The sequence below is a fragment of the Maribacter sp. HS genome (genome assembly GCF_048059195.1).
Classification (GTDB): Bacteria; Bacteroidota; Bacteroidia; order Flavobacteriales; family Flavobacteriaceae; genus Maribacter; species Maribacter dokdonensis.
Genome location: NZ_JAYLVV010000005.1, coordinates 288,358 through 403,700 on the forward strand (window position 1 = coordinate 288,358; position 115,343 = coordinate 403,700).

Annotated in this window: 78 protein-coding genes (2 of these 78 only partly in view); 23 read left to right on the plus strand and 55 right to left on the minus strand. The window is 36.6% G+C overall.

All coding sequences use genetic code 11. The features are described from left to right. From VBZ51_RS14185 to VBZ51_RS14250, 14 genes are all read right to left on the minus strand, one after another. Positions 1 to 421: the 5' portion of a DUF6998 domain-containing protein gene (locus VBZ51_RS14185; RefSeq protein WP_416577341.1), read on the minus strand. Its footprint begins 32 nt before the window's first position; only the first 421 of its 453 coding nucleotides appear in the window; it begins with the start codon at positions 419 to 421; the stop codon falls past the left edge of the window. 7 nt (positions 422 to 428) lie between these two features. Further along, the gene (locus tag VBZ51_RS14190; protein ID WP_416577342.1) at positions 429 to 3,425 is read right to left on the minus strand and encodes an RNA-directed DNA polymerase; all 2,997 of its coding nucleotides are present in this window, start codon (positions 3,423 to 3,425) and stop codon (positions 429 to 431) included. 40 nt (positions 3,426 to 3,465) lie between these two features. Beyond that, positions 3,466 to 4,158, minus strand: a complete 693-nt coding sequence (locus VBZ51_RS14195; RefSeq protein WP_416577343.1) for a M48 family metallopeptidase — start codon at positions 4,156 to 4,158, stop codon at positions 3,466 to 3,468. Beyond that, positions 4,151 to 5,233 carry a helix-turn-helix domain-containing protein gene (locus VBZ51_RS14200; RefSeq protein ID WP_416577344.1) on the minus strand — a complete coding sequence of 361 codons (1,083 nt, stop codon included), beginning with the start codon at positions 5,231 to 5,233 and terminating at the stop codon, positions 4,151 to 4,153. Before VBZ51_RS14200 ends, VBZ51_RS14195 begins: the two co-directional genes overlap by 8 nt. Continuing rightward, entirely contained in the window at positions 5,234 to 8,410 is a 3,177-nt protein-coding gene (locus tag VBZ51_RS14205) for a type I restriction endonuclease subunit R (RefSeq protein WP_416577345.1), read from the minus strand. Then, positions 8,407 to 9,690 (minus strand): restriction endonuclease subunit S, encoded by a 1,284-nt coding sequence (locus VBZ51_RS14210; protein WP_416577346.1) that lies wholly within the window; start codon positions 9,688 to 9,690, stop codon positions 8,407 to 8,409. Before VBZ51_RS14210 ends, VBZ51_RS14205 begins: the two co-directional genes overlap by 4 nt. Next, positions 9,687 to 11,249, minus strand: coding sequence for an N-6 DNA methylase (locus VBZ51_RS14215; RefSeq protein WP_416577347.1), 1,563 nt, complete (start codon positions 11,247 to 11,249; stop codon positions 9,687 to 9,689). Before VBZ51_RS14215 ends, VBZ51_RS14210 begins: the two co-directional genes overlap by 4 nt. A 1,051-nt stretch (positions 11,250 to 12,300) precedes the next feature. After that, positions 12,301 to 12,546, minus strand: a complete 246-nt coding sequence (locus tag VBZ51_RS14220; RefSeq protein ID WP_416577348.1) for a hypothetical protein — start codon at positions 12,544 to 12,546, stop codon at positions 12,301 to 12,303. A gap of 28 nt (positions 12,547 to 12,574) precedes the next feature. Then, positions 12,575 to 13,174 (minus strand): AAA family ATPase, encoded by a 600-nt coding sequence (locus VBZ51_RS14225; RefSeq protein ID WP_416577349.1) that lies wholly within the window; start codon positions 13,172 to 13,174, stop codon positions 12,575 to 12,577. A gap of 31 nt (positions 13,175 to 13,205) precedes the next feature. Then, on the minus strand, positions 13,206 to 13,574 hold the full coding sequence (locus VBZ51_RS14230; protein ID WP_416577350.1) for a plasmid mobilization protein: 369 nt from the start codon (positions 13,572 to 13,574) through the stop codon (positions 13,206 to 13,208). 324 nt (positions 13,575 to 13,898) lie between these two features. Further along, complete coding sequence (locus VBZ51_RS14235; RefSeq protein ID WP_416577351.1) at positions 13,899 to 14,936, minus strand: replication initiation protein; 1,038 nt, start codon at positions 14,934 to 14,936, stop codon at positions 13,899 to 13,901. A gap of 7 nt (positions 14,937 to 14,943) precedes the next feature. Further along, complete coding sequence (locus tag VBZ51_RS14240; protein WP_416577352.1) at positions 14,944 to 15,216, minus strand: helix-turn-helix domain-containing protein; 273 nt, start codon at positions 15,214 to 15,216, stop codon at positions 14,944 to 14,946. Positions 15,217 to 15,286: 70 nt separating this feature from the next. After that, complete coding sequence (locus tag VBZ51_RS14245) at positions 15,287 to 15,895, minus strand: hypothetical protein (RefSeq protein ID WP_416577353.1); 609 nt, start codon at positions 15,893 to 15,895, stop codon at positions 15,287 to 15,289. Positions 15,896 to 16,000: 105 nt separating this feature from the next. Continuing rightward, positions 16,001 to 17,245, minus strand: coding sequence for a tyrosine-type recombinase/integrase (locus VBZ51_RS14250; RefSeq protein ID WP_416577354.1), 1,245 nt, complete (start codon positions 17,243 to 17,245; stop codon positions 16,001 to 16,003). Positions 17,246 to 17,985: 740 nt separating this feature from the next. On the opposite strand from VBZ51_RS14250, the gene VBZ51_RS14255 reads away from it, so the two are divergent. From VBZ51_RS14255 to VBZ51_RS14270, 4 genes are all read left to right on the plus strand, one after another. After that, entirely contained in the window at positions 17,986 to 18,705 is a 720-nt protein-coding gene (locus VBZ51_RS14255; RefSeq protein ID WP_416577355.1) for a hypothetical protein, read from the plus strand. A gap of 47 nt (positions 18,706 to 18,752) precedes the next feature. Beyond that, a complete protein-coding gene (locus VBZ51_RS14260) occupies positions 18,753 to 38,123 on the plus strand; it encodes an Ig-like domain-containing protein (RefSeq protein WP_416577356.1) in 19,371 nt (6,456 codons plus the stop codon). 30 nt (positions 38,124 to 38,153) lie between these two features. Further along, positions 38,154 to 39,092: a type IX secretion system membrane protein PorP/SprF gene (locus VBZ51_RS14265; protein WP_416577357.1), complete on the plus strand. Its 939-nt coding sequence runs from the start codon at positions 38,154 to 38,156 to the stop codon at positions 39,090 to 39,092. Positions 39,093 to 39,382: 290 nt separating this feature from the next. After that, on the plus strand, positions 39,383 to 40,705 hold the full coding sequence (locus VBZ51_RS14270) for an ATP-binding protein (RefSeq protein ID WP_416577358.1): 1,323 nt from the start codon (positions 39,383 to 39,385) through the stop codon (positions 40,703 to 40,705). Here the strand turns inward: VBZ51_RS14270 and VBZ51_RS14275 are convergent. The 17 genes from VBZ51_RS14275 to VBZ51_RS14355 form a co-directional block, all read right to left on the minus strand. Further along, complete coding sequence (locus tag VBZ51_RS14275) at positions 40,702 to 41,721, minus strand: adenosine deaminase (RefSeq protein WP_416577359.1); 1,020 nt, start codon at positions 41,719 to 41,721, stop codon at positions 40,702 to 40,704. The two genes, VBZ51_RS14270 and VBZ51_RS14275, sit on opposite strands and share 4 nt — an antisense overlap. A gap of 169 nt (positions 41,722 to 41,890) precedes the next feature. After that, the gene (locus VBZ51_RS14280) at positions 41,891 to 42,274 is read right to left on the minus strand and encodes a DUF3037 domain-containing protein (protein ID WP_416577360.1); all 384 of its coding nucleotides are present in this window, start codon (positions 42,272 to 42,274) and stop codon (positions 41,891 to 41,893) included. Next, positions 42,264 to 43,043 (minus strand): HipA family kinase, encoded by a 780-nt coding sequence (locus VBZ51_RS14285; RefSeq protein ID WP_416577361.1) that lies wholly within the window; start codon positions 43,041 to 43,043, stop codon positions 42,264 to 42,266. The genes VBZ51_RS14280 and VBZ51_RS14285 overlap by 11 nt, the downstream gene beginning before the upstream one ends. Before the next feature lie 44 nt (positions 43,044 to 43,087). After that, positions 43,088 to 43,423: a hypothetical protein gene (locus VBZ51_RS14290; protein WP_416577362.1), complete on the minus strand. Its 336-nt coding sequence runs from the start codon at positions 43,421 to 43,423 to the stop codon at positions 43,088 to 43,090. Positions 43,424 to 43,455: 32 nt separating this feature from the next. Then, positions 43,456 to 44,127 carry a hypothetical protein gene (locus tag VBZ51_RS14295; RefSeq protein ID WP_416577363.1) on the minus strand — a complete coding sequence of 224 codons (672 nt, stop codon included), beginning with the start codon at positions 44,125 to 44,127 and terminating at the stop codon, positions 43,456 to 43,458. A 92-nt stretch (positions 44,128 to 44,219) separates the two neighbouring features. Beyond that, on the minus strand, positions 44,220 to 44,672 hold the full coding sequence (locus tag VBZ51_RS14300) for a GNAT family N-acetyltransferase (RefSeq protein WP_416577364.1): 453 nt from the start codon (positions 44,670 to 44,672) through the stop codon (positions 44,220 to 44,222). Positions 44,673 to 44,719: 47 nt separating this feature from the next. Beyond that, on the minus strand, positions 44,720 to 45,322 hold the full coding sequence (locus VBZ51_RS14305; RefSeq protein WP_416577365.1) for a short chain dehydrogenase: 603 nt from the start codon (positions 45,320 to 45,322) through the stop codon (positions 44,720 to 44,722). A 234-nt stretch (positions 45,323 to 45,556) separates the two neighbouring features. After that, positions 45,557 to 46,420, minus strand: coding sequence for an alpha/beta fold hydrolase (locus VBZ51_RS14310; RefSeq protein ID WP_416577366.1), 864 nt, complete (start codon positions 46,418 to 46,420; stop codon positions 45,557 to 45,559). A 114-nt stretch (positions 46,421 to 46,534) separates the two neighbouring features. Beyond that, the gene (locus tag VBZ51_RS14315; protein ID WP_416577367.1) at positions 46,535 to 46,942 is read right to left on the minus strand and encodes a DUF1348 family protein; all 408 of its coding nucleotides are present in this window, start codon (positions 46,940 to 46,942) and stop codon (positions 46,535 to 46,537) included. A 51-nt stretch (positions 46,943 to 46,993) separates the two neighbouring features. Next, complete coding sequence (locus VBZ51_RS14320) at positions 46,994 to 47,557, minus strand: TetR/AcrR family transcriptional regulator (protein WP_416577368.1); 564 nt, start codon at positions 47,555 to 47,557, stop codon at positions 46,994 to 46,996. Positions 47,558 to 47,783: 226 nt separating this feature from the next. Next, complete coding sequence (locus VBZ51_RS14325; RefSeq protein WP_416577369.1) at positions 47,784 to 48,254, minus strand: OsmC family protein; 471 nt, start codon at positions 48,252 to 48,254, stop codon at positions 47,784 to 47,786. A 17-nt stretch (positions 48,255 to 48,271) separates the two neighbouring features. Further along, the gene (locus VBZ51_RS14330) at positions 48,272 to 49,336 is read right to left on the minus strand and encodes a carboxylate--amine ligase (protein WP_416577370.1); all 1,065 of its coding nucleotides are present in this window, start codon (positions 49,334 to 49,336) and stop codon (positions 48,272 to 48,274) included. A 318-nt stretch (positions 49,337 to 49,654) separates the two neighbouring features. Continuing rightward, a complete protein-coding gene (locus VBZ51_RS14335) occupies positions 49,655 to 50,797 on the minus strand; it encodes an alpha/beta fold hydrolase (protein WP_416577371.1) in 1,143 nt (380 codons plus the stop codon). Positions 50,798 to 50,937: 140 nt separating this feature from the next. After that, entirely contained in the window at positions 50,938 to 51,471 is a 534-nt protein-coding gene (locus VBZ51_RS14340) for a dihydrofolate reductase family protein (RefSeq protein ID WP_416577372.1), read from the minus strand. A gap of 465 nt (positions 51,472 to 51,936) precedes the next feature. Beyond that, on the minus strand, positions 51,937 to 52,164 hold the full coding sequence (locus VBZ51_RS14345) for a hypothetical protein (protein WP_416577373.1): 228 nt from the start codon (positions 52,162 to 52,164) through the stop codon (positions 51,937 to 51,939). Positions 52,165 to 52,659: 495 nt separating this feature from the next. Continuing rightward, the gene (locus tag VBZ51_RS14350) at positions 52,660 to 53,286 is read right to left on the minus strand and encodes an HmuY family protein (RefSeq protein WP_416577374.1); all 627 of its coding nucleotides are present in this window, start codon (positions 53,284 to 53,286) and stop codon (positions 52,660 to 52,662) included. A 33-nt stretch (positions 53,287 to 53,319) separates the two neighbouring features. Further along, complete coding sequence (locus tag VBZ51_RS14355) at positions 53,320 to 55,434, minus strand: TonB-dependent receptor plug domain-containing protein (protein ID WP_416577375.1); 2,115 nt, start codon at positions 55,432 to 55,434, stop codon at positions 53,320 to 53,322. A gap of 116 nt (positions 55,435 to 55,550) precedes the next feature. Here VBZ51_RS14355 and VBZ51_RS14360 point away from each other — a divergent pair, with 116 nt between their 5' ends. From VBZ51_RS14360 to VBZ51_RS14375, 4 genes are all read left to right on the plus strand, one after another. Further along, positions 55,551 to 56,456, plus strand: coding sequence for a DUF6607 family protein (locus VBZ51_RS14360; protein WP_416577376.1), 906 nt, complete (start codon positions 55,551 to 55,553; stop codon positions 56,454 to 56,456). A 4-nt stretch (positions 56,457 to 56,460) separates the two neighbouring features. Continuing rightward, entirely contained in the window at positions 56,461 to 57,963 is a 1,503-nt protein-coding gene (locus tag VBZ51_RS14365; protein ID WP_416577377.1) for an ankyrin repeat domain-containing protein, read from the plus strand. Positions 57,964 to 58,013: 50 nt separating this feature from the next. Beyond that, entirely contained in the window at positions 58,014 to 58,499 is a 486-nt protein-coding gene (locus VBZ51_RS14370; RefSeq protein WP_139254403.1) for a DUF2271 domain-containing protein, read from the plus strand. Positions 58,500 to 58,688: 189 nt separating this feature from the next. Beyond that, entirely contained in the window at positions 58,689 to 60,884 is a 2,196-nt protein-coding gene (locus VBZ51_RS14375; protein ID WP_416577378.1) for a PepSY domain-containing protein, read from the plus strand. Between the two features lie 64 nt (positions 60,885 to 60,948). Here VBZ51_RS14375 and VBZ51_RS14380 read toward each other — a convergent pair whose 3' ends face one another. The 10 genes from VBZ51_RS14380 to VBZ51_RS14425 all read right to left on the minus strand — a co-directional run bounded on the left by VBZ51_RS14380 (position 60,949) and on the right by VBZ51_RS14425 (position 81,020). Continuing rightward, on the minus strand, positions 60,949 to 62,916 hold the full coding sequence (locus VBZ51_RS14380; RefSeq protein WP_416577379.1) for a heavy metal translocating P-type ATPase: 1,968 nt from the start codon (positions 62,914 to 62,916) through the stop codon (positions 60,949 to 60,951). A gap of 44 nt (positions 62,917 to 62,960) precedes the next feature. Then, complete coding sequence (locus VBZ51_RS14385; RefSeq protein ID WP_071341937.1) at positions 62,961 to 63,377, minus strand: Fur family transcriptional regulator; 417 nt, start codon at positions 63,375 to 63,377, stop codon at positions 62,961 to 62,963. A gap of 384 nt (positions 63,378 to 63,761) precedes the next feature. Continuing rightward, positions 63,762 to 64,733: a succinylglutamate desuccinylase/aspartoacylase family protein gene (locus VBZ51_RS14390; RefSeq protein ID WP_416577380.1), complete on the minus strand. Its 972-nt coding sequence runs from the start codon at positions 64,731 to 64,733 to the stop codon at positions 63,762 to 63,764. 177 nt (positions 64,734 to 64,910) lie between these two features. Continuing rightward, complete coding sequence (locus tag VBZ51_RS14395; RefSeq protein WP_091605061.1) at positions 64,911 to 65,930, minus strand: glycoside hydrolase family 43 protein; 1,020 nt, start codon at positions 65,928 to 65,930, stop codon at positions 64,911 to 64,913. Positions 65,931 to 65,932: 2 nt separating this feature from the next. Further along, positions 65,933 to 67,384, minus strand: a complete 1,452-nt coding sequence (locus VBZ51_RS14400; protein WP_416577381.1) for an MFS transporter — start codon at positions 67,382 to 67,384, stop codon at positions 65,933 to 65,935. Positions 67,385 to 67,407: 23 nt separating this feature from the next. Then, positions 67,408 to 68,562, minus strand: coding sequence for an endo-1,4-beta-xylanase (locus VBZ51_RS14405; protein ID WP_416577382.1), 1,155 nt, complete (start codon positions 68,560 to 68,562; stop codon positions 67,408 to 67,410). A gap of 205 nt (positions 68,563 to 68,767) precedes the next feature. After that, positions 68,768 to 72,892, minus strand: a complete 4,125-nt coding sequence (locus tag VBZ51_RS14410) for a two-component regulator propeller domain-containing protein (RefSeq protein ID WP_416577383.1) — start codon at positions 72,890 to 72,892, stop codon at positions 68,768 to 68,770. 210 nt (positions 72,893 to 73,102) lie between these two features. Continuing rightward, the gene (locus tag VBZ51_RS14415) at positions 73,103 to 76,411 is read right to left on the minus strand and encodes a VCBS repeat-containing protein (protein ID WP_416577384.1); all 3,309 of its coding nucleotides are present in this window, start codon (positions 76,409 to 76,411) and stop codon (positions 73,103 to 73,105) included. A gap of 109 nt (positions 76,412 to 76,520) precedes the next feature. Continuing rightward, positions 76,521 to 78,005, minus strand: coding sequence for a RagB/SusD family nutrient uptake outer membrane protein (locus VBZ51_RS14420; protein ID WP_074673456.1), 1,485 nt, complete (start codon positions 78,003 to 78,005; stop codon positions 76,521 to 76,523). A gap of 18 nt (positions 78,006 to 78,023) precedes the next feature. Beyond that, entirely contained in the window at positions 78,024 to 81,020 is a 2,997-nt protein-coding gene (locus VBZ51_RS14425) for a SusC/RagA family TonB-linked outer membrane protein (protein ID WP_416577385.1), read from the minus strand. Positions 81,021 to 81,353: 333 nt separating this feature from the next. Here VBZ51_RS14425 and VBZ51_RS14430 point away from each other — a divergent pair, with 333 nt between their 5' ends. Together VBZ51_RS14430 and VBZ51_RS14435 are read left to right on the plus strand one after the other, a co-directional pair. Continuing rightward, positions 81,354 to 83,489 (plus strand): thioredoxin domain-containing protein, encoded by a 2,136-nt coding sequence (locus tag VBZ51_RS14430; protein ID WP_416577386.1) that lies wholly within the window; start codon positions 81,354 to 81,356, stop codon positions 83,487 to 83,489. A 115-nt stretch (positions 83,490 to 83,604) separates the two neighbouring features. Continuing rightward, positions 83,605 to 84,798 carry a DegT/DnrJ/EryC1/StrS family aminotransferase gene (locus VBZ51_RS14435; protein ID WP_416577387.1) on the plus strand — a complete coding sequence of 398 codons (1,194 nt, stop codon included), beginning with the start codon at positions 83,605 to 83,607 and terminating at the stop codon, positions 84,796 to 84,798. Positions 84,799 to 84,810: 12 nt separating this feature from the next. Here the strand turns inward: VBZ51_RS14435 and ribB are convergent, their stop codons facing one another. The 11 genes from ribB to VBZ51_RS14490 form a co-directional block, all read right to left on the minus strand. Beyond that, complete coding sequence (ribB, locus tag VBZ51_RS14440; RefSeq protein WP_071341941.1) at positions 84,811 to 85,947, minus strand: 3,4-dihydroxy-2-butanone-4-phosphate synthase; 1,137 nt, start codon at positions 85,945 to 85,947, stop codon at positions 84,811 to 84,813. A 2-nt stretch (positions 85,948 to 85,949) separates the two neighbouring features. Then, on the minus strand, positions 85,950 to 87,389 hold the full coding sequence (locus VBZ51_RS14445) for an LptF/LptG family permease (RefSeq protein ID WP_058105825.1): 1,440 nt from the start codon (positions 87,387 to 87,389) through the stop codon (positions 85,950 to 85,952). A 74-nt stretch (positions 87,390 to 87,463) separates the two neighbouring features. Then, the gene (locus VBZ51_RS14450; protein WP_071341943.1) at positions 87,464 to 88,108 is read right to left on the minus strand and encodes a LolA family protein; all 645 of its coding nucleotides are present in this window, start codon (positions 88,106 to 88,108) and stop codon (positions 87,464 to 87,466) included. Between the two features lie 14 nt (positions 88,109 to 88,122). Further along, the gene (locus VBZ51_RS14455) at positions 88,123 to 90,507 is read right to left on the minus strand and encodes a DNA translocase FtsK 4TM domain-containing protein (protein ID WP_416577388.1); all 2,385 of its coding nucleotides are present in this window, start codon (positions 90,505 to 90,507) and stop codon (positions 88,123 to 88,125) included. A 63-nt stretch (positions 90,508 to 90,570) separates the two neighbouring features. After that, positions 90,571 to 90,936, minus strand: coding sequence for a diacylglycerol kinase (locus VBZ51_RS14460; RefSeq protein WP_058105828.1), 366 nt, complete (start codon positions 90,934 to 90,936; stop codon positions 90,571 to 90,573). Positions 90,937 to 90,949: 13 nt separating this feature from the next. Further along, a complete protein-coding gene (gene tpx / locus VBZ51_RS14465) occupies positions 90,950 to 91,453 on the minus strand; it encodes a thiol peroxidase (protein WP_099191949.1) in 504 nt (167 codons plus the stop codon). Between the two features lie 119 nt (positions 91,454 to 91,572). Next, a complete protein-coding gene (locus VBZ51_RS14470) occupies positions 91,573 to 91,830 on the minus strand; it encodes a DUF6952 family protein (RefSeq protein ID WP_058105830.1) in 258 nt (85 codons plus the stop codon). Beyond that, positions 91,811 to 92,125 (minus strand): thioredoxin family protein, encoded by a 315-nt coding sequence (locus VBZ51_RS14475; RefSeq protein ID WP_058105831.1) that lies wholly within the window; start codon positions 92,123 to 92,125, stop codon positions 91,811 to 91,813. The genes VBZ51_RS14470 and VBZ51_RS14475 overlap by 20 nt, the downstream gene beginning before the upstream one ends. A 70-nt stretch (positions 92,126 to 92,195) precedes the next feature. Beyond that, complete coding sequence (locus VBZ51_RS14480) at positions 92,196 to 92,840, minus strand: peroxiredoxin (RefSeq protein ID WP_058105832.1); 645 nt, start codon at positions 92,838 to 92,840, stop codon at positions 92,196 to 92,198. A gap of 216 nt (positions 92,841 to 93,056) precedes the next feature. Next, complete coding sequence (nhaC, locus tag VBZ51_RS14485; protein WP_416577389.1) at positions 93,057 to 94,541, minus strand: Na+/H+ antiporter NhaC; 1,485 nt, start codon at positions 94,539 to 94,541, stop codon at positions 93,057 to 93,059. A 75-nt stretch (positions 94,542 to 94,616) separates the two neighbouring features. After that, entirely contained in the window at positions 94,617 to 95,837 is a 1,221-nt protein-coding gene (locus VBZ51_RS14490; RefSeq protein ID WP_416577390.1) for an aminotransferase class I/II-fold pyridoxal phosphate-dependent enzyme, read from the minus strand. A 150-nt stretch (positions 95,838 to 95,987) separates the two neighbouring features. On the opposite strand from VBZ51_RS14490, the gene VBZ51_RS14495 reads away from it, so the two are divergent. Then, positions 95,988 to 96,446, plus strand: coding sequence for an Lrp/AsnC family transcriptional regulator (locus VBZ51_RS14495; protein ID WP_091605021.1), 459 nt, complete (start codon positions 95,988 to 95,990; stop codon positions 96,444 to 96,446). Positions 96,447 to 96,494: 48 nt separating this feature from the next. Beyond that, complete coding sequence (lpdA, locus tag VBZ51_RS14500) at positions 96,495 to 97,901, plus strand: dihydrolipoyl dehydrogenase (protein ID WP_099191953.1); 1,407 nt, start codon at positions 96,495 to 96,497, stop codon at positions 97,899 to 97,901. 87 nt (positions 97,902 to 97,988) lie between these two features. On the opposite strand, the gene VBZ51_RS14505 is transcribed toward lpdA, so the two are convergent. After that, a complete protein-coding gene (locus tag VBZ51_RS14505) occupies positions 97,989 to 99,173 on the minus strand; it encodes a heparan-alpha-glucosaminide N-acetyltransferase domain-containing protein (RefSeq protein WP_416577391.1) in 1,185 nt (394 codons plus the stop codon). Between the two features lie 128 nt (positions 99,174 to 99,301). Here VBZ51_RS14505 and VBZ51_RS14510 point away from each other — a divergent pair, with 128 nt between their 5' ends. From VBZ51_RS14510 to VBZ51_RS14530, 5 genes are all read left to right on the plus strand, one after another. Further along, on the plus strand, positions 99,302 to 99,838 hold the full coding sequence (locus VBZ51_RS14510; protein WP_215997560.1) for an NADPH-dependent FMN reductase: 537 nt from the start codon (positions 99,302 to 99,304) through the stop codon (positions 99,836 to 99,838). A 52-nt stretch (positions 99,839 to 99,890) separates the two neighbouring features. Continuing rightward, the gene (tilS, locus tag VBZ51_RS14515; RefSeq protein ID WP_416577392.1) at positions 99,891 to 101,225 is read left to right on the plus strand and encodes a tRNA lysidine(34) synthetase TilS; all 1,335 of its coding nucleotides are present in this window, start codon (positions 99,891 to 99,893) and stop codon (positions 101,223 to 101,225) included. After that, positions 101,222 to 103,183 carry a cytochrome c biogenesis protein CcdA gene (locus VBZ51_RS14520; protein ID WP_416577393.1) on the plus strand — a complete coding sequence of 654 codons (1,962 nt, stop codon included), beginning with the start codon at positions 101,222 to 101,224 and terminating at the stop codon, positions 103,181 to 103,183. Before tilS ends, VBZ51_RS14520 begins: the two co-directional genes overlap by 4 nt. A 109-nt stretch (positions 103,184 to 103,292) precedes the next feature. Beyond that, positions 103,293 to 105,686, plus strand: coding sequence for a penicillin acylase family protein (locus VBZ51_RS14525; RefSeq protein ID WP_416577394.1), 2,394 nt, complete (start codon positions 103,293 to 103,295; stop codon positions 105,684 to 105,686). 2 nt (positions 105,687 to 105,688) lie between these two features. After that, positions 105,689 to 107,224 carry a YifB family Mg chelatase-like AAA ATPase gene (locus VBZ51_RS14530; RefSeq protein ID WP_416577395.1) on the plus strand — a complete coding sequence of 512 codons (1,536 nt, stop codon included), beginning with the start codon at positions 105,689 to 105,691 and terminating at the stop codon, positions 107,222 to 107,224. A 25-nt stretch (positions 107,225 to 107,249) separates the two neighbouring features. On the opposite strand, the gene VBZ51_RS14535 is transcribed toward VBZ51_RS14530, so the two are convergent. Both VBZ51_RS14535 and VBZ51_RS14540 read right to left on the minus strand, forming a co-directional pair. Next, positions 107,250 to 107,813, minus strand: coding sequence for a hypothetical protein (locus VBZ51_RS14535; RefSeq protein WP_416577396.1), 564 nt, complete (start codon positions 107,811 to 107,813; stop codon positions 107,250 to 107,252). An 11-nt stretch (positions 107,814 to 107,824) separates the two neighbouring features. Continuing rightward, complete coding sequence (locus VBZ51_RS14540; RefSeq protein ID WP_058105844.1) at positions 107,825 to 108,271, minus strand: hypothetical protein; 447 nt, start codon at positions 108,269 to 108,271, stop codon at positions 107,825 to 107,827. A gap of 213 nt (positions 108,272 to 108,484) precedes the next feature. On the opposite strand from VBZ51_RS14540, the gene VBZ51_RS14545 reads away from it, so the two are divergent. The 6 genes from VBZ51_RS14545 to ilvB form a co-directional block, all read left to right on the plus strand. Further along, positions 108,485 to 109,678 carry an Nramp family divalent metal transporter gene (locus VBZ51_RS14545; protein WP_416577397.1) on the plus strand — a complete coding sequence of 398 codons (1,194 nt, stop codon included), beginning with the start codon at positions 108,485 to 108,487 and terminating at the stop codon, positions 109,676 to 109,678. Between the two features lies 1 nt (position 109,679). Then, a complete protein-coding gene (gene pxpA / locus VBZ51_RS14550; protein WP_416577398.1) occupies positions 109,680 to 110,408 on the plus strand; it encodes a 5-oxoprolinase subunit PxpA in 729 nt (242 codons plus the stop codon). Between the two features lie 8 nt (positions 110,409 to 110,416). Beyond that, on the plus strand, positions 110,417 to 111,154 hold the full coding sequence (gene pxpB, locus VBZ51_RS14555) for a 5-oxoprolinase subunit PxpB (RefSeq protein WP_416577399.1): 738 nt from the start codon (positions 110,417 to 110,419) through the stop codon (positions 111,152 to 111,154). Then, positions 111,147 to 111,986 carry a biotin-dependent carboxyltransferase family protein gene (locus VBZ51_RS14560; RefSeq protein WP_416577400.1) on the plus strand — a complete coding sequence of 280 codons (840 nt, stop codon included), beginning with the start codon at positions 111,147 to 111,149 and terminating at the stop codon, positions 111,984 to 111,986. Before pxpB ends, VBZ51_RS14560 begins: the two co-directional genes overlap by 8 nt. A 391-nt stretch (positions 111,987 to 112,377) precedes the next feature. Next, on the plus strand, positions 112,378 to 114,054 hold the full coding sequence (ilvD, locus tag VBZ51_RS14565; RefSeq protein WP_071341974.1) for a dihydroxy-acid dehydratase: 1,677 nt from the start codon (positions 112,378 to 112,380) through the stop codon (positions 114,052 to 114,054). 96 nt (positions 114,055 to 114,150) lie between these two features. After that, on the plus strand, positions 114,151 to 115,343 hold the 5' portion of the coding sequence (gene ilvB / locus VBZ51_RS14570; protein ID WP_074673504.1) for a biosynthetic-type acetolactate synthase large subunit. Its footprint extends 541 nt past the window's final position; the window shows 1,193 of its 1,734 coding nt (coding positions 1–1,193); it begins with the start codon at positions 114,151 to 114,153; its stop codon lies beyond the right edge, outside the window.

Below are 115,343 nucleotides of genomic sequence, written 5' to 3' on the forward strand. Positions count from 1 at the left end.
CCAACTTAGCATTTAATTCTTTTAAATGATTAGCTGTAATAGTTGTCCAGATATTTCTATAGGATTTTCTTTTCTTATCCTTTAAAAAATTATTGATATATTTTACCGGACCATTATATAGGACTTCCAAAGTGCCATCAGGATTTATATGGACAGCAATGTAATGTTCGAGATCAATATCAAAAGGGTAACTGAAGTTGTAAGACATACTAGCTTTTATTTGAACTTTAATGTTTGAAGGTCTATGGTAGCCATCGTAAGTATGTTTATTACCACCATATATTTCAATATCAAACATTTCACTTACTAATGCCTCTCCAATATCTCCAACTAAACGACCATCTAATGAAAAATCTAGTTTACCTTGAAATTGTTTTTTCAAGGATGAAGTAATATCCAAAAGTTGTTGAATTTCTTTCATTTTTTATTTATCTTTTTTCTACTTCATCATGGTTGAAGTCTGGAGGTGTGTTTTTAAATTTTCTAGTATCCTGATATGGAACTGATAATTTTTGAAAATCCCTTAATTCTTTTATGTTTAATTTACAAGTAAGTACCACATGATTTTCACCTCCTTTAAGCCTCATGATGTCTTTAAGCTCTGTTTTTTTTGGAAGAGTTATTCGTGAATCCCCATAATCTGAAGTGTTTACTTGAACGAAATAACAATGTATATCTCTAGATACACTCTCTGCTATATTGGAAAAGTAATTTACGTCTTGGTTATATTCAGATGCAATTAAAACATCAACTTTACCTTTAAATAAAGCTCTATGATTTATATCTGCTAATTCATAACAGTTATAGTTAGCAAAGAGAACACCCCTCCATTTAAACAAGTTGTAAAGAACATAATCAGTCTTGGGAATGTATCTTCTGCGTTGCCTTATAATCTTTTTTTCACCAGGAGAGTAATGATGCTTTAATCTTAAATTTATAACGGCATCTTTAATTCCATTATGCTCTAACGGTAAACACGTCGCCAATAAATTGAAGCAACTCCTGCCTATTGTAAGATGTTCCAACCCTGCAACAATAAGCCGTTGTTTTCTTCTAGATTCATCTGCTAGAACCGGTAGCCAAGAATATGGGACACTTACTTCAGGAAGTATTAAAGCATCTGATTTTTCAATTTCCGCACTATTAATAAGGTTAATGAATTGCTTTCTACGTTCGTAGCCGGTATTTGGGTTTTCGAAAATTGAGTCCGAAATATTTTTTTTGTCAATTGTAGTGTTGGCTATAGCAACTTTAAAATTTTGTAGATTCTTTCGACTTTGTGGTATTTCAAAATAATTGAAATCAATATTCTTTTGGTCTGATCCATCAGTTATTCTAAAATAATAATTTCTTAGATTTTCCTTATAGGCTTTTATTTGCGAGTTTGATATTCTTAATCTTTGACTATAATTTGTCAAGAAAAATTTATCAAACATTTCTTCATAGATGTCCTTTGAAAGTTTTTTGAAGAATTTTTGATTATCATTTTCCTCAGAATTTTCTTTATAGTACTTAAGTAATTCTATTAATAAAAAGACTAGGTTAAATTCAAAAAAATATAAAAATCTTGGGGCATATTTTAATTTTTTATCATTAAAAATTAATTCATCAGATTTAAAACTTATAGTTCTTAAAGCTTCATGATGTATGAAATTTATTTCCTCATTATCAGAAATGTTTAAGTAATTTAATAGAGGCGTAACAATAAAGGTATTTCTTAACATTGAAGATTTTAAATAAGCTTTTTTAATTGCGTTAATCTCACCAGAATATGTAAATGCATTTCTTAATTTTTTGCTTTTTAATGATTCCTTTCTTGCTGCCCACCAATGATCAGAAACAAAAGCTGGATTTAAAGCTGTTGCTAAGGCACAGCAATTCTCAAGATATATAGTTAAGTAATCTTTGACATCTTTAATATCGTCTCTTGATATAGATTCATTGTTTGGTGTTATTTTTTCAATATTTCTAGAAATTTCGCGGAAGAATTTCCAGAATGAATCCCTATCGTTTATTATAACGAAGTAAGTAAAAACCTTTTCCCATGATGCAGAAAACTCTAAGCTAACAATTCCTTTGAAAAAGGTGAGTATTTGCTCTTTTGTTATATCAGAGTCATCTTTGTCACTTAGTAAACTAATCTTGATTTTTTTAGCTAAATAAACTGCAGCTCCATATTTGCTTTGATTTATGCCTTGAACACTACGTAATTTGTTAATTGTATCTGAATAAGAGAGTTGATATACACTACTATCAAAATCATCTGTTATTTCATCTTCGGAAGGTAAAAACCAAAAGGCGCTACTGTTTTGTTCAATTTTTCTTCTGAACATATCCAATACAGCTCTTGATTCCTTACTTTCGAATGCATAAAGTAGAATCTTTTCTGGTTGTATTTGAATATTTGGTAAACTTTTGAAGGCATAAGAATTTCCGCCAGCACTATCTGTTTTTGGGTCAAATAATCCTCTTTGTACTAAATATTTATTTAGAAAATCGTGGACAGATGATTTTCCTTTTGTTTTATTTTTTCCAATTTTAGTGTTAGATAGGATAATTTGAATGTCATCTACATATCTACCATAATAAGCGGGTGAAAGTTCCTTTTTAATTTTACTATCAAATTCTTTCAAGTAATAATTTGCCAAAATACCAGAAGATAAAAGTCCAATGGGTAAAATATTACTGCCCTTTTTTGTGCATATTTTTTGATAGGCGAAAATTATATCAAATAATAAATCTGTGAAAGGTAATTTTCTTTTGTTTAGACCACCAAAAAGGTCTTTGCTTAAATTCTCCTTGAATTTAGTGTCAATTTTAGCGTTGTAATAATAAGACTTTATATCTAAAGTAAGTATTACTACATCTGTGTCTTTTTCTAAAAATTCCTTTGCGATATCTAAACCATTATCTCTCCATTTTTGATATTGTTCAAAGTATGGTTTAAATAAGCGAAGCCCATCTACTACTTCGCCATTGCCTGATTCTAGCTCTAAATGATAAGCGTAATTATCTTTGCTATAGGTTTTATGTAAAACATAACCTTCATGAATAATCCACAAAACTGTAATAATATGAAGCTCAACAGGACCATCAAAAAAGTAATTTACTTTTTCTAAATTGTATTGGTTAGCACTGAAATTGTTACTTATTACTAGCTGCTCTTCCTCTCGTAAAGGAGCAAAGCGTTTTGGAGCAGTATAATATTTTATTTCTGATAGAAGACTGTTAAAATACTTCTGTTCTTGTTCCCCATTTGGATTACTTAAGAAATTTGCTAAATTTTCTAATTTATTTTCAAAATCTTTATTGGTTTCGAATTGCGCAATTTTCTGCCTCAATAGTAAAGAGAAATTATCATAATATACATAGCTTTTGAGCTTTCTATACCCTATTTCAATATCTCTAATTTTATATTTTGGCATGTCTGTGTTTTATTGGTTAATGAATTTATCTATATAATTATTACAACTTCATCCCATACATCTTGTCGTCAAGCTCTTTCCAATTAGGAATGTGTTTAGAAAGCTCTGCCCAAAACTCTTTGGAGTGGCTCTTTATTTTGGTGTGTACCAATTCATGAATTAAGAGGTAATCAATTAGGGAGTAGGGGAGTTTAATCGCATCGATGTTTATGATAATGTCATTAGATGGAGTACAGCTGCCCCAACGTTTTTCCAGTTTTCTAATCTTGAAGTTATTGTAATCTAATCCTGTAGATTTAGCTAATTTCTTTATTCTTGGCTTTAGCTTTTCTTCGGCTTTTGATCTTAAAAAGGTTTCAAAAGCACGCTTTAAATCGGTTTGATTGTTTAATGATTTAGGTAGCGATACCCTAAATTTAGATTCTGTAAAATCAATCAATATTTCTTCATAGGAGTTGTTTTCAAAAAGCTCTACATAATATTTACGACCTAAGTATTGAATTCTTGATCCCGTAACTATATCATCATCTCCAATAGAACTTACGAGATCTAGTTTATCCAAAATCCACTTTGCCCTCTTTAAAATTAATTTTTGAGCTTGCTCATTAGAAACATATTTGCCTTTTAGAACAACTCCGTCTCCTTTGTCTACTGTTATGTAGTGAGATTTAAGTTTCTCCTTTTCTTTAAAAGAATACTCTATGGTTTTATGTCCGTATTGAACTTTAGGCATGCCATTTGTCAATTATATATTGATATGATTCTTCTATATCCAAAGAATGGCTTGACGCTGCCCTTCTAATATAAAATTCTTTGCCTTCATTTTTATATTTAAGAAACCTTGGCTTTGAACTTGAATCTACTATTACCATAAAAACTTCTTGGGAATTAATTTCTTCAAATCCAAAGTTTAATAATGCATCTATCGGTTCTGTAAAACTAGATTTTAATAAATTATCGAAGTGTTGAGAAAATTTGTCTTTGTTCTTTAGGGTTTTATAGTCATTGTCAAGACCAAGCACTTTGCCATTATCATCAACACCTATCAACAATGTTCCACCACCTGTATTTGCAAATGCTGTTATCGTTTTTAATATACTTTTCTCTATAAAATCTTGCGGTAATTTCTTTTTTATGCAATACCTTAAGGTAGATTTAAATTCAAGATTTCTATTTTCTCCCTGTTTAATAACTTCATGAAGTACAGAATGATCTTCTATTATTGGCTCGGTTTTAATAGGGAAGTCATCTTCAGCTAGGGTAGGATTGTGGTGTTCCCAAAAGTCGAACGGTGTCCATAAAACATTGGGTTCAATGATATATTCATCGCCTTCGTTAAATTGGTAATTATAGTATTTTATGTTAATGGTCCAATCTTGTGTTTCCCATTTTTGCTTCTTATAAATAGAAATTTCTTCTTCAAGGTTTCGGGCAATAGTTAAATAGTTTATAGATTCATTATATCCAATTATCAAATACTCTTGGTCTTTTTTAAATATCCCTTCATTTTTATCACTTATTAGATAGATCCCTATTCCTAAGTTTTCTGTATTTGATGGTATTTTAATAATATTCGTGCCTAATTTTATACTTTTACTTCCTCCTTTATTCCTGATATGTTTTAAAATAGAATCAATATCATTTGCGCCTTCTCCAATGATATCAATTACACTGGTGTAATAATCATAAGCTTCTTTGCGACTTTGAATAGGACTGTCATTGCAAAATTCTTTTTCGAATTCTTCTAACGTGAATTCATCTGTTCCCAAATCTTTAGCTAATCTTGCTTTTACGTTATATCGAATCATCTATCCCCTATTCTTTATTAAAACTTCTACCATTTCCTTTGCTTTCATTTTGGCATCTTCACGTTCTATTTTAGCTGTAGTTAAATAACGTCTAATTTTATTTTCAATATCTTTTTTGACTTGTCCTTTTCGCTGCCATCCAACAATATTCAGTTCTCCTGTTATAAGGTCGAATATAGTTTTTGTAGCGTCTTCTGCATCTTCATTGAACAACACCTTCATTGAGTCATAAACGGCTCTCTCACGCTCTGTAACAAAGCCTTTTTGTTTTCCTTCCTTTTGTTGGTCAATGATTTCATCTTGTATTTCCGTGTAAGCTTTTAGCAATTCTAATTGCGTAATACGCTCTTCGGTTTTCATCTTCAACAATTCATAAAGCCTTTGTGCCAATGGTTTATAGAAGTCAGGATTTTTATCCAATCCAACTTTTATGGTATGCTTTAAATTATTTCGCATCTTCAGCTCTTTAGTGGCTGGTGATGCGTTCATGATTTCTTCTTTGAATTTATCTTTGTCAATAATGGATATAGGTTCTGCCAGCAAACTTTCAACACCTTCTGCCTTTAGATGTTCGTCAATCATGGATTGAAGCATCTTGCTTTCGTCTTTGGTGATTTTCAATTCCTCATCGTCCGGATAAGCATTTCTGGCTCTTAACTTTATCTCATTGAAGAGTTTAAAATCCCTTTGATACTTTAATGCTTTCGTATTGGGGAGGACAATATTAATCGACTTATTGAAATCCTTTAATAAGACCTTAAAATCATCACGTTTATTAATAGGTTCAATAAACCGTACAGCTGCATCTATGTAGTCCTCACGTTTATAGTTCCTGTCAATCTTCATAGGTTTAAAGAACTCCACCAGCTTGGTATGGTTCATTACCAACTTAGGAAACTCTTCATTGATGTTCTTTAAAATATCATCAGGTCTTATATCACCTGAAAAGATTTCCAATGCCTGAATCAAATAGGCTGTGATACCATTGTAATCAACAATATAGCCAGCATTCTTTCCTTTTCGGGAACGGTTGACCCTTGCAATGGCTTGTAAAAGATTATGCTCCTTTAATGGCTTATCCAAATACAAACAAGAGGCTATAGGTGCATCCCACCCTGTCAACAGCATATCCGATACAATCATGAAAGCTGTATTATCAAACTTCTTTTTGCCTGATTTCTCCTTTTCCGCTACGTTCCCAAAGGGTAATTTAAAATCATCGGTGGCATCCTTGATATCTTCAGGTGGAACGACCAAGACAGGTCTTTTGTCATTGGGGTTTTCCTTGTTCCATTCTAAGGTCTCATAGTAGCTTTTTGCAATACCGTCCGACTTTGGAGAACCCATACTAATCACCACCTTAGATTCAAAATTGTGATAGCCTTGTGCTTTAAGGGACTCCAATACTTCTTGATATTTGATTGCTGCCTCCCTGCCGCTACAGACTATCATGGCTTTATGACCATCTGGGAATATTTTGTCCCTGTAATGGTCAACCACGTGTCTACCTATGGCATCAATGCGCTCTGCCGATAATTGGTATTTGCGTAAGGCTCCCCTTTTCAGCTTGTCCTTTTTCTCTTCCGAAAGATGACCAAATTGCTCTTCAAACTCTTGGTCTAGTTCCTCTTTTTTAACATCTAGCTTGGCGATACCCTCATCATACAATAACTCAACGGTTGCGCCATCAGCCACAGATTCCATTATGGTGTATATATCAATATATTTACCCCCATAAAACTCGGCTAGGGTAGATTTATCTTCTTTAGAGATGGGTGTTCCCGTAAAGGCAACAAACTTAGCATTGGGCAATACGGTTCGCATAAAGGATGCTAGAAAACCATAGTGGCTACGGTGTGCCTCATCTACCAGAATGTAAAGATTCTCCTTCTTGGATAGTTCTTCCAGTTCTATTTCCACTCGTTCTATCTCAACCCACTTACCCTTTTGGAGTTCTTTGGTAATCTTAGTGAGGGTTTTATCGTTGATATGTTTTTCAATCATGAGATTTCCACGCTCTTCCAACTCTGTCTGGTCGGTTGAGGTAGTAGCATCTTTGTCTGTTTCTTGAAACTTCTGCAGGGTAGTGGTGATAATTCCCCCATAATCATTGCGTAATAATTTATCCAGATGAACTACAGAAGATGCTTGGTTCACATTCTTAAAACCAACATTTTGAAAGGTAGTGGTAATCTGTCTGTCCAAGTCCTTACGGTCTGTCATTATGAGTACCGTAGGGTTATCAAATCCGTATTCGGGTGCTTGTAGCTTACGGGTAACATATGCCATCGTTAGAGACTTGCCAGAACCCTGCGTATGCCAAACTACACCACCTTCACCACTTTGTAAGCGTGCAATGGTTTTGTTGGTGGCTCTTAGTTGCTGGTATCTAGGCAGTTTTTTAATTGTACTGCCTTCTTCCAGTTCAAATAATACAAAGTGTCGAATGATGTCCAGCACCCTCTCTTTCTTGAATAGTGCTAGGATAAGTTTTTCTTGGTCTTTCTTGGCTTGGTTGATGATGTCTCTATCTTCCTTACTGGTCTTAAAGACCGAATAAAACTGCTGTGGAGAGTTAATTGCTCCATACCTACCACCAAGTTCCCAAATGCCCGCACAGATTTGGTTGTAGTGAAATAACTTTTCTGAGTTCTCTTGATAATATTTTAAATCGCTATAGGCTTTTTCCCAAGCATTTTGTGCTGTGGGGGACTTACATTCAATTACACCAATAGGTAAGCCGTTGATATATACCACCAAATCTGGTACAGAATGTTGATGCCTTCCATGATACTTCATCTGATTCACCACCAAAAAGTCATTGTTCTCTGGCTGTAAGTAATCTATAAAGTGAACCACTTTAAATTCTTCAACTCCATTAATTACTTGCTTCACAGCGAATGTGCCCCCTCTTATGAGTTTCCAGACCTTTTCATTTATCTCCATTAATGATGCCCCATTAACGGTTGTTATCTCATTATATGCTTTGTTGAGGTTGTTATCATTTATCCAAGTGTTGAGCCTTTTAATAGCCGTCAACAGCCTGTCTTTTAGAATAACTTCTGTGATGTCCGTTCTTTCATCTTGCTGGCTGGCATCAAAGTATTGATACCCCATCTGCTGGAACAGCTTTATGGCTGGTAATTCACTGTGTATATATTCTGGTGATTGACTCATGCAGTTACTCTAGAATTTAGTTGCACTCGAACCTTACCCGTTAATAGCTGCTGCATTAAGCCTTTTTTAAGTTCTTGGTAGTTAGTTTTCTTTACTGATAAAACTTCTAATTTTTCATAAGCAGAACTTAATATAAATGCTATTTTTTGTTGTTCTTCTTTAGATGGAATTGGAATAAACAACTTCTTAAACTTAACTATTGTAAGTGCTTTTTGACTTGAACCGCTTGAAGCAATATCAATCAAACTTTGAAAAATATTTGACCTAAAATAATGCATTAAAAAATCCCTATCAAGTTTGATATTTATATTTTTTAGCCACATTAAATTACCGTCCTTAAAATAGAACTCATCGTTTTCCTTTACTAAATAAATAGAACCAATAGTGCCAACAGCAGTAATAAGTATATCTCCTGTTTCTGGTACTCCATATTTTCTTTTAAATTCTTGAAATGTTTCTGACTTTATATAAACAATATCTTTTAATTTTTCTCCTTTAGCCAAAACTGAAATTTCTTTACCACGAAAAAATGGAATACCAAATTCCGTATAATCTGCTTTATGAACTCGTTTACTTGACGTTATTTCTCCAAGTTTATCAGTAGTAATCAATTCCCAACTCTTAGGAATCTTACCTAAAGGTGAATCTTTAAACTCGGTATGTCCAATGCCTTTAGTTAATAGGCGTTGCATCAAACCTTTTTTGAGTTCTGTCGTTTCGGTAATCTGTTGGTCTATTACCTCAATTTTCGCATCTACTGTACTAAGTATTTCTGCTATTTTTTGTTGTTCTGGTAGAGGGGGCAGAACAACAAGACACTTACCTATTTCACCCAGATTAATCTTTCTTGGAAATGCAGTATGAATAATTCTTTTCCATAGTTCTTTTTTGAATGCTCTGCTTTCAATAAAATGGGCAATATATTTACCATTAAAAGTTTCTTGTTGTTTGATTAAAGCTAAACTTACATAAAAAGAGGCGTTCACATCCCAGTCAATATATTTGACAGTTCCAACATCGCCAATTCTCGTCATTAAAATATCTCCTTTCTCTAATTTAACCCTTTGATTTTCTTTGATAAATACCTCCTTTGAAACAAATTTAGTTTTGCTGAAATCGTTTGCAGTAACATGTTCTACACTATAAAATGGGATTCCCTTTTCAACATATTTTGGAGTTTGATGAGTCCCATCATACACCTTAGTTATTTCGTTAAGTGTATTTACTTTCCAAGTATTAGGAATAGCACCTAATGGAGTTTTTTTATATTCTTCCTTCATATCCCCAATTCCTTTAAAAACCCAGCTAGTTTTTTATCAATTTCAGCTTCCCGCTCTTCCAAAACGGCAAGTTTTTGATGTATAATCCTGACGTCTACTTCTGGCTCTGGCTCGCTGGTATCAATAAAACGGGAAATATTAAGGTTGTAATCGTTTTCTGTTATTTCTTTAATATCAACTATGCGCATATATTTATCCACATCCACAGCACCGTCATAAGCATTTACAATCTTACTAACATGCTCTTCAAGTAATTCATTTTGGTTTTTGCCATCTTTAAAATCGCTACTGGCATCAATGATGGTTACTTTTCGTTTTTGTGCTTCGGTCTTGTTTTTATTGATAATCCATATAGAAGCAGGTATACCAGTATTGTAAAATAAAGCACTTGGTAATCCTACAATACCTTCCACCAAATCAGCTTCCAATAATGCCTTTCTAATCTTGCCCTCTGTACCACTTCTAAACAACGTACCATGAGGTAACACCACTCCCGCTTTACCATCTTGTTTAAGCACAGCAATCATATGCTGTAGGAAGGCTAAATCGGCATACCCTCTGGGAGGTATCCCGTATTGAAAACGTCCGTAAGGGTCGCTCACCACCTTATTATAATTAGGTGATACTTTCTTTTCCTTTCCGTTCTTATCCAGCTTTACCTCAATAGAGTTTTCGGCTGGTGTCCACCACGCATCCTGTGAAAAAGGTGGGTTGGCAATTACCCTATCAAAAAGGGTCAATTCATTGTTGTCATTCTTGTGTTGAGGCGTGGTCAGGGTATCGCCTTTTCTAATATCCGCATCCATAAAGTTATGCAGCAGCATATTCAACTTACCAATTGCCCAAGTACCCAAATTCTTTTCTTGTCCAAATAGCGAAACATTAACGTTGTTGCCTACTTTACCATTTGGTTGCTGTGCAATGTATCTGGCAGATTCAATCAACATACCCCCAGAGCCACAGGTAGGGTCGTATACCTTTTGCTTGGGTTCTGGTTTAATGAGTTGTACAATTAACTGTACCACACCTCTCGGGGTGTAAAATTCACCACCTTTCTTGCCTGCATCATCAGCAAACATCTTAATCAAATACTCATAGGCATCGCCTAAGAGGTCATTAGATTCTAGGTGGTCATTGCGTAATGAATGTTGGTTAAAGTGCCTTAACAAACGCTGTAATAATTCATCGGATAGCTTCTCTTTATCTCCAAACTTGGTGGCGGTCATAACCCCCTCCAAAGAGGTGTTTTCTCGTTCTATAGCTGCAAAGGCTTTGTCCAATGCAATACCAATGTTCTCGGTATGTTTCTTTATATTCTCCCAACGTGATTCTTCGGGCATCTGAAAATATGTTTCGTCTTCGGCATCTGCTCTGGAAACTCCCTCACGCTTCATGATATTTTCAACTTCTTCTTCAAAAACATCATTGGAACGTTTTAAGAAAAGTAAGCCGAAAATATAGTTTTTAAAATCTGAGGAATCAATACTTCCTCTTAATATATTGGCAGAATCCCATAACCAAGATTCTAGGGTAGACAGGTTTAATTTATTTTGACTCATGAAAGTTTCGTCTTGTTTTAGTATCGTAATGTTTAAAGATATCCAATTCGGATAAAAATCTTACGCCCAAATATGAGTAAACTTCAAGAAAAAATATAAGAATGGGTTACGGTTTTCCGTAAGGGTATATATTAAGTAATAAGATTTGTTGCTTATGTGTTGTAGGAGAGCATTTTATATAAATATAGATTTATATAATTATATAGTGCTTGGAGGTATTTAGTTGGCTTTTTTTGTGTGAAAGAAATTTTAAACATCAAATTATAGAAGTTTATCTATCTCATGAGCTCTTTTTTCCATTCGATATTTAATTTCCTCTTCGTGCTTTTTAAAAAAGTTTTCAATTAGATTATCTAAAACTTTTCTTCTGCTAATACCCATAAGGTCAGCTAATAATCCGATTCTGTTATTGGATATTTCACTTAGACTTTGATTTGTAATTCCTTTATAGGAGGAATTTGAATGATTTTTGTAAAGTATTTTTTTTAGCCCCATATGTCTGAAATAAAAAAGCGTGGAACTGAACTTACGGGCAACGGAGGTATCGCCAGACACCCACCCACCAAGCAAGAACAGCCCACGCCGGAGCGTGGGCGTCTGTACTTTGGTTTTAGCGGGTAATGAAAACTGGCGATTTTCCGTTGCTCAACCAAAAGCGAAACGCTTTTGTATTTTAGTTATTTGTTTGTTCCGAATCTTATAATTAATATTTTATTCAAAGTTAACATAAAATGGTAATTGTATTTCCAGTGTCGAAAATTAGAGTAGTGGATAAGTGAGAAAATAAGTAATGTAGATAGGATTGATGTGCTTTGTTATTTTACAAAAGCATTTAAAGAGTTGCTAGAGCAAAAAAATGTTGTGAAATATCAACAAAGAGATCAAGGTTTCTGTATAAGTTTTGAACCTATTAAAAATGCTATTGAGTCTTTTAAGGAATTATGTAGTTCTAATTTGTTTGAAGGTAAGTTCTTGCAGTTAGGAAGTCTAGGGTATTCGATTGAGATGCGATTATGATTTATTTTGGAGGAAAATATAATTGGAGTTGAACCTATATTTTCTTTTTTTGTTCAAAGTACAATTCAATACTCTCGCATATAATTTCCTTTATCGGACAATCTCTTTCATAAGCTTCTTTTTTTAAAGATTTTAAAAGTTCTTTGTCTAACCAAAATAGAAATTGTTTTTCATTATCAGATTTCTTGTTTTTTACCTTTTGTATTTCTTGAAACGGCGTGTTCTTGATACTTCTGGTTTCTAAATCTTTGAAAAGCTTTGAGAAGTCATTTTTTGACATGTGTATATAGTTATATAATTATATAGGGCTAGTTAATTGTTTTTAGGTCTACTTTCTCTAAAATCAGATTGGTCAATAATTGAAATTGTAATAACGCTTTTTCATTTCGGTGTACTCCTTGTACTAAAAATGATCTAGTTATATCGACAAGGTCGCTTATGAAAATTTCAGAAACCGGTACATTATATGAGTTAAGTTTTTGTGTTACTTCTTTAGTAAGGGTAGTGTTAGGTTTAACCATGTTCATGATTATTACCATTTCTGCTTTTGTAGAAATATTTTTAACTAGATTAATGGTTGCTGAAATTGCCATTACATCTAATACACCTACTTTGGTAGGGATTATAATTAAATCGGCAACAGGTATGAGTTTTTTCAAATCAGAACTCAAGTATGGTGGAGTATCTATTAAAATTATATCGAATTCAGATTCTTTTTTAAAAAAATTCCAATCATTTGAAACTTCAAAATCGGAAATTATATTGGACAGTTGTGATAAGCTTCCTTGAGGATCAGCATCAAAAACGCCAACTTTAATATTTTCAGATAGATAGGTTGCTGCCAAAAAAACAATAGTGCTTTTTCCAGCGCCTCCCTTTTGATTCATTATTAGCACTATACGACTCATATATAATTATATATTTATATAAATTTTCAATTTAATACTTGGAAATAGCCTTGCCTAATTGGTCATAGCACTCATTTAGTTTAAGAACATCATCTCTAGAGAGGGCATTTAAAGAATTCATTTTTTTTGCAATTTGATTAAGATTTAAGCCGATTCGATTTAATTCTAGAACTATTTTGGGATCTGAATTTCTTTTAAGAACTATTTCTCTTTGGTCAATCGTTTTTAGAATTATAGTTCTGAAAAATTCACTCTTAGAAATATTTATGACATTGTTTTCTGATAAGTAAATATTAATCAATTCTAATTCAACCGGAGTTAAATATATACTCACCAGCTTCGACATTTTCTCATTTTTTAATTTTGGTGGACGACCACCTTTTATATGTTTTCTCCCCATTAATTTAAAGTTTGATTTATTTCAAAAATTCGAGTTCACGAGTGATTTTTCCGTCAGTCAAGAGGTTTCGTACTTTGCGAAACACACCTTGCTATTACCACCTCAATTAAAATTTCATTAACCACGGAATAATTTTTTAATAAATCCAATTTTTTCATTTTCAATATTCTTTTCCTTTAAGTTTTCTTAATTTGAGATTTAAACATCTCCATTAACCTTATATTTAATATTGTTGGTTAACCTATTGTGATGTGCTCTAAACCTTCATTTTAAAAGGGTTAAGAGAATGGATTCACACTTTTTGACTAAAGCTTTTTAAAAGAATCACACCTTTTGACTAAACAAATCACACTTTTTGACTAAATCTTCTATTGTTTCACACCTATTTCCATTTTGGTGTGATTTTTTATTTATTTTAATTGGGATTCCACCTAATTCATTTAGTATTACGTAATCAAGTAAGTTTTTTACATCCCTACGGGTTTTGATGCCATTGGATAATTCATCTTCAAGTCTTTGAAATCTCTGATATGACTGAGTTAAATTTCCTTTGGCTATAATAGCTTCAATAGTTGAATAGGCTTTGTCATTTTCTATTGTTGGATAGAATATTGTTAGAAATCTATATACATACCCATATTGCTTTTCACTTATTCCTAGATAACGGTCTTGAGGATTTATTTTGTTTTTATGAATTTTAAAACTAATATAAGTAAATCGAATATTGCCTTTTTTAAGTAATTGGTAAGTAAAGTAATAGTCCGCTTTTGTTTTTAATTCTTTAGCAGCAACATCAAGAACCTTCTGTCTAAGATGTGCGTTTTGTTTAAGTTTGTTGGTGATGTTCAGCCACTCTCTGAATTTTTCTATAGTACAATTATATCCTCCTTTATCTTTCCAACGACAACAAAACTGGTACATCATTTTAGAATATACTGATGAAAGATCAATTGCTATACATAATTGCAGTCTAGTATATCCTCCTCCTATATAACAAAAGTAGATGCAAGCTGATTTTGGAATATAGAAAGTAACATATTCTGATTTTATAATATAATCCAGTCCACTTACGAGTGAGGTAACTTTCTTTTTAACTTTGTTTGTGCCGGGAACATTAACTTCAAATTCTACTTCTTTTGCTTTAATAGCGCTAAAAGCTTTTCGAATTCGACTATAGTTATTATTATCATCTAATTCTTTGAAATATATCTTTACCTCTTGCTCTGTATAATTGTAATTAAAGTCTTTTTTTAAGCAGTGCTGTAGCTTTCCAATGATGGTAAATATAATATTCCACTCCAATGTTTTTAAGGTCAGGTTAGAAGCAGCTATATGGTTCGGTTGTCTAGTGAATAGAGCCATAGTTTTATTATCTCTTATATTTTATAGACTTAATCTCATTCATAGAATCATATAGTTCTTTATGCTCGATAAATATTCTTCTGCCAAGGCGATTGGCTTTAATATTTCCTCGATCAATATGATTACGTACGGTTTGTCGGTCTACACCTAGTAAGTCTGAGGCTTGTTTTAGGGAGTACATTTTTTCAGAATTATCTTCTTCTGGTTGGCTAAGTAACTTAGCAACCATTAGTTTTAATTCAATAATGTCAGAATGAAGCGTTTCAAATGGATTGTCCATACACAGTAATTTTATAGATTATTACTGCGATATTATAGTTAGGTATACTTTGTTTGCTTTGTTTGCTTTGCTACAAAGTGAACTTTTTTAGTTGATTGTATAAATCATTGTAAAATTCATTATTCGTAATGTCTGAATAATGCTTCTTTTTGAAACCATCCCAGTTTTGAGTGGTCATAAGTTTCGACCCAATTTGAAAGTATTCATTAAACAGTATATAAATTTCAGTGTTATTTACGTCAGAATTCACGTGATACAGTTCTCTAAATACTGTTAATAGAATTTGAAGACTTTGTAGGGGGGTTGTGTTGTATTCTTTTAAATCAAACTTGTTCAATCCAGGTAGATAAAAAGTGACTTTCTCCAAATCTTGATTTAACTGTTCGAATTTTTCGATTAAAGAAGTATCTATGTTCTTAGGTTTATTTTCAAAATTATCGGGTTCAGTGAAAATCTCATCTAGGTTTCTATATTGTTTGAAGAATAAGTACATAGTAATGGTTAAAGCTCCCGATATAAATAAGCTTAACCATGAATAAGCCAAATATACCAACTGCTCTTTTAAGATGAAATTGAACCATTTATAGCTGGTGAAAAAAATAAAAACATATAGGAATAGAAAAAGTAACATATAAACTCTATCATCCTTTTTGTTATCTATAAATAATTTATGGTTCATCCACGTTGATATGAAAGGTGAATAGAAAAGAAAAAATATTAGCGTGCTTGCTATTATTAAGATAAAATGCATTCCAATAAAAAAAAGTTTGAGATACATTTATCCTTAGTTAAATACACTATTCATAAAATCAACTCGTTGTTCTTCATTGGGTCTGTAGTAATTATTAAATACTTCTAAACTCCTATGACCAGTATAGCTCATAATTACCTTATCTGGTACCCGATTATTCTTCATTATGGTTATAAAGCTCCTTCTAGCTGTGTGAGAACTAATTCTGTCGTATAAGAAAGATTCGGTTTCAATTATATTATTACCAACTTTCATTGTTTTCTTCACTTTTGCATCGTAACCCATTTCTTCAAATAGTTCTTTTATATATTCATTAAATTTTTGATTGGATATTCTTGGTAATTTATAGTCATATTTTTCAAGTATTTCGGTTGAATATTTGTTAAGCGGAATGCGTAATGATTTAGTTTTATCTTTAACGTCAATAACATTTATAAAACCATCAGAGATGTCTTTTTTACTAACAGTAGAATAATTTGAATATCTCATTCCTGATGCACAGCCGAAAATAAATAAATCCCGAATTTTTATAAGTCTTTCATTTTTCTTTAAATCAAAATTATATATTGTTTCAATCTGTTTTTTTGTTAGCGCGATTTCGTTCGTAGCGAATCTTTTGATGTTTTTGAATTCTTTAAATTCTTCGTTAAATGTGTATTTGTTGTCGAGTGCCCAGAACATAAAGGTTTTAAATAAACCAATATTTCGGCTCAATGTATTAGTAGAATGTTTTTTTTCTTCAACACAGTATTTAATGAAAGAATTGTAGAACTCCTTGTTGATAGTGTTTAAACGAAGGTTGTAATTGGTTTTTTCTTTAAAATTCTTTAATAAAGTTTTATTATAATCGTATCTCTTAATTGTTGAAGAGCTATTAGCTTGGTCTGTATTATTGTTTATTTTTTCTTTTAGGAATAAGTCATATATTTTGAAAAAATCATTTACATCCTTACTTACTTTTTTAAATTCAATATTGAAAGCCTCTCTTAAATCCTTAATAGTTAAAACCTCATTGATATTTTTGTAACGATTGCATATATCTCTATAAAAATTAGCATACCTAGAAAGTTGAGCATTAATAGTTCTTCTATGTTCTGCACCAGATTTTCGGCTTGCAAGATTTGCAGGGCGCTTACTTTTTAAATCCCAATCTTTAGGATGTATTTTTTCGCCGGTAGAATAAACAAAAGTTTTACCTTCATTTTTAAATGGTGCTCTAAAATAGATTAAAGTTTCAGCATCGCCATTTGGTTCTTTAAGTCTAAATGTATAGTTCATATATTTATAAAGGTGTCGTTTTAGGTGTCTTATTTGTTATATATAGATAGAAAAACTAAGATATAATAAATAGTAAGATAAACCTAAAAGGCTGTATAACATATGTAAACAATGTAAATAATGCGAATATGTTATATAGGGTTCGAATCCCTCTTTCTCCGCAGAAAAGCCCCGTAAGCTAATGTTTACTGGGCTTTGTTTTTTTGCTATAACTATATCATTGTTACTTGCCAATATAACTATTCTTAAAGTTATAATTTTATTGATGTCAATAGTATAGTGTTTCTTTTTTCAACTACTACTTTTCATATAATATATAGGGCTACATAGGTGTTTTTTGTTCTTTAGAAAATACCTGCTAGCGTTTGTAAAGGTTAAATAATGTTGTTGTTATCTATTATTTAATGATTCTCTTTCTTTTAATTCTTACAAATAAATACTTAATAAAAAATAGAAAAATCTTACAAGTTAATTTTCTGTAGATGGTTTTGACAACAAATATGCAAAAATTGGGTTTAAGGGTGTATAGCTGAAATGCGTTGAAATACATTGCTTTATCGATGAACAGACACACGTAAAATTACATTACACCACAAAAAAAACAAAGTTGACAACAATTAGTATAATAATAACAATTATAAAATTCATTTTTGACAATCATTAAATGTTATATTTTCTTACAAAGTAGTTAGTAATTAATTACATACTGTAAAAAAATGTCTTAAAAAATAATTATTGTCATGAAATCAACTAATGTAATCGTAATCAATCTTTTGGGGTCTTTAAGGAATCTTCTTGCAGCCTTATTCATCATTTTTCTTATTAACCTGAGTAATGCTCAATCAGTTGGTATTAATACGTTAACCCCAGACCCATCTGCCGCATTGGACATCCAATCAACAACAGGAGGTTTGCTTATACCGAGAATGACTACTGCCGAAATTGATGCCTTGGTTAATCCTGCCGATGGATTAATGGTGTACAATTCTGATATAGATAATAGTATGATGTTTGTACAAGGTACGGCATTTGAATTATACAATAGAACAACCACATCGGCGGTAACTATTTTATCAGGTATAACACCTACAGGTTGGGTAGATCTCAGTGGAATTGTGCCAACCGACTTGCTAGGTAGGGATATTTACAGATTTCAAATGGACTTTACGGATGTTAGGGAAGTTAGGGTTATTGCTAATGTTACCGGACTAACGCTTTCTACTGGCACATTGGATATTGCCATGCAGTATTCTACTGATAATGGAGCAAATTGGGAATACTTGGATAGTGTAGGTTTTGGACCTGGATTTTCGATATCTACTGATGGATTGATTTCTACTGCATGGACAGAAATAGACTTAGGTGCAAGACAAGATGTGCAACTAAGGCTAGTAGGAACTACCACAGGGCTACTTACCTTACAAGTAGGTTTTGGTTTGGTAATGGTTGAAATGAGATAACAACCAAAATTTATTTCAACTTCTTTTAACCCTCCATTCTTATAGATATGAAAACTTATCAATTTTTTATTTTAATATTTATTTTCAGTATTTCCGCGGTTTCCGCGCAGAATGGACTGAATGTTATTGGTGCTTCCGTTTCAATAACAGATGGGGCATCTATAAGGGTGGACCAAGGTGATTTCTATATAGCTGATGAGGGTTCTGTATCCAACGCCTCAGAAATAAGCGTTGATGGAAATTGGCTAAATAACAATGCTGGAAATCAGGTTTTTACAACAGATTCGGAGGGTGTGGTTACGCTAACAAAAACAACGGATATAACCACTATTGGAGGTAGTAATACAACCCTGTTTTACAATTTAATTTTAGAAGTTGACCAAGCTACATTAGAAGTTAACACTATAGTAGGTGGGTCCATATCGGGTACTAATTTGGGTATATTGGACCTGAAAGATGTAAGTCTTGATTTAAATTCAAACACATTACAAATAACCAATTCTCTAATTGGTGCACTAATTACCAATGAAGGCTATATAATTAGTGAAGATGTACTGAACCAAAGCAAAGTGCTTTGGCAAACTTCTGCTACTGGAGGTGCTTATACTATTCCTTTTGGATCTTTAAGTGGAGACTTAATCCCATTAAGTATAGAAAGAGCTAGTGGAGACTTAGGGCAAATAACAGTGTCTACCTATCCTACCGGTCTAAATATGACTCCCTTGCCTACATTACCGGATGCGGTAGGAAATATGACTACAACAACTGGCGAAAATATTAGTTCCTCTTCTTTAAATAGATTTTGGCAAATAGATAAATCTGGTTCTGGAACGGCAAACCTAATTTTTACCTATGCGGATAGTGATACACCTGCAAATGGAGAAAACAATCTTACTTCTTATAGGTATAATTCTACGGCTAGTGCATGGGAGAAAAAAGGAGCAAATAGTACCAGTAGAACAAATAATACGGTAACTGTATTAGGTATAAATGAGTTTTCTCCATGGACCATGTCTGGTAGTGCAGAAAATATTGATGGTGATGGTTTATCAAATGATGCCGATGCCGATGATGATAACGATGGAATTCCAGATGATGTAGAAAATATTTCTTGTGCCGTTTTTTATGAAGATTTTGGAACTGGGTCATATCCTGGTGGAGCTTTACCTGCTGGCTATACGACATATAATTATAGAGGGGATATTGCAGCATATGCAAATTTCCCCAATGCTTTAAATGACGGTGATTACGCCATCGCAACTCGTGTAAATGAACCGGAAGGTAGTTGGCAAGCAAACTTAGGTGACCATACAGATGGCTCTGGTTATATGATGGTGGTAAATGCTAGTTTTGATCCTGGGGATTTCTATAATAGAACCGTAACCGTTTCCCAAAATACAACCTATAAATTTTCTGCTTGGTTAGTAAATGCCAATAGTGCTGCTAATCAAACCTTTTGTGAATCAGAACCTAACGGGTTTATTTTACCTAACGTAAGATATGAAATTAGAGATTTAGATAATGCAAGTGCAGTAATTGCTAGTTATGATACCGGAGATATTGCTAGAACAGGTAGTTGGCAAAATTATAATTTTGAGTTTAATACTGGTACTTCCACTAATATTGAAGTTGTATTAATAAATAACAATACAGGCGGATGTGGAAATGATTTGGCCTTGGACGATATTTCATTAATACCTACCATACTTGCTGGTGGAGCGGTTGCCTGTGATTTTGACGGTGATGGCATTCCAAATTCACAAGACTTAGATTCAGATAATGATGGTATTTATGATATTGTTGAAGCTGGTGGTACAGATGCTAATAACGACGGATTTGTAGACAATGCTGACGATTTGGATAATGATGGTTTGGCCGATATTTATGATAATAGTTGTACTAGTACAAATTCAGGCACTATAAATGCGGTAGGTGCATCTGTTCCTCAAGGTTCATTTTCCAATACTAGTAATGCTTTTGGGACTACAGGTATATCCGATACTAATGCCGCAGTTTCTACCGCTAACGGTACATCCAGAATAGTGTTAGATTTAGGTACTATAATTCCTTCTGGTTCTAGCATAACCATTTACATGGCACATGCTACAGGCAGTAACCAAAGTGGGCAAATACATCAAACAGATGCAAGTGGTAACCAAATTGGGAGCAAAATTGCAGACTATTCAGTTAACGGTAGTGCCGTAACTGCCTATACAGAAATCACAAATGCCGATACCCAATACATTCAAATAACTGCCTATTGGAATAGTGTAGAAGTATATGGTGTTGAGGTTGGAGGCTCAAGTACAACCGACTGTTCTGGCACTGCATTAAACCCTATTGAAACAACTCCAGGAACACCGGATTTCTTAAATCAAGATTCAGATGGTGATGCTTGTACAGATGCTACAGAAGCTGGTTTTACAGATGCAACCGAGGATGGTGAAGTAGATGGTACAGGCTATTCTTCTTATGGTGTAGTAGAAGGTAGTGATGGGTACACTGGTACAAATTCAGCGGTAACAGATGCTTCTAACTCCAGCGCTTGTGGCGGTCCGGCAGGTCCAGATAATGACGGGGATTTAGTACTTGATGTAGATGATTTAGATGATGATAATGATGGTATTTTAGATGCTGAAGAACTATCCTTATGTGCACAAACACAAGTAGAATGGTTCCATAATGATAGCGAAACGCCAAATGCAGGTACTGTAGGAACAACCGATCCAGGAGAATCTGATTATGCTACTTTTGAAAATAGAACTTTAATCAATAGTCCTAATTTTACTGCGGCACCAAATATTTCTTTTGGTTCTTTAAATGAAACAGGCAGCTTATATACTTATATTTTTAATGATGCAGACCAAAACACTTTTGCCACAGCAAAATCAGCCGGTCATTATGTACAAGTTTCGTACACACCTGCGGTAGATTTATGGGCTACAAGTATCAATATTGGTTTTTACACTAGCCCTAGCGGTCCGGAGGTTGATTATGGTAATTTTGATATGGCCATTGAAATGGATACGAATGCAAGCTTTAGTAATCCTACAGTAAAAGCACAAGATTTTCATATTGATAATATGCTGGCAGGTAATTATCTGTCTTATACTATAAGTTCCAGTGATTTCTTATCAGCAGGAACAACATATTACTTCAGATTCTATATCTATAATAACCAGAACGGTACAAGTTTTACAAGGTTTGATGATGTATCTTTTTCTCATGCATTAGCTTGCGATACCGATGAGGATGGAATTCCAAATTATTTTGATCTAGACTCGGATAACGATGGTATTTATGATGCCGTTGAAGCTGGCCATAATGCAACACACTCTAACGGCGAAGTTACAGGAGATGTAGGTCTTGATGGTGTTCCAGACGCTGTTCAGGGTGGTGGTAATGAAGATGCAGGAACCGTAAACTATACCATTTTAGATTCTGAAACTACCCCAGACGGAATTTCAGATTATTTAGACCTAGATAGTGATGGTGACGGTATCCCAGATAATATTGAAGCACAGACTACAGCAGGTTATGTTCCTCAAAATGCAGATGATGCAGCCACTTACGAAACTAACAAAGGAGTAAATAGCGCCTATTTAGGTGGCATAACTCCTGAAAACACTGATGGTACAGATACTCCGGATTATATAGATGTAGATAGTGATAATGAAGGAGATGATGATACCACGGAAGCAGGATTGACATTGGCCAATGCTGATGCGGATAACGACGGTCTAGACGATAGTACCGACGCTACTACGGGATACTCAGATCCTAACGGAACTATTGATGACCCTACTACGCTACCGAACACACAAAATACTGATAATCCTGAGGTAGACTATAGAGACGAAGGGGCGGTTAATCCATGTGGTTATGTTGATACTGATGGCGATGGTGTTTTTGATAACTGCGATGAAGATGCGGATAATGATGGTATTTTAGATAGCGTAGAATGTAGCGCTCCTAATTATAACGATTCTTTTGAAATTCCAGATTTAGTTAGTGATACTCCAAGTCCACCAAGTAAAACAGATGGTGATGCGGATGGGGAAATTGACTTATTTATCAATCAAACAACTATTGAAGGTTGGTCTGTAACTAATGGTGGGTCTTTTGATCTTGTGTATGATTTATTTAACTCTTCTGCTGGTAATCAGCATATAGATTTATATGGATCGCCAACAGCTGCAAATATTCAAAAAACATATACCGGTTTTACACCCGGTAAAACAGTTAGTTTTTCGTTGGATTTTAGTTCTGCGGAAGCATCGTTCGAGGCATCGGTTTATGTTGATTATGGAGGTGGAAGAACATTGCTAACTACTTTACAACCCAATAATATAGCTGCTGTTGGAACAGGTGGAGCTGGTAATAGAACATCTACAGTAGTGTGGGATACCTATGCCGTAGAATTAACACCAACAGGTACTACCATAACTATTGATATTGAGTCTTCAGGCTTATTGGGTACAGGTAGTACTGGTGTGCTATTAGATAATATTAAATTGGTTGAAGAATGTGAAGATACCGATAATGATACTATACCAAATAATTTAGATCTAGATAGTGATGGAGATGGTATTCCGGATAATATTGAAGCACAGACTACAGCAGGTTATGTGCCTCAAAACACCGATGATGCAGCTACTTATGAAACTAATAATGGTGTTAACAGTGCCTATTTGGGAGGCATAACTCCTGAGAATACAGATGGTACGGACAATCCTGATTTTCTTGATTTAAATAGTGATGATGAAGGAGATGATGATACTGTAGAAGCAGGAATAACACTATCAAATACAGATGCTGATAATGACGGTCTAGACGATAGTACCGATGCTACTACAGGGTATTTAGACCCTAACGGAACTATTAATGATCCTACTGCTTTACCAAATATACAGAACAGCACTACGCCTGAAGTAGATTATAGGGACGATACTGAAGATGCTGGCTGTGGAACTGTCGATTCTGATAATGATGGGGTTTTTGATGGTTGTGACGAAGATGATGATAATGATGGTATTTTAGATGTAGATGAGTGTCCGTCTGTTACCGGCTCTGTTGATTCAGGTAACAATACTACTAACATTACCGGTTTCTATAAATCAAATGGTAATAACGTATTAGGGTTTACTATTAATCCAGAGTATCCCTCAAGTGTGCTTTCATCAACTTCAGGTATACAGATAAGATGGGACCAAGGAACAACAGATGCAATTACAACAATAGACCTTATTTTAAATGCTCCAACCACAGGAACATTAGATTATATTGTTTTAGGTAATGGAGCAGAAGGTGTAACTGCGGGTACACAAAATGCTAATAAAGAAATTACACTTACATGGAGTGGAGGTGGTTCGGCTATCTTAAATGATCCTTTAGATGAAGTTACAGGCAGGGTAACGGGAGATATTTTATACTCGGGTGATATTATTGAAATAAATAATGGGACTCCTTATTCTTTACAGGATACGGAGTGGAGTCTTAAAGTCGATATGACTAGTGTTTCAACTTTTCCAACTACAGTTTCGTTTTCAGCAGATTCAAGTATTAACAGTAATACCGCCTATAATAGAGAGGGATTTGCATTTACACCGGTTATTAGTTGTCCAGATACCGATGAAGATGGTACGCCAGATTCATTGGACACAGACAGCGATAACGATGGTTGTAATGATGCTGTTGAAGCGGGGCATACCGATGATGATAATGACGGCGAAGTAGATGGTACAGGATATGATGCAAATGGTCAGGTAACTGGTGCATCAACGGCATATACAGGTACTACAAACGGAGTAACAACGGCATCAGAAACAACTATTGATACAGCACCAACAGACCAAGAAGAACGAGTTGGTGACGATGCTACATTTACAGTAGCAGCTTCTGCTTTAGATGCTTCGGCATATATTTCTGGAACACCAACCTATGATGTAAATGCTAGTCCAACGTACCAATGGCAGGTAAGCACCAATTCTGGATCTACGTTTTCTAACATTTCAGGAGCCACCGGTTCTAGTTTAACTATTTCAGATGTTACCCTCATCATGGATGGGAATATCTATAAAGTTTTGGTCAGAAGTGCAAACAATTCTTGTCCAGAAGAGGCACAAGCTACATTAACAGTTATAAATAATGTAGATGCTATTGACGATTCGGCGGGCATAACTGCTGTTGAAGGATTTACAGGAATAGACGATGTCATAAATGTATTTGATAATGATGAATTCAATGGAGCAATTCTTAACCCTTCAAGTGTTACTATAACTCCAACTTCAAACGGACCATTAACGGTAAATGGTGATGGTTCTGTAGATGTAGCTAGTAACACTGGTTCTGGTTCATACACGGTTAACTATCAAATTTGTGATGCCACTAATCCTACAAACTGTGACATTGCTACGGTAACCGTAAACGTTGGTGTAAATAGTTTGCCAACAGCACAGGATGATGATATTTCAATTGCACAAGATTCTAGCAATAATGCTATAGATGTACTGGCTTATAATGGAAATGGTCCAGATGATTTTGGTGGTGATGGACCAAATGCTGGTGCAATTACACTTCCGAGTACTTCAACAACAAATGGAGGAACGGTTTCTGTAGATGATAATAGTACGCCATTAGACCCAACAGATGATACGGTATTGTATACACCCGCAGCTGGGTATAGTGGATCGGATTCCTTTACTTATACGATTACGGATGCCAACAATGATTCGGATACGGCAACGGTAAATGTTACAGTAGTTCCAACACCAACAATCGCAATTAATGTAGTGGCTGGAGATGATATCATCAATGCCACGGAAGACGATAGTCCGGTAACGATCAACGGAACAACAACCAATGTAGAAAATGGACAAACAGTAACGGTTACTTTAAACGGACAAACATATACCACAACTGTTTCTGCTAATACATGGACTTTAGATATTTCTGCCATAGATGCACAAGCATTAGGTGCTACGGAAACTATAACGGCAGATGTTACCAACAGTCTGGGGACTGCTGCTGTTCAAGCAACCAGAGATATCCAACATATCACTACACTACCAGTCCCAGTATTGGTAATAGACGACATCACTGCGGACAACATCTTGAACGCAACGGAAGCTGCCGCAGATGTTGCGGTAACGGGTAACGTTACAGGTGATTTCAATACTGGAGACACCGTTACCTTGACTGTAGACGGTACAGATTACACAGGAACTGTCGATGCAGCTGGTGATTATAGCATCGATGTACCTGGTAGTAAATTAGCTGCGGACCCAGATACAACAGTGGACGGTAGTGTAACCACGACCGATACTGCTGGTAATTCTGCAACAGCTACCGATACGCAAGTGTATAGTGTGGATACTGTTGCACCTGTAATAACCTTGAACATAGACGATATCACTGCGGACAACATCTTGAACGCAACGGAAGCTGCTGCCGATGTTGCGGTAACGGGTAATGTTACAGGTGATTTCAATACTGGAGACACCGTTACTTTAACTGTGGACGGAACGGATTACACGGGGACTGTTGATGCAGCTGGTGATTATAGCATCGATGTACCTGGCAGTAAATTAGCTGCGGACCCAGATACAACAGTGGACGGTAATGTAAATACGACCGATACTGCTGGCAATTCTGCAACAGCAACCGATACACAAGTGTACAGTGTGGATACTGTTGCACCTGTAATAACCTTGAACATAGACGATATCACAGCGGACAACATCTTGAACGCAACGGAAGCTGCTGCAGATGTAACAGTTACTGGAACCGTATCTGGTGATTTCAATACTGGAGACACCGTAACTTTAACTGTGGACGGAACGGATTACACAGGAACTGTCGATGCGGCTGGTGATTATAGTATTGATGTACCTGGCAGTAAATTAGCTGCGGATGGTGATACAACAGTGGACGGTAGTGTAACCACTACGGATACTGCTGGCAATTCTGCAACGGCAACGGATACGCAAGTGTATAGTGTGGATACTGTTGCACCTGTAATAACCTTGAACATAGACGATATCACTGCAGATAACATCCTGAACGCTACGGAAGCTGCTACCGATGTTGCGGTAACGGGTAACGTTACGGGTGACTTTAACGATGGTGACACCGTTACCTTGACTGTAGAAGGTACAGATTATACAGGAACTGTCGATGCGGCCGGTGATTATAGTATCGATGTACCTGGCAGTAAATTAGCTGCAGACCCAGATACAACTGTAGACGGTAGTGTAACCACGACCGATACTGCTGGCAATTCTGCAACAGCTACCGATACGCAAGTGTATAGTGTGGATACTGTTGCACCTGCAATAACCTTGAACATAGACGATATCACAGCTGACAACATCTTGAACGCTACGGAAGCTGCTGCAGATGTTGCGGTAACGGGTAACGTATCTGGTGATTTCAATACAGGTGATACGGTAACCTTGACGGTTGACGGAACTGATTATACAGGTACTGTCGATGCAGCTGGTGATTATAGCATCGATGTACCTGGCAGTAAATTAGCTGCAGACCTGGATACAACCGTGGACGGTAGTGTAACCACAACCGATACTGCTGGCAATTCTGCAACAGCTATCGATACGCAAGTGTATAGTGTGGATACTGTTGCACCTGCAATAACCTTGAGCATAGACGATATCACAGCAGATAACATCCTGAACGCTACGGAAGCTGCTGCAGATGTAGCGGTAACGGGTAACGTTACGGGTGATTTCAATACAGGTGATACGGTAACCTTGACTGTTGACGGAACCGATTATTCGGGAACCGTTGATGCAGCCGGTGATTATAGAATCGATGTACCTGGCAGTAAATTAGCTGCGGACCCGGATACAACAGTGGACGGTAGTGTAACTACGACCGATACTGCTGGAAACTCTGCAACAGCTACCGATTCACAAGTGTATAGTGTGGATACTGTTGCACCTGCGATAACCTTGAACATAGACGATATCACTGCGGACAATATCTTGAACGCTACGGAAGCTGCTACCGATGTTGCGGTAACGGGTAACGTTACGGGTGATTTCAATACAGGTGACACGGTAACCTTGACGGTTGACGGAACCGATTATTCGGGAACTGTCGATGCATCTGGTGATTATAGTATTGATGTGCCAGGTAGTAAATTAGCTGCGGACCCAGATACAACAGTTAATGGTAGTGTAACTACGACCGATACTGCAGGAAACTCTGCCACAGCAACCGATACACAAGTGTACAGTGTTGATACCACATCACCAGCTATCGCAATAAATGTAGTAGCCGGGGATGATATCATCAACGCAACGGAAGATGACAGTCCGGTAACGATTAACGGAACAACTACCAATGTAGAAGATGGTCAGATCGTTACGGTTACCTTGAACGGGGAAACTTATACTACCATCGTTTCCGGTAATATATGGACCTTGGATATTCCTGCTCTGGATGCACAGGCACTTCCTGCCAATGCAACCATCACTGCGGATGTAAGTGATGTTGCTGGAAACTCGGCAACACAAGCAATTAGGGATATCCAACATGATGTTACTTCGCCTACTATCGCTATCAATGTAGTAGCCGGGGATGACATTATCAACGCTACGGAAGATGACAGTCCGGTAACCATTAACGGAACAACTACCAATGTAGAAGATGGTCAGACCGTTACTGTGGTCTTAAATGGAACAACCTATTCTCCTGTGGTTACAGGAAATACGTGGACATTCGATATCACTGCTCTAGAAGCGCAAGCTTTAGATGCCAATGAAACTATTACTGCGGATGTAGATGATGTTGCCGGAAACTCCGCAACACAAGCAACCAGAGATATCCAACATATCACTACACTACCAGTCCCAGTATTGGTAATAGACGCTATCACAGCTGACAACATCCTGAACGCTACGGAAGCTGCCGCAGATGTTGCGGTAACGGGTAACGTTACGGGTGACTTTAACGATGGTGACACGGTAACCTTGACGGTTGACGGAACGGATTATACAGGAACTGTCGATGCATTGGGTGCATATAGTATCGATGTACCTGGCAGTAAATTAGCTGCGGATGGTGATACAACAGTGGACGGTAGTGTAACTACGACCGATTCTGCTGGTAATTCTGCAACAGCTACCGATACACAAGCGTATTCTGTAGATGCAACTTCACCAACTATCGCTATCAATGTAGTAGCGGTGGATGATATCATCAATGCCACGGAAGACGATAGTCCGGTAACGATTAACGGAACAACGACCAATGTGGAAGATGGACAAACGGTTACGGTTACCTTGAACGGGGAAACCTATAACGCTACCGTTTCCGGTAATACATGGACCTTGGATATTCCTGCTCTTGAAGCGCAAGCTTTGGATGCTAATGAAACAATCACTGCGGATGTAAGCGATGTTGCTGGAAACTCTGCAACACATGCAACTAGAGATATTCAGCATATCACTACACTACCAGTCCCAGTATTGGTAATAGACGATATCACTGCAGATAACATCCTGAACGCCACGGAAGCTGCTGCCGATGTTACGGTAACGGGTAACGTTACGGGTGACTTTAACAATGGTGACACCGTTACTTTAACTGTGGACGGTACCGATTATATCGGAACTGTGGATGCACTCGGTGATTATAGTATCGATGTACCTGGCAGTAAATTAGCTGCAGACCCAGATACAACAGTGGATGGCAATGTAACCACAACCGATACTGCAGGAAACTCTGCAACAGCTACCGATACACAAGTGTATAGTGTGGATACTGTTGCACCTGTAATAACCTTGAACATAGACGATATCACAGCAGACAATATCTTGAACGCTACAGAAGCTGCTGCAGATGTTTCAGTAACTGGTAACGTTACGGGTGATTTCAATACTGGAGACACTGTTACTTTAACTGTGGACGGAACCGATTATACGGGAACTGTCAACGCAGCTGGTGATTATAGTATCGATGTACCTGGCAGTAAATTAGCTGCAGACCCGGATACCACAGTGGACGGTAGTGTAACCACTACGGATACTGCTGGCAATTCTGCAACAGCTACCGATACGCAAGCGTATAGTGTGGATACTGTTGCACCTGTAATAACCTTGAACATAGACGATATCACTGCGGACAATATCCTGAACGCTACGGAAGCTGTCGCAGATGTTGCTGTAACTGGTAACGTTACGGGTGACTTTAACGATGGAGATACGGTAACCTTGACGGTTGACGGAACCGATTATACAGGAACTGTGGATGCAGCTGGTGATTATAGTATTGATGTACCTGGCAGTAAATTAGCCGCGGACCCAGATACAACAGTGGACGGTAGTGTAACTACAACCGATACTGCTGGAAACTCTGCAACAGCTACCGATACACAAGTGTATAGTGTGGATACCACATCACCTGCTATTACAGTAAATGTCGTAGCCGGGGATGATATCATCAATGCAACTGAAGATGACAGTCCGGTAACCATTAACGGAACAACGACCAATGTAGAAGATGGTCAGACCGTTACGGTTACCTTGAACGGGGAAACTTATTCTACCATCGTTTCCGGTAATACATGGACCTTGGATATTCCTGCTCTGGATGCACAGGCACTTCCTGCCAATGCAACCATCACCGCGGATGTAAGTGATCTTGGTGGTAATCCTGCAACACAGGCTAGCCGTGCCATTCAGCATGATGCTACACCTCCAAGCATCGCACTAAATATAGACGATATCACTGCAGATAACATCCTGAACGCTACGGAAGCTGCTGCCGATATTGCGGTAACGGGTAACGTTACGGGTGATTTCAATACAGGTGATACGGTTACCTTGACGGTTGACGGAACTGATTATACAGGAACTGTCAATGCATTGGGTGCATATAGCATCGATGTACCTGGCAGTAAATTAGCTACAGACCCAGATACCACAGTGGACGGTAGTGTAACTACAACCGATACTGCTGGAAATTCTGCAACAGCAACGGATACACAAGTCTATTCTGTAGATGCAACGGCACCAACAATTGCTATCAATGTTGTAGCTCTTGATGATATTATCAACGCTACCGAAGATGATAGTCCAGTGACTATTTCTGGTACAACAACCAATGTCGAAGATAATCAAGTAGCAACTGTAGTCTTAAATGGTACAACCTATTCTCCTGTAGTTACAGGAAATACTTGGACCTTTGATATCACCGCTCTAGAAGCACAGGCTTTAGATGCCAATGAAACTATCACTGCAGATGTAGATGATGTTGCCGGAAACTCCGCAACACTGGCAACTAGAGATATTCAACATATCACAACACTACCAGTCCCAGTATTGGCAATAGACGATATCACAGCTGACAACATCCTGAACGCTACGGAAGCTGCTGCAGATGTAACAGTTACTGGAACCGTATCTGGTGATTTCAATACAGGAGACACCGTAACTTTAACAGTGGACGGAACAGATTACACAGGAACTGTCGATGCAGCTGGTGATTATAGTATTGATGTACCTGGCAGTAAATTAACTGCAGACCCGGATACAACAGTGGACGGTAGTGTAACCACAACCGATACTGCTGGAAACTCTGCAACAGCTACCGATACGCAAGCGTATAGTGTGGATACTGTTGCACCTGTAATAACCTTGAACATAGACGATATCACTGCGGACAATATCTTGAACGCTACGGAAGCTGCCGCCGATGTAACAGTTACTGGAACCGTATCTGGTGATTTCAATACTGGAGACACTGTAACTTTAACTGTAGACGGTTCAGATTACACAGGAACCGTTGATGCGGCCGGTGATTATAGTATTGATGTACCTGGCAGTAAATTAACTGCAGACCCGGATACAACAGTGGACGGTAGTGTAACTACAACTGATACTGCTGGAAATTCTGCAACAGCTACCGATATGCAAGTGTATAGTGTGGATACCACATCACCAGCTATAGCAATAAATGTAGTAGCCGGGGATGATATCATCAATGCCACGGAAGATGACAGTCCAGTAACTATTTCTGGTACAACTACCAATGTAGAAGATGGTCAGACCGTTACGGTTGCCTTGAACGGGGAAATTTATACTACCACCGTTTCCGGTAATACATGGACCATGGATATTCCTGCTCTGGATGCACAGGCACTTCCTGCCAATGCAACAATCACCGCGGATGTAAGCGACCTTGGCGGTAATCCTGCAACACAGGTAACGCGTGATATTCAGCATGATGCTACGCTTCCAAACATCACACTAAATATAGACGATATCACTGCGGATAACATCCTGAACGCTACGGAAGCTGCTGCAGATGTAGCAGTTACTGGAACCGTATCTGGTGATTTCAATACAGGTGATACGGTTACCTTGACGGTTGACGGTACAGATTACACAGGAACTGTCGATGCATTGGGTGCATATAGTATTGATGTACCTGGCAGTAAATTAGCTGCGGACCCGGATACAACAGTGGACGGTAGTGTAACTACGACCGATACTGCTGGCAATTCTGCAACAGCTGCCGATACGCAAGTGTACAGTGTGGATACTGTTGCACCTGCAATAACCTTGAACATAGACGATATCACTGCAGATAACATCCTGAACGCTACTGAAGCTGCCGCCGATGTAACAGTTACTGGAACCGTATCTGGTGATTTCAATACTGGAGACACCGTAACTTTAACTGTGGACGGAACGGATTACACAGGAACCGTTGATGCAGCAGGTGATTATAGTATCGATGTACCTGGCAGTAAATTAGCTGCGGACCCGGATACAACAGTGGACGGTAGTGTAACCACAACCGATACTGCTGGTAATTCTGCAACAGCTACCGATACGCAAGTGTATAGTGTGGATACTGTTGCACCTGCGATAACCTTGAACATAGACGATATCACAGCGGACAACATCTTGAACGCAACGGAAGCTGCTGCAGATGTAACAGTTACTGGAACCGTATCTGGTGATTTCAATACTGGAGACACCGTAACTTTAACTGTGGATGGAACGGATTATATCGGAACTGTCGATGCGACCGGTAATTATAGCATCGATGTACCTGGTAGTAAATTAACTGCGGACCCGGATACCACAGTGGACGGTAGTGTAACCACTACGGACGTTGCTGGCAATTCTGTAACAGCAACCGATACACAAGTGTATAGTGTGGATACTGTTGCACCTGCGATAACCTTGAACATAGACGATATCACTGCGGACAACATCCTAAACGCAATGGAAGCTGCTGCAGATGTAACAGTTACTGGAACCGTATCTGGTGATTTCAATACTGGAGACACCGTTACCTTGACGGTTGACGGTACAGATTACACAGGAACCGTTGATGCAGCAGGTGATTATAGCATCGATGTACCTGGCAGTAAATTAGCTGCGGACCCAGATACAACAGTGGACGGTAGTGTAACCACTACGGATACTGCTGGCAATTCTGCAACAGCAACGGATACACATATGTATAGTGTAGATGCAACTGCACCAACTATCGCGATTAATGTTGTAGCTCTTGATGATATTATCAACGCTACCGAAGACGATAGTCCAGTGACTATCTCTGGTACAACTACCAATGTGGAAGATAATCAAGTAGCAACTGTAGTCTTAAATGGAACAACCTATTCTCCTGTGGTTACAGGAAATATATGGACATTCGATATCACTGCACTAGAAGCGCAAGCTTTAGATGCCAATGAAACTATTACTGCTGATGTAAGTGATGTTGCCGGAAACCCCGCAACGCAAGCAACTAGAGATATTCAGCATGTCACTACACTACCAGTCCCAGTATTGGTAATAGACGATATCACTGCTGACAACATCTTGAACGCTACGGAAGCTGCTGCAGATGTAACAGTTACTGGAACCGTATCTGGTGATTTCAATACTGGAGACACCGTAACTTTAACTGTGGACGGAACCGATTATACCGGAACTGTCGATGCAGCCGGTGACTATAGTATCGATGTACCTGGCAGTAAATTAGCTGCGGACCCAGATACCACAGTGGACGGTAATGTAAATACGACCGATACTGCTGGCAATTCTGCAACAGCAACCGATACACAAGTGTACAGTGTGGATACTGTTGCACCTGTAATAACCTTGAACATAGACGATATCACAGCGGACAACATCTTGAACGCAACGGAAGCTGCTGCAGATGTAACAGTTACTGGAACCGTATCTGGTGATTTCAATACTGGAGACACCGTAACTTTAACTGTGGACGGAACGGATTACACAGGAACTGTCGATGCGGCTGGTGATTATAGTATTGATGTACCTGGCAGTAAATTAACTGCGGACCCAGATACAACAGTGGACGGTAGTGTAACCACAACCGATACTGCTGGAAACTCTGCAACAGCTACCGATACACAAGTGTATAGTGTGGATACTGTAGCACCTGCGATAACCTTGAACGTAGACGATATCACTGCAGATAACATCCTGAACGCTACGGAAGCTGCTGCCGATGTTACGGTAACGGGTAATGTTACGGGTGATTTCAATACTGGAGACACCGTTACCTTGACTGTAGACGGTACAGATTACACAGGAACTGTCGATGCAGCTGGTGATTATAGTATTGATGTGCCAGGTAGTAAATTAGCTGCGGACCCAGATACAACAGTGGACGGTAGTGTAGCTACGACCGATACTGCTGGAAATTCTGCAACAGCAACCGATACGCAAGTGTATAGTGTGGATACCACATCACCAGCTATCGCAATAAATGTAGTAGCCGGGGATGATATTATCAACGCTACCGAAGATGATAGTCCAGTGACTATTTCTGGTACAACTACAAACGTAGAAGATGGTCAGACCGTTATGGTTACCTTGAACGGAGAAACTTATACTACCACCGTTTCCGGTGATACATGGACCTTGGATATTCCCGCTCTGGATGCACAGGTACTTCCTGCCAATGCAACCATCACCGCGGATGTAAACGACTTTGCCGGAAACTCCGCAACACAGGCAACTAGGGATATTCAACATGATGTTATTCTTCCTGCAATAACCTTGAACATAGACGATATCACAGCTGACAACATCCTGAACGCAACGGAAGCTGCTGCAGATGTTGCGGTAACGGGTAACGCTACGGGTGATTTCAATACAGGTGATACGGTAACCTTGACTGTTGACGGAACCGATTATACCGGAACCGTTGATGCAGCCGGTGACTATAGTATCGATGTTCCTGGTTCAGCACTTGCCGCGGACCCGGATACCACAGTGGACGGTAGTGTAACTACGACCGATACTGCAGGCAATTCTGCAACAGCAACGGATACACAAGTCTATTCGGTAGATGCAACTTCACCAACTATCGCTATCAATTTAGTAGCGGTGGATGATATCATCAATGCAACAGAAGACGATAGTCCGGTAACGATTAACGGAACAACGACCAATGTAGAAGATGGTCAGACCGTTACGGTTACCTTGAACGGGGAAACTTATAACGCTACCGTTTCCGGTAATACATGGACCTTGGATATTCCTGCTTTAGATGCACAGGCACTTCCCGACAATGCAAGCATCACCGCGGATGTAAGTGATCTTGGTGGTAATCCTGCAACACAGGTAACTAGGGATATTCAACATGATGCTACGCTTCCAAACATCACACTAAATATAGACGATATCACTGCGGACAACATCCTGAACGCTACGGAAGCTGCCGCCAATGTTGCGGTAACGGGTAACGTTACAGGTGACTTTAACAATGGTGACACGGTAACCTTGACTGTAGACGGTACAGATTATATAGGAACTGTCAACGCAGCTGGTGATTATAGTATCGATGTTCCTGGCAGTAAATTAGCTGCAGACCCGGATACCACAGTGGACGGTAGTGTAACTACAACCGATACTGCTGGAAACTCTGCAACAGCTACCGATACACAAGTGTATAGTGTGGATACTGTAGCACCTGCAATAACCTTGAACATAGACGATATCACAGCGGACAACATCCTGAACGCTACGGAAGCTGCTGCAGATGTTGCGGTAACGGGTAACGTTACGGGTGACTTTAACAATGGTGACACCGTAACTTTAACTGTGGACGGAACGGATTACACAGGAACTGTCGATGCGGCTGGTGATTATAGTATAGATGTTCCTGGCAGTAAATTAGCTGCGGACCCGGATACAACAGTGGACGGTAGTGTAACTACGACCGATACTGCAGGTAATTCAGCAACGGCTACCGATACGCAAGTGTACAGTGTGGATACCACATCACCAGCTATCGCAATAAATGTAGTAGCTGTGGATGATATTATCAATGCAACGGAAGATGACAGTCCGGTAACCATTAACGGAACAACCACAAATGTAGAAGATGGACAAACGGTAACGGTTACCTTGAACGGGGAAACTTATAACGCTACCGTTTCCGGTAGTACGTGGACCTTGGATATCTCTGCTCTTGATGCACAGGCACTTCCTGACAATGCAACTATCACCGCAGACGTAAGCGACCTTGGTGGTAACCCTGCAACACAGGCAACTAGGGATATTCAGCATGATGCTGTTCTTCCTGCGATAACCTTGAACATAGACGATATCACAGCTGACAATATCTTGAACGCTACGGAAGCTGCTGCCGATGTTGCGGTAACGGGTAATGTTACAGGTGATTTCAATACTGGAGACACCGTTACTTTAACTGTAGACGGAACAGATTATACAGGAACTGTGGATGCAGCTGGTGATTATAGTATCGATGTTCCTGGTTCGGCACTTGCCGCGGATGGCGATTCTACCGTGGACGGTAGAGTAACCACAACTGATGGAGCGGGTAATAGTTCTACCGTTACTGAAACAAAAACATATACTGTAGATTTGGTAAACCCAGCTCCGGTATTAGTGATTGACAATATTACGGCAGACAACATCCTGAACGCTACAGAAGCAGGAGCTAGCGTAGCGGTGACAGGAACCGTTTCAGGTGACTTCAACGCTGGGGATACGGTAACCTTAACTGTTGACGGAACAAATTATACGGGAACTGTTGATGCAATGGGTGCATACAGCATCGATGTACCAGGAAGTGCTTTGGCTGCCGATGTTGATGCCGCTGTAGATGGAAGTATTTCTACGACAGACATCAACGGAAATACGGGCACATCCACAGAAATAAAAACATATAACGTAGATGTAACAGTACCTGTGGTAACGGTAACCGTTGATGATATTACAAGTGATAATAGTATCAATGCAACTGAAGCAGGTTCTATTATTTCAATAACAGGTACGGTAAGTGGAGATTTTAATGAGAATGATCCGGTAACCATAGTCGTAAATGGGAACACCTTTTCAGGTACTGTTGACGCTCTAGGAAACTTTAGTATTGATGTTCCTGGAAGTGATTTGGTAGCGGATAATGACACTTCAATTGAAGTAAGCCTTACAGTTTTAGATAACGCAGGTAATAGCACTTCAGTAAGCGAAACCAAATCTTATATGGTTGATGTAGCGGATAATGATCCAGATAATGATGGACTAACCAATGATGAGGAAAATAATTTAGGAACAGATCCTAATAACCCTGATTCGGATGGAGATGGCATTAATGATGGTCAAGAAGTATTAAATTCAACTAATCCTTTAGACGATTGTGATTCTATAGCAGGCACTCCGTTAGGTACCAGTGATTGCGACTTAGATAACCTTACCACAGATGAGGAAGCTTCATTAGGTACTGACCCGAACAATGCTGATACTGATAATGATGGATTAACAGATGGTGAAGAGGTTGATCTGGGCACAAATCCAATTGATCCAGACACAGACGGTGATGGTATTAATGATGGTGAAGAAGTAATAGATGCTACAAGCCCATTGGATGACTGTGACTCAGTTAATGGAACACCTTTAACTACTAGCGACTGTGATAATGATGGCTTATCTACAGAAGAAGAAAACACATTAGGCACGCATCCAGAAAATGCAGATACAGACGGTGATGGTATTTCTGATGGTCAAGAAATTAGTGACAATACAGATCCATTAGATGGTTGTAGTTCTAATGGAGGAACACCACCTATTGGTGCTATTTGCGACATTAGTATAGAAAGCGATTTACTAAATCCTAATATAAACGAAGGAGTATTTACAATTACAAATATTGAATCTTTCCCTAACAATACCGTCAAAATTTATAACAGATGGGGAGTTCTAGTATTTGAAACGAGCGGATACGACAATAATGGTAATGCTTTTAAAGGGTTGTCAAACGGTAGGGTAACCATAAAAAAGAACGATGAGTTACCAGTAGGTGTTTACTTCTACATAATTGATTATGCAAATGATCAACAGAACAAATCAATGAACGGTTACCTGTATATTAATAGATAAAAAAGAACTATTAAAACAGTAAAATTAATTATGAAGAATCAACTTATAATTTTCTTAATATTTCTCGCCTCTTTTTGTACCATTAATGCTCAACAAGATGCGCAGTATACCCAGTATATGTATAATACGGTAGCGGTGAACCCTGGCTATGCTGGTTCAAGAGGTGTTCTTAGTATTGCTGCTTTGCACCGTTCACAATGGGTGGGTTTAGATGGAGCCCCAACAACCCAAACACTCAATGTACATAGTCCTATTTCTGAAAGGGTAGGGCTGGGTCTTTCCATCGTAAACGATGAAATAGGTAATGGTACCAACCAAGATACTTATTTTGATGCCGTTTTTTCCTATACCATACCTACTTCTGAAAATAGAAAATTGTCTTTTGGATTAAAAGCTGGTGGGCATTTTTTAAATATTGATTTTAATAAGTTAAGAAATTATGACCCGTCTACCGCAGCGTTAGGTCAAACGAACATAGACAAGAAGTTTTCACCAAATTTTGGTGCGGGGGTGTATTACCATACGGAACAATTTTATGCTGGTCTTTCAATACCTAATTTTCTGGAAACAGAACACTTTGATTCTTCTGGGAACAGTAATTCCTATATAGCACAAGAACGTATGAACTTGTACCTGATTACAGGTTACGTTTTTGAGGTAAACCCAGATTTAAAATTAAAACCAGCATTACTTTTTAAAGCTGTAGAAGGCGCACCTCTACAAGCAGATCTCTCTGCTACAGTATTGTTGAACGATACATTTTCGTTAGGGGCAGCTTACAGATGGGATGCCGCACTAAGTGCACTAGTTGGTTTTCAATTGAATGAAAAACTAATGTTCGGACTTGCTTATGATCGTGAAATTACAGAACTAGGGAGTACTTCATTCAACGACGGATCTTTTGAGATTTTTTTAAGGTTTGAATTTTTGACTAATTACAAAAATATTCTCACTCCAAGATTCTTTTAAAATAATTCTTTTTGTAAAGCAATAGATTATTTGTAAGACTGCTTTATAGGTCTTGGAGATTACTTTTCTCATTACCATTATTATACATCATAATCAAAAAGATATATTTTTAACGCTCATTAAACATGTCATTTATTTGCCATAAAATTTCAGTAAATTGAAAGGGGGCATTCATCTCTTTGATGGATTTTTACCTAGTGGATTTTCGTAAGATTATATTATATTTAGGTTTTTAAGGTAATGGGCTCCTTATATTTGTTGCCTTAAAAACTACCGCTCTTATAAAAACAATGACGAAAGCCAAGATCCATCCTAAGGAAAAAGAAAGATTAGCTCTTCTTGATTCATATTCAATTTTAGATACCTTGCCTGAAAAAGATTATGATAACCTAACCCAACTTGCAGCAGAAATTTGTCAGACCCCAATATCTTTGATCACTTTACTTGATGATAAGCGACAATGGTTTAAATCTCACTTTGGTTTAGAAACCTCTGAAACACCAATTGAAGATGCATTTTGTGCCCATGCTATAACTAGTGATGAACCAATATTTACTACGGAAGATGCAAGAGAAGATAGCCGTTTTCAAAATAATCCTTTGGTTACAGGTGATCCTAACATTGTTTTCTATGCAGGTATTCCATTAAAGAATGCTAACGGATTACCTCTAGGTACTTTATGTGTTATTGATAATAAACCTAGAAAACTTACGCAAAGCCAAAAAGAATCTCTGAACATTTTATCTGAGCAGGTTATTAATTTGTTGGAGCTTAGAAAGAATAAGTTAGAATTGGAACGTGCGCATAAAAAGCTGAAAAAATTCTCTAAAAAACTAGAGCGTAAGGTGTTTCAACGAACCAATCAACTTGAAATAAAAACGATTAAGCTTGAGTTGATGATCAATGATCTAGAGTCGTTCAATCATATTTGTAGCCATGACCTTCAAGAACCGTTGCGCAAAATTCAAATGTTCATTTCTCAGATCAGTGATACCGAATTCAACAATTTATCGGAAGCGGGAAAGCATAAATTAGAAAGAATAGACTTGTCCGCCGGTCGTATGCGTAATCTAATTCAAGATTTAATGGCATATGGAGCAACGGAATCTATTGATAATAGCTTGACCACTGTTTCATTAAAAAATCTGGTTTTAGATGTAAAGGATATTTTGAGTGAAGAATTAAAAGAACATAAAACTTTGCTCAGAGTTCAAAAAGACTGTCCAATTACAGTGAGACCTGTACAGTTTAAACAATTGCTTTTTAATTTGTTTACCAATGCCATAAAGTTTTCAAAAAATGAAATCAAACCAACTATAAAAGTACATGGCTCGGTGGTTAACGGAACGGATTACCCGGAACTTAATTTAAACGAAGACCGACAATATTCTCGTATTTTAATATCTGATAATGGTATTGGGTTCGATCAAAAATATGAAAACAAGGTCTTTGAAATTTTTCAACGCTTACATAGTGATGAAGAATATCAAGGTACCGGTATTGGGCTGGCAATTGTAAAGAGAATTGTAACTACCCATAGCGGACAGATAAGGGTAGAGAGCTCTCTTGGTAACGGTGCTGTTTTTGATATATTTATTCCCCTTGCGGATTAAAGAGATTTAAAATACTCTTTTACCTGAGTAATATGTCTTTCCTTAGATGCCTTACTTAGCCAACTGGCTTCAAATGCATTAATGGCCAATTGTTCTATTTGTTCCAAACTCAAATTCAGCGCTTTTGCGGTCTGGTAGTAGTTCTCGTTCATATATCCACCAAAATACGCAGGATCATCTGAGTGGATGGTCGCAAGAATCCCCTTGTCCAACATTTTGGCAACTGGATGCTCATCCATCTTCTGAATTACTTTTAAGGCAACATTACTGGTAGGGCATAGGGTCAACGCAATTTTATCATTTACCAATCTTTCAACTAATTTAGTATCGCTAAGACAACGATTACCATGGTCAATCCGTTCTACATTTAAAATATCCAAAGCTTCCCAGATATATTCTGCAGGACCTTCTTCACCTGCATGTGCCACTAATTTGAATCCATGTTCTGCAGATGCTTTAAACACTTTTTTAAACTTACTTGGCGGATTTCCCATTTCCGAAGAATCTAAACCAACACCATCTATAATTTCTTTAAAAGGAATAGAAGATTCTAGCGTGTTAAAGGCAGCATCTTCAGTTAAATGACGCAAATAGCTCATTATGAGTTTGTAAGAAATATTTAGTTCGTTTTTTCCCTTTTCTAAGGCTCGATGAATTCCATTGATGACCACATCAAAGGCTACTCCACGTTCTGTATGGGTCTGGGGGTCAAAAAATACTTCTGCATGTTTTACATTTTCACTATGAACTTTGGTTAAATATGCCCATGTAAGATCAAAGAAATCTTGCTCGTGCAACAATACTTGTGCACCGGCATAATAGATATCTAAAAACTCTTGTAAGTTATTGAATCTGTATGCTTCTTTTACAGACTCAATGGAATCGTAGGGTAAGTTGATGTTGTTTCTCTTTGCAATCTCGAACATCAATTCTGGCTCAAAACTACCCTCTAAATGTAGATGGAGTTCCGCTTTTGGAATTCCTTGAATAATAGTTTTAAGTTTAGATGATTCCATAGCGTAATAGTTTTGATTTCCTTTTTTAAGATATGTAAGTCCGTTTAATGTAATAAACTTACTTATAAAACTTGATATTTATTTTTGTTGTTTGCTATAGCTATTGTTTTCAAATAGATCAGGCATTAATTTAGGTTGGCACTTTGATATAATAAGATAAACGGATTGCTTAAAGAACATAGGTATTAAAAATATCTTCAAGTTCTTTTTCAGGATCTGTACTTAGTCCTGACCGGGTGGTGGAGCTTTGTATAACGGTGCTTCTGCAAGCTGTTAACCATCCAAATCGATCTGGTAGTTCTAATTTACCTATGGGTCCGCCTGCTTCTTTACCCTCACATATCAGCTTCCATGCCTTTAAATATTCGTTTAATATCTCGTATTCTATTTCTGGAGAAAAAGCTTTTAATTTTTTCTTGTCGATATGATATTTAATATCTAAAAATTTTGTTCGTTTACAGAATAAAATCACCCCAACATTAAAGAACTCTTCTCTTTCTACCTTGGGCACTATTCTAACTATGGCAAACTTAAATGTATGTCTATCTTGCATCTTCGGCTTCTTTTGCTAATACATCTATCATTGATAGTTTAGTGTTTATAAATTGAATATAGGCAGCTCTCTTTTCATCCGCATTCAAAACGTCAGACTCGCTAGTTAACCAGTCTTCAGGAATGTTGGTTACAATTTCGGTAATCTTTTCCGGTGTTATGAATTTTTTAATTTCTGTAGCAGCTTTTGGTAGGGCAGTGGCCTGTTGTAATAGTACATGATCTTTTATGAACGGGAAGGTTCTTGATAAATGGTTTTCCCAGGTATCCCAATTATGATGAAAATAGAAACTGGCACCATTGTCTATGACCCATAACTCATTGTGCCAAAATAAGAGATTTGCATTTTTTGCCGTTCGATCTATATTGCTGATCAAGCTATCCAATACTACTACCTTAGATGCTGTTAATGCATCTGCCTTAGAAATTAATGGATCAAAAGTAATGGCGCCAGATAAAAAATGCAATCCAAGATTTAACCCAACACTAAACTTTAATAAATCTTGAATTTCTTCATCTGGCTCTGTTTGTCTAAAGGAGTCCTCTAAATTCATAAATACCAGTTCAGGTACTTTTAAACCTATGGCACGTGCCAATTCTCCGCCAATAAATTCTGCAATGAGCGATTTTTTTCCTTGGCCTGACCCTCTAAATTTCAGTACATACAAAAAATCATCATTTGCTTTTACAATGGCCGGCATAGAGCCTCCTTCCCGTAAGGGTTGCAAATATTGAACAACATCTACTGTCCTAATATCAATTGTATTCATATTGCTAAGATATAGTTTGTAGTAATATCTATACCTCTGCTTATCTAAATAACATTGACAACTTCCTCTAAAACATAATGGGTAACCCCAACAATAACAGCAATTATAGAAATAATCAGAAATTTAAAAAGTACTGAATTACTATTACCTTTAAGTTTGTTATTTAGAAATACAACATCGAGCAAAATAAATATAACGGCAATAATACAGCCAATGATTGTGCCAACCTGTACCAATGCCCATTCATATACCATACTTGACAACGAGAATTTAGTATGGTCTGATTCTGGTGCTGGTCCTAAAACTATGCGCATATGGAATAACCCTAAAAGTATAGCAACAACAAGCCAACCAAGGTAACTTAGTATTCGTTTGGTCATATCACTTAAACGCTACTAGACGTGCAATGGTATTATTCTACTTTATTTTCTAACGGAGAAATCATAATATGTGCCCTGTGGGTACCAGGGTCCATGATCCAAGGGTGATTTGGAGCTGAGGGTGTCTCCGGCAAACCGATCGATTTAGGTGTGGCAAAAGGAGTATAAATAACGTAACGTAGTTTAGCACCTTCAACTTGTGATGTTTCAGGATCAAAGGTTGTATTTGGACCGTAATAAATGTGTAAAGTAGAACCGGGAGTTATTTTTATTTTACCAGATTTTACTTCTGCTTCGCGTATGGCAAAAATTTCATCTGAAGATTTGCCTTCGTTACGTAAGGTTCTTCCCCGTGCCATAAAAGGTTCTAGGTCTTTATGATAACATGCGGCATTGAAACCGTCTTTCTTTGGGTCGTCTGCAAGTACAATATACTCGCTGTCACCTTCCTTTAGAGTAACAAATTCACCTGCCATATTGTAACCGATAACTTTAGTATTTTCCCTACTATCTTTTGGTGCCGCCATTAATGCCGTAGCAATTAAATCTTGATCGCTTTCAATAGATTTTAAATTTGATTTTTTATCCGCAATTTCATCGGTAGTCTCGGTTGAATTGTCATTAGAAGTCCCTTTGTTTTTATTTGAAGTATTACAAGATATTACTAGACCGCCAAGTAGTACTATAGCTAGAAGTTTGTTCATGATTTAAAGGTTTTTGTTTTTTTGATACTTAAGAAAGTTCTTTTCTAAAGTTAGTTATTTTATTAACCTTCTGAACGTCAAAAGCTTTTAAATTATGTACCAAATTTTTCTAACTGCATATGTAAAATAGGGTAGGGTTTACCGGTAGCATCCAACTCTGACCTGCTTTGTGTTTTAAATTGATAATGTTCGTAAAAACCTACAGCTTGTTCATTCTGTTCATTTACATCTACTTTGTCTATTTTCAAGTCTTTAATGGCATATTGTAATAACAATGCCCCAATACCTTGGCCTCTATAATCTGGATGTACGAACAACATTTCAAGATTACTTTGGTCAACACCTAGAAAAGCAATGATTTCCTTTTCATGGTTTCTATAGGCACGAAGGTTTACGGCATCTAAATAGGTGTTTAAGATCAAAGGTTTAAAATACTGGATATCCTCTTCATTTAAAAAATGATGTGTAGCTCTGACGGAAGCTTCCCAAACCTCTACAACTTGTGGGTATTCCCACTTTTGGATAAAATCAATTTTATTCTTCACAATTAAAAATAGAAAAACAGTTGATAATTTGTTTTAAGAAGTCATTATTAATCATACAAGCGTATAACTTCCCCGTTTCCTTTTCCTTTTACACTACGTACATAACCATTTACTACTTTAGGCATAGGAATGGGGTTGTGCCCCGGAAAATAGTCTTTATACTTCTCATAGGCATTTTCTACCATACCAGACGATACCACATTTACTCTGATCTCATTTTCCATTTCAAGGGCAACTGCCTGTACAAAGCTATGAATACCACCGTTTACCATAGCTGCACTAGTGGTTTTTACTACGGGATCATCGGCTAAAATACCGGTAGTTAACGTGATGGAGCCTTTTTTGTTTAAATAATGTTGTCCTATGCGAACCAAATTTACTTGCCCCATTAGTTTGCTTCTTAAACCTATATAATAATCTTCTTCCGTTAGGTTGTTGAAATTGTCCCATTTTGCCTCTCCGGCAATACAGATGATGGCGTCTAATTTTCCTGTTTTTTCAAACATGGATGAAATGGAGCTGCTGTCTGCAATATCTACTGTGAAATCACCGGTTGTACGGCCAGCAATAATAACTTCATTATCATTTTTAAAGTGAGAAACTACGGTTTTGCCAATAGTTCCGTTGCCTCCTATTATTAAAATTTTCATGTTGTTTTATTTAAAGGTTACTACTGATCTAAGAAGGATGCAAGCTAAATGCAACTGACTTTTGTAAGGTTAAGTTAATAACTTAAGGGGATGTTTTCTTTCTTGACCCATAATATTGTAGGTTAATTTAATGGCTAAATTTTTAAAGAAAAAATACATTTCGTTAAGATATATTAAAAACAAAAGTGGCTAGGGTATAACCCATAGCCGCTTTGTTTTGTAAACCGATATTATTTATCGTACGTTTTTATTTAAGAATGACCTCATTTTCTCTATGATGTCATTGCCGTCTTCTTCCAGTGCAAAGTGTCCGGTATCATAAATGTTGTAGTCTATATTTTTTACATCTTTTTTAAAGGCTTGGGCACCACTTTCAGGAAAGAAAGCATCATTTTTACCCCATACGATCAATAGTGGAGGTTGGTTATCGCGTAAATACTGTTGCCATTTAGGGTATAGTTTTACATTATTTTGATAATCATAAAACAGATCTAGGTTTACGGCATGTGCATTTGGTCTAGACAGTCTTAAGAAATCTAAATGCCAAGTGTCCGGATTCACGTTTTCTGGGTTTCTAGTGCCGTGCGTGTACTGCCATTCTAACCCTTCCAAAGAAAAAGATGGTAATAAGGCCTTTTCGGTTTCCTTGTTTCTATTGGACCAAAATTCCTTAGTAGTTTTCCAAGCTTGTCCTAGACCTTCTTCGTAGGCATTTCCGTTTTGATTGACAATTGCAGTTATTCTATCCGGATGTGCGGTTGCTATTCTAAATCCAATTGGGGCACCATAGTCTTGAATCATAATAGCATATTTATGAATAGCTTTAGATTCTAAAAAAGAATTGATTGTTTCAGCTATATGGTCAAATGTATATTGATAATCATTCTGAGAAGGGAAATCACTGTTTCCAAAACCAGGATAATCCGGTGCTATTAAATGAAACTCATTAGAAAGTTGATTTAAGACTTTTCTATATTGGTGCGATGAAGAAGGAAAACCATGTAATAATACAATGGTGGGGTTACTTGGATCACCAGCCTCTCTATAGGCAATGTTTACTCCCTTTACATTTTCTTTTTTATACTGTATCGTGTTCATTGTTTTTGTGTTTTGTATGATTAAAGATTCTTTGTTTTTTTGTGTGGTGTTTTGTTGTTGACATGATGTTGTTATGGTCAATGCCAAGATGCATATAAGGTTAATTGTTTTCATTTATAATGTTCTTTCGTTTTCTTTAATTGTTAAATCATTAATACTTGCATATCTTTTTTGCATTAATCCATTTTCGTCAAATTCCCAGTTTTCATTACCGTAAGCACGATACCATTGTCCTTCTTGATTTTGATATTCATATTCAAATCTTACGGCTATTCGGTTGCCATGATAGCTCCATAGCTCTTTTTTTAGCTTGTAGTTTTGTTCATTGGTCCATTTGTGTTTTAAAAATTGTTGCACTTCATTTCTACCATTAATGAACTGGCTTCTATTGCGCCACTCGGTGTCAATGGTATAAGCCATGGAAACCTTTATAGGGTCTTTGCTGTTCCAGGCATCCTCTGCCAATTGCACTTTTTGTTTTGCTGTTTCTTCTGTAAAAGGGGGTAATGGGTACTTTTTCATAGTTAAAGAATTTATTACCGAACATTCGGTAAAGTGTAATGTTAAATTTTTTTATGGGTTTAGATACTTGTTTTCAATGTTTTGTAGGGTTTTGTCAAAAATGCTGATATCTCCTAAGCCCTTGGTTACAATTAAGCTTCCTTGTATTTCTATCAATACTTGCAAGGCCTTTTCTTCTGCTGCTTCTGGAGTTAATTTTAAGGCAATGCCTATTTCTTTAAAGGCAGAAAGGTATGCGGTCATTCCTTGGTTGATCTGCTCTTCAAATAGTTCAATGCCGGCTTGCATAGAAAGTGCACGAAAAATGCAGATGTTTTTACCACCATCATATAAAGTTCTAATTGCGGATAAGCCTTCTTTTAATCTAGTAGATGGATCAAGGTTGGTGTCCAATAGTGTATTAAAGACATTGTTGGTAACCCAATCTTCTAAGTGTTGCAATACAGCATCTGCCATTTCTTGCTTGCCGTTAGGAAACCTATGATATAAACTAGCTTTTTTAAGACCGGTAGCTTCTGATAATTCCTTTAAACTAGCACCTTCATAGCCTCTTGATCTAAAGACTTTAGTTAACCCTGTTAATATTTCTATGTCCAATACCTTTTGTGGTCTCATGGTACAAATGTAATATTATTTTTTAATTACCGAACGATTGGTAAAATATTTAATCTAAAATTAAGATTTTTGATTTTCTGTTGAAAACAAAGGATACAAAAAGGAAGGTGGTATTGTAAATTGGTATGATGGGGCAGTAGTGTTCTGGTGTTATAGACTTATCTTTACTTTTATAGTCTATGTTTTATAAATGTATAATACGGTGTACATACATTTTCTATGGGTCTTAATCTGAAATAATATTAGGTTTATGTTTAATTTCAAAGTTGCAAGAATTGGCAATAAAACACATTTTATTAGCTTCTTCATGTAATTCTTTAGCTTCTTGCATTCTGTTTTTATCCGAAATTCTAACGGTAGGGTTAAGGGTAACTTCTGTAAACCTTCCGCTACCGTTATTATCTTCTGCCATTATACCCGTAGCATTATCTTCATATGCAGTTACTATAATTTTATGTACGGAACATAAATGTAAATACCATAGCATATGACATGCTGTTATTGAAGACAGAAAAAGATCTTCTGGGTTATATTTTGATTTGTCGCCCAAAAATGATGGGTCAGAAGACCCATGAATTGCATCATATTTACCAACGGATTTAATTTCGTGATTACGATTGTAAGAGGTATAGTTTAAAGTTCCCTTTCCCTCGTTACCTGTCCACTCAACTTTTATTTCGTATTTGTGACTTTTCATTTTAAAGTGCTTGTTGTTTACTTATCTATAGATAACGTGTTCCATTTTTGGTTCAGGATGTTGCTCAAAAGATCAATATAATTCCATCCTATTTTTCTTGCAGATAGTAACGATAAACTATCTTGGTTATTTCTGTGGGACCTTGAGGGGCCGGTCATATTCGGTTTCATATTAAGGTCAAATAAATAATATTTTCCTGTACTGTTAGATCTGCAATCTATTCTAATGGGAGCTTTAATATCTATTATCTCCGCAGATTTAACGCAATGTTCATAAACTTCTAGAATTTCATTACTCTGTAACTCTGTATCACTTAGTACTTTACTGTTTTCCATAACAGCTACTGTTCCATTATAAGGGGCAATACCATTATCATGATTATATCTTTCTACTGCAGGTAAGCACCATGGTCTATCATAAAACAATTCTTTGCCATTTACCATGTAATTCCCTTTTGGCATTACGGTAATTGTTATTTCCTTTCCAACTAAAAATTCTTCAATGTAAACAGCGGTGCCATAGGTATTGTTTGAAAACATAGCATTTAACCTATCTAAAAGATCTTTGTGGTTATTGATTTTCGTTACACCTTGACTTCCTCTTCCTCTTATCGGTTTTAATACCAAAGGAAATTTTAAGTCCAATGAAAGGTTATTGTAATCTTCATTGGTAATGAGTTGATTTTTAGGGATAGGTATATTGTTGGTAGCTAAAATATAATTGGTATACATTTTATCATCAAAAGTATCTACTAAGGATGGTGTTTGCCCTACAATATAAAGATCTTCGTTATAAAATTTTTCTATGTTATGATGGTTATAGAGCACCGTATTCAGCCAAAAGATTTTTGCTCCTTTATTCAATGCATTTTTAATACCATCTTCTGTGTCTGGAAAAACCCAATCCTTGTCAATATTTTCATTTGGATGTTCTACAGGTGTAATTACATGATATTGATTTTTTAATAATGCAAAAGCTATATCCGCTCCGCTATCTGCATAGCCTCCTAGTTTCATTGGTTTTTGAATACCTTCTTTAATAGGCGGTAATTGGGCTTGGTATAATATCGCTATTTTATCCATAGTATAAATTTAACTAAACTATCTATTTCATTTTTATGATTATTTAGATTTAAGAGTTGTCCTTTGGATTTCAAAGTTTTTTAATTCTGCGATATCAAATTAGAAAATCTGCGAAATACCATATAAAGGCTAAAAGCTATAATGTGAAATTGAAGACCAATAATTCAATGAAAAAGAATAGACTAGAAGTAAAGTTTATTGGGAGTTAATCAAGTATTCTGAAATACTAAAAAACAATTATTAAAATTGGCGACCGGTAAACGCTATTTATTGATTCCTTAATTTAGCTCTTCCCTTTTTTGCATACTTTTCTTCAAATTATTTTTGTTTTAATTGAAGCAATACCTTTTTTCCATTTTCATTTTCTGGATTCAATTCTATCGATTTTTCATACATTTCAATTGCTTCAGCTTTTCTATTTGCATTTAATAACGCTTCTCCATAACTATCATATGCATTAGAACTATCTGGAAATAAAATTGTAGTTAATTTGAAAACTTCTAAAGCCTTATCTAATTCTTCGTTTCCTAAAAATGTATATCCCAATGTGTTCAAATCTTGCTCTGAACGATTGTTCAACTTAGTTTCAATAGATAATTCTATAGCATTATCTAACGTCCTTTGTAATAGCTCATTTTGTTGCCTTTCGTCTAGTGTTTTTGAATAAGCTTTTATAATTGCATTGATGACTAAAGAGGGGTTATCTTGAAATACAGCATGACCACTTCCTTTGGCGATAATGTTTGTAACATTTTCCTTATTGTCGTCAAGTTCTTCGTGAAGTTTTCTCCATCTAGTGGAAAGTGCCTCAGGTAAACCTGGTAAAGAGTTTTCAGGAAAAATATTTAGTAATGGTATACTTTTTGGGAAATCTATATTTCTTGCATATCGCATGGTTTCATTGTAATTGGCATTCAAAAAATAGTCTCCTGAAGGTTTAGGTATTGTACTAATATCAACATTGTTATCTCTCATTTTCAATAATTCATCATTCCAAAAATTGTTAAGCGTTACATCAATTAAGACCACGGATTTTACTTTTTTAGGATGTTTGTTTGCATAGAGCAAATTGTACAGTCCACCATACGAGTGGGAAACTAAAATGATTTCATCATCGTACCCCAACTTTGAAAGACCTGTTTCCAGTTCTTTAATTCCATTTTTTATTCCAAAATCCGAATCGTTTTTCAAGTTTGGATTTAATTCACTTTGTCCAAAACCAGAGCGGTCATAAGTAATCAATGTTGTACCCGTAACTTTATGGATTTTTTCTAAAATGTTGTCCCAGACAGAACCATCATTACCTGCACCCGCCTCAAAAAGAATTGGAGTTCCTTTTCCTTTTATAATGTTGAAATGCATTTGGTAGCCGCCAATGTCTACTAGGGTACTTTCTACTTGGGCTTGTATTGAAAAGGATAGGGTTAAAACTATTAAGATAGAAAGATAAAAATGTTTCATTATGGTTTTTGATTATGGATGATGGTGAAAAGTAAAGTACTATAATTATGAATTAAAATAGCGCTAACATATTAATTTAACTATTTGTTAATGAGTATCTAATAGTTTTTTTTATTGAAAAAAACCACTTTAATTTTACGCTACGATTCTATTTCATAAGTCAAAATTTTTAGTCCTTCTTCAAATGATTCCGTTTTGATCAAATTCCATTTTGCTCTAGTTGTGGAGTTTCCAAAAAGCGGAATTCCGTTGCCTAGAATTATTGGATTTAATTTTATCTTCATTTGATCAATGAGTCCATTGTCCAATAGCCATCCTGCAAATTCTCCGCCACCGCATAGGTAAATATCAGTTGAAGCTGTTTGTTTGATTTCTTTTATTCTGTCAATTGACATTTTCTCAATATGAACTGTTTCGGCTAAATTGTCAATTTTTAATGCATTTGAAAAAATGAAATGTTCCATATGTGGGTAAGCAGGTTTACCCGGTTGAAGTCCATATTGATAGCCAAATTCATAGGTTCTACGACCCATTATCACAGTTTTAAAATCTTGAAGATCGGCTAGGTATTTTTCAACACCTTTTCCACCTGAAGCAAAAAGGCTTATGTCGTCATTTTTTCCTGCAATGAAACCATCAAGTGAAGTGGCTACATAATAAATGATTTTTTTCATCAGTTCTTTTTTTACCCTAGACCTCTTTCCGGAAAAAGTTCTAACTCCTTTTTTAATTCTTTCACAACCCTTTTCAATTCTGTAACGTTCGTTTTACAGTCCTGAGTTATATTTTTTTAATTCTGTAATTCCGTATCTGATTGATAATAAATCCTTGAATTTTCTCCAGTAAGTGAATCAAAAGAATCTTTAGCTTTATAAAGACCGAATACTATAGCCAAAATCAATATGGATAATTGAATTAATTTAATTTTTTTGTTTTTCTTTCTAAATATAAGAGCTAGATTCCTTATGAATATGGCAATAATAATAGCTAAGGAAATTTTATCTAGGATTGGATTCATTCCTGAAAAGAGCGTGAAATGGAAGGCTATATAGAGTCCGATTAGGATTGATAGAAATGTGGTTACTATGGTTTTGCCTTTCATTTCAATCAGATGAATTATATTTTTAGAACTATTGATTTTAACGGTTAAGCTTTGATTGGTCCATTCTTTTAATATCAGAAATTTGCTCTTCAAATTTTTTGCTGTCCTTAAATGCGCATAAGTTTCCGTCAGGGTCGTAAAATTTGGCTATTGTTCCCCAAGAATGTTCTTGGTAATCCACTTTTATATTTTTCCTGGTCAATTTTTCTGCAAACATTTTCACGTTGGGAACATTCATTCTCAAACAAGTTTTTGTTCTTTCCATTCCGGTTTTTTGTCCATTATATTAATCGTCTAATTCCACCATCAAATATGCGTGTCCAAATTCAAAACAAGTTAAATTTTCGCCCTCAAACATTTTCTTGAGACCTAAAATATTTTCATAAAAATCCACACATTTTTTGTATTCAAGAGTATATAATATTATTCCAGTTCGGTCAAATTCCATTCGGTGCAATAATTTTTAGAGCTTTCTTACAACGGTTCGGCTCGTATGTTTGGTTCTATAGTTGAAGATAAGATATTTAGAATAATCCATTAGCTTAAATAAATGTGTGATTACATGGTTTGACTAGGTACTGAGTATGGATATCATCGCTTAGGTTTAAACACATTCCAATCTAACGGTCTAAAAAATTTGCTTTGGCTAATACATCTGTAGAGACAATAGGAGGGATAAAGAGTTCTAGACTATTTAATATAATATCGTTTCTTAGAAATCCCGCCCTTCTATAATTTTCTTGGAATCCGGACAGTAAACTTACTCTAAAGAAGTATCGCCTTCGTTAGGGTTGTATACATAATTAAAGGTATAGTACGGTGTAGCATCTTCAAAAGCATTTGGTTCAGATGGCGCATCTTCATAATAACTTATAAACTCTACTTTGGCAAAATTACCTTCGGTAGTTCTAAATACAAATACTTTACCCGGTATAGGTGTAATTAAATGTGTTGGGTCTCCTGCGTAGTTGTACCAACCATTATCACTACCTGTTGCTATGGCAAAAGAAGCATCTGCATCTTGATCAAAAGTAAGTCCTTCTGCTGTGGTTACACTTGCCAAGGTGCCGGTTACTTCGGCTACGCCAACATTACCGTTTCTTTCCGGTTCATCTTCAGTGCCGGTCAAGGTACCGCCATTAACGGCGATCGTGGTGCCTCTAAAAGCAATGTCCCATGCAGTATCACTGGTAGTAATGGCACCGGTCTCAAAATCAAATTTGGTGAACTCACCGCCAACAGGTTCTCCTTGGCCTCCGGTTTGTGGTGCATATAAATTGCTAACAGTTTCCGTCTGTACCGGATCCGTTGGTGTGCTGTCATCATCGCTGCTACAAGAGGTGAATGCCATTGCTAAAAATGCTACTGCTAAAATGTTCTTTGTCATGGTAATTGTAATTAAAACCTGTTGCCAGGTGGGTTAGAATTGATAATTTAATTTAATGAATGCTTGTATGCCCGGCATTGTCGGGATATTGTTATCCGTATAATCCAATAGGTTGTTTGCGCCAACCTGAAGTGTAAAATCTGTATAGAATATTTTGCTTACCGCGGCATTTAGGGTAACAAAACCATCTATAAAACTGGTATCGAAATTATCTATGAGTCCGTTGCCATTGGTGTCATATTGTGCATACTTACTACGGTAGAGTACACGCAAGTTTACATGGGTATTGGCAGAGGGTATGTCATAGTAGAATTTAAAATTGGCATTGTGCCTAGAACGGTTGACCAAGCCAAAATAATCAGAGGTGGCCAGGGCAACAGATTGTCCGGTATTGGCATCGCGTACAAATACTTGATCGTTTTTTACGTCTTGTCTTCTCTGTTTATCAAAGGCATAAAGTAATTGGTATCCGGCACTTATATTTAAATTGTCCGTGAGTTTGTAGGCGGAGTTGATTTCAAAGCCCGTAGTGTATATTTCATCAAAATTCATATAACTGAACACGTTTTGTCCATTGGTCTTGCGGGCAATGATTCTGGTATCTATTAGGTTTTTAAAATCGTTTCTAAAGAAATTGACTTCTGTATTGCCAACACCATGTTTTAGAGTTAGGCCTAGGTTATAGCCAATAGAACTTTCTGCTTCCAACGGTTGGCTCAATTCATCTTCTGTGACCACCACATCTAAGATTTGGTCTTGTTCTTCTAATTCTTGTAATTTATCCAAGGCTACATTATAACCAAGTACGGTATAGCCCACTGCGGAATTGGTGAAGTCAAAATATAACTGTCTAAAATCGGGCGCTTTAAAACCATAACCCACAGATCCCTTAATAGCCAGATTTGGATTTAATTGGTAGCGTAATGCCAACTTGGGACTAAATTGGTTGTTGTATTCAGAGTGATTGTCAAAGCGCGCTCCGGCAATAACATTCAGTTTTTCCAAAGGGTCAAAATCATACTGGGCATAAAGGTATTGAGAAGTGAAATTCACTTTTTCTTCAAAATACGTCCTGTCCAGCTCATCTAACTGTAATCCCGCTCCTGCGGTTAAAGTCCCGTATTGGAACCCGGTTCTATTTTCGTTTTCAACATTAAAGGTATAGCTGCCACGTACCTCTGGCCTCAATAATTTTTGATCGAAATCACTATCGCTCAAAACATCAGTAGAAATAGGGTCTGCCAATAATTCGGTAGCAACGTAATTGGTATAGTACAGTTCATAAGCCATGTTGAGCGCCGGGGTCCATTTGTGGTCCAGTCTGGCATGTGCGTTCCATTCACGTTCTTTGGTATCACCCTCATATTGAATGCTATCTAAGGTAAATCCGGCATCTTGAACCTGATCGTAGAATCGTCCAGAGGTAAAGAGAGAAAGTTTATCGTTAATATCATAATACAACCTACCGTTTAGGGTGTAATTGGTATACGGGTTAACGGTTTGGCCCTCCGCATCTTCATTTAGGTCATATCCGTTGGATGAGAAACGATTGGCGAAAAATCCATACCGAAATTTTTTAAAACCCTGCTTAAGGTCTAGATTCATATCTTGTTGAGAAAAGCTACCGATACGGTATGATGCATTTCCGCTAAAATTCTGCTTTTCCGGTTTTTCGGTGATGATATTGATCACACCGCCCAATGCCTCAGATCCATATAAACTGCTTGACGGACCTTTAACAACTTCAATCTGTTTAATATTACCTACGGTAAGTCTGCTTAAATCGAAATTTCCGGCACTGCGCCCTACCAATGGAACTCCATCTATAAGGATAAGAATATAGTCCGATGCAATGCCTTGTATTTGTACCCCTTGAAATCCACTTTCATCGGTAACCGTTATAATACCTGTTTGCTCGTTCAGTATTTCATTAAGGCGAACGGTACCGGATTTTATAATCTGTTTTTTGCCTACCAAGGTAACGGGTAGGGGTAGCGATGACAATTGACGGGCAGTTCTTGTGGCGGTCACTATGACTTCATCTAATTCTTGTGATAAAATAGAATCTGTAACGCTGGGCACTTGGCTTTGCGCTACTATAATATGTGTACCTATAAGTAGTAGTAAGGTCGCTAGTCGAAATCGCATTATATTAATTTAGACTTATTCTTGATAAGGATGCAAATATATAAACAATTCTTATTTAGAATAAATTAAAATAGTTATTTTTGTCAACGAACATCAAAAAATAATACACCTGTAAAATGAAAACAGTATTACCTACCATAATGGCATTAGTAGTATCTGCTAGTACAATTGCCCAAAAGGCGAAAAAGAACGATGACCGTGAAGCTATAAAAAGTATGTGCGGTTGTTTTGAAGTAACTTTCAACTTTGCCGAAACATTTAACCATAGTACGGATTCTTTGTATAAGCCTTCTAAAACAAAAGTGGATAAGGGCTTAGAGTGGGCAGAACTGGTGACGGATGAAGATGATAAAATATCCATTCAGCACCTGTTGCAGGTTGGTAACCCTGCAGACCCGCATATTGTAAAACATTGGAGGCAAGATTGGCTGTATCAAAATACAGACCTATATTCTTATAATGCCGATAATACATGGACATTTAAAAAATTACCATCAGATAAGGTAAAAGGGCAATGGACCCAAAAAGTATATCAAGTAGATGATAGCCCTAGGTATGAAGGCTCATCTACATGGGTACATGTAGATGGTAAAAGCTTTTGGGAAAATACATCAGATGCCCCGTTACCAAGACGTGAGTATACTACAAGAAGCGACTATAATTTGACTGTTCGTGGAAATCGTCATGAGGTTACGGATTACGGTTGGTTGCACGATCAAGATAATACAAAGGTTATTCGTGAGGCAGGCAAAGAAGATGTCATATTAGCTCAGGAAAAAGGGTATAATACTTATGTAAAGGTCGATGATAGTAGATGTGCCGCTGCCGCAGCATGGTGGAAATCCAATGCGGATAAATGGGCTTTGGTACGTACAAAATGGGATGATGTTTATGGTAGGAACAAAGACCTTACTTTAGAGGAAAAAGTAGATAATAAAGTTTTGTACAAATACCTTTTTGATGATGAATATGATCAAAAAGATGAAATAGAAGAAGTAATAGAATCATTCGTTAAACAATAAGGACATGAAAACCATAAAACAATTAGCACTGACCGCATTTTTGTTCATAAGCTTTACGGGTATTGCCCAGCAAAAGAATGAACTTTTAGATCGTACATTTTGGAAGAGTAGCCCAAGTGTTGCCACTGTAAAGCAAAAAATAGCAGAGGGTAACGATCCAGTAGCAAAGGACAGCAATTCTTTTGATGCTACTACACTGGCCATAACCAGCAAGGCAGATACTGAGGTGGTTAAATATTTATTGTCCTTAGAGGGTAATGAAGTGGATAAGAAAACCCATGATAGCCGTATTTATTTACACTGGGCAACGTATGCCGGTGATGCCGAATTGGTTCAGTATCTATTGGATAACGGTGCTTCTGTAACTGCATTGGATAGTCACAGGTATACACCACTTGCCTTTGGAGCCAATGCGGGACTAACAAATCCTAAAATATATGAGGCTTTTGAAGCAAAAGGGGTGAACCTTAAAAATGAGAAAAATGAGCATGGTGCCAATGTGCTATTATTGGCGGCACCATCATTGAAATCTGAAGAGGAGCTGAATTTCTTTTTAAACAAGGGTTTGGCTCTTGATAGTAAGGATGATGACGGCAACGGCATTTTTAACTACGCTACTAAAAAGGGGAATATAGATTTCTTGAAATTATTGATAAGCAAAGGAGTAGATTACAAAACATTGAACAGTAATGGTGGTAATGCCTTTATGTTCGCATCTCAAGGTGGTCGCGGATTCAGTAATGGTCTACCGGTCTATACATATTTAAAAGGTCTAGGATTGGAACCTAATATTGTTGAAAAAAATGGTAGTACCCCATTGCACCGTTTAGCTTTTGGTAATAAAGATGCTGCTATTTTTGATCTGTTCTTAAAAGCTGGTGCAGATGTAAACCAAGCGGATGAGGAAGGAAACACTCCTTTCTTGAATGCTGCCGCTAGAAATGATTTGGCCGTTGTTCAATTATTGGCCAAGGATGTTAAAGATATCAATACGGCCAATAACGATGGTGAAACAGCTTTAATGCTTGCCGCTCATGATAACAAAGCTGATGTTGTTGCATTTTTAATTGAAAAAGGTGCGGATATCAATGCTAAAGATGCTACCGGTAATACTGCGGCTTATTTTCTTACGGATTCTTACAGTAAAAGAAATGCGAAGGCTTTTGATGCTAAACTGGCTATGTTGAAAGCAAAAGGGTTAAAATTCAATACCGTACAAGGTGAGGGTAATACCTTATATCACGTTGCGGCCAAAAAGAACGATTTGCAACTCATGAAAAAGATAGCAGATTTCAATATCGATGTAAATGCTAAAAACGATGAGGGTATGACTGCTTTGCACGTTGCGGCCATGAAAGCGGAAAACGATAAACTGCTAAAGTTCTTGATCGCCAAAGGTGCGGATGCCAATAGCAAAACAGATTTTGAAGAAACGGTTTATGACCTGGCTAGTGAAAATGAAATGTTGCAAAAAGGCAATACATCGTTAAACTTTTTAAAGCAATAAGTTAGGTGTCGCTTAGCTTATCAATGAAATAAAGAACCAATAGTATTAAAATGAAAAGATTTTTAAAATTTATACCGGCCGTAGTTTTGGTAGGATCATTATTATCCGCCTTTACCGTAGTGGACAAAACTGCCGTAAAATGCCTTATTCAACTGACCAATTATACAGGTGAGGGTGCGTACTTAATAGTGTCTATCGTGGATGCCGATAATGAGTATGTAGAAACTTTATATGTGCAGGGCAAAGATAGTGAGTGGTATAGTGAAATAACCGAATGGTGGAAATTTTATGGCAAACACCGTCCAAATATAGATGCCATTTCTGGAGAAACTATTAGCGGTGGAGAGCGCGCCTTGAACGTGTTACAGATACCTAATGATAAAATTGACAAGGGTTACAACCTTCGTTTTGAAACTTCTGTAGAAGATCAAGGATATTATGCAGATGATATTCAATTTCCTTTAACGACCGAAAATTTAAAGACAAAAGTTGAGGGCAAAGGTTTTATTAGGTATGTACGTATGCTGCCGCAATAAATGACCTTATAAAAGATGAATCATATTTTGGGCGCAGTCAAGTACAATAATGTTATTTGCTCATAAAAACATGTTGACTGCGTTCATTTATTTTTTTGCTTTTTTTACAATCACATTTCCAGATTGGCGCTAAACCGCCATTCTGGAATTTTTTAAATTATATACTGTTATAAAACTACATTCCTACTTATGACCATTTCTATTTGGCGGTATAGTCATCTTACGCTTGCCTTAATTTCATCTCTATTTTTGATGGTGGCTTCTGTTACGGGTATTATACTTGCCGTAGAGCCTATTTCGCACCAAACCAAAGGTTATGCCGTGGCGGATTTAGATCAAGTTCCGCTGGCAACGACCATTACTGCTATTAAAGATTCATATGATGAGGTGTTGGGTTTAGAAGTGGAGTCATCTGGCTTTGTAAAAGTTTCCGTATTGACCATGGAGATGGAAACCTTGGATGTGTATATAGATCCATTTACTGGAGAACAGCTTGGTGAAGTAGAAGAGCGGCCTTATGTGTATACATTTGCTACCAATGTACACCGTTCCCTTTTTTTAAAGAGTATAGGTAGGTTCTTTGTTGGTCTAATTTCATTACTATTATTGATTATTGCTGTTACCGGATTGGTTTTATTAGCTAAGCGCCAAGGCGGATTTTTAAAATTATTTACAAAAGTCCAGAAAGATTACTTTGAATTAAGATACCATGTGGTGTTGAGCCGTTGGTTTTTTATACCCATCATAATTCTTGCTTTTACTGGGGTGTATTTATCTGCGGAAAAATTTAATTTATTGCCGAAAACAACGGTTGATCAGGTTGAGGTACCGGTAAGCAATTCAGCTCAGAAATACGAAAACATTGCAGATATTCCCTTTTTTAAAGAAACCACATTGGCAGAAATACGCCAGGTAGAATTTCCTTTTTCAGATGATCCGGAAGAATACTATCTCATTGCTTTACAGGATAAGGAAGTTGAGGTACATCAGCAAACAGGCGAGATTGTTAGTAAAGGAGATTATCCGTTTGTGACCTTAGCATCAAGATTAAGTTTGGTATTGCATACCGGTGAGGGTAATGTAATATGGTCCGTTATCCTGTTATTGGCGAGTGCGTCTATTTTGTTTTTTATGTACTCAGGTTTCGTGATGACTTTAAAACGGAGAAAGAAAGCTAAAGGAGTTTCGCAAATGCCCGATAAGGATGAATGCGAGTATGTAATTTTAGTAGGTTCTGAAAGTGGTACGGCGTTCGATTTTGCACAGCGATTTTATAACGGATTAACACAAGTAGGGAAGAAGGTCTATTTAACGGAGCTTAACAAGTATAGCGCCTATGCGAAAGCTAAAAATATCATTGTGTTTACATCTACCTATGGTGAAGGTGAGCCGCCTACCAATGCCCGCAAATTCCCTGCGATCTTTTCAACGGTAACGCAGCCAAATGCTATAGCATATTCTGTAGTGGGATTTGGGTCTTTGGATTATCCTGATTACTGTAAATATGCCATAGAGGTAGATGAGCAGATCAATGCAGATAATAAATTTGAAAGACAATTGCCGCTGTTTAAAATTAATCAGGCAGATTTTGAATCTTTTGAACTTTGGTTGATTCAATTTTCCAATAAAGTTGGTTTTACCATTCCGGTAGAGAGACCGTTGATCCATAAGAAGAAATATAAAAAAGTGGACTTTGAGGTGGTGGAGCGAACGGATTTAAATGTAGACGATACTTTTTTATTGCGATTACGACCAGTATCTAAAATTAATTTTACATCTGGGGATTTACTGGCAATATTCCCTAATAATGATGAGATGGTTCGTCAGTATTCCATCGCTAGGGTAGATGGTGATATTTTATTAAGTATTAAAAAACATGAGCTGGGCAGAGGCTCTAATTTTCTATATGGGTTAGAAACGGGTCAATTTTTTAAAGCTGCTATAGATGTGAATCCGCATTTTCATTTACCTAAAAATGCTAAAAATTCAATTTTCATCTCAAATGGTACCGGAATAGCTCCGTTCTTAGGAATGATCTCTGAAAATAAAGCTCAGAATACCACACTGTTCTGGGGAGGGCGTACAAGGGCTTCACAATCGCTTTATGATGATATATTGCAAAAAAGTCGGTCAGGCTTAAAGAATTTCAACCTGTTTCCTACATATTCTAGAGAAGGACAAAGACAATACATACAAGATGCCGTTCTAGAGCAAAGGGAATTGGTCTTGCAGACCATAAATGAAAAAGGTACCATAATGCTCTGTGGATCTTTGGCAATGCAGCATGATGTACTTGATGTAATTGAAAAAATTCTTGAAGGAAACCAACAAATTACATTCGAAGCCTTTGAGCAAAGCGATCAGTTGAAAACGGATTGTTACTGATGTTAAATATACTGGCTACTGTTCCCAGGATTGCTCAATATTTTCATTAAGTTAGAACTAGCCATTAATTCCATTGCATCTTTTGCAAACGCACTGCGTTTAAAATAGCTAGTAGGGCAACACCAACATCTGCAAAAACGGCTTCCCACATGGTAGCCATGCCACCTGCACCCATAGCAAGAACAATAATTTTTATCCCAAAGGCCAAGGCAATATTCTGCCATACGATTTTGCGGGTAGATTTTCCTATTTTAATTGCTGTGGCAATTTTTGTAGGCTGATCGTTCTGTATAATAACATCTGCAGTTTCAATGGCAACATCACTTCCTAATCCGCCCATGGCTATACCTACGTCACTAATGGCCAGTACAGGAGCATCATTGATTCCGTCACCCACAAATGCCACTTTGGTCCCTGCTTCATTTTTTAATTTCTCTACTTCCGCCAATTTATCTTCGGGTAGCAGTCCGCCCTTTGCCCAATCAAACCCTAGTTCTTGTGCTACTTTTTGGGTTATGGAATCTTTATCACCGGATAACATGATAATTTTTTGAATACCCGCCTTACGCATATTCGCAATAGCCAGTAAGGCATCCTCTTTTATTTCATCGGCTATAGTTACGTATCCGGCAAATTTTCCGTCTATTGCCATCATAACTATAGATTCAACAACAGTTTCCGTTTCTTTTGGTATGCTAATGTGGTGGTCGTTCATAAGGGCCTTGTTGCCCACAAGCACAGTTTTGGTATTGACCATGCCTTTTAAACCCTTGCCTGCAATTTCGGTTACTTCTGTTGCTTTATAGGGTTGTGTATTTAATTCATATTCTAAAATAGCCTTCGCAATAGGATGTGTAGATTGAGATTCTATGGCGATCAAGTAGTTCATGAATTCGCTTTCGGTAAAGATCTGATCTTTAACAAGATCCTTTATTTTGAAAACCCCTTTGGTCAATGTGCCTGTTTTGTCCAAAGCTACCGTGTTCACTTTGGTCATGGTGTCTAGAAATGAAGCTCCCTTAAATAGAATTCCGTTTCTGGAAGCTGCGCCCAAGCCGCCAAAATACCCTAGGGGAATAGAAATTACCAAAGCACATGGGCAAGAGATTACAAGGAATATCAAAGCTCTGTACAGCCAATCTTGAAACACATAGTTTTCTACAAAAAAGTAGGGTAGAAAGGTCAGTGCAATGGCAAGGTATGTGACTATGGGGGTGTAAACTTTTGCAAATTTTCTAATGAACAGTTCTGTCTTTGATTTTCTTTCCGTTGCATTTTGTACCATGTCCAAAATGCGGGCAATAGAGCTGTCTTTGTATGTTTTGGTAGTGGTAATTTCGACAACGCCAGATGTGTTGATGCTTCCTGCATAAATAGGAGCTCCCTTTTTTAGGGACATTGGTTTGCTTTCACCGGTAAGTGCCGCAGTATTGAATGTTCCTTTATCAGAAATTAACTGTCCGTCCAATGGTACTTTTTCTCCGGCTCTAACTTGTATTTTTTCTCCAATTTCCACTAGCTCCGGTGCTACTGAAATATAGCTATGATCACGGAAAACCAAGGCGTGATCCGGTCGTAGATCAAGTAAAGCTTTAATATTGCCTTTTGCACGTTTTACAGCGGCACCTTGAAAGAGTTCGCCAACGGCGTAAAAGACCATTACCGCAACACCTTCAGGATATTCGCCTATGGCAAACGCACCAATAGTTGCAATTCCCATTAAAAAGAATTCGGTAAAAAAGTTTCCGTTTTTAATGCTTTTCCAACCTTCTTTAATGACGGGGAAACCAACGGGTATGTATGCTATAATGTACCACCCTAGGCGTATATAGTTGTTGAAAAATGGCAATATGTTGAAATAGTCAATGGCAATACCAATAAGCAACATCAAAAAACTGATGATGGCAGGTAGGTATAGGTTGAAATTTGAAACTTTGCCAGTTCTTTCCGTTGTATGTTCGTTACCGCAACAATGTCCGCATGAACTTTGAGGGGCTTTAGTTGCAGTCTCTTTTATTGGGTTCTTTTTCATAACACCACAAAGGTGGGCAAAACATCAGTGCAACAGAAGTGCATTTAGTGTTGGCTGCAAGAATCGCATACGCCCTTAATGACCAAATTGGCATCTTCGGCTACGTATCCTTGCGGCAGATTTATATGGGGAATTTTATGTTCGGTCAAACAAACGGTTTTGTCACAATTGCCACAATGAAAATGTAGGTGAAGATCTTGATCAATTTCACAATTGCAGCCGGGTTCGCATAGCGCAAATTTTGAGATATTAGTGCCATCATCAATTTGATGTACCAGTCCTTTTTCTTCAAAAGTTTTTAAAGTACGGTAGAGTGTGGTACGCTCCGCTTTGTCAAAAGCATTCTCAATATCTGTCAAAGCAACAGCGGTATTTTTGCTGGCCATATACTTATAGATAAGTATGCGCATGGCGGTAGGTCTGACACTTTTATTTTGTAATGTTTTTTCTATCTCGGTCATGCAAATTATGATTTTGAAATACCCGTAACACTAATGTAATCAATGTATTGGTGTATTTCAACTTCATGAGATCTTTAACTTTAAATTATGTTATTTACTTCCAAATATTGGGGGCATTTTTTGGTGTAAAGTGTTGAGGATAGGAGAAGTAATGGCTAAATGAGCAGTTATTACATTTTTTGGAGCTTTGTCATCTTGCGAAATGCGCTTTAGCAATATATTGAACAAAAGAAAAGTGGTGTTGAATTAAGTTTTAGATGCGCCTAAAAATAAAATAATACACTTTTTTGCTGGTTACATAATGATCCTAGTATCAGTTTAATAACTGTTTTTAGTTGCAGGTGATCTTTAACTTTTTGGGTGATGTGGTTAGGGTTTCTTAATTTATTCTACATCATGCGCAATGTGAAAAATGGCATCACCTTGGTTCACTATTGGAGACTCGTTTATACAAATAATATAGCCTGTTTCTTTCGCTTTTATTTTTTTCTCAAAGTAACCGAACGGTCCGGATATGCTTCCTATTTCATCTCCTTTTTGCACTGATTCGCCCACCTTTATACTTGGGTGAAACATGCCAGAATGTTTTGCTCTGATCCATTTAGAGGCATGCACCAATTTTGGTATGGATTCTTTAAGTGCATATGCTGCCAATTCTTTTTCAAAATTTCGAAGTCCCAAGTGATGCATCAACCGTAAGGCACCTACAACGCCCGTATCCGTTATTTCACTGTCTATTTGAAGCGATTTACCACCTTCATACAACAACACTTTTTTGTCTAATTGATGCAGTGTCTCACGAAAGGATTTTTCCCTTCCGGCGGACTTCACTATAAATCCAGCTCCAAATACTTTTGCCAATGCAAGGCCATCTACATCATCTCTATCTATTCTAATCTGAGGTGCGTTAAAACGGCTATCACCACCCGTATGGTAGTCTATACAATAGTCTATAACAGGTGCTATATCTTTTACCAAATGGTAAGCAAACCTACTGGCTAAAGACCCTCTTAGGCTGCCGGGAAATACCCTGTTCAGATCCCTACCATCTGGAAATTGCCTTGTTTGGTTTAAAAACCCGAAGATGTTGACTACCGGTATACATATGACCATGCCACAATCTGGTCGGTTAAATTTTTTGGAAACTATTTGCCTTACGATTTCAACGCCATTGATCTCATTACCGTGAATACCACCTGTGATCAATAAGGTAGGACCGTCTTTTTTTCCGCGCTGTACTATTACAGGAACCTCGATCTTTGTTCTTGTGTGTAGTTTGGCGATATCTAGATTTAACTGGGCGCCTTTACCTTTTGCTATTGTCTCACCTAAAACCGTGTACTTTTTATTGAACATGTTATATATGTATGTTTAACACTTTGCTGTATAACTTAATTTGTACGTTTTTGTTATAACAAAGTGTAAAATTAGATGATAAATAACTGTCAATGCCAATTATAACAAAAAAGAAGTACCCATTGCTGAAATGTAAACTTTCAACAATGGGTACTTAATGTTCACGTATAGTTCCGGTTAGTTAGTATAGGGTGATATTGTTTTTATATGTCCATCTGGTTGGTGTTCTATTTCAATCATTTTAACCGAACGTAGGTGGGTAACACCACGAGAGAGACTACTGTCATGATAGAATAAATAATACTTGTCTTTTATAGCGCAAATTGAGTGATGGGAAGTCCAACCAACCACAGGCTCCAGAATTCTACCTCCATACGTAAAAGGACCATACGGAGTATCACCAATAGCATAACAAATGAAATGAGTGTCACCTGTAGAGTATGAAAAATAGTATTTGCCATTATACTTATGCATCCATGAAGCTTCAAAAAACCGACGGTCATTATCGGCTTCTAGCAATAGGTTTCCTTCGGCATCCAATATTTGAATTTCCTTAGGCTCTTCGGCAAACTCCAAGAGGTCATCTGTAAGTTTTGCAACTATGGGCAATAAAGCCGGTTCGTTTGGTGTAGGCAATTCATTGTCCTTATTGTAGGTATTGTTTCTGTATTTCTGTAACTGTCCGCCCCAAATACCTCCAAAATATAGGTAATAAGAGCCGTCTTCATCTTCAAAAACGGCTGGGTCTATAGAATAACTTCCTTTAATTGCTTCTGGTTGCGCCTTAAACGGACCAGTAGGACTATCAGAAACCGCAACACCTATTTGAAATATTCCATCAGCCTTTTTTGCAGGAAAATACAAGTAATATGTACCATCTTTATGTGCGGCATCTGGAGCCCACATTTGCTTTTCTGCCCAGGCTACATCATCAACATGCAACGCAATTCCGTGATCCGTAGCTTCACTGTCAATGCTATCCATAGAAAGCACATGGTAATCTTCCATGGCAAAATGGCTTCCTAAATCATCAAATGGAATATCTGATTCTATATCATGCGATGGATAAATATATATTTTGCCATTAAAATAATGGGCAGATGGATCTGCAGTGTAAATGTGTTTCACCAAAGGTTGAGAAACCGCGTTTTTGTTCAATTCGTCAAAGTCAATATGATCTATACTTTCTTCAGGCATAATTAAGCTTTTCTTCTTGTTATTAAATCTTGTTCTATTTGGTTTTCCATTTTCTTATTGATTTCATACAGAAATAATAGGGCAATGGCAATAAAAAATGATATGGCAGGATAAATACTTACCAGCATTTTTGTTCCCTCAATAGCGCTGTCTGGCTGTACAACTGTTTCTGTAGCGGCAAATTTCTTTGGGATGTAATTGTAGAGTCCCAATATCCAAGTTACCAGAGAGCTGCCTATGGTTAATCCCAGTTTAAGCCCGATCATCATGGCAGAGAAAATGATGGCTGTTGCACGTCTGTTATTTTTCCATTCGGAATAGTCGGCCACATCTGCTATCATAGCCCATAAAAGCGGTATGGTTATTCCATAAAAGAAACCATGAAGTATTTGGGATAGAAACATAAGTTCTACAGAAGTAGCGGGGAAAAAATAGAATACCGCTATGAATAAGGTTGACACGAATAAGGCAGAACCAAAAACATCGCGTTTACCATATTTATCCGCTAAAGCTTTAGAAAGTGAAATGCCAACGATCATGAAAATAATTCCTCCGGCATTGAACAGTCCAAAACCAGCGGATATTGGATCATCTCCAAAGAAATTAATCCCAACGGATTTTAAACTATTCAGTAATGGACCTATGAAAGTTTCCAAACTATTGGCATCTACATAATTTTCGAAATAATAGACATAGGATCCGCCCTTCATGGCCAATGTGATAAATACAAGTGTGGTCATCACTAACATGATGATCCAAGGTCTGTTCTTCATTAAGTCACCTAAATCCTCTTTAAAGCTGGATTTTTGTTCCACTGTTGGTATGACCCTTTCTTTAGTGGTAAAAAAAGTAATTAGTAACATTACCGTGCCAATGATCGCCAAATAGGTCATGACAATTTCTATACCTACGGCCTTGTTGCCATTACCAGCATATTGAATAATAGGCAGCATAAAAACCTGAACAAAGAACTGGGCGAACATTACGGCAACAAATCGAAAAGAAGAAATGCTGTTACGCTCTTTCATACTGCCCGTAATAACACCGCTCAAGGCGGCATAGGGCAAATTATTGGCCGCATAAAGTAACAGGAGTAGGGTGTAGGTTACCGCTGCATAGACCACTTTACCCGTATAACTAAAATCTGGTGTGCTAAAAGCTAATAGTGCTACTACACCCAACGGAACCGAGGTAAATAGGATCCATGGTCTAAATTTGCCCCATTTGCTTCTGGTTCTATCCGCTAAGGCTCCTACGATCGGATTAAACGCAAATGCCGCAAGCATACCTACGATGAATATAATCAATGATGCATCATTGGTTTCTAGACCGTAGATATCCGTGTAAAAATATGCCAAATAGGTTACCAAGGTTTGAAAAACCAAGTTTGCCGATAGATCCCCCAAGGAGTAACCTATTTTCTCTTTTAAAGATACTTTATGTTCGTTGTTCATTTAAAGTTGTTTGGTTATAATGTTTAATGAGTGCTGTCTTGCTTAATTTCCAAAACGCTATGGTATGCCGCTTTAGGTTGATATGAACGGTCAAATAACAATGGGTAATTGGTTCTTTTTTCAATGGGCCAGTTATTTAGCCAAGAGTGACCGTCATTAATACCCCAAAAGGTAACCCTGCTGATCTTATCGCTATGTTTCACAAAAAGCTCAAAAATATCTTTGTAGCGTTTTGCCAATTGAGTGGCTACACTATCGGGTAATTGATCGGTATACGGATTCATATGTTCACTGCCTTCAAAATTTTGGCTTACCTCTGCGCCTTCCAGATCCCAAGGGTTAGGTAATACGGTGATGTCCAACTCGGTCATCATCACTTTAATCCCTAAATCTGCATAAGCTAAAATGCTCGTTTCTATTTGTTCTAGTGTTGGGTCTTCTAATCCCCAATGCGCTTGCATGCCAATACCATCGATTTTAACACCTTCCTTTTGCAGCATTTTTACCAATTCAATAGCTCCTTTTCTTTTTTCTACATGGGTCATGTTGTAGTCATTGTAATATAGCTCCGCTTTTGGGTCGGCTTCTTCTGCCCATTTAAAAGAGTTCACTAAATAATCTGGACCTAGCTTTTCTAGAAATAATGAATTACGCAATGTGCCGTCTTCGTTTAGAGCTTCGTTGACTACATCCCAACCGTGAATTTTACCTGTATACCTAGCAGCTATGGTCTGCACGTGATTTTTTAAACTGGCATTCAATTCTTCTGCAGATGTTATCTTCTCTACCCATTCTGCCAATTGACTATGCCAAACCAAATTATGGCCAATGAAGGCTATATTGTTTTTAGTACTGAAATCTATATAACGGTCAGCAGTTTTAAATTCAAATACGCCTTGTTGGGGTTCCATATACATCCATTTCATTGAATTTTCTGGCGTAATGGTATTGTATTCCTTTTTTATTAGGTTGGCGCCAAGACTATCTTTTAATGAAATTAGTGCATCATTTACAGCTGCACCAATTAGAAAGTTATCTGCAAAGGATTCTTTTAAGGAAACTTCTTTTGTTTCTGGTAAAGCAGGTTTTTGATCTGCACAATTTACCATTAGAAAAAGAAGGGCAATAAAAGACAGATTTTTGATTTTTTTAAATAGAGCTGATGGGTTGTTTTTCATATGGAACATAATTGATTTTTAGTTTTTGAACAGACTCTAAAAATACAATTGGCAATTAAGTTCCATTAGAATTTATGGCGCATTAGATGCTAAAATTGTTGCATTATTATCAGTTGACACTAGTAATTGCGGACATTTTGATGATTGTAGGTCTTTAAATTGCAAAAATGATAATTTGCTTAAAACGCAACTAGAAGGATAAAAGTTAAGTAGTACTTTTTAATTCTGTAGGTAGAATTCCAAATTCATTTTTAAAACATTTGCTAAAGTAGGATGCAGATGAAAAACCAACTTTAAAACCAACTTCGCTAATGGAGTCGCTACCGCTTTCAATCATCTGTTTTGCTTTCTTTAAACGGATTTTTCTAATTAGTTCATTAGCCGTCATACCGGTTATGGCCTTTATTTTTCTATAAAGTTGACTTCTGCTCAATGACATGTCATCTGCCAAATGTTCTACATTAAGATCGGGCTCTCCCAGGTTTTCATTTACGTAGTCTAACACCTTTTGCATAAAGGTTTTATCTAAATTAGAGGTGTTATCTAAAAGGGTGATTTTATTCTTGTCGTTAATATTGTTCTCTAAGAATTGCTGTCTGCTTTCTATAAGCCTATTAATGTAAGACTTCAACAGTTTCATTTCAAACGGTTTGTTGAGGTAGGCATCTGCACCAGAATCTATACCCTTAATTTTGTCACTGCTCATTGCTTTAGCTGTAAGCATAATTACAGGTATGTGACTGGTCTTTAAATCTTCCTTTATTTGTTTACAGAATTCAAAACCATCCATTTCTGGCATAATTACATCTGTAATGATAATGTCGGGAATTCCTTTTAGCGCGATTTGTAATCCTATTTTACCGTTTTCTGCCTCTACAACGGTATAATCAGCTCTTAGTTTGTTCTTTAAATAGATTCTTAACTCGGTGTTGTCTTCTACTATTAAAATTGTCTTTTTGTTCTCAGTTTCAAGATCAAATAGCGCATTAGATGAAACATCTTCCATAGCATATTCTTCCTCAATATCCTTATTTGCTTTACCGGTAGGGATACTTAGTTCTGATGAGTCTAAGTGGTCCTTGCCTAGAGGAAACAATAAGGTGAATTTGGTGCCTTGACCGACTTCACTTTCTACTTCAACCATTCCTTTATGGAGTTGTACAAAGCTTTGTACAAGCTCTAGACCAATTCCTGTACCTGAGCTGCCAAAATACTGTTGCGTTTTATCAGATGCTTGATAGAATCGTTTGAATATATGCTCTATATCCTCTTTGTTAATTCCCGATCCGGTATCTTCAATACTGATTTCCAATGCATTTCGGGGAGTAGAATCATTTAAAAGCGGGAAAACTACCTTATGCATGTGGGCATAAATACCTAAGGTTATAACGCCGTTTTCCGGTGTAGCCTTAAATGAATTTGATAACAAATTGAAAATGACCTTTTCAAGTAAACCGGGGTCTCCCCAAAAATCCATTTCAATATTGTCATCCGTTTCTGTACTGAGCAATATATTTTTTTCAAAGGCCTCTTCTTCAAAGTGCTTTGTGATTTCCTTTACAAACTTATAGGCATTTATCTTAGAAGAATTCAATGTCATTTTATGTAAATGCAGTTTTCTAAAATCCATCAGCTCGTCAATTAAATTTTTTAGACGTTGTGCATTCCGGTATATTATTCTATGTTTTTCTTTCAACCCTTTGTTGAGCTTGTAATTATTGGTTTCCATGATATCCATGATAGGATTCATAATCAAGGTAAGGGGAGTTCTAAACTCGTGCGAAATGTTGGTGAAAAATTGAATTTTCTTTTCATTTAGAAGTTCTTCTTGTTGACGTTGTGATCTTTCTAATTGAATAATTCTGCGTTCTTCCCTTCGTTTGTTCAAATACCAATTAATAATATATACCAAACCTATAATGAAAAGTACGTAGGCACCAACGGCCCATTTGGTAGCCCACCACGGAGCGAGTATGGTAATTGGTAATTGCAAGGGGCTTTCTGTCCAAACCCCATCATTGTTGGAGGCTTTTACATGAAAAACATAATCGCCGGGATAGAGGTTGGTGTAGGTGGCGGTTCTATTGTTACCTACATAGTTCCAATTATCCTCTAAACCTTCTAGATAGTACGCGTAATTATTGTTGTTGGCCCTGGTAAAATTAATAGCTGCAAATTCTAGGGTAAAGACATACTGTTTGGCATTTAAGGTTAAATGTTCTACTTGGTCTATGTTTTTTTGTATCGGTGAATCTGTATCATTTGGTTTTACAGATGTGTTGAATAATTTTAAGTCTGTAAAGTAGACTCTAGGTTCATGACCGTTTTTTAAAATGTTCGAAGGGTTGAAATAGTCTATGCCTTCGTAATTGCCAAAATATAGGAGTCCGTCATTGTCTTTGGTTACGGCGTTATAATTAAAGTTATTGGCGAGTAAACCATCTTCTTTGTTGTAGTTGAAGATTTCATTCATATTGGTATCTATCATGGATAGGCCACTATCTCCACCAATCCAAATATTTCCATTATTATCTTCTATGATCGATGAAACATTTTCAAGTTCAAGACCGTTTTTAGTATTGAACCATTCAATGGTATTCTGTTTGCTATTGATTTTGCAAACACCTTTTTCATAGGTGCCTAACCAGATATTCTTTTGGCTATCCTGAAAGAGTGCTCTTGAATTAATATTGTTTTCTACCGAGCTGTCACCCGTAATAATTTCATTAAAAACCTGAGTTACAAATTTTTCTTCATTGTTTTTATAGGCTTTTAGAAGGCCATAAGGACCACCGATCCAAATATGATCATTATCGTCTATAAGAATTGATCGTATATGTCCTTCTTTGCCAAGTGACGTGTTAAATGAGGCGTCAGCATGATTATTAAAAAGTCTGGTTCCTGGGTCAAAGGAGTGTAAGCCTCCAAAAAACGTAGCGATCCATATTTTGCCATTGGTATCTTGAGCAAAGTTTGTAATACTATTGGATGTTAAACCGCCATTCGTATTATTGATAGTATAATTGATGACCTTGTTACCATTTTTAGGTAGGAAGTAGATACCAGAGCTCCATGTACCTGCCCATAAGTTTTCATCGTTATCTAAGAACAAGGTTTGAATATCTAATTTTTCTAAGGACTTGTAATTTTGGTCATCGCTTAGGTGATGAAATTCTTGTGTTTTTAAATTGTATTTATCAATACCGCCGCCATCCATACCGATCCACAAATTTTTATCGGTATCTTGAAGTATACCTGTAACAGAAGGAGATTGTAATGAGTTTGTACTATAGGGCAAACTTTGTATGTCTTGAAACTTATCGTAGAATTTGTCATATACCCCAATACCTTTATTATAATATCCCAACCAAATTCGATCTTGGTTGTCTACGAAAACCGACCAAATTGAATTTGATCTAATACTGTTTGGGTCAAACTTATCATAAGTATAATTGTAAATAGGATTTCCAAATGTATCCAATACAAAGACGCCATCATTTTCAGTAGCGCAAATTATGGTTTGGTTATCAAGCTTTTTAATACCGAATATTCTTTTATCGGTAAATGAAAATTGTTGGGAACTAAAAACGCCTTGATCATTTCTAGTTAGTTTTAATAGCCCTTTAGAAAAAGTACCTACCCAAATATTATGGTTTTCATCAACCGATAACGACTGTATGGCGTAGCTATTTTTATCGTTGCCTATTTTTTGTTCGTTTAGAATATCTTTTTCTGCATTGTAGTGATATAGACCTAAATTAGAACCGATCATCATATTGCCGTGGGGTAGAGAAACAATAGCATTAATGACAGACTTGCTGCCGTTTGAAGCTAAAGCATCTCTAATTTCTGAAATTTTGTTTGTGTTAGGGTCTAAAGTGTAAAGGCCATGTGCTTGGGTACCTATAAACAATAACCCTTTTGAGCTCTCATTTATAGAGAAAACAGGTACATCTTTTATGCCTTTTGAATTATAACTTGTAAAATTGTTCAAAGTTCTATTGTAAAGATTAAGACCTTTACTAGTGCCCACCCAAAGTTGATCTTTTGAGTCTAAGTAAATAGTGTGCACAATAGAACTGTTAATTGAAGTACTATCTGTAGAATTTTGCTTAAATGCCTTTAAATCGGTGCCATTATAGTTGTAAAGCCCTTCACCATATGTTGCAATCCAAATAAGTCCGTCGTTATCTTGTAAAATTCCCGTAATGGCACTTTTTGGTATGCCTTCATCTATAGTTACAAAATTATATCTATCGGCAATAGTTTGCGACTGCCCAAAGGTGGCTAAGCTTATTAAGCATACTATAATTGCGATATTAAGTCTCATAAACTTTAACTTTAATTAAAAGAGGTGCTTTTAAAAATATAATTATTTAAAGGCTTAAATATGATTGGGCATTCAATTATAGAAATAAGAAAACCTTAGGTAACCTTCATAATTATAGGTTCGTTTTATCTTCCCCCTATGTAGTACAAGGTGTGAATGCTATAGTTTTTTTAAGTCTCTACTATGTTTTAAATAACGATAACCTTTTCGTTATTTCCATCTTACAAATTGTAAATAATCATTGTTTTTGGCTGCAAGAATGTATTTGTCTTGACTTCCTTTTTGTATGATACCCATAGCCTTTACGTCACCAGGTATAAACAAACCACTATCATTAGCTGAAACAGGAGAAAAATCACCTTTGCCATTGCCTTTTAAGAACAAGCCGTAGCCAGCATCATTACGTGGGGTTTCTACTTCAGATACCAAAAGGTTTCCGGCCAATAGAATATCCAGATACCCATCTTTGTCATAATCGTTGACCAAAATTTCGTTTACACTTGATATTTGGGCTTCTACGGGCAGTTGATGTACTATAAACTTACCGTCCTTATTTTCTAAGTACACGCTTGCAAATGACTTTACTTGGTAGTGAAGTGATGATTGCAATGAACGTTCAGTATAAACATCTTCTAACGTAGCTTCTGCAAAGCTCTCATAGTTTTGGAATTTCTGTTTTATCGCCGGGATTTGTTGAGATGAACATTCACGCCCTCTTAAAGGATATTGCTTTCCGTCATTGTAGTAGCTCAATACTATATCGTCTTTATTATCCTTGTCAAAATCGTTAACAAAGATGTCAAAGGTTTCGTTTTCAGTTGCTTTGTATTTATAGTTTAGGCCATTATTGCCAACTACATAATCCATATCACCGTCTTGGTCAAAATCACCTTGTTCAATACTCCACCACCAACCGGTAGTGTCAGAGCTTAGCCCCATATCTTCAGAAACTTCTATAAATCCGTCAGGAGTGTTTTTAAATGCTTTAATTGGCATCCATTCCCCAACAACAATAATGTCTTTTCGGCCGTCTTGGTCAAAATCAGTAATTACGGCACTGGTTGCCATTCCTAAGTTCTTAAATGCATTTGGCTGTAATTTTTTGTGCACTTGAAATTTTACGCCATTGTCATTACTTATATTTTCCAAAATATAACTACTTGCAGGGCTAGGATAATTACCTGGTACTTGTCTGCCCAAAACTAAAAGGTCTTCATCACCATCATTATCAAAATCGGCATTGTATGCCTTAGAACCACTGGAAATGATATTTGGCATAAGGGTTTCTGGTACCTTGGTAAATTCACCGTTTCCATCATTGAGGTACAATCTGTCTCTAAGTAAATTGTCGGTTTTTGTAAACTCATATCCACCACTTACCACATAAAGATCTTTATCACCATCGTCATCGGCATCGAAAAATAGAGCTCCAGTGTCTTCACTTAAAATATCTTCGTCAAGAAAAGAACTGCTCTGTTGTACAAAACCGGAATCATTTTGTATAAATAATGCACCTTTTTGTTCTGCAGATCCGCCGATATAGTAATCGTCCAATCCATCTCCGTTAACATCGGCAATGGCTAAAGCGGGACCAAAAGCTGACATTTGGTGAGGTAAAAGAACTTGCGTAGCAAAATCATCATGGTAATTTTCAACATGCTTGTATTCCGGAAAAAATTGGGTGGTATCCGTAGTAAATATTCTTGGGGATTCTGTAGTAGTGGTAGCTATTTTAGTCGCTTCTTTATTTGCGAAAGTTAGTTTTTGGTTGCTATTTATATTTTTTTTGATTTCTTCCTTACCATTGTTCCAAACTACTTTGATTTCGTCTATTGTGGTATGTTTACCAACACCAAAATGTAATTCTGGAGCTACAGATGACTGAAAACCTCTAGATAAGGTGAGTTCTTGTACTTGGGTTACACCATCTGTAGTAACATAGACCCTGTTGCCCAGACCCATAGTGTTCTCATCATCACTTTTAAAATTTACGGTAACGAAGTTGTTGGTTTCAGAACTATTGTTTTTAAATACCGAAGCTTTATCATCTATGTTGTTGGTAATGATTTCAAGATCCCCATCATTGTCTAAATCTGCGTAAACAACCCCATTAGAAAAACCCTTGTAATCTATTCCCCAAATGTCATTTGCCATTTCAAAATCTAGATTGCCATTATTTCTAAAAATGAAATTCTCTATTTTTTCTGAAGGTATACTGTTGCTCAGTTGGAGTAGGGTATCTTCTTTGATTTTTATTTTATCTAATTTATTAAAGTAGTCATTGTTATTGATTTCTTTTCTTGTTCCGTTTGATACGAATAAGTCTTTATTGCCATCATTGTCAAAATCAGCGAACAATGGTCCCCAACTCCAGTCAGTAGATGAGGTGCCGGTAATTCTAGATACGTTTGAAAAATGTGGGATGCCATCTGTGTAAATACCTGAATTAAGTTGCATACAATTATGCATGTATTGGTAATGAAAACCAGCATTGACAACTGCCCAAAATAAGTTTGGATTCATGCTGGCCATATTTGCTTTTTTTCTTCGGTTGCTTCTGGCATCCATATCTACTTGGAAAATATCTAGATTGCCGTCATTGTTAATGTCTGCTATATCTGTTCCCATACCATAGAAAGCAGTATGTGCTGTAGCTTCTTTAACCACCTCTTTAAATGTACCGTCTTGGTTGTTGATATACATAAAATCTGGTGAGTTGAAATCATTGGAAACATAAAGGTCCGGCCAGGTGTCGTTATTTATATCACCTACGGTAGCACTTAATGTTAAGCCAAAATTTTTAAGACCGGCTTCTTCTGTTACATCGATAAATTTATTGCCGTCATTTCTGTATAAGTGATCGGACTCTGAAGACTTTGGGTTCTTCATTTTAAAGGAATAGTAGAATGTAGGAGACGTAAAGTTGGTAGGAGGGTAGTTGGCAACATAGACATCTAAATCGCCGTCCTTGTCATAGTCAAAAAAAGACGCTTGTACACTGTTACCATTATCGGCAAGCCCATATTCGGCAGCTTTCTCGGTAAAAGTGCCATCGGTATTATTAATGAACAATTGGTTTTCTTTTGGAGAGAATTTTCCACTTACGGAGCAGTAAATGTCCAGAAATCCATCTCCATTTATATCTGCCATGGTAACCCCCGTGTACCAGCGGTCATCACCAGCAACACCTGCAGTGGCGGTTATATCTTCAAATTGCAAATTACCTTTATTGAGGTATAATTTATTGGAAACTTGATTTCCGGTAAAAAAAAGGTCTGGCAGCCCGTCATTATTGATGTCACCTGTAGCAACGCCACCACCCATATATAGATAAGCATAAGTGAAATAGTTTAGGGAATCGTTTTCGGTAAGTACATTACTAAAATCAATTCCGCTTTGGCTAGCATCTAAGCTTGAGAAAATTTTGCCATTAACGGCCTTGGTTTTTTCACTACAGCTTATATATACAAATAAGCCCAATGAGCAAATAAATAGCCTAAGAGCAATTGATGATTTCATAGGATCAAATTTAATTTTCAAAATAAGGTATTCTTAGCAAGTATATAGAAAAAGCAGCATGTTTTAACATGCTGCTCCAATCAAACTAAACTAACTCAACATAACTCTCTTAATAACCAGGGTTCTGGTCTGCCGCCGTTATGTTTTCATTTGAGGATATTTCTCTATCCGGTATGGGCCAAAGCTCATTTTTTCCGGTTTGAAAATTAGTCCCTGCCAATTCTGTGTCGGTCAAATTCCATCTTAAAATGTCATTAAAACGTACTTGCTCTCCTGCCAATTCCACTTTTCTTTCATGAACAATAGCCTCAAACACTTCAGCTTTAGAAAGACCGTATGGCAAATCATCCAATGTTGCTCTTTCACGAACTTCATTGATCAAGTCAATAGCATTATCTTGAGAACCTACTTCGTTTTCACATTCAGCTTTCATCAATAACACATCTGCATAGCGTAAATATTTAAAGTTTATGCCAGACTCTTGATCTTCGTTGGCATCTTTGTAATAGTTCTGGTATTTTTTCCAACCAGCTCTTCTTTGGTCACCAGCAGTCAACATTTCGGCTGTAACCACTCCGCCAGCAAACGTATCGCCTACAGAATAAAAACTACCGGCATATCTTGCATCGCCATCTTCAAACTCATCTAACAAATCATTTGATGGAAAAACATTGAACCAATCATTAAAACCATATTCTTGACCTCTAAAAGTAGCTTCGTTTGGACCTGCACCCGTAACCGATGAGTCCCATTTTGCACTTGCCCCCAAAGCATCATCATATTCAATTTCAAAGATAGATTCTACACCATGTTCGGTTTCCTCCGTGAAATTGTCAAAATAATTTGGTTCTAGTGAGTAGCCCGAAATTTTATTGAATTCTGCTAATGCCAAAGCATGTTCTCCTCTGTATAGGTATACTTTCCCTAATAGTGCGATGGCCGCACCTTTAGTGGCTCTACCATTATCTTCTTCACTTTTGTCCAGTAAACTAGAGGAGGCTGCTTGTAAATCTGATATGATCAACGCATAAACTTCATCGGCAGTTGACTTGGCAACCCCAACCGTAGTTGTAGGTATTTCAGTAATTAAAGGCATATCTCCAAATCTGGTTACCAAAAGAAAGTTATATAGCGCACGTAAAAATTTAGCTTCACCAATAAACTTTTGCTTGGTAGCGGTACTAACCAAACCTTCATCTATGGCGTTGATAGCTTCTTCATTACCAATTACAAAATTTGCTTTGTTGATGCCTCTATAGCAACTTTCCCAGTAGTCTGCAATAGGACCGTGGCTAGAATCAAAGGAGAAATCTAAATATTGCCTTTTGTCCGCTTCTAATTGCGGATTACCATCATTTTCATGAGACATGTTGTCTTGTGAGAAAAACATATGTCTGCTGTATAGTCCTCGTGTTTGCAAATTTGCATATGCCGCATTGACGGCAGATTGAACTTGGGCTTCTGTCTTAAAAAATGTATCTGGGGATAGACCGTTAGGGTTTACCAGTTCCAGATCATTTTCGCTACACGCATTTATGATCACCAAAGCGGTGAATAGCGCGAATGTTGAAAAAATTATTTTTGTCGATTTCATATTTCTTTTCTTTAACAATTAAAATGATACTTGTAAACCTATTAAGTAAGTCTTAGGCTGTGGATAGGCACCTCTATCAATACCATACTCGAATAAATCACCATTACCAACTTCTGGATCTAAGCCCGAGTAGTCTGTTATAGTTATTAAGTTTTGACCACTTACATAGATTCTAAACTTTGAGAATAGTTCACTACCAAATGCATTGCTAGGTATGGTATAACCAATGGTCAAGTTCTTTAATCTGGAAAAAGAACCATCTTCTACAAAACGATCGGATAATTGTAGGTTTTGTGGAGCTCCGCCTGCTCTAGGAATAGTTGTTGACGGGTTAGTCGGTGTCCACCTATCCAATACACTTACGCCTGAGTTAAATAACCTTGGCATACCCTCTAGGTCATAGATGTTGGTGTTGTAAAGGTCTCTTCCATAAATTCCTGTCCAGAACATATTGAAATCCCAGTTTTTATAATCAGCACTTAAGTTTAGACCATAAGTAAGATCTGGTAATGGATCACCAATAATTGCCCTGTCTTCTGAAGTAATGTCGCCATCGTTATTTAAATCTTTAAACCTAATATCGCCCGGCTGTACCGTAGTTTGATCTGGGTTTGCAGTAAATACAGCGTCCACTTCAGCTTGGTTTTGATAAATACCATCTGTAACTAGACCAAAGAAGTGAAATAAAGATTCGCCCTTTACAACTCTTGTAATATTCTGGTTTTCAAAATTACCGCCAACTAGTTCATCTACACCACCTAACGATAATGCTTCGTTTGAGCTTGTAGAAAGGTTTAAGTTTGCAGACCATTTAAAGTCACCTTCAAAGTCATTGAACCCTAAACTCAATTCAAAACCTGTAGTTTCAACAGATCCAACATTTCTTACTTGACTACCTTCATTAATACCCAAAGATGTAGAGGTAGGTACTCTAATAAGAAGATCGTCACTTCTATTTTCATAATATTCAAGAGCTGCGGTAAACTTGTCGTTTGCAAAACCTAAATCTACACCAACGTTAAGTTGTCTTGTTTCTTCCCACTTTAAATCAGGATTTTCAAGTCCGAAGGCTGTAGTACCAACAGCATTGGAACCAGCAATAGGATATAGGAAGTTGTTGACCAACGTGGCACTGTATAGGTAGTTATCAATACGGTCATTACCAGAGTATCCTAAACTACCTCTTAATTTTAAGGTGCTAACATTGGTGTTTTCCATGAAATTCTCTTTTGCAATGTTCCATCCTAAGGCATAAGAGGAAAACCATCCCCAACGATTATTCGCCCCAAATTTGGCTGATGCATCACGTCTTAAAGAAACTGCGGCAATGTATTTGTCATCGTAGTTGTAGTTCAATCTACCTAGAAAACCCAATCTGTTATACTCAAATGAAGTACTCTGTAAACTAGAATCTTCATTAGAAAGTTCATCTATTTCATCTGAAACAGAATTTCTGCTATTGGCATTTAAACTGGTGCCTTGACTTTCAAATTTTTCTGAAAGTAATAATGCCTCAAAATTGTGGGCATCGCCAAATGTAGTGTTGTATGTTAAGCTATTGGTGAAAATTATAGTTTGTCCTGCCGAGTTGTTTTTGGTAATAGATGCGAAAGCTTGCTGGTGGGTACCACCTAAACTGTCATCATTGTAAGAAGGTATAAATCTATCACTTGTTCCTTTGTAATAATCTAAACCAACCTGCGATTTAAACTTTAATCCTTCTATAATATCATACTCTGCAAAAATGTTACCTACCAATGCAAAAGTGTTATTAACGGCATTACCATGCTTTAATATTCTCACTGGGTTTTCTGCATCTTGTCCGTCACCCGCACTATTTGGTCCTTGGAAACCTCCTAAGTTGTTAGAGTTGTAAACAGATAAATAGGGGGCAGCTTTAATTGCATGCTCTAAAAGTGAACGATCACCAATACCAGTTGGATCAGGATTTTGCTTATTGAAATTGATCGACATGTTTTGACCTAATTTTAGTTTGCCAAAGGTGAAGTCGCTATTTGCTCTAAAAGAATATCTCTGAAAACCAGTTTCGATAATGATACCTTCTCTTTCAAAATAACCACCTGAAATTCTAAAATTACTTGTTTCACTACCGCCAGAGGCAGCCATATCATAGCTTCTAATTAGACCTGTGGTGTAAATCTCATCTTGCCAATTGGTGTTTAAGCCTGATGTAGAAGAAGGTGTATTAGGTACTATGCCCCAAGCGTCACTTGCATATTGTAAATATTGTTCTGTATTCAGAACATTATAACGTTGGTTGTTCTGCTGAAAACCGGTATGTGCATTAAAAGATAATTGTGTTTTACCACTTTTTCCTTTTTTAGTAGTTACGATAATAACACCGTTAGAACCTTGTGCACCGTATACAGCAGTGGTTGACGCATCTTTTAATACGTTAATGGTTTCAATGTCGTTTTGGTTTATGCCTGATAGGTTTCCTACAATTACACCATCAACAACAAATAATGGAGAGTTATTGCCAAAGGTTCCCAGACCTCTAATAGTGATTGATGGCTCTGAACCTGGTGCACCTGTATTTACAACAGAAATACCTGCAGCACGACCTTGTAAGGCTTCCGTGGCATTAGCAACGGGAACTGCATTTAAATCTTCGGATTTTACGCTAGATATGGCTCCTGTTACTGCAGCCCTACTTTGTGCGCCATAACCAACGACTACAACTTCATCTAAAGCTTGAGCGTCTATTTCCATTGATACAGTAATGGAAGATTGCCCGTTGATAGAAATTTGTTGAGAAACGTAGCCAATGTAACTAATGGATAATGTACCGTTAGATGGTACGTTGGATAATGTGAAATTACCATCAAAATCAGTTTGTGTACCATTTGTTGTACCCGTCACTACAACCGATGCCCCAGGGAGCGGAGTCCCTGTTTCATCAGAAACTACACCAGAAATGGTAGAAGTTTGTGAGTGGGCCAATTGCCCCAACATTGCAATAAATGCAATGAATGTCATTTTGAGTTTAGTCATAATTAATTAAGTTTTAAGTTGTTATTTAGGCGTATTCAATTCTAGGAATACACCACTCAACAAATATAAATTGAGGCTGTTACGGGCAGTAAAACAAATGAAGCGAACTCTAGTAATTATGAAGCAAACGGCAAGTGGTTAATAGGGATACGGTAATATTGTACGGTATTTTTTACGATAATGTTATTTTATAATTAAGTGACTTATGTAATTCTTATTTAAAGTATTTATTATTGTTTATTTGATAATGAGGGTCTGGTGAATTCTTCAAAATATGCAGGTGTAAAGTGGTATATAAATTAAATATATCTTTGGGAACCTTATTGATTATCTATGATGTTTAAAAATTGGATTTTAGTGTTCGTTTTTACAGGTGCTTTATTAGCATGTAAAAATCAAAATAAGAATACAGATTTAAGTACGGAGAGTGAAAATCACCAATTCACCAATGAACTAATAAAGGAGACCAGTCCTTATTTATTACAACATGCTCATAATCCTGTAAATTGGAAACCATGGTCATCTGAAGCTTTTAAAAAAGCGGCAGATGAAAATAAACTCGTAGTCTTAAGCGTGGGGTACTCTACTTGTCATTGGTGTCATGTTATGGAGGAGGAGTCTTTTGAAGACTTGGAGGTCGCCAAATTAATGAATGAGAAGTTTGTGAGTATTAAGGTGGATCGTGAAGAACGGCCAGATTTGGACATGGTGTACCAAACGGCCCTTCAACTGGTCAATGGTACTGGTGGGTGGCCAATGAATGCCATTATTATGCCCAATGGGAGCCCTGTTTTTTTGGGTACTTACCATGAAAAGGAGAATTGGAAAAATATTCTTCTAAAATTCAGTACCGAATATGAAAAGAACCCGGAGAAAATGCAAGAATATGCCACTATGCTTTCAGAAGGTGTTCAGGAGGTGTATAATCAACCTGCAAATCAAATAGCTAATGCTATATCGCCAAACATAATTGAAAACGGTATATCTAGCTGGTCTAGTTTATGGGATAATGAGTGGGGAGGAAACCAAGGGGAGCAAAAATTTATATTGCCTACCAACTTGATAATGTTGTTAGATTATGCCGTGCTAGAACAAGATGAAAATGCTAAAAATCATGTGCTTAAGACATTGAACAGTGTAGTGCATGGTGGAATTTATGACCATGTGGATGGTGGATTTTTTAGATACAGTACCGATCATATGTGGAAAGTTCCTCATTTTGAGAAAATGTTATATGATAATGCACAATTGATCAACCTGTTATCTAAGGCGTATAAACTTACAGGTAATGAAGAATTTAAAGTGGCAGTAGAGGAGACCTTTAAATTTTTACATACCGAAATGAGAAACGAGCAAGGGGGCTACTTTAGCGCTATGGATGCAGATACCGATGGGGAAGAGGGCTTGTATTATATCTGGAAGAAAGATGAATTGCAAGATTTGCTTCAAAATGATTTTGAGCTCTTTGCCCAATATTATGGAATTGTAGATGGTGAAGTTTGGGAAGATGGGAATTTTGTATTGAACAATAAAATTTCAAAAAGTGAATTTTTACAGACTAATACATTAAATGAAGAACAGCTGAATGAAAAACTTGGAAAATGGAAGAAACTTCTAAATCATGCAAGACAGAAAAGAACAAAGCCAAAAAAGGATTATAAAATATTGACCTCATGGAATGCTCTTTTAATTGATGGTTATTTAGAAGCTTATAAGGCATTTGGCGATGATAATTATTTAAACGAGGCTATTTCCGTTTTTAATTATCTCACAGCTAATAATTATACCAATGGGCAATTGGTACATTCTTATACGAAAGATAGTAAGCAGCGAGAAGTGTTTTTAGAGGATTTCGCGTTTCTAGCAAAGAGTGCATTCTCTTTATTTGAAGTGACAATGGAAACCAAGTATTTGGATCTTTCAAAGGAGCTGATGCAAAATGCGGAACAGAAATACAAAAGCAATTCGGTATTATATTACTATAATATAGCTAATGACTTGGTTCCTAGTATCATTAATACTTCAGATGGTGTTGTGCCTTCCGCCAATGCCATAATGGCTCAGAACTTTCTAAAAATTGGTCATTTGGAGTATAACACCGATTATTTGCAAAAAGCAGAAACCATGGGTGCATTGATAACTTCAGATTTTGAGAACCATGCCGTTAGTTATGGTGCCTGGGGCTCTTTGCTTTTGCAGCAAGCATATCCTTTTTATGAAATTGTAATAGTTGGTGAGAATGCTGAACAATTGTTATCGCAAATGAGCAAGACCTATATTGCCAACACCATATTGGTGGGAAGTAAATCGGAAAGTGAAATTTCTTTGTTTAAGGATCGCTATATTGATGAGGATACGTTTATATATGTATGTCAAAATAACACCTGTAAATTACCGGTAAAGACAATCGATGAAGGGTTTCAGCAAATGGTTTCCTTTGGATATAAGGGATTTAAGGGGAGCAATTAAATAGTATTTCCTTTTTATAGTTTTCATTGGTCATATTTTTAAAGATGATGTAAGCTAAACTTTGCTTTTGATGATAATTTAAATAAGATTTGTAGTACAATAAAAAATAGATAGCATGCCAGGTTTTGAGTTGTTTGGGGAAAAGGAAAAAAGTCAAGTTCAAGATGTTTTGGATTCGGGGGTATTAATGCGTTATGGTTTTGACGGTATGCGTAACAACCACTGGAAGGCTTTGGAACTAGAAGCGGCACTGGCAAAGCGAATGAATGCAGGTTATGCACAGTTGGTAAGTAGTGGTACCGCAGCATTAACGGTTGCCCTGGCTAGTGCAGGTGTTGGAGCGGGAGATGAGGTAATTATGCCAACTTTTACATTTGTGGCTAGTTTTGAGTCTATTTTGGCTATAGGGGCCGTACCTATTTTAGTTGATGTCGATGATACCTTGACCTTAGATCCGGTTGCCGTTGAGAATGCAATAACCGAGAAAACAAAGGTGGTGATGCCGGTACATATGTGTGGTTCTATGGCAGATCTAAAGGCATTAAAAGCTATTTGTGATAAACATGATTTACTATTGTTAGAAGATGCTTGCCAGGCAATAGGAGGTAGTTTTGACGGAAAGCCCTTGGGTAGTTATGGTGATTTGGGTTGTTTTTCTTTTGATTATGTAAAAACGATTACTTGTGGTGAAGGCGGGGCCGTTATCACCAATAATGTAACATATAAAACCAATGCAGATCATTACTCAGATCATGGTCACGATCATGTAGGAAATAATAGAGGTACTGAAGAACATCCTTTTTTAGGTTATAATTATAGAATTTCTGAATTGAACGCGGCCGTAGGGTGCGCTCAAATAGAACGCTTAGATGATTTCTTGGCCATACAGAAAAAAAATTATGCAATAATAAGGGAAGAACTTAGTGTTCTGCCAAATATTGAGTTTAGAAGAGTACCGGTTGGGGGCGTAGAAAATTATTCGTTTATATCGTTCTTTCTACCAACTGCGGAATTGGCAAAAAAAGCACACACGGCATTAGGTGAAGCCGGTGTAGATGCTTGTTTTTATTGGTTTGATAATAATTGGCATTACTATAAAAAATGGGAGCATTTAACTTATAAAAGATCTTTAGGTAAATTACCTCAAGAGGTTGTTAACCAGTTGCCTGACTACTCAAATTCTGATTTTTCAAAATCGGATGCTTGGGTAGGTAGAACAATATCATGTCTAATTAAACTAAGCTGGACCGGCGAACAGGTGGCTGAACGTGCGGCAACAATGAAACAAGTATTGGCAAAGTTTGCTTAACCTAATTATTACTTAATAAGATACGTATTCTACAATCTCCAATCCGTAACCTACAATACCTACGCGTTTAGCTTGGGTGCTATTGGTCATTAATCTCATTTTATGAATACCTAAATCATGTAGTATTTGGGCTCCTATACCAAAGTCTCTATTGTCCATTTCAATTTTTGGAGCTTTTTGAACACCTTGTTTTTGTAATTCTTTAAGCTCTTTTAGCCTTGAAAGTAGGTTCATTGATTCTGAATCTTGATTAATGAATACTATGGCACCTTTGCCTTCATCATTAATTTTTTGAAACATCTGTTCTAGCTGCTCATCTGGATTATGGGTTAAGGTTCCCAGAATATCATTATTGATCAACGTAGAGTTTATTCTCGTCAAAATCTTATCGTCAGATGACCATGTACCCTTTGTTAGTGCAATATGAACATGATTGTTTGTGGTTTGCTTATATGCCCTTAATCTAAACTCACCAAAACGGGTTGTGATATTGAAATCGGTTTCTTTATTGATCAGACTGTCATGTTCCATTCGGTATGCAACAAGGTCTTCTATGGAAACAATTTTTAAGTCGAATTTTTTGGCAACATTTACCAGTTCTGGCAAACGTGCCATAGTACCATCTTCATTCATTATCTCAACGATAATTCCGGCAGGTTTTAATCCGGCCAATCTTGCAAAGTCTATAGCGGCTTCTGTATGTCCTGTTCTTCTTAATACACCACCTTCTTTGGCAACCAATGGAAATATATGCCCAGGTCTTGCTAAATCATGCGGTTTGGTATCGCTCTCAGTCAAAGCTATAACCGTTTTTGAACGGTCACCGGCAGATATGCCCGTAGTAACTCCTTTACCTCTTAAATCTACGGAGACGGTAAACGCCGTTTCTAAAGGGTCGGTATTGGTGCTTACCATCATGTGTAGACCTAAGTCTTTGCAGCGACCTTCGGTAAGTGGTGCACAGATTAGACCTCTACCATGTGTAGCCATAAAATTGACCGTTTCTGGTGTGGCCAATTCGGCTGCAGCTAAAAAATCTCCTTCATTTTCACGATTTTCATCATCTACAACGATAATTACTTTACCGGCGCGAATGTCTGCAATCGCTTCTTCAATACTATTCAATTTAATATCACTCAAATCTTTCATTTTTAAGCTTCAGCTTTATCTTTTTTCTTAAATAATTTTTTGAAGAAATCGGCTATGAAACCAAAATCCATCATTCCCTTATCTTCGGTAGCTCTTTTGGTCAAATAAACTCCCAACGGAAGCATTATAAGTGTTGATAACCACGCCCCCAACATTGGATGAATATTTCCTTCTTTTGCGTAATTTCCGGCGAATACACCAATGAAATAATAAATAAGGAAAAGTACAATGGCGATGACCATTGGTAACCCTAAGCCACCCTTTCTTATAATAGCGCCTAATGGGGCACCTACAAAGAACAATATGATACATGAAAAAGCCAATGCATATTTATTATGTAAGGAAAGTATATGCATGTTGTAAATTTTATACCGCTTCTGTAATTCTTCTTTCTTTCCACTTACGGTACCTAAAATACTGCTAGTAGCGTTTTTAGCGCTGCTTAAAATCTGTATTTGTTGCCAATCTGGAAATAGGACTAAAAAGTTATCCGTTATAGAATCTTGAAAGGCTGTATTTTGTTTTGCCTGTAATGCTTTGTTTTCTATTATGGAGTCTTTTTTTCTAACCATGTCAGATTTGGTAGAATCTTTGTTTTTGGGCATTAAAGGTGTAAACATTCCTGTTCTTCCTTCAATATTTTTAGAAAACGCGCGTACAATTCTAAAATTATCTCCTCGTAAAGAATCGATATCCTTTTTTAGTCGGGATATATTCTTCATTTTATCGGTGCTAATATCTCTTTCTTCCTCAAGGTCATCGTTATTGATCTCAGGAATTTCAATATTCATAGTGTACGTATCAAAATCTGCTTGAGCAAAAGGGAATTTCATTTTATTTTCGCTGCTCTTAGTCTGTACGTCTTCATATAGATGCCCGTCTTTTAATACTAGCTGAATAATATCAGAGTCTTCGCTACTGATCAATTCGCCGGTTTTAGACTTAATAACTCTGGTGTTGACGTTATTTGCAGATTTTGTATGAATAATGACGTTCTTTAAAAACCGGTCATTTTCGCCGTATTTTTCATCAACCTTAATATTCATACCTTCAAAATCACTAAAGACACCTTCTGCTACAACTGCGGCTGGTTTTACCTTAGCAATATTTCTACGTAGATTGTATATTTTTCGTTGCGAAAGAGGAATCACATTATTGGCAAAGAAAAAGGTTACTCCGCCTAAAACTGTGACAAAAATGATTAAGCTTAACATGGATCGTTGCAATGAAATACCTGAGGCTTTCATGGCAGCGAACTCATAATTTTCGGCAATTGAACCAAAGGTTAATATAGATGATAACAGTACTGTTAATGGTAGAACCTTTTCTGTAAGATCAGGCATTAGGTAAAATAGAAACTTACCTATAATAACAATGTCTAGACCTTTACCGGCTAAATCATCAATAAAAAGCCAAATCGTTTGAAATATGAAGATGAACATCAATATTACAAACGAACTTACAAAATTAAAGACGAACCTTGATAGGATATATCGGTCTAGTATTCTCAATAGTTCTAATTTCTTATAATGAAATAGCCTTCATCTTTATATTTGGCTTCGTCAAAAGTAAATAAGGTTTTGGACAAATCTTGATCTGTTTTAAAAGAATTAACAGTGATCGTAGTCTTGGTACCGTTTTTACCTGTCTCAATTAATTTGTAGATATGCTTAGTCCCCATATCAATACCCAACAATCTAGATTTGATCTCGGTGTCAGAGTCAATAGGTGTTAACTTAACATATTGAATTTTTCTACCTTGTATATTCTGTAAAATGTCCCATGCATAGTTATGTCCTTCCTTGTAGAATGTCAACATTTTAGAAGGTGTCATGGCATTTTCATCGTCAGATTTATCTTCTATGGTTACTTCTTCGTTTTCAGGAACAATAGTATACACTTTATTACCATCAAAAATCTGTTGTGATCCAAGGTAATTGAACATGTATTTATTGCCGGCAAGTGTAACGTCGCCTCTTGTTTCTTGATTAATACCTGCTTCTGCATTCTTTAAATCGAATTTAAAGTCAACAAAAATGTTGTCGTAACCCTGTACTTTGTTATATACTTCGTCTAATAAAGCTTTTGCCTTATCGGAATTTTGCGCATTTGCAAAGGCCGTAGATAATATAACCGTTAATACAATAATAATTTTTTTCATCTCTTTCTTTAATATTATTCGTTATCCAATATTTGTTGAAGGGCCACCATATCAGACACATAAACTTGCCTTGCCTTGCTGCCTTCAAACGGACCTACAATTCCTGCTGCTTCCAATTGATCAATGATTCTACCGGCTCTATTATAGCCAAGTTTTAATTTTCTTTGAATTAAAGACGCAGATCCCTGCTGGGCAATTACAATGACTTCAGCAGCTTCACGGAACTTAGAATCCCTATCCGACACGTTATTATCAAGACTCGTGCCAGAATCTTCACCAACATATTCGGGAAGCTCATGCGCATCGGGGTAGGCGCGTTGACTACCAATAAACTCTACTATTTTAGCAACTTCAGGCGTGTCTACAAAAGCACATTGAATACGTGTGACATCATTACCTTGCGTAAACAACATGTCACCTCTACCAATTAATTGATCGGCACCTGCTGTATCTAAAATGGTTCTTGAATCTATTTTTGAAGTTACCCTAAAGGCTAACCTGGCCGGGAAATTGGCTTTGATAATACCAGTAATAACGTTAACCGATGGTCTTTGTGTTGCAATGATCAAATGTATGCCAATAGCCCTTGCCAATTGAGCTAATCTGGCTACCGGTGTTTCAACCTCTTTACCTGCGGTCATAATTAAATCTGCAAACTCATCAATAACCAATACGATATAAGGCAAGAACTTATGTCCATCATTAGGGTTAAGTTTTCTGGCCTTAAACTTGGTGTTGTACTCTTTTAAGTTACGAACCATTGCCAATTTCAGTAACTCATACCTATTGTCCATTTCAATACAAAGCGAGTTCAGGGTATGAATTACTTTGGTATTGTCAGTAATAATAGCTTCTTCCGAATCTGGAAGTTTGGCCAAGAAATGACGTTCAATTTTGTTGTAAAGGGTAAGCTCTACTTTTTTAGGGTCTACTAGAATAAATTTAACCTCTGCAGGATGCCTTTTATACAATAACGAGGTTAAAACCGCATTTAATCCAACAGATTTACCTTGACCTGTAGCACCTGCCATTAGTAAGTGTGGCATTTTTGCTAAATCTACTACAAAGGTTTCATTACTAATGGTTTTACCAAAAGCAATAGGCAGTTCCATTTCGGCTTTTTGAAATTTGCTTGATGCAATTACCGATCGCATGGAGACTATGGTAGAATTTTTATTAGGAACCTCAATACCAATGGTGCCTTTACCCGGAATAGGGGCAATTATACGTATACCGAGTGCAGCCAATGATAATGCAATATCATCTTCTAGATTCTTGATCTTACTGATTCTTACACCAGCTTCCGGTACAATTTCATATAAGGTTACCGTAGGACCTATGGTTGCCTTAATTTGGGCAATACCAATTTTATAATTTTTGAGGGTTTCAACAATTCTATTCTTGTTCTCCTCTAATTCTTCCTGATTTATGGTGATACCCCCAGTTGTACCATGTTGGTCTAAAAGATCAATATGTGGAAATTTATAATTTCCTAATTCAAGAGTAGGGTCAAACTCACCAAAATCGTCTACTAATTTATTGGCCAGTACATCTATTTCTTCTGGCTCTTCAATAACTTGCTCAACTTCCATAGCCAAAGTTTCCTCAGGTTCTGGTGCGGTTATTTCAAAATCACTTAAATTATCTTCCTCTTTTTCTAAATGGGGAATTTCTGTTTTATGAGTATAGGTGTCAACAACCACTGGAGCTTCTTCTTCAAGAGAGGTAGTTAGCAATTCTTCTTCCTCTTCTAAAGATTTCTTTTTGTTTGCCTTACGTTCTTGGTTTGCTTTAAATTCTGTAGTTATGGCTTCTTTTCTTGATTTAAAGAAAGCTGAAATTCCTTCGGGAGTAACTTCAAACAAACGAACGAGAATAAAAATAAGACCAAAGACCAATAATAATAAAACACCAATTTTACCTGCGTAATCTTGAAGGAAATCGTTCATTTCAAAACCGACTAAACCACCTAATAATGGACTTGTAGTTGCAAAGAACCCAAGGGCAATTGAAATCCAGATAACAAAAAGTAAACCCCAAATCCATTTCTTAATGAGCGCCTTGGATGGTAGACCTAAGAATAGGTAGATTCCACTAATACATATTAAAAAAGGGAATATAAGTGAAGCAACTCCAAATCCTTTATACATGAAAAAATGACTGATACTAGCGCCAAATTTATTCAGTAAATTTTTTGCAAGTTCATTCCTGTCCTTAAACTCGGACAAAAGGCTTTGGTCATCTTGCCAGTTAAAGTAAAACGATATAAAAGAGAAAAACAGCGCAATGCTAAATAGCATGAGCAAACTACCCAAAATGATTTTATTCTGTTTGGATAACTTAAACGGTGATCGTTTTTTAGTAGGTTTTGGCTTTGATTTAGATGCCTTTTTTGCCATTAAAACTTAATTCTGGTGCTAAATTACAAATTTACGTTGAGCTATGGTGAACTATAGACTTGCCTAAAGAATCTTTGGTACGTATATAATAAGACCAATAATGGCTGATGCTATAGAAACTAACATTACGGCACCCGCAGATATATCTTTTATGAATCCGATTTTTACATCAAATTCTGGTTGAATGTAGTCAGCAATTTTTTCTACGGCCGTATTCATGCCTTCAATACCTAAAACAATGGCTATTGCAAATATTTGAAGTATCCATTCCGTACTTGAAATGTCGAAATAAAAACCAGCGGCTGTCATAACTATAGCAATGAATACCTGAATTTTAATACTTGCTTCGGTTCGTATTAAAAGTATGGCACCTTTAAAGGCGAAACCAACACTTTTAATACGATTGACCAAAAAGGATTCTTTTGGCATGAGATTTTTGTTATTAGTTCATCAACGCCTCTAATGCCGCTTTGTAATTTGGCTCTTCAGTAGTTTCAGCTACCTGCTCGGTATAAATAACATTACCTTTTTCGTCAACAACCACTACGGCTCTTGATAATAAAGGAGCTAAAGGCCCGTCTGAAAATGCTACGTTGTAACCTTTTCCAAAATTACCATCTTTAAAATCTGAAAGCATTTCAACATTTTCAATACCTTCTGCACCGCAAAATCTTGCCTGAGCAAATGGTAAGTCCTTAGAAATACATAGTACTATGGTGTTATCCAACTCTGCAGCTTCTTGGTTGAACTGGCGAACGGATTGTGCACAAGTACCTGTGTCAACACTAGGAAAAATATTTAGAACTACCCTTGAACCTTCATAGTCAGAAAGTTTTACGCTAGATAAGTCGTTTTTAGTTAATTCAAATTCCGGAGCTTTGCTGCCATTATTTGGTAAAGTTCCTATAGTGTGTATTTCATTTCCTTTTAATGTAACCGAAGCCATAACTTTTATCTTTTTATGATTGAGAATGTGAAATTATAAAATATAAAGATGAAACGAGCGGGAATAGGACAAAAAAAAGTCCCTTCAATTTTGAAGGGACTTTATAAATTTAAAAGCTATTATTGGTCTATGGAGCCTAAGACCCGTTTCATAAACTGATTCATAGCATCTTTTTTTGGAGTGCCAGCTTCTATACTATTGGAAACTTCAATGGCACCGTACATATTTGAAATAAGTTCTCCAATGACATCAAGTTCTTCATCTTTTAACGAAGGCAACTCAGTAAGTGCTTCTAGAGTTTCAATGGTCTCTAGGACATAGTCACTATCCTTCTCCTCAATGAACTCCGTCAATAATTTAATTATGGGTAATCTCACCGATCAGTTCTTTTAATAGGTCATACTTATTGGTCTGAACCTGGTTTTTTAATTTACCTGACTCAAATGAAGCAAAAGTTGGTAAGTTGCTTACGTCAGCTAATTTTCTTGATTCTGGAAACTTTTCGGCATCTGCCAATACAAAAGTGATATTTTCGTTCTGCGAAGCTTCTTTTTTAAATTTAGGCTTCATAATTCTACAGTTACCGCACCACGTGGCAGAGTATTGAACAACAACGTTAGGGTTGTTCTCAATGATTTCCTGTAAATTATCCTGTTCTAATTCTAATAACATAACTAAAGCTTTTTAATGGTTAATAAAATGAACATGAAGTGAAATACTTCATGTTCATTAAACATTCTATTTAGTTTGCATGAGCAGAAAGGTAGCTAGCAACACCGTCTCTATTTGCAGACATTGCCTCTTTACCTTCTTCCCAGTTTGCAGGGCAAACTTCACCTTTTTCCTGTACATGGGTTAAAGCATCTACCAAACGTAAATACTCACCAACATTTCTACCTAAAGGCATATTGTTGATACTTTCGTGTTGTACAACACCTTCTTCATCAATGATATATGTTGCTCTGTAAGTAACATTGTCACCTTCAACCTGAACGGTTTCAGTTTCTTCGTCGTAAACTTCGTTCTGAATGTCCAAGATGCCTAGAACGCTAGAAAGGTTACGGTTGCTATCCGCTAAAATTGGATATGTTACACCTTCAATACCACCGTTATCCTTGTCTGTGCTCAACCAAGCAAAGTGTACTTCTGGAGTATCACAAGATGCACCTATTACAAGTGTGTTTCTTTTTTCGAACTCACCAATGGCAGCTTGGAATGCGTGTAATTCCGTTGGGCAAACAAAAGTGAAATCTTTTGGATACCAGAATAGAACTACTTTTTTATTATTCTTTTGAGCTTCTTCTAAAACATTAAGTTTAAAAGTATCGCCCATGTCGTTCATTGCGTTAACACTAATATTTGGGAATTTCTTTCCTACAAATGCCATAATATGTTTTCGTTTTATAATTAATTATAAAGCAAAATTAAGACTTGTAAGAGGGTTAAGTGCCTTTCTAAATTAGATTTTTCAATAGTAGAATAACTATTTTGAATAGCGAAGCAATACAGGTGTTTTTAGTGTCGATGACGTAAAATTAAGACCCTTAATTTATCACATTGACAATTGTTGGCTTATTGTGCTAAAAAATGATGAATTTTAATTTTAAGCTTTGCCCGTGGCTAACTTTTTTATTTTAATGTTGAATCCTGCAAAGATGAAGGTCATTATTGGACTTAACCAGTTAAAAATGGCATAAACAAAATACTCTGCTACACCAACACCCAAAACACCACTATGGTAAGCGCCACAGGTGTTATACGGAATTAAAACAGATGTTACCGTACCAGTATCCTCAAGAGTTCTACTCAAGTTTTCAGGAGCCAAGCCTCTGTCCTTGAATGCTTTTGAGAACATTTTGCCCGGTACTACAATTGCTAAGTATTGATCAGAAGCGGTACCGTTTAAAACAATACAGCTAATTCCAGTGCTAAAGAATAGCCCAAAAGTAGATTTCGCCATGCTCAACAATGATTTTGTAATTCTTGCCAAAGCTCCAATACCATCCATAATGCCACCAAAAAACATAGCACAGATGATAAGCCAAATGGTGCCTAGCATACCTGTCATACCTTTAGAGGAAAATAAATCGCTTAAAGCTTTATTATCCGTAGGTATATCAGTACTTACCGTAATCGCTTTTAAGATTCCCTGATAACCCGATTCAAAATTTAGTTCTGATGCTCCTGTGATGCCGGCAACAATATTTGGTTGAAAGATCAATGCAAAAATAGCCGCTAATAAAGTACCTATAAGTAATGCTGCCAATGGAGGTGTTTTTTTTACTATTAGCGCAATAACGGCAATGGGTACTAAAAATAACCATCCGTTGATATTAAAGGAGGAATCTATAGATGCTAAAATGGCGTCTACATCAGCTTCTCCACTTGTATTAAGGCTAAACCCAATAATTAAAAATACAATTAGCGTAACGGAAATAGTTGGTACCGTAGTCCATAGCATATACTTTATATGCGAGAACAATTCTCCACCGGCCATTGCAGGTGCTAAATTTGTGGTGTCGCTCAGGGGAGATAATTTATCACCAAAATATGCTCCGGATAAAACTGCTCCTGCGGTCATTCCCAAAGAAATACCCAGTGCTTCACCAATACCTATTAAGGCAATACCTACGGTTGCAGAAGTGGTCCAGCTACTACCTGTTGCTACGGATATAATGGCGCAAATAATCACACAAGCCGCTAAAAATATGGTAGGATTAAGTATTTGAAGTCCGTAGTAGATCATGGCCGGAATTATGCCGCTAACCAGCCAAGTACCTGCAAGAGCACCTACCATTAAAAGTATAAGTAACGCTCCCGTGGTAGATTTTATGTTCTCTTCAACCTCGGCAATCATTTGCTTGTAAGATACCTTGTTCAGAAAACCAACTATTGCGGCCACTGCGCCACCAAGCAATAAAATAAACTGATTTGATCCACTGAGCGCATCATCACCAAACACATAAACATTATAAGCCAACATGGCAATTAGGGCGATTACAGGAACTAAAGCTGCAAAAATGCTCAGTTCTTTATTGTCAACAATATGCTCATTTTCCCTATGTTCATTAGTGTTTTGGTCAATCATTAAAATGAAGTTTGGTTATTTCGTAATATTACGATTTCTGTTACGGATGTGCAAACCCAACATGCAAAATAGAGTTTAGACTTTTATGCTTTTGATATCCAGAATATTAAGATCCAAGAGGCACTTTTTCATTAATTCATAGGTTCGTTCTATGTCATCGTCAAGTCCAATGGAAAATCTAATTAGGCCATTGCCCAATCCCATTTCTTGTTGTTCTTCCATAGGAATTTCAGAAGACGTTGAGCTACCTGGGGCACTGAACAAGGTTTTATAAAAACCTAAACTTACGGCTAAGTAGCCCAATTTTCTTTCTTGCATTAATTCCATCAATGCATTGGCATTTTCTAAACTACCAACGTCCATTGTAATTAAGCCGCCGTAACCATATTCCGGATTCATTTGATCTTCCATAATCAAATGACCTGGGTGAGATGAGAGGCCTGGATAGACTATTCTAAGTCCGTCCCTTTCAAAATTTTCAGCCAAGAACTGGGCATTTTCACTGTGTTTTTTCATGCGTATATGCAGTGTACGCATGTTTTTTAGAATTGAAGAAGCTCTTAAACTATCTAATGTACTACCTAATAACATACCCGCACCATTATTTACATCTTTAAGTCCTAAACAAAATTCGGTGGTGCCGCAAACGACCCCTGCAACACAATCGCTAGTACCATTTATAAATTTGGTTAAACTGTGTATGACGATATCTGCACCCAATTTAGCCGGGGTAATGGTTAAAGGCGAGAAGGTATTGTCAACAGCTAATTGTAGTTTGTTCTTCTTTGCTATTCGTGATAATGCCGAAATGTCCGCTACTTCTAAAAGCGGGTTGCTTACGCTCTCACAGTAAATCAATTTAGTATTTGGTCTAATAGCGTTTTCTACGGCATCTAAATCCGTAATGTCTAAAAAGCTAGTTTCTATCCCAAACTTTACTAGAAAGTTTTTCATGAAAGCATATGTGCCACCGTAAATTGTTCTACTACTTATTATGTGGTCGCCCGCACTACATATTTGTAGAATTACAGCTGTAATAGCCCCCATGCCACTGGCGGTTACATTGGCGCTTTCTGTACCTTCTAAAGCTGCAAGGGCTTCACCTAAATATAAGTTTGAAGGGGAGGAATGCCTACTATATAGATAGCAGCCTTCTGTGTTTCCTTCAAAAGTATCGAACATCGTCTTTGCCGATATGAAAGTATATGTAGATGAATCTGATATGGACGGATTTACGCCACCGTATTCTCCAAAGTATTGTAAATCTTGTAAATCATTGCTGTTTTTGTGACTCATGGGTTGTTGTTTTCTGTAAAACTACCCTTTAAGTGTAAATTTGTCAACAGAGATGTAAATTTTTAGAATTTGATGCTATTATTTATAAGAAATTAGATTTTTATTCCATTATTGTTTAATTTGTAACAACCAGACAGAATTATATTCATTATGAAACTTGACCAAATTGATAACAAGCTATTGGAATTACTACAGGAAGATAGTAAGAAGACAACTAAAGAGTATGCCTTAAAATTAGGACTTTCCACCACTGCTATTTATGAACGTATAAAAAGATTGGAACGGGAAGGGGCAATAAGAAGTTACGTGGCGTTAGTTGACAAAACTATTGTAAATAGGAACTTTACGGTATTTTGTCACGTGAAGTTAGTACAGCATGTTAAGGATAATATTGCACAATTTGAAGCACAGGTCATGCGTTTGCAAGAGGTGGTAGAATGTCACCATTTAAGTGGTGATTATGATTATCTATTGAAAATTCATGTTAAAGATATGGAGGCTTACAGACATTTTATGGTCAATAAATTAACGACTATGAATCATATTGGAAGTACTCAAAGCTCATTTACTATAAAAGAGGTAAAGCATTCTACCGCTATACCGCTTTAAAACTAAAAATAGTATTAATTTTGTAAGACATTAGAAAATTAAAATTTTATGGATCAATATGATGTAGCCATTATAGGCTCAGGACCTGGAGGATATGTCGCAGCAATACGTTGTGCGCAACTAGGAATGAAAACTGCAATAATTGAAAAATATTCCACCTTGGGCGGAACATGTTTAAATGTTGGCTGTATTCCTTCTAAGGCGATGTTAGATTCTTCGCATCATTATGAAGATGCCATTAAGCATTTTGATGAGCATGGTATTGAGATTCCTGGTGAAGTTAAAGTGAACTTGGAAAAAATGATCGCTCGTAAGCAAGGTGTGGTTGATCAAACTACAAAGGGTATAGAGTTTTTGATGGACAAAAATAAAATTACCGTTTATGAAGGTGTAGGTAGTTTTAAAGATGCTACTCATATTAACATCAAAAAGAACGATGGAAAAACCGAAGAGATCGAAGCTAAGAATATTATTATAGCCACAGGTTCCAAACCATCTACCTTACCGTTCATTACATTGGATAAAGAACGTATCATCACATCTACAGAAGCTCTAGAACTAAAGGAAGTACCAAAACATATGATTGTTATTGGTGGTGGTGTTATAGGCTTGGAATTAGGTCAGGTATATAAAAGACTAGGGGCTGATGTTACGGTGGTCGAGTTTATGGATCGTATTATTCCTGGTATGGATGGTGCACTTTCAAAAGAACTGACCAAGGTGCTTAAAAAGCAAAAAGTGAAGTTTGCCTTATCTCACAAAGTAAAATCCGTTGAAAGAAAAGGAGATCAGGTTATTGTAAAGGCCGATGATAAAAAAGGTCAAGAGGTTGTTTTTGAAGGTGACTACTGTTTGGTTGCTGTAGGTAGAAAACCTTATACTGACGGATTAAATGTTGATGCTGCAGGTGTTCAACTTGATGAAAGAGGTAAAGTCATTGTTGATGAGCACTTGAAAACTAACGTAGATAATATCTACGCTATTGGTGATGTCATCAAAGGAGCTATGTTGGCTCATAAAGCGGAAGAAGAAGGTACTTTGGTTGCTGAGCAATTGGCAGGTCAAAAACCTCATATTGATTATAACTTAATACCTGGGGTTGTGTATACTTGGCCAGAGGTAGCTGCAGTTGGTAAAACTGAAGAAGAGCTAAAGGAAGCTGGTGTTGACTATAAAGTTGGTCAATTTCCAATGCGCGCTTTAGGCCGTGCAAGGGCAAGTATGGATACTGACGGATTTGTAAAGATCCTTGCCGATAAAAAGACCGATGAAGTCTTAGGAGTTCATATGGTAGGTGCTCGTGTTGCAGATTTAATTGCCGAAGCGGTAACTGCAATGGAATTTAGAGCTTCCGCAGAAGATATTTCTAGAATGAGCCATGCTCACCCTACATATGCTGAAGCAGTGAAAGAAGCAGCATTGGCCGCAACCGATGATCGTGCGCTTCATGTTTAATTAATAGATATTATTTTAAATAAAAAAGGCAGCCCTTGGGCTGCCTTTTTCAATATTATAACTTCTAGACCATTTGTTAGGATGGTTTTAATTTTTTATCAATCCCAGTAATCGTAGTACTTTTTCCGTAATGGTTCTCAATGCTTCAAACAGTAAAATTGCTATTTGTTCCAAGTAAATTCTAGTAGTTGACAAAAAGCTAGATATGCTAGATTTAATTTCTACTTTATGATTTTCATACTGTAGTGCAAAAAATGTACTTGCAATCATAAACAATATGGCTCCCGGTACAACAAAGTATGGATTCAGTGAGTGGTGAAAAAACCTATATAAGCCAACGCCTGTAAAACTACCATATAGAATAATGAAATGTATGATATATATTGATAGCGTGCTTTGACCGATTTTAAGCCAAGTAGAGTTCATTAAAAACTTTCTTAGCAGTATAAATATGGAAAAGACTAATAATACATCACCTAAGCGAATAAATAGGTAATTATTATTGAAAATCGATTGAAATAGCTGTATTCCGGTAACTTCATGCAAATAGAGAAAGAAATCGGAAGAAAAAAATATTAAGATTAACCCAATGGCTACATATGTTGGTACTATGAAATTATAAACATTTTTATTGTTTTGAAATCTAGAAAATAGCACAGATAGAAAACTACCTATGGTTGCATAGCCCAACCAGGGTATAATAGTGAACACAGAGCCGTTGGTCTTTGTGAAATAATTTGCCATGGCTTGCGGTAAAAAATTAAAACTTAGGGTTTTGTAATAAGGCTCAAAGGCAAATAATAATAGGGTAGTGGTTGCCAATATTGTTGGGAAAATCCATTTCTGCCTAGCAAATGTCAAGATGTAAAAACCTATGATGAATAATAAAGAAAGCCCAATACAGTGCAGTACATCAACTAAATAAAAAGAATCATAGATTTCGCCTTTAAAGAGACCAAAAATATTCATTCTTAAAAGATAGGCGATGACCAAAAGTTCAAGACCACGTTTAATTCCTTTTTTTACGCGAGGGTTTCTCCAACCCGTCTGTGGTGATCTTATCAGTAAAAAAGTAAAAATAAAACCAGAAACGGTAAAGAAAACCGGAGCGGTAATTCCTCTAAAGTATTTCCAAGTGGCAAAGAGCATATTTGAGTTGTCTCTGAATGTATTATCAAGCAAACCATCAATAAAATGACCTTGTAACATCATTAAGATGGCCCACGCTCTTATCGCGTCTAAAAAAAACAATCTTGACTTAGAGTTGCTCATTATAACAATTATATCCTATATACTTATAAAACAGTAAGTTTGGATGTTTAAAGCGGTAAAATTAGATAAAATAATTTAAGGTTAGGCTTTATTAAATTAAATTCGCAAATACACAATAAAATAGCATTATGAGTTACGTTTTAACATTTGCAGGAAGCAATTCTTCAGTTTCCATTAATTATAAATTGGCAAAATATACTTCCACGTTAATTGGCGATACAGAGGTTAGGTTAAGAGACATGTCTAAATACCCTTTTCCTATGTATAGTCAAGATGCGGAAAAAGAAGATGGTTATTCTAACTCTTTGGTGGAGTTTAAGAATGAAATAAGTAATGCCAAAGGCTTGATCATTGCCGTAAGTGAGCACAATAGTTACCCTTCTGCTTATTTTAAAAATGTTATGGATTGGTTATCTAGGTTAGATGTAAAGTTCTTAGCGGATAAGAAGATATTGTTAATGGCCACTTCAAATGGTGGTCGTGGTGCTATTGGAGCCTTAGAGGTTGCGGAAAAAATGATAACTAGATTTCAAGGTACTGTGGTTGCATCTTTTTCATTGCCAAGATTTAACGAGAATTTTGATGAGCAAAAAGGAATTACAGATGATGAATTGGCAAAAGTACACGCTGAAAAAGTAAGCACTTTTGTAAAGGCTATTTCCTAATTAAAGAATTGCTTGTTCAAGTTAAATTATTCTTAGTCTGTCCTGTTAAATTGTGGGACTTCTTTACCTTTATGGCGTGCTAAAAACGTTCAGGGAACATATAGAAATTTCTTTTCCGGAATTGTTGGAAAATCACTTCATAATTGCATGTAGTGGAGGTCTTGACAGTACCGTATTGGTAGAATTATGTTATAGGGCACAGTTACAATTTTCAATTGCACACTGTAATTTTCAATTACGTGGAAATGCCAGTGATGAAGATGAAACCTTTGTTAGAAGTTTAGCAAATAACATAAATAAACCGGTCTATGTCACCCATTTTGATACTTTGGGCTATGTGAACCAACACAAGGTTTCGGTTCAAATGGCGGCGCGTGAATTGCGATATGCGTGGTTTAAGCAATTGCTGGAACAAGATGCAGGCAAGTATGTTTTAACGGCACATCATGCAAATGATAATATTGAGACTTTTTTGATCAATTTATCTAGAGGTACGGGTATTGATGGTTTAACGGGTATACCGGCGAAAATTAATTACCTAAGAAGACCATTGTTGCCTTATACTCGAGAAGAATTGGAAAACTTTGCGAATGCCAAAAATATAAATTGGCGTGAAGATGCCAGTAATGCGGACACTAAGTATTTACGTAATAAAATAAGATTAGAGGTTATTCCAAAGTTGAATGAACTTCATCCTACTTTTTCCGAAAATTTTAAAAATACCCTTCAATATTTACACCAAACGGAAACGATAGCCTCTACTTATCTACTAAAGTTAAAGCAAGATTTATTTGTAAGTAAAGATGATAAGGTAGAAATAGAAATTGATAAGCTCAGGGGCTTACAGCCATTGCCTACTTATTTGTATGCATTGTTCAGTCCATATGGATTTAAAGAAATGGACAATCTAGAAGGTTTGTTAAACGGTTTATCCGGTAAACAACTCCAATCTAACACCCATATTCTAGTTAAGAATCGCAATGTATTATTGTTGACCTCAAAAAGCGATGCTAAATCCGTAGTTGATGAGTTCTTAATTCCTGAGGATAAAGTACCTTTGAATCTTCCGGTCAACTTGAAATTTACAAAGGTTTCTGAACGTTATGATAATACAAAGAATGAAATATACGTTCAAAAAAGTGCTTTAAAGTATCCGCTGACCGTAAGAAAATGGAAAAGTGGCGACTATTTTTATCCGATAGGTTTAAATCGAAAAAAGAAGTTGTCCAAGTATTTTAAAGACGAGAAAGTTGATGTTTTGTCTAAAGAAGAAACTTGGCTGTTATGTTCAGGTGAGCAAATTGTTTGGGTTGTAGGCATGCGTGCAGACCACCGTTTTAGGGTTGTAGATACCACCCAAGAGATTTTAAAAATAGATATTAAATGATTAGATTTTTTGCATTCCTATTTTTTTTAACTGTAATGCCATTACAGGTTATTGCGCAAACCGAAGATGAACCCGTAGTTTGGGAACAGCAAATCAATAAGATTTCGGATACGGAATATGAATTGGTAATGCAGGCTAAAATTCTTGACGGATGGCACATGTACTCTCAGTTTACGTCAGAATTTGGTTCTTTGCCAAGTGAATTCACCTATAATGGCAACGGTACAATTTATGAATTGATAGATGGTACCTTGGAAAGCGAAACAATAAAGGAATACAGTGAAATTTTTGAAGTAGAAGAAACCTATTTTAAAGATGAGGCCACCTTTACACAAAGAATTAAAATATTGGACCCTGAAATCAACCAGATAGATGTAGATCTCTTTTTTCAGGTTTGTAAAGAAGTTTGCATTCCTATGGACAAAAAGTTCATGTTTACTTTAGATGGTTCTGAAGCTGAAATTATAAACACTGTTGATGATAGAAGTTTAGCTTTAGGTCAAAAGTTACGGTTAGACCTTAAAAATAGAGAACTGTTAACGCAAGGTCAAGACACCATTGCTACAGGTACAAATATCTGGGTCATATTCGGACTTGGTTTTCTTGGGGGATTAATAGCCTTATTGACCCCGTGTGTATTTCCAATGATTCCATTGACTGTATCATTTTTTACCAAACACTCTCAAAAAAAATCGAAAGGGATAATTAATGCTTTGCTCTATGGATTCTTCATAGTGCTTATTTATTTTCTATTAAGTCTACCTTTTCACTTGTTTGATTCTGTAGATTCTCAAATTTTAAATTCCATAGCCACCAATGTATGGTTGAACTTGCTGTTCTTTTTGATTTTTATATTTTTTGCCTTTTCATTTTTTGGGTATTATGAATTGACATTACCTAGTTCTTGGGCCAATAAAATGGACGCTGCATCTTCTAAGGTAGGTGGTGTTTTAGGTATCTTTTTCATGGCAGTGACCTTGGCTATTGTTTCGTTCTCCTGTACAGGTCCTATTTTGGGTGGCTTACTGGGCGGTACTACTTTAGCGGAAGGTGAAGTAGCTTCTAACCTTACCGCGGGTATGACAGGTTTTGGTGCGGCACTGGCATTACCTTTTGCTCTTTTTGCTTTGTTTCCTGCATGGTTAAATTCATTACCTAAATCTGGTGGATGGATGACCACCGTAAAAGTAGTATTAGGGTTTCTAGAAATAGGACTTGCCCTTAAATTCTTATCTAATGCAGATTTAGTTGGGCATTGGGGTATTCTAAAGCGTGAGATATTTTTGGGCATTTGGATCATATTAGGTATCGCGATGACACTCTACTTATTTGGTATGTATAAATTTCCGCACGATAGCCCGGTTAAAAAGTTGTCACTAGGAAGAAAAGTAACTGCCTTTGTAAGTGCTGCATTTACGCTTTATATGATACTAGGCGTAACTAAAGTTACTAACCTTAAGTTGTTGAGCGGTTTTCCTCCTCCTGAATTTTATAGCATTTTTAAGCAAGAAAGTGATTGCCCTTTAGGTATAGATTGTTTTAAGGATTTTGATGCAGGTTTGGCATATGCTAAAAAAGTTGATAAACCAATTCTTTTGGATTTTACGGGATGGGCATGTGTAAATTGCCGAAAAATGGAGGAGAATGTTTGGAGCGATTCCGAAGTTTTTCCGATCATAAAAGATAATTATATTTTAATTTCTTTATATACGGATGATAGGGAAGAGCTACCTGAAAATGAACAGTTCAATTTTCAATTTGAGAGTGGTAGAGTAAAGGAAATTAACAACATTGCCCAAAAATGGGGTACCTTTCAAGATGTGAATTTTGGTTCAATTTCCCAGCCATTTTATGTGTTGCTTTCTCCTGATTTAGAAGTGCTCAACACTTCTATTCAAAATTCTGATATTCCAACCTATAAAAATTGGTTGTTAGAAGGATTAAGGAATAATAAATAGTGTATCGTTTTTGTAAGATGTTGACTACTTGTCAATAAAAAGCAGAGTTCTGAGACGTTTTATGTAAAAAATAGTTTTAAATTGGGAGAGATAATCCCCCAAAGAAACTATGAGAACATTAAAAAAAATAGGAGCACTCCTGTTGGTACTTGTTACCCTTCTGATAATTATTATCGGAATATTTGCATACACTCTAAAACCAGACTATTCCGGTGAAAAGAAATTAGTTGGTCTTCAAGAAGTTGTAAATGTTTATTATGATGATTATGGAATTCCTCATATTTACGGTGAAAACGAAAAAGACGCATTTAGAGCTTTAGGTTATGTTCATGCCCAAGATCGTCTTTGGCAAATGGAACTGTTAAGAAGAATTGCGAGTGGCGGACTCTCTGAGGTATTTGGTAAAGATCTTATTGGTACAGATAAGTTTTTTTTATCATTAGGAATTGCCGATGCTTCTAAGATAACGGCATCCAAGGTAGATGTAAATGACGAAGGTGTTATTTTAGCTAAAGCCTATTTGGACGGTATCAATCAATTTATAAATGAAGGTCCAACACCGGTAGAGTTTTATTTAACCGGTATAGATAAGAGAGAATTTGTTTTAGAGGATATCTATAATACTATTGGTTACATGGCCTTTAGTTTTGCAATGGCGCACAAAACAGATCCATTATTAACTTCTATAAATGCCAATTTGGGTCCTCAATACTTAAAAGATCTGCATGTAGGTTCAACCGTAGATACCGAATGGATAAAGAATTATAACCCTACACCCAAAGATACTATCCAAAATAATCTTACTGCCGCTGTTAATAAAGCCCTAAGTGTATTGGATGTACCTTTGTTCGAGGGAAGTAATAGTTGGGTAATTGCACCTGAAAAAACAAAGAACGGAAAGGTAATTTTTGCCAATGATCCGCACATTGGTTTTTCTCAACCATCCGTTTGGTTTGAAGCTCATGTAGAAACACCTACTTATTCCAAATATGGATATCATATTGCAGGTATACCATTTCCTTTATTGGGACATAATAGAAAATTGGCCTACGGACTCACAATGTTTGAAAATGATGACGTTGATTTTTATTATGAACAGAATAATCCAGAGAATGAGAATCAGTATCTCTCTAAGAATGGCTATGTAGATTATGAAATTGTACACAAAACAATTCATGTTAAAGACGCTGATGACATTCAGTTTTCTTATAAAAGATCAGAACATGGTCCAATCTTAAACGGAATTGCCGATCAAGTTCAAGGAGATAGACCAATTGCAATGTCATGGGTCTACACAGAAATGGAGAATAAGGTTATAGATGCCTTATATGGTTTAAGTCATTCAAATAACTTAGCGGAATTTAAAAAATCGCTTCCAAAAATACATGCGCCTGGTTTAAATATTATGTACGGAGATAATGAGGGAAATGTAGCATGGTTTGCCACGGCCCAACTTTATAAGATACCCGACTCTGTAAACACCAAACTTATTTATGAAGTAAATAAAGGGCTATCATTAGAAAGAGAATTGTTAGACTTTAATGAGAATCCGCAGGCTATAAATCCGCCAAATAATTTTGTGTATTCCGCCAATAACCAACCAGATTCTATTGCTGGTATGTTGTATCCTGGGTATTATTTGCCGGAGAATAGAGGTAAGAGAATTGTAAGTTTATTGGAGCCTAAAGACGATTGGGATATATCTGCAGCCAGTGATATGATAACTGATGTGATATCATCTGTAGAACCAGATATAGTTTCTAATTTGGCTAAATATTTAGATGTATCATTGTTAAGCGAAAACGGATTAAAGGCTATTGATAGTTTAAAGATGTGGTCCGGAGATTATAATTTATCATCCATAGAGGCTACTGTTTATAATAGATGGATCTACTACTTGTTAGAGAATACTTTTGAAGATGAATTGGATGAGGAGTTGTTCAATCAATTTTTAAGTACTCATTTTATGAAAAGGCTGATTGCTCCTTTATCCAAAGATGAAAATTCTGTGTGGTGGGATAATGTAAACACTACCAACGTATCTGAGAATATGAAAGATATTGTGAATCTATCTTTTATGGAGGCAATTGCTTCTTTAGAAAAGGATTTTGGTAATAACGTAAATCAATGGCGCTGGGAACGTGTACATTCCATTGAACACGGGCATCCAATTGGTCAAATAGCGGCTTTACGATCTTTTTTCAATGTGGGACCTTTTCCAATACATGGTTCTAGGGAGGTAATAAATAACTTGGCCTTTGCTTATGATGATACTGGTTTTTATAAGACGACATCAGGGCCCTCAACAAGAAGGGTGATAGATTTTTCAGATGTGGAGAATAGTATAAGCATTTTACCAACAGGGCAATCTGGTAACCCATTAAGCAAACATTATAGGGATCAGGCAGAAATGTATGTTAATGGTGAGTTTCGTAAAATGATGATGAATGAAGAAGAAATTAAAAAAAGCAAAGAAATCCTTACATTTAAGCCAAAGGATTAAAAATGCTTACAAAAGTTTATGGGAGTGCCGTATTTGGTGTTGAGGCCACAACGATTACTGTAGAAGTTAATATAAATAAAGGTATAGGATATCATTTAGTAGGGCTTCCGGATAATGCCATCAAAGAAAGTAACTATAGAATTGCAGCGGCACTACAAAATAATGGTTATAAAATACCAGGTAAAAAAATCACAATAAATATGGCTCCGGCCGATCTTAGAAAAGAAGGTTCGGCATATGATCTTACCTTGGCCATAGGAATTTTGGCAGCCTCTAGTCAAATAAAATCTGAGGATATAGAAAAGTATATCATCATGGGGGAACTGTCCTTAGATGGTAGCCTTCAGCCTATTAAAGGAGCATTGCCAATTGCAATAAAAGCGCAGGAAGAAGGATTTGCTGGTTTTATTCTACCAACGGAAAATGCAAAAGAGGCTGCTATTGTTGGAGATTTAAAAGTCTATGGGGTAGATAATATTAAACAAGTTTTGGAATTTTTTGATCAAGGCATTCCGCTTGAGCAGACTATAATAGATACTAGAGAAGAGTTTTATAAAAGCTTAGATTTTCCTGAGTTCGACTTTTCTGATGTTAAGGGGCAAGAAAGTATTAAAAGGTGTATGGAAATTGCAGCTGCAGGTGGGCACAACATTATATTGATAGGACCACCTGGTGCAGGTAAAACCATGTTAGCAAAACGCTTACCTTCTATTCTGCCACCAATGACCTTACACGAAGCATTGGAAACTACCAAAATTCATAGCGTGGTAGGTAAGATCAAGAATATGGGGCTTATGAGCCAAAGACCGTTCAGGAGCCCACATCATACTATATCTGACGTAGCACTGGTAGGAGGCGGAGCTTACCCGCAACCGGGAGAAATTTCACTATCCCATAACGGAGTCTTGTTCTTGGATGAATTACCAGAATTTAAGAGGGGAGTGTTAGAGGTAATGCGCCAACCTTTAGAAGATAGGGAAGTAACTATTTCACGTGCACGCTTTACGGTTACCTACCCAAGTAGTTTTATGTTGGTGGCAAGTATGAACCCAAGTCCTGGTGGGTATTTTAATGATCCAGATGCTCCGGTAACTTCTTCACCTGCAGAAATGCAGCGGTATTTAAGTAAAATATCGGGACCGTTATTAGATCGTATAGATATTCATATTGAGGTAACTCCGGTACCGTTCGAAAAACTATCCGAAGAACGAAAAGGGGAAAGTAGTGTAGATATCAGAAAACGAGTTACAGTGGCTCGCGAAATTCAAACAAAGCGTTTTAATGAGCTGGAGAATGTACATTACAATGCTCAAATGAATACCAAACAAATTCGTGAATATTGTAAACTTGATGATAAATCTAAGGCATTATTGAAAAATGCCATGGAAAGGTTAAACTTATCGGCAAGAGCGTATGATAGGATTTTAAAGGTGGCAAGAACTATAGCCGACTTAGCCGGTGAGCAGTCATTGAATGGAAATCATATTTCAGAGGCCATTCAATACCGTTCACTCGACAGAGAGGGTTGGTTGGGGTAAAATTGTATATGATAAAAATGTTTAGCTAAGAGTATAGCTCTTCATTATTTATGTCGTCCTTGTTCTTTTTTGGTGCAGTAAAAATATCCCTAAGGATATAACTGGTTACAATGGTAAGACCTAAGGTCAGCGTTGGTATCGAGTAGTTCCAACTTAGTAAGTGCATAAGACCACCGCATATAAGGGTTAATACACCAATAACCATTACAAAATTCCAAATGATTTCTGTTATGCTATTTTTTGCATTACCTTCTTTTGACATAAAATACGACGTGCCCTCCATAGCGAACCAAGCAATAAATGTAAAAGCTGTGCCAATTTGAAAAAATAGGGTATGGGTAAAATCTAAAATAGTTAAAAGACCATTTGTTGTCCAAAAAAGAACTAAGGCCATTTTAATTAGATCCACTGACTTTTTTTCTTCCTTTTTGAAAAAGCGAAGGGCGTAAAGTATTAGAATGGCAGCAAAGGAAATAAATATAATTCCTTTTGAAAAGGGCCAGTGAAGTATGCGCATTACCATACCGATTAATAGGGAGGCTATTGCCGCCCTGATCGGATTTTTATATGCTTTTTTAGAATTTTCCATATTCCGTTTTTTTAATTGATCACTTTGATATTGGCTTTTAGACCTTCCATTATTCCAATGATATTGTTTACGGTCTCACTTAGATAATACCTTACAACAATATGGGGAATTCTAATGGTTGTAAATCCATTTTTAAAGGAGTGCATTGCTTCTTCTAAATTGTTGATAGCTTCATGTTCGGTCAGCTTATCATATTCAGAATCAATTTCAATATTTAGTTTTACACGTGAGATGGCTATATCTATAGATTTTTTACCGTCCCACCATTCTAACATAGAGTTTACACCAGCTTCTTTTAAAGCATAATATAGTTGTATGGCCTCTAAAGGTGTATTGTGTTTGTTGATTAGTAATTTAATACGTTCATGGTGCTTTGAGCAAAGCTCTACACCTGCGCTCTCCATGGCATTTTTATGATCTAAGTAACCAAGTTCTTTTTTACATTCTAAGCAAATCATTAATAGGTTAAGTTTAAGGTTTGGGGATAGCTATAACCCTGTTATTTTAGGATTATTATGTAAACTCGATGAAAGGCGCCCAAGTTTTAGACGAACTGCAATTTTTTAGATTAACGGTATTTTAAAATGTTAAAATTGTGGTGAAAATGATTTTAAGTATGGTGAGCAAAGTCAATTTTACCAATTATATTTACAGGAATGAAAAATTGACATATGTTTAAAAAATTAGGTCCAGGGGTTCTGGTAGCGGCTGCTTTTATTGGTCCTGGTACAGTTACGGCTTGTACCTTGGCAGGGGTAGATTTTGGTTTTAATTTGCTGTGGGCTATGCTGTTATCTATAATAGCAACCTTTATTTTGCAAGAAATGTCTGCCCGCTTAGGTATTGTAACTCAAAAAGGTTTGGCAGATGTCATTAAGCAAGAACTCCATAATCCAATTATTAGAAATAGTGTCATTGCCTTAATATTTTCAGCAATTATTATAGGTAATGCTTCATATGAAGCGGGTAATATTGGTGGTGCAACTTTAGGAATGGAAGCCTTGTTTGGTACAAACTATAGTAGTTTATACCCTTTTGTTCTTGGTGGATTGGCTTTTGTACTATTGTATTTAGGTAGCTATAAAGCCCTGGAAAAAGTATTTATAGTGCTGGTATTGATCATGAGTTTATCATTTGTAATGACCGCACTTTTGACTAAGCCCAATATGTGGGAGCTGTTAAAAGGCTTATTAGTGCCATCGGTTCCAAAAAACGGTATTCTTACCATTATTGCATTGGTCGGTACTACTGTTGTACCGTATAATCTTTTTTTGCATGCAGCTCTGGTCAGTGAAAAATGGAAATCAAAAGATGATCTTAATTTAGCTAAAAGAGATACTATGGTCTCTATTATTTTGGGCGGTCTTGTTTCAATTAGTATTATAATATCTGCCGCGGCCATTAATTCTTTAGAGGTTAATAACGTTATGGGTATGGCTAAAGCACTTGAGCCTTTATACGGTTCTGCTGCTTTGTATTTTTTAGGTATAGGTATGTTTGCTGCAGGTATTACTTCATCAATAACCGCACCTTTGGCTGCCGCATATGTTGCTAATAGCTGCTTTGGATGGAGCGCTGGTCTTAAGGATTTTAAATTTAGAATGATTTGGATGGTAATTTTATTCCTTGGAGTTTTCTTTCTTTCTTTTGGAATTAAGCCCATTGAGATTATCAAATTTGCACAAATTACGAACGGACTTTTATTACCCATCATTGCAGTGTTTTTGCTGTGGGTTGTGAACAGAGTTGGTGTAATGGGGAAATATAAAAACACCTGGTCGCAAAATGTGTTTGGCTTACTAATTATTCTTCTTTCTGTTGTATTGGGTGCAAAAAGTATTTTAACGGTAATAGGTATAATGTAATATGGACAATACCATAGATATTAATTGTGATGTTGGTGAGGGTGTAGGTAATGAAAGTGAATTGTTTCCCCTTATTAGTTCTTGTAATATTTCTTGTGGAGCTCATGCGGGTTCTATAGATACCATTAAAAAGTGTCTAGATTTATCTAAATCATATAACGTTAAGGTAGGTGCGCATCCTTCATATCCGGATAGAAAGAATTTTGGTCGTGTTTCATTGCAAATTTCAAAGGAAGATTTAATTGCAAGTATCAGATCTCAAATGGAAGTATTCAATAACGTTCGGGAACAGGTTGGTGTTGATCTGCATCACATAAAGCCACACGGAGCTTTATATAATGATATAGCTAAAAATGAAACCTTGGCTGAATTTTTTTTAGAGGCTATTGCCACTTTTAGGAACTCAACATTTTTGTATGTTCCTTATAATAGTGTCATTCAAAGGTTGGCTGAAAAAAATGGGTTTAGGGTTTTAGTAGAAGCCTTTGCTGATAGAAATTATAATGATGATTTGAGCCTAGTAGCGAGGAAAGAAAAAAACGCCCTGTTGAATAATGGGGAAGAAGTACTGGCTCATATTCTATATATGCACAAAAATAAGAAGGTGAAAACTGTTTCAGGTAAAAGCTTGCCTATGTATGCAGATACCTTTTGTATTCATGGTGACACACCTTCTGCATTACAAATTTTAACGTATATTACAGAGCATTTATCAGAACATAATCTATAAGTAAAGCCGTGAATTCCCCTAAAATCGATATAAAACCTTTTGGTACACATTCTTTATTAATTGAATGGCCAAATGAAGTTAGTGAGCTCATACTTGAAAAAATACTACAATTTCAAACATTTCTTAATAATGAGGCTTTAAAGGAGATGGACTGGGAATTGGTGCCAGCTTACAATTCACTTTTGATATTGAATAGAAAGAAGGAAATTGACTTTGAAAAAATGTCTGTAGATATACAAAATTGGTACGCCAATTTGAAGGAATCTGTTAAACCGGATAGGTTTTTATGGAGACTGCCTGTAACCTACGATCTTGAGTTTGGTTTAGACTTGGAAGACGTTGCAGGGCAACTAAATAAAACCAAACGTGAAATAATAGACTTGCATACTGGTAGTACTTATACGGTATACGGTATTGGGTTTTTGCCTGGCTTCATGTATTTGGGAGGAATAAATAGTGAGCTTGAGCTACCCCGAAAGGCTATACCAAGACCAAAAGTTATTAAAGGAGCAGTTGGAGTTGCAGGTAAACAAGCTGGCATTTATCCGCAAGAATCACCAGGTGGGTGGAATATTGTTGGTAATTGTCCAGTGCCAATTTTTGATGCATCAAAAGATAACCCATGTTTTGTGAGCGTTGGGGATAAAGTTGAGTTTTTTGAGATATCCAAGGCAGAATATGAGCTTCATAAAATAGAAGTAGAGGTAGGTATTTATAAACCTGAAAAAATTAAATTGGATGCTTAAGGTTTTAAAAGCGGGTTTTTATACAACCATACAAGACTCAGGTAGATTTGGCTTAAGGGACAAGGGTGTGCCAGTGTCTGGTGTAATGGATGATATGTCTGTATTTAAGATAAATTCTTTATTGGAGAATAAAGCATCTGCAGCAGTGTTGGAAATTACGATGACAGGACCAACCCTTATTTTTGAAGAAGATACCTATATGGCTATCGGTGGTGCAGAAATGTCCGCCACTCTTAATAATTTGCCCATAAAAAATTATAAGGTTTATCAGATATCTGTAGGGGATATTCTATCTTTTGGAAAACTGGAAAAAGGCTTTAGGTCTTATTTGGGAGTAAAGGAAGGTTTTTCTGTTAAAGAAGTTTTAGGTAGTAGGTCGTTTTATAAGCCCCTTACAAAGTTCGCTAGATTAATAGATAATGACATCGTTCCTTTTAATGCTCAACAGTTGTTTGAGCCCAAAATATCAGAGATAAAAGTTGATTGCTTTTTGGATGTTGATGTTTTAGAAGTCACTAAAGGACCCGAGTTTGATATTTTAAACGATAGACAATTGGAAGAAATTTTTTCCAAAACCTTTACAGTGGCCCATGAGAACAATAGAATGGCTTATCAGTTAACAGAAACAATTACTCCACATGCTATATCCATGTTAACTTCTGCTACATTACCTGGTACGGTTCAGTTAACTCCTGCGGGTAAATTGATCGTGTTAATGAAAGATGGTCAAACAACGGGTGGTTATCCTAGAGTTATTCAGTTAACGGATAGGTCTATTTGTATATTGGCACAAAAGAAAGGTGGAGATCGTATTAGTATTAAATTAGTTTAATTTAATACTTTTCATCCCTTTTTTGTTAAGCAGGTATATATTGAAGTATTTTTTATTACTATTGTAATATGAATTTATTGAAATCAATTTTTGAAGTAGTCATCGTCATTCCTAAACAGGGATGATATAGCTTTTCATAATTTTAGAAAACCTGTATCAGATTTATTTGATGCAGGTTTTTTTTGTGGTTTACTATGAATATGGAACAGTTTTAAAGTATTGAATATGATATATAATGATTGTTTAAATACTTGATTATAAATTGTTTAAGTGGTTTTTTGTTAAAATGAATTTGTATTGACCATTATTGTTAAAAACTGAAATTTTTATAAACTTTTATCTTTGGTTTAACGGTATTAGAAAATCAAGATAAGCATACGAGATTTATATTATGGAATTAAATAAATACAGTAAAAACGTTACTCAAGATCCAACACAACCAGCAGCACAAGCAATGCTATATGCAATAGGTTTTAAAGATGAGGATTTTAATAAGCCATTAGTTGGTATTGCAAGTACAGGTTATGAAGGTAACCCTTGTAATATGCACTTAAATGATTTGGCAAAGTTGGTTAAAGAGGGAGTTAACTCTAAAGAAACTGTAGGTTTAATTTTTAATACTATTGGTGTTAGTGATGGTATTTCTATGGGTACACCAGGAATGCGTTTTTCATTACCGTCAAGGGATATTATCGCAGATTCTATGGAAACCGTTGTGCAAGGCATGTCCTATGATGCATTGGTAACAGTTGTAGGTTGTGATAAGAACATGCCAGGTGCATTAATGGCAATGTTACGTTTAAACCGTCCTGCAATTTTAGTGTATGGGGGTACAATAGCATCTGGATGTCATGAGGATAGAAAGTTGGATATTGTTTCTGCGTTCGAGGCATGGGGAGAGAAAGTAGCTGGTACCATGGACGAGAAAAATTATAAATCCATCATTAAAAAATCCATACCGGGAGCTGGTGCTTGTGGTGGTATGTATACGGCAAATACAATGGCTTCTGCAATAGAAGCGCTAGGAATGTCTATGCCATATAATTCTTCTAACCCTGCAATCAGCAACAATAAAGAAGAAGAGTGTATTGCGGCAGGAAAACAAATGCGAATTCTTATTGAAAAAGATATTAAACCTCTGGATATTGTTACCCGTAAGTCTTTGGAGAATGCTATACGTCTAGTAACCATAATGGGAGGTTCTACCAATGCAGTATTACATTTCTTGGCTATTGCAAGAGCTGCAGACATAGATTTTACGCTAAAAGATTTTCAGCATATTAGTGATACTACACCATTTATTGCAGATTTAAAACCTAGTGGTAAGTATTTAATGGAAGATGTTCATAGAATAGGTGGTATACCAGCTGTATTAAAGTACTTATTGAAAAATGGTCTTTTACATGGAGATTGTTTAACGGTAACAGGAAAGACTTTAGCAGAAAATTTAGAAAGTGTTCCAGATTTGGAAGAAGGTCAGGATGTTATTATGCCTTTAGATAAACCAATTAAGGCAACAGGGCATTTAAGAATGTTATATGGTAATTTGGCAGAGAATGGTTCTGTAGCAAAAATTACAGGAAAAGAAGGTTTGTTGTTTAAAGGAACTGCAAAAGTATTTAATAGTGAGTATGATGCCAATGATGCTATACGCGGAGGTAAAGTGGAAAAAGGGAATGTTGTCGTCATTAGATATGAAGGTCCTAAAGGAGGTCCAGGAATGCCTGAAATGCTAAAACCTACAGCAGCCATTATGGGTGCAGGCTTAGGTAAAGATGTGGCCTTAATTACAGACGGTCGTTTCTCAGGAGGTACACACGGTTTTGTAGTAGGGCATATTTCGCCAGAAGCACAAGAAGGTGGTACTATTGCCTTAGTTAAGGATGGAGATACAATTACGATAGACGCAGAAACAAATTCTATTAATGTAGAAGTGTCAGCTGAGGAATTGGCAAAGCGTAAAGAAGCATGGGTAGAGCCAGCTTTAAAGTTTAAAAAAGGAGTATTATACAAATATGCTCGTTCCGTATCCTCTGCTGCACAAGGTTGTGTAACCGATGAGTTTTAAAAAAAAATTATTGGCTAGAATTTAATGAGTTCTAGTAAGTACGTAATATCGGGTAATTGTGGCTGTAATGCGCATACTTGAATTTGATTATTAATTATGGAAACAGTAAAAGAGAAGAAAAAAGGTACAGGTTCCAAGAATACCATTAGAGTTTCTGGGGCAGAGGCAATAATCCATTGTTTATTAGCAGAAGGTGTTGAAACAATGTATGGTTACCCTGGTGGGGCTATTATGCCCGTCTATGATGAGTTATATAAATTTCAAGATAAGCTCGATCATATTTTAACAAGACATGAGCAAGGTGCTACACACGCCGCTCAAGGTTATGCTCGTGTTTCAGGTAAAGTAGGTGTTGCTATTGCCACCTCTGGTCCTGGAGCAACCAATTTGGTTACCGGTCTTGCAGATGCGCAGATAGATTCTACTCCAATGGTATGTATCACTGGTCAGGTAACAAGACATTTATTGGGTACGGATGCTTTTCAAGAAACTGATATTATAGGTATTTCTACCCCTGTAACTAAATGGAACTATCAAGTGACCGAAGCTTCTGAAATTCCAGAAGTTATGGCTAAGGCTTTTTATATAGCCAAATCTGGCAGACCCGGTCCGGTTTTAGTAGATATTACAAAAAATGCTCAAATAGATGAGCTGGACTTCTCCTATGAGAAATGTGTTGGAGTAAGAAGTTATAAGCCAGTGCCTAAGCCAAAAATGAGTGCAATTGAGGCGGCGGCAGAATTAATAAACAATGCTAAAAAACCATTTATAGTATGGGGGCAAGGTGTTATTCTTGGTAAAGCGGAAAACGAGTTGAAAACCTTGGTTGAGAAAACAGGGATTCCTGCCGCTTGGACCATTATGGGTGCCTCTGCATTAGATACTGCACATCCATTAAATGTGGGTATGGTTGGTATGCATGGTAATTATGGACCTAATTTACTGACCAATGAGTGCGATTTGTTAATTGCCATTGGTATGCGTTTTGACGATCGTGTAACGGGTAGATTAGAAGATTACGCCAAACAAGCAAAAGTTATTCACTTTGAAATTGATCCTGCAGAGGTAAACAAAAATGTACATGCAGATGTTGCAGTGTTGGGTAACTCAAAAGAGACTTTAGGCTTGATTTTGCCATTGCTTAATGAAAATAAGCATGAGGCTTGGCATAATATGTTTAAGGAGAAATACAAAATTGAGTTCGATACCATTATAAAAAATGACATTCATCCAACCAAAGAAGGGTTGACTATGGGTGAAGTTATAGAGGAAATTAATTTAGCTTCAAA

Excerpts from the sequence above, each read along its gene's own strand:
- VBZ51_RS14305 (WP_416577365.1), bottom strand. The coding sequence starts at position 45,322 with ATGAAAATTTTAATAATAGGAGGCAACGGAACTATTGGCAAAACCGTA.
- VBZ51_RS14260 (WP_416577356.1), top strand. The coding sequence starts at position 18,753 with ATGAAAACTTATCAATTTTTTATTTTAATATTTATTTTCAGTATTTCC.
- VBZ51_RS14455 (WP_416577388.1), bottom strand. The coding sequence starts at position 90,507 with ATGGCAAAAAAGGCATCTAAATCAAAGCCAAAACCTACTAAAAAACGA.
- ilvD (WP_071341974.1), top strand. The coding sequence starts at position 112,378 with ATGGAATTAAATAAATACAGTAAAAACGTTACTCAAGATCCAACACAA.
- VBZ51_RS14520 (WP_416577393.1), top strand. The coding sequence starts at position 101,222 with ATGATTAGATTTTTTGCATTCCTATTTTTTTTAACTGTAATGCCATTA.
- VBZ51_RS14420 (WP_074673456.1), bottom strand. The coding sequence starts at position 78,005 with ATGAAATCGACAAAAATAATTTTTTCAACATTCGCGCTATTCACCGCT.
- VBZ51_RS14390 (WP_416577380.1), bottom strand. The coding sequence starts at position 64,733 with ATGTTCAATAAAAAGTACACGGTTTTAGGTGAGACAATAGCAAAAGGT.
- nhaC (WP_416577389.1), bottom strand. The coding sequence starts at position 94,541 with ATGATTGACCAAAACACTAATGAACATAGGGAAAATGAGCATATTGTT.
- VBZ51_RS14460 (WP_058105828.1), bottom strand. The coding sequence starts at position 90,936 with ATGCCAAAAGAATCCTTTTTGGTCAATCGTATTAAAAGTGTTGGTTTC.
- VBZ51_RS14450 (WP_071341943.1), bottom strand. The coding sequence starts at position 88,108 with ATGAAAAAAATTATTATTGTATTAACGGTTATATTATCTACGGCCTTT.
- VBZ51_RS14335 (WP_416577371.1), bottom strand. The coding sequence starts at position 50,797 with ATGAAACATTTTTATCTTTCTATCTTAATAGTTTTAACCCTATCCTTT.
- VBZ51_RS14415 (WP_416577384.1), bottom strand. The coding sequence starts at position 76,411 with ATGAAATCATCAATTGCTCTTAGGCTATTTATTTGCTCATTGGGCTTA.
- VBZ51_RS14230 (WP_416577350.1), bottom strand. The coding sequence starts at position 13,574 with ATGGGGAGAAAACATATAAAAGGTGGTCGTCCACCAAAATTAAAAAAT.
- VBZ51_RS14340 (WP_416577372.1), bottom strand. The coding sequence starts at position 51,471 with ATGAAAAAAATCATTTATTATGTAGCCACTTCACTTGATGGTTTCATT.
- VBZ51_RS14495 (WP_091605021.1), top strand. The coding sequence starts at position 95,988 with ATGAAACTTGACCAAATTGATAACAAGCTATTGGAATTACTACAGGAA.
- VBZ51_RS14475 (WP_058105831.1), bottom strand. The coding sequence starts at position 92,125 with ATGTTATTAGAATTAGAACAGGATAATTTACAGGAAATCATTGAGAAC.
- VBZ51_RS14445 (WP_058105825.1), bottom strand. The coding sequence starts at position 87,389 with ATGTTCATCTTCATATTTCAAACGATTTGGCTTTTTATTGATGATTTA.
- VBZ51_RS14205 (WP_416577345.1), bottom strand. The coding sequence starts at position 8,410 with ATGAGTCAATCACCAGAATATATACACAGTGAATTACCAGCCATAAAG.
- VBZ51_RS14400 (WP_416577381.1), bottom strand. The coding sequence starts at position 67,384 with ATGAACAACGAACATAAAGTATCTTTAAAAGAGAAAATAGGTTACTCC.
- tpx (WP_099191949.1), bottom strand. The coding sequence starts at position 91,453 with ATGGCTTCGGTTACATTAAAAGGAAATGAAATACACACTATAGGAACT.
- VBZ51_RS14430 (WP_416577386.1), top strand. The coding sequence starts at position 81,354 with ATGATGTTTAAAAATTGGATTTTAGTGTTCGTTTTTACAGGTGCTTTA.
- VBZ51_RS14280 (WP_416577360.1), bottom strand. The coding sequence starts at position 42,274 with ATGCAAGATAGACATACATTTAAGTTTGCCATAGTTAGAATAGTGCCC.
- VBZ51_RS14380 (WP_416577379.1), bottom strand. The coding sequence starts at position 62,916 with ATGAAAAAGAACCCAATAAAAGAGACTGCAACTAAAGCCCCTCAAAGT.
- VBZ51_RS14210 (WP_416577346.1), bottom strand. The coding sequence starts at position 9,690 with ATGAAGGAAGAATATAAAAAAACTCCATTAGGTGCTATTCCTAATACT.
- VBZ51_RS14325 (WP_416577369.1), bottom strand. The coding sequence starts at position 48,254 with ATGAAAAGTCACAAATACGAAATAAAAGTTGAGTGGACAGGTAACGAG.
- VBZ51_RS14490 (WP_416577390.1), bottom strand. The coding sequence starts at position 95,837 with ATGAGTCACAAAAACAGCAATGATTTACAAGATTTACAATACTTTGGA.
- VBZ51_RS14375 (WP_416577378.1), top strand. The coding sequence starts at position 58,689 with ATGACCATTTCTATTTGGCGGTATAGTCATCTTACGCTTGCCTTAATT.
- VBZ51_RS14510 (WP_215997560.1), top strand. The coding sequence starts at position 99,302 with ATGAGTTACGTTTTAACATTTGCAGGAAGCAATTCTTCAGTTTCCATT.
- VBZ51_RS14480 (WP_058105832.1), bottom strand. The coding sequence starts at position 92,840 with ATGGCATTTGTAGGAAAGAAATTCCCAAATATTAGTGTTAACGCAATG.
- VBZ51_RS14435 (WP_416577387.1), top strand. The coding sequence starts at position 83,605 with ATGCCAGGTTTTGAGTTGTTTGGGGAAAAGGAAAAAAGTCAAGTTCAA.
- VBZ51_RS14535 (WP_416577396.1), bottom strand. The coding sequence starts at position 107,813 with ATGGAAAATTCTAAAAAAGCATATAAAAATCCGATCAGGGCGGCAATA.
- VBZ51_RS14425 (WP_416577385.1), bottom strand. The coding sequence starts at position 81,020 with ATGACTAAACTCAAAATGACATTCATTGCATTTATTGCAATGTTGGGG.
- VBZ51_RS14365 (WP_416577377.1), top strand. The coding sequence starts at position 56,461 with ATGAAAACCATAAAACAATTAGCACTGACCGCATTTTTGTTCATAAGC.
- VBZ51_RS14410 (WP_416577383.1), bottom strand. The coding sequence starts at position 72,892 with ATGAGACTTAATATCGCAATTATAGTATGCTTAATAAGCTTAGCCACC.
- VBZ51_RS14265 (WP_416577357.1), top strand. The coding sequence starts at position 38,154 with ATGAAGAATCAACTTATAATTTTCTTAATATTTCTCGCCTCTTTTTGT.
- VBZ51_RS14355 (WP_416577375.1), bottom strand. The coding sequence starts at position 55,434 with ATGCGATTTCGACTAGCGACCTTACTACTACTTATAGGTACACATATT.
- VBZ51_RS14290 (WP_416577362.1), bottom strand. The coding sequence starts at position 43,423 with ATGACCAAACGAATACTAAGTTACCTTGGTTGGCTTGTTGTTGCTATA.
- pxpA (WP_416577398.1), top strand. The coding sequence starts at position 109,680 with ATGGACAATACCATAGATATTAATTGTGATGTTGGTGAGGGTGTAGGT.
- VBZ51_RS14245 (WP_416577353.1), bottom strand. The coding sequence starts at position 15,895 with ATGAACCATAAATTATTTATAGATAACAAAAAGGATGATAGAGTTTAT.
- VBZ51_RS14270 (WP_416577358.1), top strand. The coding sequence starts at position 39,383 with ATGACGAAAGCCAAGATCCATCCTAAGGAAAAAGAAAGATTAGCTCTT.
- lpdA (WP_099191953.1), top strand. The coding sequence starts at position 96,495 with ATGGATCAATATGATGTAGCCATTATAGGCTCAGGACCTGGAGGATAT.
- VBZ51_RS14545 (WP_416577397.1), top strand. The coding sequence starts at position 108,485 with ATGTTTAAAAAATTAGGTCCAGGGGTTCTGGTAGCGGCTGCTTTTATT.
- VBZ51_RS14560 (WP_416577400.1), top strand. The coding sequence starts at position 111,147 with ATGCTTAAGGTTTTAAAAGCGGGTTTTTATACAACCATACAAGACTCA.
- VBZ51_RS14285 (WP_416577361.1), bottom strand. The coding sequence starts at position 43,043 with ATGAATACAATTGATATTAGGACAGTAGATGTTGTTCAATATTTGCAA.
- VBZ51_RS14525 (WP_416577394.1), top strand. The coding sequence starts at position 103,293 with ATGAGAACATTAAAAAAAATAGGAGCACTCCTGTTGGTACTTGTTACC.
- VBZ51_RS14195 (WP_416577343.1), bottom strand. The coding sequence starts at position 4,158 with ATGCCTAAAGTTCAATACGGACATAAAACCATAGAGTATTCTTTTAAA.
- VBZ51_RS14220 (WP_416577348.1), bottom strand. The coding sequence starts at position 12,546 with ATGTCAAAAAATGACTTCTCAAAGCTTTTCAAAGATTTAGAAACCAGA.
- VBZ51_RS14310 (WP_416577366.1), bottom strand. The coding sequence starts at position 46,420 with ATGAACACGATACAGTATAAAAAAGAAAATGTAAAGGGAGTAAACATT.
- VBZ51_RS14255 (WP_416577355.1), top strand. The coding sequence starts at position 17,986 with ATGAAATCAACTAATGTAATCGTAATCAATCTTTTGGGGTCTTTAAGG.
- VBZ51_RS14385 (WP_071341937.1), bottom strand. The coding sequence starts at position 63,377 with ATGACCGAGATAGAAAAAACATTACAAAATAAAAGTGTCAGACCTACC.
- VBZ51_RS14215 (WP_416577347.1), bottom strand. The coding sequence starts at position 11,249 with ATGAGTCAAAATAAATTAAACCTGTCTACCCTAGAATCTTGGTTATGG.
- VBZ51_RS14505 (WP_416577391.1), bottom strand. The coding sequence starts at position 99,173 with ATGAGCAACTCTAAGTCAAGATTGTTTTTTTTAGACGCGATAAGAGCG.
- VBZ51_RS14225 (WP_416577349.1), bottom strand. The coding sequence starts at position 13,174 with ATGAGTCGTATAGTGCTAATAATGAATCAAAAGGGAGGCGCTGGAAAA.
- VBZ51_RS14395 (WP_091605061.1), bottom strand. The coding sequence starts at position 65,930 with ATGCCTGAAGAAAGTATAGATCATATTGACTTTGACGAATTGAACAAA.
- VBZ51_RS14250 (WP_416577354.1), bottom strand. The coding sequence starts at position 17,245 with ATGAACTATACATTTAGACTTAAAGAACCAAATGGCGATGCTGAAACT.
- VBZ51_RS14530 (WP_416577395.1), top strand. The coding sequence starts at position 105,689 with ATGCTTACAAAAGTTTATGGGAGTGCCGTATTTGGTGTTGAGGCCACA.
- VBZ51_RS14330 (WP_416577370.1), bottom strand. The coding sequence starts at position 49,336 with ATGGATAAAATAGCGATATTATACCAAGCCCAATTACCGCCTATTAAA.
- VBZ51_RS14200 (WP_416577344.1), bottom strand. The coding sequence starts at position 5,233 with ATGATTCGATATAACGTAAAAGCAAGATTAGCTAAAGATTTGGGAACA.
- VBZ51_RS14360 (WP_416577376.1), top strand. The coding sequence starts at position 55,551 with ATGAAAACAGTATTACCTACCATAATGGCATTAGTAGTATCTGCTAGT.
- VBZ51_RS14405 (WP_416577382.1), bottom strand. The coding sequence starts at position 68,562 with ATGAAAAACAACCCATCAGCTCTATTTAAAAAAATCAAAAATCTGTCT.
- VBZ51_RS14345 (WP_416577373.1), bottom strand. The coding sequence starts at position 52,164 with ATGGAAAGAACAAAAACTTGTTTGAGAATGAATGTTCCCAACGTGAAA.
- VBZ51_RS14320 (WP_416577368.1), bottom strand. The coding sequence starts at position 47,557 with ATGAGACCACAAAAGGTATTGGACATAGAAATATTAACAGGGTTAACT.
- VBZ51_RS14240 (WP_416577352.1), bottom strand. The coding sequence starts at position 15,216 with ATGGACAATCCATTTGAAACGCTTCATTCTGACATTATTGAATTAAAA.
- ribB (WP_071341941.1), bottom strand. The coding sequence starts at position 85,947 with ATGAAAGATTTGAGTGATATTAAATTGAATAGTATTGAAGAAGCGATT.
- VBZ51_RS14370 (WP_139254403.1), top strand. The coding sequence starts at position 58,014 with ATGAAAAGATTTTTAAAATTTATACCGGCCGTAGTTTTGGTAGGATCA.
- VBZ51_RS14540 (WP_058105844.1), bottom strand. The coding sequence starts at position 108,271 with ATGATTTGCTTAGAATGTAAAAAAGAACTTGGTTACTTAGATCATAAA.
- VBZ51_RS14235 (WP_416577351.1), bottom strand. The coding sequence starts at position 14,936 with ATGGCTCTATTCACTAGACAACCGAACCATATAGCTGCTTCTAACCTG.
- VBZ51_RS14350 (WP_416577374.1), bottom strand. The coding sequence starts at position 53,286 with ATGACAAAGAACATTTTAGCAGTAGCATTTTTAGCAATGGCATTCACC.
- VBZ51_RS14315 (WP_416577367.1), bottom strand. The coding sequence starts at position 46,942 with ATGAAAAAGTACCCATTACCCCCTTTTACAGAAGAAACAGCAAAACAA.
- VBZ51_RS14295 (WP_416577363.1), bottom strand. The coding sequence starts at position 44,127 with ATGAACAAACTTCTAGCTATAGTACTACTTGGCGGTCTAGTAATATCT.
- VBZ51_RS14190 (WP_416577342.1), bottom strand. The coding sequence starts at position 3,425 with ATGCCAAAATATAAAATTAGAGATATTGAAATAGGGTATAGAAAGCTC.
- VBZ51_RS14275 (WP_416577359.1), bottom strand. The coding sequence starts at position 41,721 with ATGGAATCATCTAAACTTAAAACTATTATTCAAGGAATTCCAAAAGCG.